Origin of the sequence: Proteus terrae, from assembly GCF_003144325.1 — a bacterium.
Taxonomy (GTDB): Bacteria; Pseudomonadota; Gammaproteobacteria; order Enterobacterales; family Enterobacteriaceae; genus Proteus; species Proteus terrae.
The window spans coordinates 57672-173014 of record NZ_PENS01000011.1 but is presented as its reverse complement, the minus strand read 5'-3'; the positions used below and the strand labels follow the sequence as shown (position 1 = coordinate 173014).

Below are 115343 nucleotides of genomic sequence, written 5' to 3'. Positions count from 1 at the left end.
GTACATAAAGGTAAATTCTACGCATTACCACAATCACCGCAGCTTTTTAAACAGCTACTGATGATGTCTGGCTTTGATCGTTATTATCAAATCGTAAAATGTTTCCGTGATGAAGACTTACGTGCTGATCGTCAGCCTGAATTTACACAAATCGATGTTGAAACCTCTTTCATGAGTGCGGACCAAGTGCGCGAAGTGATGGAGCGCATGATCCATGCATTATGGTTAGATATTCTGAATGTCGATTTAGGTGCGTTCCCAGTAATGACTTTTGCTGAAGCAATGCGTCGTTATGGTTCAGACAAACCAGATTTACGTAACCCAATGGAACTTAAAGACATCGCTGATTTAGTCAAAGATGTTGAGTTCAGTGTATTTGCACAAGCGGCAAATGATGAAAGATGCCGTGTTATCGCATTGCGTGTACCGGGTGGCGCATCATTAACCCGTAAAAATATCGACGAATATACACAGTTTGTTGGTATTTACGGTGCTAAAGGCCTTGCGTGGATGAAAGTCAACGAAAGCGCGAAAGGCATTGAAGGTGTACAAAGTCCAATCGCTAAATTCCTGACTAACGATGTTGTTAACTCAATTTTAGAAACAACAGGGGCAACAGACGGCGATTTAATTTTCTTTGGTGCAGGTCGTAAAGGCACAATGAGTGATGCGATGGGCGCTCTGCGTCTGAAAGTGGGTCGTGATCTTGAGTTGACCGATTTAAATGCATGGAAACCATTGTGGGTTATCGACTTCCCAATGTTTGAAGAAGATGAAGAAACAGGTAGCTTAAGTGCGATGCACCATCCATTTACTTCTCCAAAAGACTTATCACCAGCTGAATTGACTGCTCACCCAGTAGGTGCTGTGGCAAATGCTTATGATATGGTTATTAATGGTTATGAAGTGGGTGGCGGTTCAGTGCGTATTCACCGTAATGAAATGCAACAAGCAGTATTTAGCATTTTAGGTATTGCACCGAATGAACAACAAGAGAAATTTGGTTTCTTATTAGATGCGCTTAAATTTGGTACTCCACCACATGCAGGTTTAGCATTTGGTTTAGACCGCTTAGTGATGTTGTTAACGGGTACTGATAACATTCGTGATGTTATTGCTTTCCCTAAAACAACTGCCGCTGCGTGTTTAATGACTAATGCACCAAGCTTTGCTAATGAAGACTCTTTAAAAGAGTTAGCAATTGCAGTAACTCAAAAAGAAGTTAGCGAAGATAAAGAGTAAATGATGAAATATAAGCGCCCGATATCCGTTTTAGTTGTTATTTATGCAAAAGAGACCAAACGGGTGCTTATGCTGAAGCGTCGAGATGATCCTGATTTCTGGCAATCTGTGACCGGCAGTTTAGAAGCGGAAGAAACGCCTTTTCAAACGGCATTGCGCGAAGTGCAAGAAGAAGTTGGAATTGATATCATAAAAGAAAATCTTGAGCTGGTGGATTGCCATCGCTCAATTCTTTTTGAGATTTTTGCACATTTTCGGCATCGTTATGCACCAGATGTTACACATTGTCAGGAACATTGGTTTACATTAGCACTACCCGCAGAGCGAGATATTGTGCTAACTGAGCATTCGCAATACCAATGGCTAGACGCATCACTGGCGGCAAAACTAACAAAATCCGCCAGTAATCAGCAAGCAATTGAAGAATTTGTTATTTAATGATTAGACCACGTTTGGAGATATTTCATGGCAGGTCATAGTAAATGGGCCAATACAAAACACCGTAAAGCAGCACAAGATGCGAAACGCGGTAAAATTTTCACTAAAATCATCCGCGAATTAGTTACAGCAGCACGTTTAGGTGGTGGTGATCCTGCAACTAACCCGCGTTTACGTGCGGCAGTTGATAAAGCATTATCGAACAACATGACTCGTGATACCTTAAACCGTGCAATTGCACGTGGTGTGGGTAATGATGAGAACGATAATATGGAAACCATCATTTATGAAGGCTATGGCCCAGCAGGTACTGCTGTGATGGTTGAATGCTTAAGTGATAATCGTAACCGTACTGTTTCCGATGTTCGCCATGCATTTACCAAAACAGGTGGTAACTTAGGAACAGATGGTTCTGTATCTTATCTATTTACCAAAAAAGGTGTTATTTCATACGCACCGGGTGTTGATGAAGATGCTGTTATGGAAGCTGCGTTAGAAGCCGGTGCTGACGACGTTGAAACTTTTGATGATGGCGCTATTGATGTTTACACTACACCAGAATCTTTTGGTGAAGTAAAAGATGCGATGGATGCAGCAGGTTTTGTTGCTGAATCAGCAGAAGTTTCAATGATCCCATCGACTAAAGCAGAATTAGATATTGAAACTGCACCAAAATTAATGCGTCTTATCGATATGCTAGAAGACAGTGATGATGTGCAAGAAGTGTATCACAACGGTGATATCTCAGATGAAGTTGCAAAACAACTGGAAGATATCCTGTAATCGTTCTAGCGATTATCGAAAATAACGGTGTTTAACGCTGTTATTAAAAGTGCGAAGAGAAGAGCAGAGCAGATTTTTTGCTCTTTTCTCTCGCCATCGACCATATCGGCAACAGGAATTGATATGGCTATCATTCTCGGTATAGACCCCGGCTCGCGTGTTACAGGCTACGGCGTAATTCGACAGCAAGGGCGACAACTTATCTATTTGGGAAGCGGTTGTATTCGCACACAAGTTCCCGACCTTCCTAATCGACTTAAACGTATTTATGCAGGTGTTAGCGAAATTATTACTCAGTTTTCGCCAGATGTGTTTGCGGTTGAGCAAGTGTTTATGGCTAAAAATGCTGACTCTGCTCTCAAACTTGGGCAAGCGCGCGGTGTAGCAATACTTGCGGCAGTTAATAATGACCTACCTGTTTTTGAATATGCTGCTCGCCAAGTCAAGCAAACTGTTGTGGGTACAGGGGCTGCTGAAAAAAGCCAAGTGCAACATATGGTGCGTTCAATATTAAAATTATCCGCCGCACCACAATCGGATGCTGCTGATGCATTAGCCATTGCGATAACACATTGTCACTTTAACCAAAATTTATTACGTGTAGGTGATCCGCGTCTGGTTTTAACGCGAGGTCGGTTAAGATAAGTTGTTATCTTGGCAAATGTCTTTGGTTTTTCACAAGCTGGATATACGTCCAGCTTTTTTTATGTTATAAACTTGACGTAATTATTTTTGCGGAGGCGTTAGGGTGATAGGTCGTATCAGAGGAATTATTCTTGAAAAACAGCCACCAGTGGTGCTGATCGAGGCAGGTAATGGTGTAGGTTATGAAATCAATATGCCAATGACCTGTTTTTATGAATTGCCTGATATTGGTCAAGAAGCCATTATCTACACGCAATTTATTGTACGTGAAGATGCACAATTACTTTATGGTTTTAACCAAAAACAAGAGCGTGCACTCTTTCGTGAATTAATTAAAGTAAATGGAGTGGGGCCTAAACTCGCTTTAGCCATTCTATCTGGTATGTCTGCTCGCCAATTTGTGACTGCTATCGAAAATGAATCTATCACTTCATTAGTGAAATTACCGGGCGTAGGTAAGAAAACCGCTGAGCGTTTAGTGGTTGAAATGAAAGATCGCTTTAAAGGTCTTAATGGTGATTTATTCGAAAATAGTGATATCGAGCTACCAGAAAGCACTTCACCTAAAGCGCCAAAAGCAGCTGATATTGAAGCTGAAGCCTCTGCTGCATTAATCGCATTAGGCTATAAACCACAAGAAGCTGCAAAAATGATCAGTAAAGTGGCAAAACTGGGTACAGATAGCGAAACGCTTATTAAAGAAGCGTTGCGTGCGGCTATTTAGGAGTAACACATTGTGATTGAAGCAGATCGCCTGATTTCAGCAGAAATTCAACAACCTGAAGAAGAAATTATTGATAGGGCTATTCGCCCTAAATCTCTTGCCGAATATGTTGGGCAACCGCAAGTTCGAGAACAAATGGAGATTTTTATTCAGGCGGCTAAATTGCGTCATGATGCACTCGATCATTTGCTTATTTTTGGACCTCCCGGATTAGGTAAAACCACATTAGCAAATATTATTGCTAATGAAATGGGCGTTAATCTACGCACGACATCAGGCCCAGTACTTGAAAAAGCGGGTGATTTAGCGGCTATGCTAACTAACCTTGAACCTCATGACGTGCTGTTTATTGATGAAATCCATCGTCTTTCACCTGTTGTTGAAGAGATCCTTTACCCTGCAATGGAAGATTATCAACTCGATATCATGATTGGTGAAGGACCGGCTGCTCGTTCAATTAAAATTGATTTACCTCCATTTACCTTAGTGGGGGCAACTACCAGAGCGGGCTCTTTAACGTCTCCATTGCGTGACCGTTTTGGTATTGTTCAACGTCTTGAGTTTTATAATGTTGACGATCTTCAGCATATTGTCTCTCGTAGTGCCAGTTTTATGGGATTAGAAATGACAGACGAAGGTGCTCGTCAAATTGCTATGCGTTCACGAGGCACCCCTCGTATTACTAATCGATTATTGCGCCGTGTGAGAGACTTTGCTCAAGTAAAGGGCAATGGTGCCATTGATGAAGAGATTGCTTCTAAAGCGCTTGATATGTTGAATGTGGATGCGGCAGGTTTTGACTATTTAGATCGTAAGCTCCTTTTTGCCATCATCGATAAATTTATGGGTGGCCCAGTAGGATTAGATAACCTTGCGGCAGCTATTGGTGAAGAACGAGAAACTATAGAAGACGTATTAGAACCTTATTTAATTCAACAAGGTTTTATTCAACGCACACCAAGAGGTCGAGTTGCGACTAATCACGCCTATCGTCATTTTAATCGTATTGTAGAAGAGCCTTAATATTTATATCAGTATGAGGCTGAAGGTGATTTAAATGATAGAACTGACTCGAGGTAATCTTTTACATGCAAACACCGAGGCGATTGTAAATGCCGTTAATTGTGTTGGTGTAATGGGGCGTGGTATCGCCTTACAGTTTAAAAAAGCATGGCCTGATAATTTTAAAGCTTATGCTTTAGCGTGCAAAAATAAAGAACTGACACCTGGTGTGATGTTTATTTATGAGATACAAAAAACGACTTATCCTCGTTTTATTGTCAATTTCCCAACAAAACGACACTGGCGAAATGCAAGTTGTATTGAAGATATTGAAGCTGGATTAATTGCACTGGTTGATGAAATTAAACAGCGCAATATTAAATCTATTGCCATCCCACCTTTAGGGGCGGGTTTAGGTGGCCTAGAATGGTCTGTGGTGTATGAAAAAATTAAAAGCGCAATGGAACCTTTAGCGGATGTTCATGTGCTAATTTATGCTCCCATAGACGAAACTGAATTAAGCAAAAAGTAGAAAAATTAATTTTCAGATATTCACTTATAAAAGATAAAAACAAACCCCAAGAACATCGCGTTGTTGGGGTTTTGTTTATCTAATGTGTGGGAAATAATTACTGTTTAGTGGGTGCAAATAAACTCAAGATAAATAGGCAACTTGCGGCTAAAACAACAGAAGGGCCAGCAGGGGTGTCATAGAAAGCAGAGAATGTTAAACCGCCCGTAATTGCCAACATACCAACAGCGATCGCAATCAGAGCCATTTGTTCTGGAGAACGAGCAAAACGACGTGCTGTTGCCGCAGGAATGATCAGTAAAGAGGTAATGATCAGCGCACCTACAAATTTCATGGCTAAACCAATAGTTAACGCGGTGATCATCATTAGTTTTAAACGTTCTCGCTGAATATTCACACCATCAACAAATGCCATATCTTGATTGATAGTCATGGAGAGCAGTGGGCGCCATGAGCGAATAATGACAAATAAAACAATTACAACACCAATAAAAATACTGATAACGTCTTGATAGTTTACTGACAGCAAATCACCAAACAGATAAGCCATTAAATCAACACGCACATTCGACATTAAACTGACGACCACTAGCCCTAAAGAAAGTGCACTGTGCGCCATGATCCCTAAAAGCGTATCGACAGAGAGTTGAGGTTTTAATTCTAACCAAACCAATAGAATAGCGAGAAGAAGGGTGACTGCAATAACAGCGTAAAAAGGCTCGATATTAAACAGCAAACCAAATGCAACACCAAGTAGTGAAGCGTGCGCTAAGGTATCACCAAAATAAGACATACGACGCCAAACGACAAAAGAACCCAAAGGGCCTGCCGCCATTGCTAAGAGCATACCGGCAATCCAACCCGGTAACAGCAACTCAATCATGACGACACTCCTTACTATGCTGGTGATGATGACGATAAATACCAAGTTGCTCAGCACCACGACTTCCAAACATGGCAATAAATTCAGGATGAGAAGAAACAACGTCAGGTGTGCCTGAACAGCAAATATGACCATTTAAACAGAGGACTTCATCTGTTTTTGCCATCACAAGATGAAGATCATGAGAAACCATTAAGATGGCGCAACCTAATTCGTGACGAAGCTGATTAATCAAATCATAAAGTGCTAATTGACCATTAACATCAACACCTTGAGTGGGTTCGTCTAAAACTAAAAGTTGGGGTTGATTAAGCAATGCTCTTGCTAACAAGACACGTTGAGACTCACCACCAGAAAGTTTCTGCATAGGCTGATCGATTAATTTCGCCGCATTAACTCGTTCTAAAGCTGGGAGAATATCTTTATCATGAACACCTGGTTTTAGTGTCATAAACCGTTTAACGGTGAGTGGCATTGTAGGATCGAGATAAAGTTTTTGTGGCACATAGCCCACTCGTAGCGCATTTTGACGCTCAACTTTTCCTGAGGTTGGATTTAATAAACCAAGAACTAAACGGATAACCGTAGATTTACCCGCACCATTAGGGCCAAGTAAAGTAAGAATACGGCCTGCTTTTAGATCAAAAGAGATATCTTTTAAAATTTCTCTTTCACCAAAAGAAACACAAACCGATTTTAAACAAATCAAGTCAGACATAAAATTAGCACTTGCAGAATCATTGAAACGTTATAATATAACATTTCCAATGATGATTCACGAGAATTCTTCCTATGTTACATAAAAACAACAAATTTGCGCACCGTTTTTTATTGAAATCATTTTTAGCGACAGCGATGATAAGTTCATTCAGTGCTTCAGTGAAGGCTGATGTCGTCGTTTCTATTAGGCCATTAGGATTTATTGCTGCTGCCATCGCTGATGGAGTAACACCAACGGACGTTTTATTACCAGATGGGGCATCTCCACACGATTATGCATTAAAACCCTCTGATTTGAAAAAAATCACCTCCGCAGACCTGATGGTATGGGTAGGGCCTGATATGGAAGTGTTTTTAGATAAGCCATTAAACAGACTTACTGACAATCATAAGTTGGCTTTAGCGGAAACTGACGAAATAAAGTCACTTTTATTGAAAGATGATGATGACAATGTGCATAAACATGAGGAAAATCACGAACATCATTCTCACGGTGATTATAATATGCACATCTGGTTATCACCAGAGATTGCGTTGTCGTCTGCAAAACAGATCCACGAAAGGTTAATTGCACTGTATCCAGATAAAAAAGAACTTCTGGACGTAAACCTAGGTAAATTCAGCGAACAACTCAAGCAAACTGATAAGAATCTTGTTAATATTCTGTCGCCTGTGAAAAATAAGGGTTATTTTGTCTTTCATGATGCTTATGGCTACTTCGAAAAACATTATAATTTAAAGCCGTTAGGTCATTTTACGATCAACCCTGAAATACAGCCGGGTGCGCAGAAATTACATCAAATACGAACACAGTTGGTTGAGCAAAAAGCAACTTGCATTTTTGCTGAGCCACAATTTAGGCCGACAGTAATAGAAACAGTGGCGAAAGGCACTGGGGTTAAAATGGGTGTATTAGACCCCCTAGGAAGTGGGATTGCTCTGACTCAAGAGAGCTATATAAAATTCCTTACCCAACTAGCTAACCAATATGCGAGCTGCCTGAATGAAACACAATAAGGAATTAAGAACGTGCAGCAGAAGAAATCCATTGCACAGGTATATTTAAGTTTACCACTCCCACATAAGATCATGCTCGGTTCGTTAACTGCAGCAACACTGGCCGTCGCAATTTGGCGGCCAGTGGTTCTTCAAAATGAGCAAACCCGAGAAGTTCCTGTCAGTATCCAAATGCCACTTGCCAATCAAGGTGAAAATACGGATGACATTATCACTGATAGTAGTGATCAACTTACCGATGAAGGCTTAGTTGGTGCGGAAGATGGTACAGATACAAGTACTGCAGTTGCACAAGTCCCTCATACTTATATTGTCTCTAGTGGTGATTCATTAAGTTCAATATTGACTCAGTTTGGTATTGATTCTGCTGATATCGCAACTATCTCTAATCAAAATAAAGACCTTAGAAATCTTAAAATTGGGCAATCTATTAGTTGGGAGCTTGATGATAATGGGTTGCTAAAAGAGTTAAGTTGGGGTGTTTCTCGCCGTGAAACTCGTATTTATACCCGTACAGAAACGGGCTTTAAAGAGACTAAAGAGTTTCAAAAAGGTGAGTGGAAAAACAGTGTCACCACTGGTGTTATTCGTGGAAGTTTCTCTGTTAGTGCAACGAATGCAGGTTTAACTAATTCAGAAGCACGTGCAGTGACTAAAGCATTGCAATGGCAAGTAGACTTTAAAAAACTACAAAGTGGCGATCAATTTGCAGCACTCTTCTCTCGAGAAGTGCTTGATGGTCGTACAGAACAAAGTGAACTTATTGGTGTACGTTTACGCAGCGCTGGTAAAGACTACTACGCTTTCCTTGCTGAAGATGGTCGTTTTTATGATAGCCAAGCTGGTGGATTAGAACGTGGATTTATGCGATTCCCAACAGTGAAACAGTTTAGAGTTTCCTCCCAATTTAACCCTCGTCGTATTAATCCTGTTACAGGTCGTTTAGCTGCTCATAAAGGTGTCGACTTTGCTATGCCAGTAGGTACACCGGTATTAGCAACAGGGGATGGCGAAGTTATTGTGGCTAAATACAGCGGTGCCGCAGGTAACTTTATTGCTATTCGCCATGGTAGCCAATACACAACACGTTATATGCACTTACGCCAGTTACTTGTAAAACCTGGGCAACGTGTTAAGCGTGGAGATAGAATTGCGTTGTCAGGCAATACAGGACGTTCTACGGGGCCTCATTTGCACTATGAGTTGTGGATAAACCAACAAGCAGTTAATCCACTAACAGCCACATTACCTCGTGCTGATGGTTTAACAGGCAAAGATAAACAAGAATATCTTGCTAAAGTAAAAGAGATTAAGCCGCAATTAGTGCTAGCTGATTGACAATAAATATGATTTTAAAGACATAAAAGCGGATGGTTGATATCATCCGCTTTTGTTTTAATGTTTTTTACGCCTCTTTGGGGTATCAGTTCAGAGAGTTATCTGATGAATAAAGAAAAAGATACAGATAGCAAAGCGGGTTATGTACCTACTTTTCACCGTGCATATTTGCATCCTCGTCATTGGGGAACATGGTTAGGTGCAGGTGTATTAAGTGCATTAGCTTATATGCCAGTAAAATGGCGTGATCCATTTCTTGCTTCTATTGGTCGCTTTGTTGGACGTAAAGCGAAAAGCGCAAGACGTCGTGCAGATATCAACTTGAGATACTGTTTTCCAACATGGAATAAAACACAACGTGAAACAGTTCTTGATAATATGTTTGAAACTGCGCCTCAATCCTTTGTGATGTTAGCAGAGCTTTGTTTAAGAGGCCCTGAGCGTATATTAAAGCGCACATCTTGGCAGGGACTAGAAATTATTGAGCGTTTTAAAGAGCAAGGTCGTAATGTCATTTTTATGGTGCCTCATGGATGGGCGGTTGATATTCCTGCAATGCTGTTAGCATCAACAGGTCAGAAAATGGCTGCGATGTTCCATCATCAAAAAGATCCCGTTGCTGATTATTTATGGAATAAAGCACGTCATCATTTTGATGGTCGATTACATTCACGCGAAGCAGGTATTAAGCCTTTTATTTCTTCTGTGCGACAAGGTTACTGGGGCTATTATCTGCCAGATCAAGATCATGGTGCAGAGCATAGTCAATTTGTGGATTTTTTCGGTACTTATAAAGCGACATTACCCGCGATTGGACGGTTAATGAAAGTATGCCGAGCGGCTATTGTGCCGTTGTTCCCAGTGTATTGTCATAAAACACATCAGCTTAGTATTATTGTTCGTGAACCAATGGATGATATTGAAGATAAAGATGATGCGTACATTGCGCGTAGAATGAATGAAGAGTTAGAAGCACTAGTGACACCAACACCAGAGCAATATACGTGGATCTTAAAATTATTGAAGACACGTAAAGAGGGCGAAATAGAGCCTTACGCTCGTGAGAATATTTTGGATTAGTCCTTGCACGAAAAAGAAGTAAATTAAAAATAAAACGGGCACTTAATAAAGTGCCCGTTTTGTTATTAAGGTTTAGGATTCTGTATTATTCAACCGTCAGAATACGGCATGTATTGGTGCTACCCACAGTGCCCATTTGGTCACCTTGAGTGACTAACACTAAATCACCAGAAACCAAGAAACCTTTATCACGTAAACGACCAATAGCCTCATTAGCAGCTGCAATACCATCAGTGTGAGTACTGCAATAAACAGGCGTTACGCCACGATAAAGTGCGGTTTGATTCAATGTTTTCTCATGACGAGACATTGAGAAAATCGGTAAACCTGTACTGATACGAGACATCATGCGTGCAGTACGACCGGATTCAGTCATCGCAATAATCGCATTAACGCCTTTCATGTGGTTAGCTGCATACATTGTAGACATCGCAATAGCTTCTTCCACTGTATCAAAAACCATATCTAAACGGTGCTTAGAAACATTGGCGGCTGGCATTTTTTCGGCACCTAAGCAGACCTGCGCCATTGAAGCGACCGTTTCTGCTGGATATTGTCCTGCTGCGGTTTCTGCTGAAAGCATAACAGCATCAGTGCCATCTAATACGGCGTTAGCAACGTCCATTACTTCAGCACGAGTTGGCATTGGATTTGTTATCATTGACTCCATCATTTGAGTAGCAGTGATAACGACACGATTAAGCTGACGAGCACGACGAATTAATTTTTTCTGTACACCCACCAACTCAGGATCACCAATTTCAACACCTAAATCGCCACGAGCAACCATCACCACATCAGAAGCAAGAATAATTTCATCAATGATTTCATCATTAGCAACTGCTTCAGCACGTTCTACTTTAGAAACGATTTGGCATTCACAGCCTGCATCACGGGCTAAACGGCGAGCAAGGTTAAGATCTTCACCTGTTCTTGGGAATGAAACGGCAAGGTAATCAACACCGATTTTTGCCGCAGTGATAATATCTTGCTTATCTTTTTCTGTTAATGCATCAGCAGAGAGGCCTCCACCAAGCTTATTAATGCCTTTATTGTTAGATAAAGGACCACCAACCGTCACTTCAGTAAAGACTTTTAAACCCTCAACTTTGAGGACTTTTAACTGAACTCGACCATCATCAAGAAGTAAAATATCGCCTGGAACCACGTCGGCAGGTAAGCCTTTATAATCGATACCTACTTGATTTTGGTTGCCTTCGCCTTTTTCAAGCGCTGCATCAAGTAAGAATTTATCACCGACATTCAGGAAAACTTTTCCGTCTTTAAAGGTAGATACACGGATTTTAGGGCCTTGTAAATCCCCGAGAATAGCAACATGGCGACCTAATCTTGCGGCAATTTCACGCGTACGATTAGCGCGAGCAAGATGATCTTCCGCAGAACCATGAGAGAAATTTAATCGAACAACATTTGCGCCAGCAATAATAATTTTTTCTAAGTTATTATCACGATCTGTTGCTGGGCCTAAGGTGGTAACAATTTTTGTTCTTCTGAGCCGTCTGGACATGTATTACTCCGTTGACCTTGAACGAAAGGTGTTGGCAATTGGATAAAACAGAAATCAGACTGTGTTTTATCCAATATGTTAATTGAAACGCTTCAAGCTAATTGCAACATACACTACAGTTTTCATAATTTGCAGAGTTAGCTCGCAGATATGCTACCATTTTTCAAAAACTTATCTAGTCAGGGGCACAATCGTAAGTGTGACAATACTAACAGAATAATTAAAAACGGTTACTTATCAAACCGTGAATCACGTAAAGCTTCTTTGACGCGCTTCAAGTTATCTCTGAATTTTGGTCCTCGACGTAAAATAAATCCTGTTGTAAGAACATCAATAATAGTGAGTTGTGCAAGGCGGGAGATCATCGGCATGTAGATATCAGTATCTTCAGGCACATCAAGCAAGATGGGAAGGGTAGCTTCAGAGGCTAAAAGAGAATTCGGAGTTGTAATGGCAATAACGGCTGCATCGTTTTCGCGTGCGATCTTAGCAATTTCAACTAAATTTTTAGTACGCCCTGTATGAGAAATAATAACAACTACATCGCCATCACTACTATTTATACAACTCATACGTTGCATAACAACATCATCAAAATAAGTGACAGGAATATTAAAACGAGAAAATTTATTCATGGCATCGTGAGCAACAGCGGCTGATGCACCTAAACCAAAAAAAGAGATTTTTTTAGCTTGTGTCAAAATATCAACTGCACGATTGATAGCAGCGATATCAATATTATTTTTAACGTTTTCTAGTCCTGCCATTGCGGACTCAAAAATTTTATTGGTATAAGAAGAGACAGTATCGGAATCATCAATATTACGATTTACATAAGGCGTGCCGTTGGCAATGCTTTGTGCTAATTGTAATTTGAAATCAGGAAATCCTTTTGTTGCCATACGTCGGCAAAATCGATTAACAGTGGGTTCACTGACATCAGCCGTTTTAGCCATTAAGGCAATACTTGAATGGATAACTGTTTGTGGCGCAGTTAAAACAGCCTCTGCGACTTTTTTTTCTGATTTACTCAAGATGTCCAGATTAGACTGAACCCTTTCCAATATATTCATTAAATATACAGATCCTTGGCTTTGCCAATTTCAATAAAAGGAGAAATCTATAACGGTTTTATGAAAATATACTACGCAAAGAACAAGGCTTGCAGTGTAAACCATCGGTAAACAGGGCTTTTTTCGTTAAAGTATGACGTGTGTCTAACTTTCAAAGCTGAAAACAAGAAACAAAACTGTAGTAAAGTTACAAGAAAGGATAAAACACTAGGCATAAAATGAAGCATTATAATATGTGTGGTAAGTTAGAGACTAAAATGTGCAAGTGTATTTACTGAATACATCCAAAAGAGTACATTAATACAAAATTCTGTAACAAAATTACAAAATCTCATCATGAGGAGACGTTCTATGGCAGCGATATCGACTGCTCAGGCCTGTGATCTGGTTATCTTCGGTACGAAAGGGGATCTAGCACGCCGTAAGCTCATTCCATCATTATATCAATTGGAAAAAGCAGGATATATTCACCCTGACTCTCGCATTATTGGTGTCGGTCGTGCTGATTGGGATGTTGAGGCATATAAAAATGTCGCTCATGAAGCGTTAAAAACCTTTTTAAAAGAAGAAATTAATCCTGAAATTTGGCAACGCTTAAGTGATCGCTTAGATTTTTGTAATCTTGATGTTAATGAAACCGACCATTTCATTGAGTTATCAAAGCATCTAAAACAAGATAAATTACCGGCTATTTATTACTTTGCTATGCCTCCAAGCACCTTTAGTGCAATGTGTCAGGGATTAGGGCATGCAAAATTAAATAAAGAGCCTAATCGTGTCGTAATGGAAAAACCATTAGGGACAGATTTAGCGTCTTCAGTTTCTATTAACGATAGTGTGGCGAAATACTTTAAAGAGACACAAATTTATCGTATTGACCACTATTTAGGTAAAGAAACCGTTTTAAACCTATTAGCACTGCGCTTCGCAAACTCATTATTTGTCAACAACTGGGACAATAAAACGATTGATCATGTCCAAATTACGGTTGCAGAAGAAGTGGGTATTGAAGGGCGTTGGGGATACTTTGATCAAGCTGGTCAAATGCGTGATATGGTGCAAAACCATCTATTACAAATTCTGACTATGATAGCGATGTCACCCCCCGCTGATTTAACGGCTGACAGTATTCGCCAAGAAAAAGTGAAAGTCTTACGTTCATTACGCCGTATTGATAACACCAATATTCGCGAAAAAACGGTTCGTGGACAATATACTGGTGGTTTTGTACAAGGCAAAAAAGTACCTGGTTATCTTGATGAAGAAGGTGCGAATAAAACCAGTAATACAGAAACATTTGTGGCAATCCGCGCTGATATTGACAACTGGCGTTGGGCAGGTGTTCCGTTCTATCTAAGAACAGGTAAACGCCTACCAAGTAAATGTTCAGAAGTTGTAGTTTATTTTAAAAAGCCTGCGCTGAATATCTTCAGTGAGACTTATCAAGAGTTACCACAAAATAAGCTGACTATTCGTCTACAGCCAGATGAAGGTATCGATATTGAAGTGCTAAATAAAGCGCCGGGACTCGATCATAAACACCGTTTACAAACAACCAAGCTGGACTTGAGTTTCTCTGAAACATTCAATCAAACGCATTTAGCGGATGCTTACGAGCGTTTATTATTAGAAGCCATGCGCGGTATCCAAGCGTTATTCGTGCGTCGTGACGAAGTGGAAGAAGCATGGAAATGGGTTGATTCAATTATCAATGCATGGGAATGCGATAATGAGCTACCTAAACCATATCAAGCAGGCACTTGGGGACCAGTGGCATCTGTTGCAATGATCACGCGTGATGGTCGTTCTTGGAATGAAATTGAATAATTGATTTTAATTATCCATTCTAAAGAAAAAATACCCAGCAATGCTGGGTGTTTTTTTATCAACTAAATACCTTTAAGCATAATTACAACAATTTAGATGAATAAAACTACTGAAGGATAGTAAAACCACTGATTAACTATGCAATCTGATTTTGGTTAGAAACTAAAACTTAAATGAAACCAATCAATTAAAAAAAATATTTTGCTGAAAGGCATTGCTTTAAATAATTCGGCATGATAGAAATATCATGTAACATTTAACCATCTTATATGAGGGTTCGGAGTATATCGTGCGGATGGTCTGTGCGATGAAAGAATAAATAATCATGACTAGCGCCAAAAGCGTCAAAGTTAAACGTTCTACTTATAAGTTATTCCTTTCTGCTATTTTATCCAGCGAACACTACTGGTGTGGCGCATTATAGAAACCTCTCATCTTAATTCCTGAGTTATCAGGAAACGACGTTGCCTTAACGTTCGGCTACTATTGTCGCCAGAAAGACTATCTACATATTCTCTATCTTCTGCGCAAGAAACGTTTTGGCGTATTTCTAATGTGTATGAGAGATGAAAAAATGATTTATTGGATATTTTTAGCATTAGCTATTGTTTGTGAAGTTATCGGTACTTTATCTATGAAGTACGCCAGTGTCAGCGGTGGTTACACCGGTATGATTGTGATGTGGTTAATGATTGCCACTTCCTATATCTTTTTAGCCATAGCCGTTAAGAAAGTGGCATTAGGTGTAGCATATGCACTGTGGGAAGGTATTGGAATTGTCATTATTACGACATTCAGCGTTCTATGGTTTGGGGAATCACTATCACCATTAAAGTTAGGTGGTCTAGCAATGTTAATTGCAGGGATCACGCTTATCAAATCAGGTACTAAAAAATCGGCTGTTGCTAAGAAAACAACAGAATCGGTAAAAAGTATTGCCGGTAAAGCTAAGCATGTTGCCAGTGCTGTAAAAGGAGCGAATAAGCCAATTCCTGCCAATATTAAGGAGGCTTAATTATGTTAGCTCAATTTGAATGGTGGCACGGTGCATTTTTAATACTTGCTGTAGTGCTCGAGATCGTCGCGAATATATTCTTAAAAATGTCGAACGGCTTTAGTCGAATGGGATTAGGGATATTATCACTGTTTTGTGTGTTAGGTGCTTTTAGTGCACTGGCAATGGCTGTTAAAGGGATAGAACTTTCGGTAGCTTATGCACTTTGGGGAGCATTCGGAATTATTGCAACTATCGCTGCCGGTTGGATTTTATTTAATCAAAGACTCAATTATAAAGGATGGGGTGGAATTATATTATTACTGGTTGGTATGGTAATGATTAAATTTGCTTAAATCTCAGTAAGTTAATAAGTACCATTTTGGTAAAAATAGAAATTTAATAATCACAGCAAGAATAAATTATATTAAAAAAGCTGAATTCATCTGAACTCAGCTTTTTTGTATCTACTGTTTAATCTCTTTAGAGCGATATAAATTAAATTTAATTTTTGCTTCATTGTCCTAAAAGTTATTTTATATACAAACCGATTACGATATAAAACATAATGACAATAAATTTAAATAGTAGAAAAAGGTATCTAAAATTGCAGACTGATAGTCTGTTGACATTTCAAAGGTTATAAGTTGAGATCAAAACAGCAGTAAAATTAAAATATTCTTTATATCTTTAATAATAGTGAATGTGCAGAGTTTTTATGGAAAAACACTATTGTTATTATTTTCTTATTGATGTTATTTTTTACTGATAACATGGAAAAAATAGGAATAAAGATGAAACGGATATTAGTTGCAGGTGCAACAGGTTATTTAGGGCGATTTCTTGTACAAGCATTAAAAACACAAGGCTATTGGGTGCGTGTTTTAGTCAGAAGTCGCTCGCAAGCAACACTGTTTACTGATGTTGATGATATTTTTATTGGTCAAATAACAAAGCCTGAGCAATTAACAAATAGTACAAAAGATATTGATTGTGTTATTTCCACAGTAGGGATCACTCGACAAAAAGAGGGGTTAACCTATATGGATGTTGATTATCAAGCTAATCTAAATTTGTTAAATGAATCAACAAAATCATCAGTTAAACAGTTTATTTATATTTCGGCGATTGATGGCGATAAATATCGTCAGTTAAAGATCTTTGAAGCTAAAGAACGGTTTGTTGATAAGTTAAAACAATCTAAATTGCCTTATTGTATTATTCGACCTAATGGCTATTTCAGTGATATGGGGGATTTTTTGCAAATGGCTTCTACAGGAAAAATCTATTTATTTGGTTCTGGAGAACAGCAAATAAATCCTATTTCTGGAAAAGATCTAGCCGAATTTGTGATTAAAATGATAGGGCATGATACGAAAGAAATTTCTGTGGGTGGACCTGATATTTTGTCATTAAATCAAATTGCTGAACTTGCAAGTATGGCATTAAATAAAAAAATAAAAATCATCCACTTACCTGATGCATTAAGAAAAATGACTATTTTTATATTACGTCATTTTACTTCTCAAAAATTTTATGGGCCTTTTGAGTTTTTCTTAACATTTATGGGTAAGAGTCATATTGGTGAAGTATATGGTAATGAGCATTTGTCAGAATACTATCTTGATTTAGCCAATAAAGTTAATTTAAAAAATAAGCACCTTTAAAGGTGCTCATTAAATATTTTTACATTGCCGCAATAATCTTAATTTCAACTTTATATTCAGGGTGCATTAATTGTGCTTGCACAGTACAACGCACAGGTGCGCTACCTTTGGCAACCCATGCATCCCACGCTTTATTCATACCTTCAAAATCGGCTTTATCAGCTAAAAAGATTGTCGCATCAAGAATTTTAGTTTTATCAGAACCTACACGTTGTAACAAAACGTCAATTGCCGCTAATGTGTCTGCTGTTTGTTCAATAATATCGCCTGATAAGTTTTCTGGTACGGCAGTGTAATAAATGGTGTCGTTATGAATAACGGCTTCAGACCAGCGATCTTCAGGGTCGATACGTTTAATTGTCATTATGAGTTCTCCTTTGTATTAACGGCATAGGTGGTACTTTTGGTTATCCACTGGCATAATTTACGTCTTATTTTATAAAAAGAGTATGCCTGTGTCAGACGATTTTGCAGAAAACGGGATTTTAACCCGAACTATTCCAGGATTTCATCCCCGTGAAGCTCAACGACAAATGGCGAAATCAATAACGGAAACTATTGATAAGCAAGGTGTACTTATTGCTGAAGCGGGTACAGGTACTGGAAAAACGTATGCCTATCTTGTACCTGCATTGCGTTCGGGTAAAAAAACTATTATCTCAACAGGCTCTAAAGCCTTGCAAGATCAATTATATAGTCGAGATTTACCTACGATCATTGAAGCGATTAATTATGATGGTAATACGGCGTTATTAAAAGGGCGCTCTAACTATCTCTGTTTAGAACGACTTGATCAGCAAATGCTCAGTGGTGGTGATCTGGAAGCTGAAGTTTTGTCTGACGTCATGTATGTGCGCCAATGGTCAACACAAACAGAAGATGGTGACGTTAGCCGTTGTCATAGTGTTGCTGAAGATAGTCGAGTTTGGCCTTTAGTCACCAGCACTAACGATAACTGCTTGGGGAGTGATTGCCCTCGTTATAAAGAGTGCTATGTTTTAAGCGCACGTAAAAAAGCAATGGATGCGGATGTCGTGGTGGTTAATCACCATTTATTTATGGCGGATACTGTCGTTAAAGATACCGGTTTTGGTGAGCTAATTCCGGAAGCTGAAATTATGATCTTTGATGAAGCTCATCAAATTCCAGATATTGCTAGCCATTATTTTGGCCAACAACTTACCAGTAGACAGTTGTTTGATCTCGCCAGAGATATGACCGTTGCTTATCGCACAGAAGTGAGAGACCAAGTTCAGTTACAAAAAAGTGCTGATAGATTAACGCAAATGGTGATGGATTTTCGCCTAGCGTTAGGGGAGACAGGTTATCGAGGAAACTTACGTGAGCTATTGCAAGGTGGTGAAACAAAACGTTTTCTAACGTTACTGGATGATGCCTTAGAACTGAGTTATGACGTAATGAAACTCTCGTTAGGGCGAAGCCAATTACTTGATAGTGCTTTTGAACGTGCCACAGTTTACCGCAATCGCTTAAAACGCCTGATTGATACCACAATTCCGGGTTATAGTTATTGGTTTGAAAGTTATGGTCGCCATTTCTTATTAGCTATCACACCACTATCTGTTGCGGATAAATTTCGCGAATTAATCAAATCGCATAAAAGCAGTTGGATATTTACCTCAGCAACACTTTCTGTAAATGAGCAGATGTCTTATTACACAGATAGATTGGGCTTAGAAAATGCGACAACCCTGATCCTAAACAGCCCATTTGATTATCAACATCAAACATTACTCTGTGTGCCACGTTATCTGCCACCATTAAATCAGCCTTATACGGCGAAACGTTTAGCCACTATGCTAACGCCAGTTATTTTAAAAAACCAAGGTCGCTGTTTTTTCCTCTGTACCTCACATGCAATGATGCGTGGACTTGCTGAAGAGTTTAAAGCCAATTTGCCATTACCTGTATTGATGCAAGGTGAAATGAGTAAGACGCAATTACTGCAAAAATTTATTTCATCAGGAAATGCGCTTTTAGTTGCGACCCAAAGTTTTTGGGAAGGTGTTGACGTGCGTGGCGATACGTTGTCTTGCGTGATTATTGACAAATTACCATTTACAGCACCTGATGATCCTTTATTAAGAGCACGCATTGAAGATTGTGAATTGCGAGGCGGAGATGCTTTTAGAGACGTCCAAATTCCTGATGCTGTTATTAGTTTAAAACAAGGTGTCGGGCGATTAATTCGTGATGTACACGATTATGGTGCAATTATAGTTTGTGATGATAGGTTAGTTTCTCGTGCTTATGGTGAAGTTTTTTTAAGTAGTTTGCCTCCATCACCTCGCACGCGTTCACTCGAAAAAACAATGAAATTTTTGAGCCAACGCGCACAGCAGAATGAAATACAAGAAATATCGGATTCATAATAGCGATTGCACAGAATGTGTGTTTATTCTGTTGAACACTATTATGATATTATTCTTCCTCTTTTAATTATCGAATTTGCCGGAGTTATGGCGTGTCACTGCGAATTTTAGCAATTGATACTGCAACAGAATCTTGTTCAGTTGCAGTTTGGAATGAAGGCGTTGTTGCTTCACGTTTTGAAATCTCACCTCGTGAACATACACAAAAGATTTTGCCTATGGTGAAAAGCGCCTTAGAAGAAGCAAACATCACATTGCAATCATTAGATGCACTTGCTTTTGGACGAGGACCCGGAAGTTTTACAGGTGTTCGTATTGGTGTAGGTGTTGCGCAAGGTATCGCGCTAGGTGCAGGGTTACCAATGGTTGGTATTTCATCACTTGCCACAATGGCTGAAGGTGTCTTTAGAACAACGGGCATCAAACAAGTTCTTGTGGCAATAGATGCGCGTATGGGTGAAATTTATTGCGCTCAATATCAGCGTAATGATGCAGGTATTTGGATAGGCGAAGACACTGAAGCTGTGATGAAACCTGAGCAATTTATTGAAGCATTACAATTAACAACAGGAACATGGGCGATGGCAGGTACAGGATGGCAAGCTTATCCTGATTTAAAAGAGGCACTGCCTTTTACTGTCGTTGAAACTGAGATTACGCTTCCTGCTGCACAAGATATGTTACCTCTCGCTGTAACCGCTTGGCATGAAGGTAAAGCAACGAAAGTTGAAGACGCCGAGCCAGTTTATTTACGTAATGAAGTGACATGGAAAAAACTGCCTGGCCGTGAATAGATTTAGAAGTATCTATTAGATGCGGAAGAGTGAAGCTATAATATTATTATAGAGTAACGTTAATATTGACTTGCAATGAGGTGGTTTATGAACAGACAATTAAACTACCGTTTGGTAAGCAAAGCGCTATTTTTATCTGGTGCTTTGTTTCTAGCGGGATGCGTCTCTATACCTGAATCAATAAAAGGTACATCAGCAACGCCAGTGACTAATTTAAATGGTGTTTTTGTTGCGCCTGAACTTTATATTGGTCAAGAAGGGCGTTTTGGTGGACGTGTGATTGATGTTAAAAATCTTCAATCATCAACGCAGCTAGAAATTGCCGTTATGCCTCTTTCTCAATACGATGCTGCGCCCGAATTACATCAACCTTCTGTTGGGCGTCTCTATGCTAATGTTATGCATTTCTTAGATCCCTCTGATTATAAAAATCAATACGTAACCGTTGTTGGTACTATCAAAGGTGTTGAAACTGGCAAAGTTGGTGAGGCTAGTTATCCATTTTTACGTATTGATGTGACAGGTATGAAACGCTGGACACTGACACAGCAAGTCATTATGCCCGCACCAGTTATGACATGGGGATATTATGGCGATGGCCCATATTGGGGTTATCACCATGGATATGGCGGTTATGGTGGATATCCATATGGAACTGGTCAGGTTGTGCCCGTTTTAGAATAAAAAGTGGGTATTAGATCGCATGACGATATAATATTTCACCTCCATTTGTGTGAAACGGTGTATAATCGATATCTATAATATATTAGGTAACTATCTAATAGAGTTATTAAAGTTGAATAAAAAATAAAAGAGAGGGCGGTTTTGACCGCCTTCTTTTTTGTTAATCTAAAAATAAAATATTTAGTGACACACTTCGCATCTTCACAACAGAAAATTGTTTGTGCTGGTAGGATGAGTTAATACTTTGTTAAAAATGAAACATAATATTAACCCAAGAAGTGCGATTAATCAGGAGTACTACTTTGGAAAAAGTCTGGCTTAAACGTTATCCGGCAGATGTTCCGGCTGAAATTGACCCGGACCGTTTCGCATCCCTTGCTGAGATGCTTGAAAACGCTGTCGCAAATTACGCAGATCAACCCGCCTTTATCAATATGGGCGAGGTCATGACTTATCGCAAACTTGAAGAGCGTAGCCGTGCTTTTGCAGCATACCTGCAAAATGGCTTAGGATTGAAAAAAGGTGATCGTGTCGCCTTAATGATGCCTAATTTACTGCAATATCCTATCGCGCTTTTCGGTATTCTTCGTGCAGGCATGGTTGTCGTAAACGTAAACCCACTTTACACACCAAGAGAACTTGAACATCAATTAAATGACAGTGGTGCAAGTGCCATTGTAATAGTCTCTAACTTTGCGCATACGCTCGAAAAAATTGTGTTTAATACCAGCATTAAGCACGTTATTTTAACCCGAATGGGCGATCAATTATCTCGTCCTAAAGCAACACTCGTTGATTTTGTTGTTAAATATATCAAACGATTAGTGCCTAAATATAACTTGCCTGATGCCATTTCATTTCGTAGAGCAATGCATTTTGGCTATCGTATGCAATATATTAAACCTGAAATTACAGGTGAAGATTTAGCCTTCTTGCAATATACAGGAGGCACAACGGGAATTGCTAAAGGTGCAATGTTAACGCATCGCAATATGTTAGCGAACCTTGAGCAAGCGAAAGCAGCTTATGTACCAGCGCTAAACGTTGGTAAAGAGCTGGTGGTCACTGCATTACCGCTGTATCACGTTTTTGCTTTAACCGTTAATTGTCTACTCTTTATTGAAATTGGTGGTAAAAACTTACTTATCACTAACCCTCGTGATGTGAAAGGTACAATTAAAGAACTAGGACGTTACCCTGTCACGGCAATCACTGGCGTAAATACTTTATTTAATGCTTGGTTGCAAAATCCAGAATTTCGTCAACTCGATTTCTCCAAATTGAATCTCTCCGTTGGCGGCGGTATGCCTGTTCAAAGTAGTGTTGCTAAAGAGTGGGAAGAGTTAACAGGTAAGCATTTATTAGAAGGTTATGGCTTGACGGAATGTTCTCCTTTAGTCACCGGTAACCCTTATAATCTGAAAAAATACAGTGGCAGTATTGGATTACCTGTACCTTCAACGGATGTGAAGTTTATGGATGATGAAGGTAACGAAGTTGACCGCACTGTAGGCGGTGAAATGTGGGTTCGTGGCCCTCAGGTAATGAAAGGTTATTGGAATCGTCCTGATGCAACTGATGAAGTCCTACATGATGGCTGGGTTGCAACAGGTGATATTGCCACAATGGATGACGAAGGCTTTATTCGTATCATTGACCGCAAAAAAGATATGATCTTAGTTTCGGGTTTTAATGTATACCCTAATGAAGTCGAAGAAGTCGTTACGGCACATCCTAAGGTTTTGGAGTCGGCTGCAATTGGTGTACCAAGCAAAAACTCAGGTGAAACAGTTAAAGTTTTCGTTGTGAAAAAAGATCCATCATTAACGGAAGATGAGATAAAAACGCACTGTCGTCGTTACCTAACAGGTTATAAAGTCCCTAAAATTATTGAGTTTCGTGATGAATTACCAAAATCAAATGTTGGTAAAATTTTACGCAGAGAGTTAAGAAATGAAGAAAAAGAGTTGAAAACCTCAACTGAATCTTGATACAACACTCAATAACCTTTTTCAATTTCGCCGGTTTATACCGGCGTTTTTGTGATTACATAAAAAAGTCATTAGACATAAAAACAAGAGAAACCTGTTTTGAATTATCAATTGATTACGACAGACACTGCACTAGATTCCGCCTGTAAAGCTGCTTCAGAGGCTTCAAAAATTGCTTTAGATACAGAGTTTGTCCGCATACGTACCTATTATCCTCATCTTGGTTTGATCCAGATGTATGACGGTAAACAGATCTCTCTTATTGATCCGTTAGCAATTAAGGATTGGGCTCCTTTCGTTGAGCTATTAACTAACCCGAGCATCATGAAGTTTCTCCATGCTGGAAGTGAAGATCTCGAAGTTTTTTCTCACCAGTTTGGTTGTGTTCCAACACCGATGATTGACACTCAAGTGGTGGCTGCATTTTTAGGGCATCCTATCTCTTGTGGTTTTGCGACATTAGTTGAGAAATATGAAAATATTGCACTAGATAAAAGTGAATCCCGAACAGACTGGTTAGCGCGCCCTTTAACTGAAAAACAGTGCCAATATGCCAGTGGTGATGTTTTCTATTTGCTACCTTTAGCTGAAAAATTAATTGAAGAAGCTGAAGAAGCAGGCTATATGGATGCGATCGCAGATGAATGTAAAATGATTGCAGAACGTCGACAAGAAACGGTTGTACCAGAGCTCGTCTATCGTGATATTAGCAATGCATGGCAATTAAAAGACCAACAATTAGCATGCTTACAAATGCTTGCTCAGTGGCGCTTAAATCAAGCCAAAGCTCGAGATATGGCATTAAACTTCGTTGTAAGAGAAGAACATCTATGGTCTGTTGCTCGTTACCTTCCATCCTCATTAGCAGAACTCGATGCATTATCGCTTTCAGGCCAAGAAATTCGTTGTCATGGTCGTCGTTTATTAGATTTTGTTGCTAAAGCTAAAGAAATTAAAGATGAAGATTGCCCAGAGCCTATTGGTAATTTAATTGAACAACCAAACTACAAAAAAGCATTTAAAGCGATTAAAGCGGTTATTCAAGAAATTAGTGAAGATAAACGCTACAACCCTGAACTGTTAGCTTCAAGAAGACAGATTAATCAGTTATTAAGTATTCATTGGAAAATAAAAGAAGGGCAACCTGAATTAACTTCACGTTGGCGTAAAGCATTATTAGAAGAAAAAGTGACAGAAATTCTGGCGCAATATCCATAGTCTTGCTGATTGTTTATTTTCTAATATTTAATCTCCTTAAAATAAAAAGGAATTGTTAGTTCCATAAATAAACAAAACAAAGAATAACAATAGGAGTCTCTTTTGAGGCTCTTATTTTTTGCACACAAAAACACCTAAAGAAGGTGAAGGTAGAAATAGACTAAATAGATTATTGGTAAATGTAAGTATTATGACAAAATAATCGCTCTCCTGTGACTTATCACCAATGATTAAAATAGCAACAAGATATAGCGCTATTTGCGCATTCAGGTGTTTTCAATATGTATATAATTAAACACAGAGCCAATCAAATTGATTATAGTTTATGGCTGGCTCTGTGAATAATGACTTAGATAAAGCGTAAAATATGATTTACTTTGTAGGCTCTTCACTCTCAGGTAAAGTCACATTTAGCTCTAATACAGAGATATCATCGCCTTTTTGTTCAAATTGAACAGAAAGCATCTCTGGATCAATCTGTACATATTTACAGATGACACCTAATAAATCTCTTTTCATATCAGGTAAATAAGCTGGCTCGCTATCACCACGGCGACGTTCTGCCACGATAATTTGTAGACGCTCCTTGGCAATATTAGCTGTCGACTTTTTACGCGACAGGAAAAAATCTAGTAAAGCCATCTTTTACCCCCCAAAAAGGCGTTTCAGAAAGCCTTTTTTCTCTTCTTCAATAAAACGGAATGGATGTTCTTCACCTAACAAACGATTTACTGTATCTGAATAGGCTTTACCTGCATCAGATTCGCCATCTAAAATAACAGGTTCACCTTGGTTAGATGAACGTAAAACAGATTGATCTTCTGGAATAACACCCAATAGTGGAATGCATAGAATTTCAAGGACATCTTCCATACTTAACATATCACCACGGCTAACGCGGCCAGGATTATAACGAGTTAATAGAAGATGTTCTTTAATTGGATCTTGACCACGCTCAGCGCGGCGTGATTTAGAAGCAAGAATTCCTAAAATACGGTCGGAGTCACGTACTGATGATACTTCAGGGTTTGTTGTAATAATGGCTTCATCTGCAAAATAAAGGGCCATTAATGCGCCACTTTCAATACCCGCAGGAGAGTCACAAATAATAAAATCAAAACCCATCTCATCGAGTTCATCTAATACTTGTTCTACACCATCACGGGTGAGAGCGTCTTTATCTCTTGTTTGTGAAGCAGGGAGAATAAACAGATTTTCTGTACGCTTATCTTTAATCAATGCTTGATTTAAAGATGCATCGCCCTGAATAACATTAACAAAATCATAAACAACTCTACGTTCACAACCCATGATAAGGTCTAAATTACGTAACCCAATATCAAAGTCGATAACAACCGTCTTATGACCTTTTTGAGCGAGGCCGGTAGAAATGGCCGCGCTGGAAGTTGTTTTACCAACCCCACCTTTACCTGACGTAACAACAATAATGCGTGCCATGGAGTGATTCCTTGTCGATGCTCTAAATTAAGTTCTCGATTGTTAATTCATTCTCTTGCAGGCTAAGTTGTACTGATTTACCAACAAAGTCTGTAGGAATTTGGTCGCTTAGCCAATATTGACCAGCAATAGAAACAAGCTCAGCAGACAGATGTGTACAAAAAATATGGCTCTCTTTATCACCCGATGCGCCAGCAAGTACACGTCCACGCAATACACCGTAGATATGAACATTACCATCAGCAATTAATTCAGCGCCTGCACTCACATTACTAATAACAACTAAATCGCTATTTTGAGCATAAATGCGCTGACCTGAACGAACAGGAGTATGGATGATTTTTGTTTTTTGACGAACAGCTGTCGGTGCTTCATTCGTTTTATCGTTATTTGCCTGAGTGCTCGGCTTAACTATTTTACCTTCATTTAAGATAGGTAACTGTGCGGCAATTATCGCTTCTTTCTGTTGAGCGTCTGAACTACCACTAATTCCCACGACTCGTAAGCCAGCATCTTCTACAATTCGCCTCAGTTTTTTAAAATCAATATTTTCATCTGCTAAAGCAGAGACATTGATAACCACAGGTGCATTTTTCAGAAATTGAGGCGCTTGTGCAATTTTTTCTGAAATTGCCTGACGAATAACTTTCGGTGTTCCATCGTTTAAATGGAGTACTGAAAGGGTAAAATTACTGCCTTTTAACTCAATGGGCGTGTTTGACATCTATCTGACTCAGTAAATTTTTTATAATCTGGCACAAAAAACCAGAGACGATATTACGAAAGTATATAAGCATGTTATATTTACTAAAATATTCAGGCAAGTCGCTTATTTTAATAATTAGAGTTTAATGAAAATGATTTGTGCAATTTACCGTAGTACCAAACGTGATCAAACTTATTTATACATCGAAAAAAAGGGTGATTTCTCTCGAATTCCGGACGAATTATTGCAAAGTTTTGGCGAACCACAGTTTTCAATGTTGCTTAATCTCGCGGATAGACAGCGTTTAGCGCATGCTGACATTGAAAAAGTCAAAAAAGCATTAGTTGAGCAGGGTTTTTATTTACAAGTTCCGCCACCTGTCGAAAGTATGTTAAATGCTTATTTAGATGAATTAAAAAAATCAGAAAAAACTGAATAAATCATCGAGATAAAAGGAGCATAAATGTTCAAATATTCATTCATCGCTGTGATTGTTTCCGGTTTAATGTTATCGGCGTGTACTAATAGCCAACAAAAATTGGCTGAAAGACAAATTACTGCACCAGAGGCAAAGGCAGTTGAAACACAAAAAACGCCTCGATGGAAACAAGTGGATGTTGCATCGTTAGAACAAGCATTTCCTAAAGAGACTCGTATTTCTGCACAATTTCCTGCTTATGTTGAAGCTCTGAAATTGAAAGCTGCTCAGTTGGGATATAAACAAGAAACAATAGATTTTGCTTTTTCAGAAGCGCATTTTATTGAACGAGTGATTAAATCAGACCGTAATCAGCCGGAAAAGAAAATCACACTCGATGTTTATTTACCACGCATTGTCACTAACGGCCGTTTAAACCAAGGGGCTAAGCTCTATCAAGAGAATCAAGATACTCTAGAACAAATCAGCAAGAGATATGGTGTGCCTGCAAACTATATTGTTGCGCTATGGGGACTTGAGAGTGGCTTTGGTAAAGTGCAGGGCAAAGAAGATGTTGTTTCTGCACTTGCAACACTCGCATTTGAAGGTCGTCGAGAAGAACTCTTTACACGCCAACTAATGGCAGCATTGGAGATTATTGAGGAAGGGTATATTCCTCAAGGACAACGTCTCAAAGGCTCTTGGGCAGGAGCTATGGGACAAACTCAGTTTATGCCATCTTCTTTCCTAACTTATGCCGCAGATGGCAATGGTGACGGAAAAATTGATATTTGGAATACCCAAGAAGACGCATTTGCTTCGGCAGCTAACTATTTAGCGACGGAAGGTTGGAAAAGTGGACTTCCTTGGGGAGAACAGGTTACTTTAGCGGTAGATTTTAACCAACAGCTTGAAGGTATTAAGACCGAACAGAAAAAAACGGTCGCTCAATGGAAAGCATTGGGTGTTCAATTGCCTGCAAATAGTCAATTGAACGATGCTATGTCAACATGGTTAATTATTCCTGATGATGATTTGCACAGAAGCTATTTAGTGACACAGAACTTCCGTACGATTATGCATTGGAACAGCTCTTACTTTTTTGCTCTCAGCATCGTTACTATGGCTGATGGCGTTGCTAATAAAATAAATTCACTACCTAACGCGAGTTAATCGCGTTTTTTACAGTGAAATAAAACACAGCAATCTACCTAAAAGGAACACATTATGTATCAACATCGTGATTGGGAAGGTGCATTACTTGATTTTCCTGTCAATAAAGTGATTTGCGTTGGTAGTAACTATGCAAATCACATTAAAGAGATGGGATCCGTTCGCTCAGAAGAGCCTGTGATTTTTATCAAACCAGAAACAGCTATGTGTGATATTCGCCAACCTATTGCTATCCCAAAAGATATGGGTGCGGTTCACCACGAAATTGAATTAGCAGTACTGATTGGTCAGCCACTTAAACAAGCTAATGAAGATAGAGTTGATCGCGCAATTGCGGGTTTCGGTATTGGCCTTGATCTCACATTACGTGACTTACAAGGCAAATTGAAAAAAGCAGGGCAACCATGGGAAAAAAGTAAAGCGTTCGATGGCTCTGCACCATTATCTGGATTTATCCCTGTCAATTCATTTGGCGACCCACAAAACGCAAATTTAATGTTACGTGTTAATGACGAGATTCGTCAGCAGGGTAACAGTCGTGATATGCTAACCCCTGTTTTACCCCTTATCAGCTATATGTCTCGCTTTTTTACCCTACGTCCTGGTGATGTGATTTTAACGGGAACTCCGGAAGGTGTTGGCCCTCTAGAATCAGGCGATATGTTGGTATTAAGTGTTAATGAACATCAGCTGACAACGCGGGTTATTTAATTTGTATTAGATGAGCAATAAGGTAATAACGTAGAGATGACACAGGCTTTTTGGCAGACTAAAACATTAGATGAAATGAGTGATGATGAGTGGGAATCGCTCTGTGACGGGTGTGGGCAATGTTGTTTACACAAGTTAATGGATGATGATACTGACGAGATATATTTTACCAATGTCGCTTGTAATCAGCTAAATATTAAAACCTGCCAATGCAGTAATTACGAAGATCGTTTCCGTTATGAGCCAGATTGTATCAAGCTTACACGGTATAATTTACCGACATTTGAGTGGTTACCAATGACATGTGCGTATCGTCTGTTAGCAGAAGGCAAAACGTTACAAAGTTGGCATCCACTTATTGCAGGTAATAAAGCAAAAATGCACCAAGGTAATATTTCTGTAAGATATATTGCGGTGCCAGAAGCTGAAGTTGAAGATTGGGAAGATCATATTCTTAATCGTCCGAAAGGGCGTGGTTAATTTCTTATTTTCATTAAAAAGCTCCTTTATAGGAGCTTTTTATTAAGGAATGTAAGTAATGACAATAGATATTGCTGGGCTAATTGCCCAATTAGGGAAGAAGTATCAAGATGTTTACGATCAAAATTTAATTCCTTATAAGTCCAAACCTAAAAATGGCAGTTTGGCGATGAAAAAAGAATCTCTTCACTTATATTTTGAGCCCTATGGTGTCGGTTTAAGTGAAATCACGCTGACGCTATTTGATGAAAAAACAAAGCAATTTCATTTCCCCCATGCACTTCCTTTCGGGTTACAGCCATTAATGACACAAGAGTGGTTACATGCTCATTATGGAAAACCAATCCGCTTTGCTAAAAAGAAAATTGTGATGTCACTTCATTTAGGTGAAGCTGAAGTCTTTGAGTTACCCAATAATAATCAGGTTATTTTTATCGCCAGATACCCCTACATTGGTGAGAATGTGGTGATCTCGCTTACTTTCGAATTACGCGAAAGTTTAGAAAAACGGTGGGATGTTAACTACATAGCTTGATATTGCGTTAGTAACAAAAAACTCCCCTTTTAAGGTTAATAAGAGAATAAATCATTCACAAAATAATCTTTTTAAGAAAAACTATTGACTAAATGGGAAATGTAGTTCACTATTATTCTCATGGTGGGAAATTTGAATTTCACCAACCAGATGAATAAATGCCTCGCTTATGCGGGGCTTTTTGCATTCTAGGGTTGTGAAAATATCTGCCATATTTCGTAGCAAAATTCTGAGTCATATTCAGTGATTGAAACGTACATCATTATTAAAATGATGCGTTTTTCTTCGCCGTTTATTACCTGAATTTACTGAAAGAGAAGATTGGATTTTCTCTTATTTAAACATCAAGACTCGCTGCGGCGAGTTTTTTTGTTTCTTTATTTTATAAAAAGGAATTTTATATGAAACGTATTACTCCAATTGTTTTATCACTGCTTATGGTTTCAACCAGCTATGCTAATTCAGAAATGATGGTTGTGCCTGAACTTGAAACTCAATCATCTGTTGTTGCTCGTGATACTTCAATGCGTGCAATGAACGATGAAAATTGTGGTATTGGTTGTCCATTAGGAGGCAGTGAAACCACTATTCAACGCGATGTTTACACATTAAATAATAATAGTGAGAGCAAGTTTGCAGACTGGGTTGCTTATTTAGTGACTAAAGACAGCATTGGTAGTGGTAAAGCACGTAACTGGAAAAAAGATCCGGCTTTAGGTAATGATGAAACCTTATCGCCAGCGGATTACAAAAACGCTAATGCCACATTAAAAGTTGACCGTGGTCATCAAGCTCCTCTAGCTTCATTGGCTGCGTTACCAGGCTGGAATGCGCTTAACTATCTTTCTAATATTACACCGCAAAAAGCAGACTTAAACCAAGGTGCTTGGGTACGACTAGAAGATCAAGAGCGTAATTTGGCAAAAGAAGGTCACAAAGTCTTTACTGTTACAGGGCCTATCTACGAAAGAGATATGGGTAAGTTGCCAAGTACAGATAAAGATCACACAATTCCAAGTGCTTATTTTAAAGTGGTTTTTCTAAATGATTCACCAGAAAACTCCTCTTATGCGGCATTTATTATGGATCAACAAACACCGAAAAAAGCAAATTTCTGTGAATTCCAAGTAACGGCAGCAGAAGTGGAAGCTCGTACCGGTTTAACACTTTGGAGTCAGTTACCAGAAAGTGCTCAAGGTGTGAAATCTCAAGCAGGTGAGTTAGTCAAAAAAATGGGATGTACGGTATTAAAATAAGCTTTTAAACCGACTTCTCAGTAAGTAATAAAAAAGGTCACTTAATAAAGTGACCTTTTGTAATATTACTAAATAGCTATATTTAGCGGTTTTCAAAATTAATAAGCTGGTGGCGCTGATTAAAAAACTTCGTGTAGGTTAAATAGCAAGCAATAATAGTTGAAATACTGGCTGTTGCCATCAACATAAAAGTCACCATAATTTGATATTTAACAGCTTGTAATGGATCAACACCGGCAAATATAAGCCCTGACATCATACCCGGCAAACTCACAATACCGACAGTCTTTGCGGCATCAATAGTTGGTATTAATGAAGATTTAATGCTATCTCGAATAATACTCATTGAGGCTAATTTAGGTGTTGCACCAAGGCTTAACATCTCTTGCAATTGTTGCTGCTGATTTTGAAAACGTTGACCTAAATTATTATAACAAAGTCCCGTTGCTATCATTGCATTACCCGCAATCATCCCCGTAATAGGAATGATTTGAATGGGTGTAAAAGCAATGGAACTGGTGAGCAATAAAATAGTTAAAGTTAATAATGCCCCAGTTGTAATAGCAGTAAAAGAGATCAGAAAGATATCTTTGACGTATTTGCTCCGCTTTTTGGCGTTATGGGCTGCGTTATAGCAGATAAATAACACCATTAAGAAAGTAAGAATAAAATGGTCAACATGGAAAATATAGGTCAAGACATAGCCAACAATTAACAGTTGAACAATGGCTCTTGCTGTACTCCAAATGATATCTTTTTCTAAAGCTAGCTTTTCTTTGCGACTAATAAAAATAGCCACGAGAACTAATAAAAGCGAGAAAATCAGAGATTCATTGCTTATCGTATGTTCGTTCATAATATTATGTTCGCTCATAACAAAAGGGTGACTGATAAAGAAATAAAAAATCAGGCATCATTGTGAGAAGGTAATAAGATCACATCATCAGCATGTTTTATTTCATTTTGATCGTGAGTGACCCATAATACGGCGAGATTTTGATCTTTAACGTAGTGGTGAATAACATCATTCACTTTTGTTTTATTATCTTCATCTAATGCACTTGTTATCTCATCAAGTAATAAGATTTTTGGCATAAATTGCAGATTTCTTATCAGTGAAATACGTTGTTTTTCTCCTCCCGAAAGTTCATTAATTCCTTTTTTCATAATGGATGCAGGTAAACAAAAATAATCCAAATCATGCGCAAGTTTCTTATCATCCACCGAAAGTTTTCGTAAGAAATAAGGAAATTTAAGGTTATCGTAAACAGTCTCACCAAATAACATCGGTGTTTGAGTACAATAAGAAACCTGTTGGCGATATTCTTCGGGTGAAAACGTTAAATAGTCTTTATCTTCAAAGAAAAGTGAACCACTGGTAGGTGATAGTAGAGAAGCGACAATCTTGAGTAAGGTACTTTTACCACAACCTGAAGGGCCTGTGATAAGTTTAAATTCAGAAGGTTGAAGTTCAAAATTGATGTTATCAAGGATAGTTTTGTTATCGACCCGATAACCTATTTTATCAAGACGTAAAAGTGCAGTCGTGCTTTCCATTCTTATCCCAAACTTAAAAGAGAGAATAATTACCATTATATAGAATTAACGATATAAAGATCCTGCTTTAAATCAGTTAGTAAGCAATTTTGTTACTATTTAAGTATAGGATAATAAGAATGTTAGCCAATAAAAAAGATAAATTTATTTTTCTCGATTGCCTAAAAAAATACCAAATTGAATTTTGTTAAGAATAAAATAAAGAGCAGGCAGATAGTCGCGATAACAAAGCGTAATGTAGCAAGTAATAAACCATCAATTTCAGGTGAGATAACTCGCCTCGCAATAAAAGTCCCACCCCAAACGATAGAGACTAAGGCTAGTAATAAATAAGCCGTTAAATCACTCTTTGGATTGTTTTTCATATTGAGAGTACCAATGCTTTATATCATTGATTATTTCACTCGTTAAACGCTCGCCTTGTTCATTATAAAACCCATGATCTAACTTATCGTATTTAATAAACTTCACATTAGGTTGGTTGATATCTTGGCTTAATTGGTTAAATGCATCGACATTTACATTCGAGTCATTAAGTGTCTGAATAATTAAGATAGGAGTATGTTGATTACTTTTAATAACATTAAGTAAATCAATAGCAAAATATTGTTGCCACCATGATTTACTATGTTCACTGACAAATTGCTCATCATCTATTTGATTATTTTTTATTGCATCAGCAAATTGCTGAAAGCCATTTAGCGCATCTTTAATGTGTTCTTTAGGTGTGGTAAGACGGATATTATAAAGAACATCATCAAGAAAAAAACGCCCCCCACCATTTAGCGCAATAGCCGCTTTTATATCATTGCGTTTAGCTACCACTAAATGCACCATCGTGGCACCTTCACTTCCACCAATTAAAATAATATTCGGATACTGTGACGATAATTTATCTAACACTGCTTCATAATCTTCAGTTCGCTGTTTAGGATTATCATGAAGCTTATAGCTTTTAGGGCAATCAACACGTTCACCATCATATTGAAAATAAGGTAATTGAGCGGTAATACCGTATTTTTCTACCATTAAAACATCACTATTGGGTAACCACTGACCGAAGATTTCTTGAGTAAATGTATTATTTTTAATGCTGTTACAGTCAGAGCCTTGCATTAACACCAATAGAGTTTGATTTTTTTCAGCTCGTTTATCCAAGTAATAGCTAATTTCACTGCCATCTTTACGTGAGAGTGAATGTGTCGATATTTCTGCATAACTAGCAAACGAAGGAAGCAAAAAAGTAGAGAGTAAAAATAGAAGTGAAGTGCGCATGATCGCCTGTTTGTTTTTGTAGGGGTGCAATAAAAAATTTTATTTTAATAATAAGTAAACAGCTAATTTAGTGAATTATTGTATAGAAACAAGTGATGTAAAATTTATCGCACAGATAGTCTCTATAAAATTAATCCACTCTTAATATAATAGCCTGAAAATTCAGGCTATCTGGAGATCTTTAATGAATAGGAACGAAATAATCAATCTCTAAGGTTTTTGGCAATTCCATTAAATCAACATCAGTTTCTATACTGACATATCTTTCAATATCAGCACCTAAACGACGACATAAACCTAATGCGGGAAGGGTATAAAAATAAATTTTCATCGCAAACTGTTTATATTCTTCTAGAGTTCCCTTAAATTGGAATCTGACATAACGTCCTGCCTCAATCACTCTTTTTCTAAAACCACTGGTTTTTGTAAAATGATCTAAGCTATTTAACCCAATTTCATAATCAATCTGGATTTTATTTTTACGCAATGTGTTCGGTTGGTATGAGATAAGCACAGTACTTTCTGTAAAGTTTTTATCCGTATACAGTAAAAAATCATTCCAAAATTGGTGACGAATATCTTCGTGTAATTTACCTATATCTTCGATAGAGCAAAAATACTGATATTGCATCCCATAAACATAACTTTCAGGTAAATCCATAATTTTAGGAATAGGCAAATCAACAACATCAAAATTGATTGGTGGCTGAAAGTTATCACCACAAAGATTATCTAGTTTACGATATTCTGTGGGTGTTACACCAAAGGTCGCTTTAAAACGACGCGTAAATGATTGCTGGGAATCGAACTGATAACGTAATGCTACAGTCAGAATAGGCAATTTAGTTAATCGTAATTCGGTTGCCGCTTTTGTTAAACGTCTTCCTCGAATATACGAAGCAAGTGTTAATCCTGTTGCTTGTTTAAACACGCGTTGTAAATGCCATTTGGTATAACCAGAACGGATCGCAACATCATCAAGTAGCAACGGTTTTTCCAGATTCACCTCAATCCAGAGAAGGAGTTCTTTGATAATTTCTATATTAAAAGTGGATAAGGTATTTGAGGGGATAAGCCCATTGTACTGAGATGACATGATAATTTCCTGAAAATATTTTGTTCAGTTTACACGAAACTGATACCCATATATTATTACATACTTATGGTATGTTTTAAGGGTTTTATCATGAAAATAAAATCACGGCAACAAGAGAATTCAGAGCAAACGCGCACTGCATTACGTGAAGCTGCACAAGAATTATTTATAAATCAGAACTATTGTGATGTTTCCGTTGATGAAATATCACGTCACGCAAGAGTAACGAAAGGGGCCTTTTATCACCACTTTAGTAATAAGAAAGCACTATTAAAAGAGTGCTACCTTTTTCAGGTTGATAAGGTCGTCGAAAAACTGGTTCAGATTCCTACCTATGATGATAAGTGGCAAGAGTTAGAGGTTATTTTTAACTTCTGTGTTGATCATATTTATCAATATAAAGATAAGCTGATTCCCTTACAAGAAATAATTTCCGTTCTAGGTTGGAAAGAATGGGATGAAATTGATTCACAAATTCTTATTCCTCGAATTAAAAAATGTGTAGATACCCTCTATAACAAACAAGAAATTTGTACCTATTCTCCTGATATTGTCGTAAATTTAATTTATGGATTTGTCACGCATATCGCGATTAATTTAAAGAATGAAGCTACATTACCTGAAAATGCCTGTAAGGAGTTTAAAACGATATTTTCTGATTTTTTAATGGGCATAAAACAATCTTCAATAAATGCAAAAAATCATAAATAGCACAAAAATAGTGATAGGTTGATGTACATTGGATCAAAATACACAAAACAAAGGTTCAGAACATTATGACAATAGAAGTGCCTAAGAGCCATTTCACCGCAACGGGCATTGTATTCAATGAGCAAGGCAAATTCCTTCTCCATTTGCATTCTAAAATAGGCTGTTGGTTACCACCAGGTGGTCATATAGAAGAAAATGAAGAGCCACAAGATGCAGTATTAAGAGAAATAGAAGAAGAAACAGGCTTACTGTGTGAGTGTCTTTGTTATCAACCTGAATTTAGTCTTAACCTAAATAACAATGATGTTATTGAACTTGTAAAACCCCTCGCCATTTTAAAAGAACCCATCCACGATAAAAAACAAGGATTTCATTATCACATCGATATGATTTACCTTTGTAAACCGTTAAAAAATAGCCAATTAACAAATAAATCTTTTCAATGGCTTTCTTTGGATGAAGTTAAAAAATTAGAAACCCCATTAAATGTGATAAGACTTATTGAACTAACTGAAAAACTATTAATAAAAAAAATTATTTAAATTTCTAAATAAAACTAAATTACTCATAATAAATAAACAATAAAAGCAGTTTTTAGAAACTGCTTTATTTTTATTGGAAACAAATTATTTTTAAAACTCACTATAAACTAACTTTGAAGTTAAATAAATTAATGTTAATAGGTGAATATACCTATTAAATATTAATGTAAAAATACACGAATAAAATTTCAAAAACTAAAAAATAATTAATAAATTATCTTTTTCTGAGTAAAATTATCGTCATCGCAGGATATTGTATAGTTAATTTTTATCTAGGTGGATAAAACAATCGTTTATTTCATAAATGAAAAATGATTTCCACTGGACTCTAAAGTTTTTCCTCATTATTACCGACATTATAAACAAAGGCAGATCCTACGTGCCTTTATATTCTAATGAATAAATTTTAGCCTTATTTTATTTACACCAGGGAATATGCTCTTTGTCAGAGAAAGAGTGCATTCTGATATCTTACAAATGTACAGATAAAAAATTCTGTATATTTTGATGGAATATGACCATGTTTAAAAATATCAGTATAGAAAAGACCGTTAAGGTCATGCTGGCCATTTTATTTGCGTTGATAATGAGCATTATTTATTTTAGTTATGATGCTTCCACTCGATCTTATAATAATTTCGTTTCATCAAATAACCTAAGCCAGCAAATGTTACTTATGGGCAAAGCGCGATATCAAATGGCCGTGATCAGGGCAAATATTAATGGGTTAGATGGACAATTACGGGTTAATGAAAAACCTTCAGCAAAATATTTTCATCAAACCACAGAATATATTGAAATAACGCGTGAAGAGATCCACCGTTGGGCGGATGCTGAAAAGCTGACAATAGAAGGGCGTGAGTTGGCCGATGAAATGACAAAGCGTTTTGATGAATTGCTTGATATTTTCACTGGTGCACTAGAGAGATTGCGTAGAGGTGAGCTAACAACACACTCTGCCAGTGTTAAAATGGATGAGCTCAATGATATCACGATGCAATATTACGCCGTGGCTAATGGTATCGAAAATAGCTATATCGATATTGCAAAAACATCTCAAGAACGTTTAATGCTGGTATCAATCACGACAGGCGTTATTGTTATTCTCTTATTTTTCATTATATTACGTTGGTTTTCCCATACCTTTATTGGCAATATTAAAATATTAATCAATATTTTTAGTAAGATGAGCCAAGGCGATTTAAGTATGCGTGTAGATAATCACGGTACTAATGAGTTTGGTCAGTTATTCAATGAAATGAATAAAATGAAAAACTCATTAAGCCATATGATCTCTTCCGTGAAAAATGCCGTTAATACTATCAGTGTTAGTGCAAGCGAAATCGCGACAGGAAATACAGATTTATCATCTCGAACTGAAGAGCAGGCTAGCGCATTACAAGAAACTGTTGCCAGTATGGAGCAAATTAAAACAACAGTTGAGAAAAATGCGGATAACTCGCGTGAAGCAAGCAAATTAGCACTAACAGCAACGGCATCTGCTCAAAATGGCGAAAATGTGATGGATAGCGTGGTAGAAACCATGTCTTCAATCTCTGAAAGTGCGAAGAAAATTGCAGACATCAATGACATTATTAATAGCATTGCCAATCAAACAAATATTTTGTCATTGAATGCGGCAGTTGAAGCGGCAAGAGCAGGTGAGCAAGGTAGAGGATTTACCGTTGTGGCATCTGAAGTGCGTAGTTTAGCGAGTCGTAGTGCGGAAGCTGCGAAAGAGATTAATGACTTGATCACACATTCTGTTAATAAAGTGCATGTTGGCTCTCAGCAAGTTGCTCAAGCTGGACGCTCAATGTCAGAGATCGTCACGACGATAAACCAGGTGAATGACTTTATGCAACAGATTGCCCTTGCTTCAAATGAACAAAGTATGGGGATTAATCAAATCGCATTAGCTGTTAGTGAAATGGATACTGTTACTCAGCAAAATGCGGCATTGGTTGAAGAGTCAGCTGCTATCACAGCGAATATGGATGATGAAGCTCATCAATTAGCTAAATTAGTTTCACAATTCAAAGTAGACGAAGAGAAAGAAACACTTTCACGCTTTGAATCAACGCAATCAGCAGAAGCTATCGATACTCAACAAAAATAAGTGGCGTATCGCTAATCAATAAAATAAGCCCCCTTTGCTAATTTATGGCTAAGAGGGCTTTTTGTTACATATCTTCTTAATGCTTAAAATTAAGCTTTGATCTGATTAACGCATTCATTACCTGAAGCAACGTCTTTAATATTGTGCAGTGTTGTTTCGCTAATACTAATTAATGCTTCTTCCGTTAAGAAAGCTTGGTGTCCTGTAAATAACACATTATGACAAGAAGAAAGACGACGGAAAATATCATCTTGAATAACATCATTTGATTTATCTTCAAAGAAAAGGTCACGCTCATTCTCATAAACGTCCATTCCCAAAGCACCAATCTTACCTTGTTTTAATGCATTAATAGCAGCAGCAGAATCCACTAAAGCACCACGACTGGTGTTAATAATCATCACGCCATCTTTCATTTGTGAAAAAGCGGTTTCATTTAATAGATGATGATTATCTGCGGTTAATGGGCAATGTAACGAAATAACATTAGAATTTGCATAGAGTGTTGCTAGATCGACATATTCGGCACCTAAATCAAGTACTGCTTGATTTGGATAAGGATCATAAGCAAGTAATTTCATGCCAAAGCCTTTTAATATGCGCAATGTTGCTAATCCTATTTTACCTGTACCAATAATACCAGCAGTACGATTATGCATATTAAAACCAGTTAGGCCTTCTAATGAGAAGTTTGCATCACGAGTACGTTGATAAGCTCTGTGTATACGACGATTAAGTGATAGCATCATACCAACAGCATGTTCTGCAATAGCCTCTGGTGAATAAGCCGGCACACGAACAACTGTTATTCCTAATTCAGCTGCAGCTTCTAAATCGACGTTATTGAATCCTGCGCAGCGTAATGCGAGGATGCGTATATTAAGGCTAGCAAGCTCTTGTAAAACCGCTCGATTTGCATCGTCATTGACGAAAATGCAAACAGCATTAGCACCAACGGCATTTTTTGCGGTTTGTTCTGTCAAATTAAAATCGAAATATTCAATATCATAATGGTATCCATTATGTTGATTGACCCATTCCATGTGCTTACGATCATAATGTTTAGTACTATAGGAAACGATTTTCATCCAGTCTTCTCTACTCTCGATTAAATTTTTATTCAGAGGCTGGAAAAACAAGAATTATCCAGCCCCAATATGAAAGAAATTAATATTATCATTATAAACAATTTAGCGAGGTAAGTGGATGATTCAGGTTTGTTTAAAAGGAATATGATGTGTTGTTAAGAAAAACAATCAAATGGACAGGGACGATACTACTAGGCACAGGTCTAATTGGCACTGCTTTATGGGCATCTATTCCTCGTTGGTTGCCCGTGGTTGCTCACTATTACTTGCCTGAAGGTGTAACACTTTCTTTATCACAGCCCAAGTTACAGCGCATAGGCGTTTCAATTGAAAATATCGCATTAAAGGCAGAAAGTTGTACTTTAGCTAGTCTTGATAACTTTGTTTTTACTTATCAAAAAGAGCAAATTGACAAACTTCAATTTAATAGCCAGCAACTCGTCATTGATGAACAATGTTTTTCAATGATGCCAGCAAGTAAACAAGAAGAAACGGCCACTGTTCCACTTGATATAAATTCTCTATTAACTTCAATACCTTATTTATCCGTCAATATCGATAATGTACTCTTAAAAGAAAATGCTCGTTATCAAGGAGCATTACAACTAAAAACACAAAATAATGGGCGACTAATTACTTACCAAGGAGAAAATGCTCAACTTGGTATTTCTATTAGAGATAACCAGTGGCTTGATATTAAACAGCTTAAAGTGAATTTACCTGATGATAATAATATCGAATTGGCAGCCGAAATAGCGCTTCCTCTAGATATCGCGTCATTACCTGAAAAAGGTACCATCGATGCAACGTTATTAACTTCTCACTATGAACATCCGTTAGTTTTTGTTCTTGAATGGGTTGGACAATCTGGCACTATTTCAATTGCTGAACAAGGTGGAGGCCATGCACTGGCTTTATTACCTTGGACAGTCACTCCTGAAAATATCGTTATTAAGCAAGGTCGTTGGGAATGGTTTGGATTAGACCAACCTTTACGAGGTGGTGTAAATATTAATATCGCACAATGGCAAAAAGGATTAACGGATTTAAGATTAACTGCACGATTAAACGTGATGACGGAAGGTAAAGCAGGGAAAGGAAATTTGGTGATATCGATCCCCGAAACGACAGTAAATTGGATAGATGCACAAATCCCTATTCAAATCACCGGTGTTGTTAATAAAGAATTAATGCAAGCCAGCGCGCAATTACCTGTTAAAGTCACTGGCATGTTGACAGATCCTACTATTGAATTTCAACCCGGATCTTTGTTTCGTTTTAAAGGGCCAGTTACTGAAACACTGACTGTAACAGATGCTCGTTTACCTTTAGCTGGAACCACCTTTTCATCAAAAGGCTTTAATGGACGTTTAAATGCGATAGTCGTCGCCCAAGACAGTATTTGGGGAGATTACCGCATTCATTTTCAAGGTAAAGCAATTGATTTCTTACCTGATAATGGAACTTGGCAATGGCGTTATTGGGGAGATGGAAATTTACTACCGTTAAAAGCGCATTGGGATATTGCAGGAACAGGTTATTGGGCTGATAAATTAGTGAGTTTTGAGAAACTCAATACAGGTTTTGATGTTTTAAAATATCAACATACTACAATGACTGCGCCACGATTATCTTTATTAAGCCCATTTCGTTGGTTCAGAGATGATAAAAAGCCAACATTTAATGGAAAGCTAAAATTAACGAGTCAACGTATTGATTTCCCTGCTGGTGGTTTTTTAGATAAGGCGGATTTTATTGCTACGGTCAGTGGTGAATCACCTTTTAATTTTAATGTAAAAGGTGAGTTAAACGCTAAACCTAATATAGGACCAATTGCAATTAATACACGTTGGGATGGTGCTAGACTAAGAGGGCAAATGCGTTGGCCTTCACAACCAATTAATGTTTTTCAATCACTAATACCTGCAGATTTAGGCATTACCCTTGATAAAGGTGAATTGTATACACAAGCTGATTTTTCTATTGCACCAGAACAAGGATTAGTTGCTGGTGGGCATCTTGTTGTTAGACAGGGCGGAATGTGGCTTAAAGATGGTGTCTTAGAAGGTTTAGATTTTATCTTACCTTGGCGTTTAAATAGGGATGAATGGCAATTAGGGGTTAAACAACCCGTTCAGTTACGAATAAAACGAGTTAATAACCTTTTTGAAATGACCGATATTACGGCAGATCTCCAAGGCTTTTATCCAGCAACTGAAAGTAAACCACTAATCTTATCTAACGTTAATGTCGCAATGCTGGATGGAACAATATCTTTAGCAGAATTAACGATACCACAACATGATGCTGCGATTATTTCTATTGATAATATTCAATTAAGTCATCTGTTTACTCTATTAAAAGTGACTCAGTTTGCAGCGTCAGGTAAAGTGAGTGGTGAGTTTCCATTCTTTATTAATAATAATCAATGGATTATTAAAAATGGTTGGCTGGCTAATTCATCTTATCTAACGTTAAGACTTGATAAAGATTTCGTTGATTCAATTGATGATAACAATATGTCAGCCGGTGTTGCTATGGCATGGTTGCGTTATCTAGAGATCAGTCGTTCTTGGACGCGTGTTAATTTAAGCAATTTGGGTGAGTTAGTGCTAGAGGCTGAAATTCAGGGAACGAATCCTTTAGAGGATAAACGCCGTCAGGTTAATCTAAATTATCGACATGAAGAAAATGTCTTCCAATTATGGCGAAGTTTACGATTTGGTTCACAATTGGAAGAGTGGTTAGAAAAAAGCTTATCAGATTTAGGGAGTGAGTCAGAGTGAAACCATTATTCTTTAAAAAACTATTTTTATTAACGGCCATGGTAATGGGAATATCAATGTTAACAGGATGTATTCGATTAGAAGTCGCGACACCTGATAAACCTATAAATATTAATATGAACGTAAAAATTGAACATGAGATTAATGTAAAAATAGACAGACAAGTTGAAGATCTCTTAAAAAATAACAGCGCCATTTTTTAAAGGGTAAATGATGAATTATAAAAAATATCTCTTAAGTTTTGGGCTAATAATAGCTTTAACTGGTACAAATGCTATCGCATTAACACTTGATGAAGCGAGATCACAAGGGTTAGTAGGGGAAACCTTCAGCGGTTATATTGAACTTGTACAAACAAATAACAAACAAGCGCAACAACTTGTTGATGAAATCAATCAAGCTAGAAAAGCAAAATATGTTGAAGTTGCTAAAACTAACCAAGTAACACCAGAATCAGTGGCTCGACTTGCAGGTGAAAAATTAGTCGCAAGAGCTAATGAAGGTGAGTATGTTAAAGGTATTAATGGTAAATGGGTAAAAAAATAGTAACTCTTTAAATAAGCATTTAATTCCATTAAAAGCACGATCTATTATAAATAGCTATCGTGCTTTTCCATAATTGAAATCACTAACTATCGTCAAATGTAACAACATCATCATTTATTTTTATAGTAAACTGAATATCGGATTGTATATAACCGGGTTTTGGAGGTGTATCATCTTTTTTTACATAATTAGCAAAAAAATAAAACTCAACTTTTCCATCAATGAGATCCTCAACAAATTCATTTTCTTTATTAAGATCTAATGGTCTTTGTTCTTCATTGTATAATAATTGAAATGCAATATTAGCACTTGCACTATCATCAGTGAACTGATTTTTTAAATAACCGGTATTACTATCAATGCTTGAATTTTCAATTTTTAAACGAACTTCGCCATGGCTTTTCGAACAGTCATTTATAGTAATAATAATGATGTGGCTATCAGTATCGGCTAATGTCCCCACTTCATGTGATGAAAAATCATTTTCATTAATAGAAATCTTATCGCTAATGTTTTCATAGATATAATCAATATCACAACTTAAAGGAATTTTATGATCACCACGTCTAGGTTCTGATGATAGTGAAAAAGAGATAAATAGTAACGTAATTATTAAATAGATGGTTTTTTTCATATTTTTCTTAATAGAGATAACTTAGTTTAAATACAATTGATTTCTTTTTTTATTAGTGTGGTGTTCTTTTCATTATTATCAATTTCATAAATAAATTGACACTGTTTATCTTCTCCCCATTTTACTTTTACTAATCCATTCTCTGTAATACCAGAAAGAAAAATAATATTATTTTCTGATACTAACCCATGAGAAATAATATTACCGTTTTTATCGAATGTGGTGACTGTCGATGCAAAGGGAAGTGGGGTTGTTGATTTAAAAATAACACGATAACCAATTTTTATTGGGAAAGTTATTTTAGATACTGCGCCTAATGTGGGAATAATATTTTTGCTATAAATTTCGGTTTCTGCTTGTTGCGGTAATGTCGTTGCATTTAATTTAATATTATTTATTCGATAAGGTGTTATGTTATTTAAAATTAGATTTCCAAAAATATCTGATTTTGTTTTTGTTGAAAATGATGTTTTAATTCCAGATATTCCTTGAGTATTAATCAGTGCAAATGTTCTACCTAAACGAGGAGTGAGAGTAATACCATTAGAATGAAGAACAATTCCTCCATTAATAGAAACATTGTAATTATAACTATCTTCCATTTTGTTCATATTAAATGTGTAAGATTGATAGTTGTTTTGATAACGGGCATTGGTAGAAAAACGGTTGGACTTTCTCTTCTCATTATAAGTATGTTGATAATTTACTGAATATCCTAAATTATAGTTAAGCAGAGCACCTCCAATGTTGGTCGTGTTGATATAATGTTTTTTCTTATTTTGATAATTTGTTTGATTATTAAACCAATTATAGTGATCACTATTATTACCTAATGGTATATGGAGATTGAGTGAGAAGGAATGATCAAAAATAGATTTGTCTTTTTTAAATTCATATTTAAGATTATAGTTTATTTTATTTATTGAGGATGAAAAAGAAGTACCTAATTCAAAGTTTTTAGATATATTTTCATATGTTTTTTCGTGATACCGACAAGAAAGATAACCTAAGTCATTAATATTTTGTGATACAGAAACCGAATAATTTCTTTTAATACTATCTTTTTTTTGAAAATTATCTAAATAATGATAAAAAGATATTCCAGAAGTAAAGTAGGTTTGTGTTTTTGACATGCTTTTTTGATAACGAAATTGATATTTTAATTTATCTCTACTATTTTCATAACTTAAATCTGTTGCTAAACCACCCAATATACCTAAATCAAGAGATAGTCCAGATAGATAATTCATATGGGTATCTCGTTTTTTTATTGCGCTATATGAGGTGATCCTTTGACTAAGACCATATGAAAATTCACTTAAAAGGAAAATAGAATGTTCTTTATGGCTATTCTTAGCTAATGTACCGGAAATAAAATTATATTGATAACTACCTTTATTTAGTTGATTAGGTAATGATGTGAAATAATGTGTTGATATTTTTATTCTTCCATCTGCTTCTTTAACTTCTAGACTGAGTTTTTCACTCCCTAAAACAGGTAATGAATTTATAATAAAAGGACCAGGGGGAACAGTGCTTTCATAAATAACTTTGTCACCTTGTTTAATCATTACTTGAGCTTCTGTATCAGCAATTCCTTCAATAATAGGTTTGTTAGCATAAAGAGTATTACTTGAAATTAAATTATTGGATATTAATTGAAAGCCAATTATTTTATCTGTTGGTAATATTCGTGTTGTGGGTGAAAACTTACCTCCATAAAAAAGAGCAGAAAAAGAATTAATTTGGCGATAGGTATATATTGATGAAAGCTTCGATTGGTAACGGTTTTTATTCCAATAAAAGTTGTTCTGACTGCGTATGCGCCAAGCACCAAAATTAAGGCCTGTTTGTAAATTGAGTTTTTGTTCTAGTGCTTTTTTTTGATGATGTCTAATTGAATAGGAGTATTGGCTAAATAGTGCAGTGATCCCATTATCCCAATCTTTTTTATCGGTAATATAATTATCTTTTTTTATTAATGCTTTTTGTGGAATAATTAAATTTAATTTTTGATTTGAAAAAGAGTATTTAAAATCAATTGAATGGTCACTTAAAGGAATTATATCTTGATATTCTTTTTTTATTGAATAAAAATCGATATCAATACCAAGAGAAATTAAATCACTAACAGAGATACAAGGGGTTAACTTGTTGTCTATACTTTTAAAGTAAAGAAGTTTTGCTATTTTTTTTCTATTATTGATATAAATTATAGAATGATAAAAACCTTCAGTTTTTTTATTTTCAAGTAATTGTTTAATCGTTTCTTTATCAATATTAGAAAATGCATGAGCATAAATAGAGAGTGAGCTATCTTGAGCTATAGTATTTTTGTTATAAATGGAAATTAAAATAAAAAATACTGCTTTTGTTTTCATATGATTAATAATCATTAATAACTTCCTTGTCTACTGCCTCTATTTCAAGACCATATTGATTAAATATTTTCCATTTTACGACCCCGTTTCTTAAAATTTCTTTTTTTGTATTATATTTCTTAAAAGGAGGGATTGTTTTACTTTCATTAATTGTTAAAACATCATCACAAGAAATTGAAGATAGAGTAATAAAATAAGGTGTAGGATTATTTATAATAAATTCATTATTTTTATTTTTTAAAAACTCAATTTTTTTATAAGCATATTTAGCATCTTTTTCTATTGATAAAGGTCTATATATTAAGTTATATACAGAATTTAAAGAGACATGTAACATGTTTTTATTGTTGTCGGAATTTGATAGGATCGGTATTCTTTTAATGTTTATTCTATATAATGTCTCTCTGTTTTCTTCTTTTATTTTATCGGTTTTAAGTATTTTTAAAGAAAAGGTTTCATCTTTTTCCATCTTAATAAGAGGAGGGGTTATCATAAAAGGAATTTCATTATTATTTTCTTTATCATAATGTGTAATCCAACTTTGTATAAAATAATCACTATTTGTTTTGTTATTTATTTCAATTGTTTCTTGATTGATACTTTCAATAAAAATAAATTTATCTTTATTTATTTCTATTGATGATTGACTATATGTGGGAAATATGAAAAATAATACGAAAAATTTAAATTTTTTAAACATATTCTTTTGCTAGTTAAAGTAGAAAGTATAAATATTAAAACAAAGCTGGTATTCCAGCTTTGTTGATTTATAGAGTTTTAATCCATAGCAATATCACTATATATAACATCAAAAGTTAAAGAGGATGATACCGCACCTGGTGTCGCATCTATGCCATTAGGTTTCATATAGTTAACGTCAAATAAAAATTGTGCGCTGTTATTTCCTTTATCCACATTAACTTGAAATTCATCAGGTTTTTCATTATCTAAATTAATGATGTTTTTATCAGTATCAAAAATAGCAACCTCAACATTGCTACCATTATCAGCTAAATTTTTCAAACGCATATTAGTTTGTTTTTCTATTTTTAATTGTAATCTATTAATGTTGTCTTTACAGTTAGTAAATTGAATCGAAAGGGGCTGAAATGCAGTGTTGGCGATATCATCATTACCAAAGTTATTCTCTTGAACCGGTAGTAATTCAACGGGTTTTATTGCCTCTAGTTGACATTTTGGACTCGGTGTAACAGAACCATTAATTGTAATTGTTCCTACATTTTTTTCTGTATATTCAGCAGCATTTGATTGAATTGATAAAAGAGTCGTAGATAGAATAAATAATGAGAGTATATTTTTTTTCATCGTAAGTTCCATTTATTGAATTAAGAGAATTATTTAATTACTTCTATATTACTTAAGGCGATTAAATTTTATTAATTTGGTTTTTACAAATCAAATTGGTTTTTTATATGAGCATTCATTTGTAGTATGAATAAAAGAATAAACAATAAAATATGGCTATTAAAATAATCTGTATTTTATTATTACTTTGAAAGTTTGATTAAATTTGGTTTTTCTTGCTATTAAGGTTTTTAAATTATAAATTAGAAATGATTTTTTTATAAAAGAAAAATTAGCATATCTTTGTGTTTGGTGAAGTGTAAAATTTAGATATAAAAAAAGCACCTGAAGTAGGTGCTTTAAGAAAAATATAAATTATTATTTTGCTGTAATGCTTCTTGAGTTAACAACAGCATCAATTTCTTTTTGTGCTTGTAGGTGAGATTGCTGTGCGTATTCTTCACCATATGCGGTACCTTCAGCCATAATAAACTGTACGTCATTGATACCGATAAAAGCTAAAAATTGTTTTAGGAATGGAACAATAAGATCAGAAGGTTGATCTTTATGAACACCACCACGACTGGTTAATACAATCGCTTGTTTATTTTCAAGCAAGCCAACAGAACCCGCTTCAGTATATTTAAACGTTTCACCGGCGCGAGCAATAAAATCAATATAATGTTTTAATTGAGCCGAAATTGAAAAGTTATACATTGGTGCAGTAATCACTATCATATCGTGGGCTTTTAATTCACTAATTAACTCATCTGATAATGCTCTAGCTGCTTTTTGTTCATCCGATAGCATCGCAGTTTCTTTGCCAAAAGCAAATAGCGTTGCTTGGTCTAAAGTAGGCACTGGATTTTTAGCGAGGTCACGTACTGTAATTAAGTCATCTTTATGATTACTTTGCCAATTTTCAATTAAGTAATCGGTCATTTTATTACTGTGCGAATAGCTATCTAAAATACTGGATTTCAGTACAAGGATCTTTTTCATTATTTTCTCGTGGTCTATAAAATGTTCTATTTATTTAAATTTGTTACTTGGTAGTAGTTTACCCGATCTTTAAAATATCACATCACAATCCTTTGAATATGCTATTCAAAATTATTGATTATATAAAATTATATACTAAGAAATTTAATCAAGCCTTTATGTGCCAATAGCCGGATGTGATATCATAAGGGCATTAGTTTTGATTAGAATAACCTCAAAAAGGATAATAAAAGGTGACATTATCATCTGCCACACTCTATCAAGAAATAGAGCAATTATCGTTGCGGGAGCAGCAACGATTAAGAAAACGTCTACGTGGCGTCGCTAAAATTAATAATGAAGAGTCTAAACAAGCGGTATTAAGTGCAATTAAAGACGATATTACAACAGCACAACAGATGATAATTCGCCGCCGTGCCAATTGTCCTGAAATTACTTACCCAGAAAACCTTCCTGTTAGCCAAAAGAAAGATGCCATTTATAATGCAATAAGAGATAACCAAGTCGTTATTATTGCAGGGGAAACTGGCTCAGGTAAAACAACACAGATCCCTAAAATTTGTCTTGAATTAGGACGAGGGATCAAAGGTTTCATTGGTCATACACAGCCTCGCCGTTTAGCTGCACGGTCAGTAGCTGAACGTATCGCTCATGAGTTAAAAAGTACATTAGGAGAATCTGTAGGTTATAAGGTTCGCTTTAGTGACCATGTTGGCGATAATACTCTCGTCAAGTTAATGACAGATGGTATTTTATTGGCAGAATTACAGCAAGATAAGCTGTTACTTCAATATGACACTATCATTATTGATGAAGCCCATGAACGCAGTTTAAATATCGATTTTATTCTTGGTTATTTAAAACAGCTATTACCTAAACGCCCTGATTTAAAAGTTATTATTACTTCTGCAACCATCGATCCTGAACGTTTTTCTAAACATTTTAATCAAGCACCTATTATTGAGGTGTCAGGTCGAACTTATCCTGTTGAAGTTAGATATCGTCCTATTGGTGGTGACGAACTTGATAGTGATAAGGATATGACCGATGGTATTGTTGATGCTATTGATGAATTAAGCAGAGAAAGTGCGGGTGATATTCTTATTTTTATGAGTGGTGAGCGCGAAATTCGCGACACTGCTGATGCGTTGAATAAATTACAACTTCGCCATACGGAAGTATTACCTTTATTTGCCCGTTTATCTAACAGTGAACAGAATCGAATATTTCATCCTCATAACGGTAGACGTATTATTTTAGCGACTAACGTCGCCGAAACGTCATTAACTGTACCTGGTATTAAGTACGTTATTGATACCGGCTTTGCGCGTGTTAGCCGTTATAGTTATCGTACTAAAGTACAACGGCTTCCAATTGAGCCTATTTCTCAAGCTTCGGCAAATCAAAGAAAAGGGCGTTGTGGTCGTGTTTCTGACGGTATTTGTATTCGTCTTTATTCAGAAGATGATTTTATTTCTCGCTCTGAGTTTACTGATCCTGAAATATTAAGAACTAATCTTGCATCTGTTATTTTACAAATGACGTCGATAGGGTTAGGTGATATTAGTGCTTTCCCATTTGTGCAGCCACCAGATAAACGCAATATTCAAGATGGTGTTCGTTTATTAGAGGAACTAGGCGCGTTACAAAACGAAACTGACCACAATGGTGCTTATCGTTTAACTCCAATGGGGAAACAACTTGCACAACTTCCTATCGATCCTCGTTTAGCGAGAATGGTACTTGAAGCGCGTAAATATGGCGCAGTGAAAGAGTTGATGATCATTACATCCGCACTTTCGATTCAAGATCCGCGCGAAAGACCAATGGATAAACAGCAAGCCTCTGATGAAAAGCATCGACGCTTCCAAGATAAAGACTCTGACTTCTTATCTTTTTTAAATATGTGGGATTATTTAAAAACTCAGCAAAAAGAGTTGAGCCAATCTCAATTTAGAAAATTGTGTCGCCAAGAATTCTTAAACTTTATGCGAGTAAGGGAATGGCAAGATGTTTATACACAGTTGCGACAAGTTGTTAAAGAGTTAGGGTTCCCTGTTAATAGTGAGCCTGCTGATTTTAGAAGTGTTCACGTTGCGTTGTTAAGTGGCTTGTTGTCACATATTGGGCAAAAAGATGCAGATAAACAAGAATTCACTGGCGCAAGAAATGCCCGTTTTTCTATTTATCCGGGGTCAGGTTTATTTAAAAAACCACCAAAATGGACAATGGTGGCAGAGCTAGTCGAGACATCTCGTCTATGGGGAAGAATTGCAGCACGCGTTGAACCTGAATGGATAGAACCTATCGCTGAACATTTGGTGAAACATCAATATAGCGAACCTCATTGGTCAAAAGCGCAAGGCGCTGTAATGGCTAATGAAAAAGTCACCCTGTATGGTTTACCAATTGTAGCTTCTCGACCTATTAATTACAGTCAAATTGATCCACTTTTATGTCGTGAGCTTTTTATTCGCCACGCGTTAGTGGAGGGAGATTGGCAAACTCGCCATGTATTTTTCCGTGACAATTTAAAATTACGCACAGAAGTTGAAGAGTTAGAGCATAAATCTCGTCGTCGAGACATTCTTGTTGATGATGAAACAATGTTTACGTTCTACGATCAACGAATACCTCAGGATGTCGTTTCGTCTCGTCATTTTGATAAATGGTGGAAAGAGGCACAAAAGGCATCACCTGATCTGCTTAACTTTGAAAAAAGTATGCTTATCAAAGATGATGCTAAACGTGTTAGTGCGCTAGATTATCCAAATTATTGGCACCAAGATAATTTAAAATTACGCTTAACCTATCAATTTGAACCGGGTACTGCGGCTGATGGTGTCACTGTTCATATTCCATTACCTATTTTGAATCAGGTAAAAGACGAAGGTTTTGACTGGCAAATTCCAGGTATTCGCCATGAATTGATTGTGGCTTTAATTAAGTCACTACCAAAACCTATCCGTCGTAATTTTGTACCAGCGCCTAATTATGCTTCTGCATTTTTAGAGCGTGTACCTCAAGTTGAAGGTGATTTACTCGATAGGCTTGAAAAAGAGTTGCGCCGTATGACAGGAGTGACTGTCGATAGAGAAAGCTGGCAGCTTGACCAAGTCGCTGATCACTTAAAAATGACATTCCGTGTTGTTGGCGAAAAAAATAAAACGCTGGCAGAAAGTAAAGATCTCAATAAATTAAAAGAGAACTTAAAGGAAAAAGTGCAAGAAACATTATCAGCAGTCGCCGATGATGGTATTGAACAACAAGATTTACATATTTGGAGTTTTGGTGATTTGCCTCAGCGTTATGAGCAAAAACGGGGTGGCTATTCAGTGAAAGCTTATCCTGCACTCGTGGATGAAAAAAACAGTGTGGGTATTAAGCTTTTTGAAACAGAATCTGAACAGCAAGCTTCAATGTGGGAAGGGGTAAGACGATTATTATTATTAAATATTCCGTCACCTATTAAATATCTGCATGAAAAATTACCTAATAAAGCAAAACTTGGTCTTTACTTTAACCCTTATGGCAAAGTGTTGGAGCTGATTGATGATTGTATTGCTTGTGGTGTTGATAAACTGATGTCGTCTTATGGTGGTTTAATTTGGCAAGAAGATGAATATCAAAAACTGCAAGAATATGTCAGAGGTGAACTAAACGATGCTGTGGTTGAAATAGCAAAACAAGTTGAAGCGATTTTAACTCAAGTATTTGCTATTAATAAGCGTTTAAAAGGGCGGGTGGATATTAGCGTTGCTTTTGCATTATCTGATATTAAAGCTCAACTTGGTCAGTTAGTTTTTCCTGGTTTTGTTACCTCTCATGGATGGAAACGCCTTGCGGATATTCCTCGTTATTTGAGTGCAATTGAAAAACGAATGGAAAAACTAGCTATTGATCCTAATCGCGATCGGGCGCAAATGAGTCGAGTTGAAAATGTTATTCAGCAGTGGCAACAGTGGTTAGGCAAACTAACCGAGAAACAAAAGCAACAAGAAGAAGTGCAAAATATTCGTTGGATGATAGAAGAGCTAAGAGTAAGCCTATTTGCTCAACAGATAGGGACTCCATATCCAATATCAGATAAACGTATATTGCAGGCGATAGAACAAATCAGTTTCAATTAATCAAACTATCATATATTTAGACCCACGGGAATTTATGCTTCTCGTGGGTTTTTTATTACCTTACTAATTAATAGTTATCTATATATTAGTTACAACATACTATATAGTTCTTGATTTATACACACCTAACCATCCGTGTAAAAAATAACAGCTTAGCAAGGGAGGTTTTTGACTTAAGGGGAATTTTTTTGAAGAGAAGAGAGGCCGAGAGGTACTGTTTTTCAGTACCCCTCAGATTATCTTTAGTAAATAGTTAAGTAACCCAATGCTGGAATAGCGCCAAATAAGACAAGAGCTAACAGAATTTTCTCACTTAAAAGCAGCGGTTTTTTATCTTTATATTGTTTGCGTGTATATAAAAACATCAGAATACCTGGTGCATACAGAACAACAGAGAGTAATAAATTAATAACACCTGATGCATAAAGTAACCATAAACCATATAAACTTGCCGGTATGGCAATTAACAATAAAGCACGACTACTGCGAGCAATTGCTACTTTAAATAAAAATGCACCTACGAGGAAGTAAGGAACCAGGATCATCTCTGATGCAATAGTCAGTAATGTGTTGTAGTTACTTCCTGTCAGCCAAATTAAAACTAAAGAGAATTGAACGGCACAATTGGTAAACCATAACGAAGCTGAAGGAGCATCATTTTTATTCTGTTTCCCTAATTGTTTCGGGAAAGAGTGATGTAGTGCTGCAATATACGGTACTTCCGCGGCCATAATTGTCCAGCTTAAATAAGCACCACATACAGAAAGAATAAGGCCTGCTGCAATAATTATCTCGCCCATGTTACCAATAAGTTGAACAAGTAGTGGTGCCATTGATGGGTTTTTCATCACCGCCAATTCTGCTTGGGTAACTAAACCTTGTGATAACAAAGTTACAAGAATATAGATAATCAATGCGATGACAACGGCAAGTACTGTTGCTAAACCAACATCACGACGGTTTTTAGCTCTTGCGGAAACAACAACTGCGCCTTCAATACCAATAAATACCCACAGCGTGATCAGCATGGTATTTTTGACTTGATCCCAAACTGGGACACCTAGATTTACACCTTTAAAATCAAGGGTAAATATATCCATATTGAAAGCTAATAGGGCGACAATAACAAATAATCCTAAAGGAAGTAGCTTTGCCATTGTTGCCATTAAATTAATACTGGCTGCAGTTTGAACACCCCGTAGAACAAGAAAATGAACAACCCAAAGTAAGATTGACTCACCAATTAATGCTTGCCATGTATTTCCATCACCAAAAATGACGTTCTCTTGTGTGTCTGTAAAAAAACTAAAGGCAGCAAAGACAATAACAAGATAAGAAACGTTAGCAACGACAGCACAAACCCAATAACCCCATGCTGAACAAAAACCAATGAACTCACCAAATCCTTCTTTTGCATAGGTAAAAATACCACCATCAAGATCAGGCCGAAGGCGAGAGAGGAGTAATAAAGATGTAGCAAGAAAGAGGATACCAATGCCTGTTATCACCCAGCCAATAATCAATGCGGCAGGGCTGGCAACTTCGGCCATATTTTGAGGCAAACTGAATACACCTGCACCAACCATTGAGCTTAATACTAATGCGGTGAGTGATATTAAGCCAAGTTTCTTATTCAAGGATAATTACCTACATGATTAAAATTGTAAATAAATAGCGTATTTTCTTGTTTTTTGGTCAGTAAATAGAATAAATATGAATCTATCAAATTTAAATAAAGATAAAAACACTAAAAAACAGCGAGATTTTACGGAGAGTTGACTTGGTTGTCTATGCATTAAATCATAAAAATTATTCACTTTTACAAAAATAATGTCTGATTGATTAAATTTTGCATAAAAAAAACCTTGCATCTGCAAGGTTTTTATCAATAGGAAATTTTTTTATTACTTGAATAGGTCTGCTGTAATAGTGACTGTACCGCCATCACTTTGCCACTCATTGGTAATATGGTAATACTTAGCGCCTTTTGCTGCTGCACGCTTAGCAACCTGATACGAGATTTCTGGTGAGTTTACAAAGTATCCACTAAAAGTAATGGTATCAAAAGGATCCATTAATGCAGCAGCTGCTTTGTTAACTTCTTGAATTTCAGTGCCATCTGGTAAAGTTACAGTGTAACGACCACTTGCACCAGAACTTTGCGTTTCAGCAAAGGTACCTACGCTTCTATCAAAATCAGTGTTTGATGCAAGACCTGGTTTCTCAACTTTATTGGCAGCGGCTCCGCCTTCTGCAATAAGTGCGCGACCGGCATCAGAATCATAAGGAACAACCGCTTCTGGTGCTTGAATAGCGCGTTTAGGTGCATCTTTTTTGTAGATATAAGCTGTAACTTCTTGGTTACCACCATCATTTATCGATACATTACGTACAATAAAGAATGATGCTGCACCTTTTTTGGCTGCTGCTTTTGCAATTGCGTCGTTAATATCAGGGGTTGTAGGGAAATAACCGCGGATAGAAACTGTATCAAATGGTTGTAGCAGAATTGCTTCAGGTTTTGGTAGCTCTTTCACGCCATGAAAAACGCGATAGCTTTCTTGCTCTGCTTTTGGTGCATCTTTATGGTATAGGTCCGCAGTAACACTCATGTTGCCGCTATCACTAATATCATCTAGGCCTTGAATATAGAAACTATCAGCACCGACTTTATCCGCACGACGAGATACCGCATCAGCGGCTTCATAAATAGCGTTAAAACGACCGATAACTGTAATTCTTTCAAATGGTTTTAGTTCTGCAGCTTGTTCGGGTGTTAATTCCTGAGCAGCCTGCGCAACAGTGATATTAGTTAAAGACAACATCGCTGCTGCGATGACTGAGGTTTTCAGCTTCATACAAAATCCTTCCGCCTTGCGCAATTAATATTGGTCATGTGCTGAACGTCGTGGTTTATCACATAGGGATTAATTATTACATGTAATAATAGCATTTGTCGCATTATTTTATTTAGCGAATTACCACAGAGTCAAATGACCAGTATATGTTACCAGATATTTACCTGAATATAGTGAATAATTCATAAATATGCCTTTTCGACTAAAATGATCCAATTAAGTTCAATTTTAGCTTTACACAGATATAGATTATTGGTTTTATTTTCAGTAGGTTATTAGAGCTCCGATTAATGACATGCATATTATTATTTTTAACATTTTTTTTGCATGAATGTGAAGTTAACGGAGAAATTTTAACAGATCTCTATGGATAAGAAGGGAAAATTATGCGAATTGGTATACCCAAAGAGCGACTTTCTAATGAAACAAGGGTTGCAGCTACACCAGCTACAGTGACTCAACTCATAAAATTAGGATTTACAGTCGCAGTTGAAAATGGTGCAGGTATTGCCTCAAGCTTCGAAGATAAAGCTTATCAGGAAGCCGGTGCCGAGATCCTCGCTCTTCAAAATGTTTGGGAATCAGACATTATTTTGAAGGTAAATGCACCGCTGGATAATGAAATAGCGTTGCTACAAGATGGTGCAACACTGGTGAGTTTTATTTGGCCTGCTCAAAATGCGACATTGCTTGAAAAGTTAGCTGAAAAGAATATTAACGTTATGGCAATGGATAGTGTACCACGTATTTCTCGTGCACAATCTCTTGATGCGTTGAGTTCAATGGCAAACATTGCAGGTTATCGCGCCGTTGTAGAAGCAGCCCATGAATTCGGAAGATTCTTTACTGGGCAAATTACTGCGGCAGGTAAAGTACCACCAGCTAAAGTGATGGTTATTGGCGCAGGTGTTGCGGGCCTTGCTGCAATTGGTGCGGCAGGAAGCCTCGGTGCAATTGTTCGTGCATTTGATACTCGTCCTGAAGTGAAAGAACAAGTTCAAAGCATGGGGGCTGAGTTCCTTGAGCTTGATTTTAAAGAAGAAGCAGGCAGTGGTGATGGCTACGCTAAGGTAATGTCAAAAGCATTTATTGATGCTGAAATGGCATTATTTGCAGAACAGGCAAAAGATGTTGATATCATCATTACAACGGCATTAATTCCAGGAAAACCCGCTCCTCGTTTAATTACGAAAGAGATGGTCGATTCGATGAAGCCGGGAAGCGTTGTAGTTGATCTTGCAGCTCAAAATGGAGGTAACTGCGAATATACCGTGCCTAATGAAGTCTTTACGACAGAACATGGCGTAAAAATCATTGGTTACACTGATTTAGCCGCTCGTTTACCTGCACAGTCATCTCAGCTTTATGGCACTAACTTAGTTAATCTACTGAAATTATTGTGTAAAGAAAAAGACGGTAACATCAATATCGATTTTGATGATGTTGTTATTCGTGGCGTGACCGTTATTCGTGCTGGTGAAGTAACATGGCCTGCGCCACAAATTCAAGTTTCAGCACAACCTAAAGCAGCTCCTGCTGCAAAGCCACAAGAAAAACCCGTTGCTAAACCAGTTTCACCTTGGAAAAAATACAGTTTATTAGCGATAGTTTTCTTATTGTTTGCATGGCTTGCAAATGTTGCACCGAAAGAGTTTTTATCTCACTTTACGGTATTCGCACTTTCTTGTGTTGTAGGTTATTACGTTGTTTGGAATGTAAGTCATTCATTGCATACACCATTAATGTCAGTTACAAACGCAATTTCAGGCATTATCGTCGTCGGTGCTTTACTCCAAATTGGTAGTGGTGGCTGGGTTAGCCTATTTTCGTTTATCGCAATATTGATTGCGAGTATTAATATTTTTGGTGGGTTTACTGTTACTCAACGTATGTTGAAAATGTTCCGTAAAGGATAAGGGAGACAATTATGTCCAGCGGAGTTGTTACAGCGGCATATATTGTCGCCGCAATATTATTTATTTTCAGCCTTGCCGGCTTATCAAAGCATGAAACCTCTAAACAAGGTAACTACTTTGGTATTGCTGGGATGGCAATTGCTCTGTTCGCAACCATTTTCGGGCCTTATGCTGGTAATGTGGGTTGGATCATTATTGCAATGGTAATCGGTGCTGTTATTGGTATTCGTTTAGCTAAAAAAGTCGAAATGACTCAGATGCCAGAATTGGTCGCAATTTTGCACAGTTTTGTAGGTTTAGCGGCGGTTTTAGTCGGTTTTAACAGTTATCTTGACCACAATACAGCAATGGACCCTGTAATGGTGAATATTCACCTAACAGAAGTCTTTTTAGGGATCTTCATTGGTGCCGTTACATTTACGGGTTCAATTGTTGCTTATGGTAAATTAAGTGGAAAAATGTCATCTAAACCGATGATGTTACCTAATCGCCATAAATTAAATCTTGCAGCTTTAGTTGTTTCTTTCTTATTGATGGTTTGGTTTGTTAAAACTGACAGTGTCGGTTTACAAGTTTTCTTAATCATCGTAATGACTGTGATTGCCTTAGCGTTTGGTTGGCATTTAGTTGCATCAATTGGTGGCGCGGATATGCCAGTTGTTGTTTCAATGCTGAACTCTTACTCTGGATGGGCAGCTGCTGCTGCGGGCTTTATGTTAAGTAATGACCTGTTGATTGTAACAGGTGCATTAGTGGGTTCTTCAGGTGCAATCCTTTCTTATATTATGTGTAAGGCGATGAATCGCTCTTTTATTAGCGTAATAGCTGGCGGATTTGGTACTGATGGCTCAGCTTCAACAGAAGAAGGTGAAATGGGTGAGTACCGCGAAACAACGGCTGAAGAAGTAGCTGATATGCTGAAAAACTCCACATCAGTTATTATCACTCCAGGTTACGGGTTGGCGGTTGCTCAAGCACAATATCCTGTACATGATATTACTGAAAAATTACGCCAACGTGGTGTGAAAGTGCGTTTTGGTATTCACCCAGTAGCAGGGCGTTTACCGGGCCATATGAATGTGTTGTTAGCAGAAGCCAAAGTACCTTATGACGTTGTATTAGAAATGGATGAGATTAATGATGATTTCTCTGACACTGATACGGTTTTAGTAATTGGTGCTAACGATACAGTAAACCCAGCAGCACAAGATGATCCAAACAGCCCAATTGCAGGTATGCCAGTATTAGAGGTGTGGAAAGCGCAGAATGTTATTGTGTTTAAACGCTCAATGAATACAGGTTATGCCGGGGTTCAAAATCCGCTGTTTTTTAAAGAGAATACACAAATGTTGTTTGGTGATGCTAAAGCCAGTGTGGATGCAATTTTAAAAGCGCTGTAATAGATACAAATAGTGAATAGTAAAAAGCCAGTCAAAAATCGACTGGCTTTTTTAATGGATACTTTAACAATTAATCGTGATCGCTATCAACAGTAATAGGGCAAGTAAAACCATCCGGTTTTATTGCTAACAAATCACACTTAATATGATCAATAAGTTGTTCTGCTGTATTTCCTAAGAATGCAGCAGATAGGCCTGTTCTTCCTAATATACCTAAAACAACAATCCCAGCATTTAACTCTTCACAAACTTGAGGGATCACTTGTTCTGGCAATCCTTCTTTAACATGTGTTTTCTCTTCTGGGATACTGAATTTCTGGCGCAGCTCTTTCATCGCAATAAGATGCTGACCACGTAATGCATTGTTATAAAGATTTGGATCAAAATCAGGTAACTCAATCGCAATATTGATAGGTGCAACAGGGTAGGCGCTAAGTAAATGGACATCAGGATCTTTTTGTATGCGATGAGATAAATCGGTTGTTAGCTCAATCAGTTTTAGATTAAGCGCGTCATGATAAGATTCTTCATTTGATAAATTCGCGGCGACAACGATGGTACCGTATTCAGGCCATTCTTTATCTTTGACCATCCAAACAGGGCAAGGGCATTTTCTCAGCAATTGCCAATCAAGCGGGGTAAAAATAAGCGAACCTAATTTATCATGTTGGTGAGCCATTTTAATCAGTAAGTCATGTTGATGTGCAACGACTTCTTCAATAATTGCTTCATAAGGGCGATTATGCCAAATGACTTTGATATCAATCTCTATACCGGCTTCAAGGTAATAGCGTGCTTGTTGTTTTATCCAAGCCGCCTTTTGGCTGATAACACCTTTGCGCATTGCATTGCGTTCATCGGGAGATAAAAGGGTTGTCATGTCATAAGAGAGATCATAAACAGGTAGAAAAGCTTTTATCCGCCCACCATTACGCTGAACGATATAGACAGCACGACGAAGTGCTGGTTGGTCATCTTGGTTAGGATCAATGACAACGAGAAGGTTTTGATATTTTTCCATTGTAATATCCTCTTTAGGGCTGGATTTATCCATCTACAATTTAAAGATAACCCAAGAAGATAAAATGCAATAGCATAAAATAGAAAACGGGGCACAAATTTGCGTGCCCCGTTATAAAATTAGTATGTGAAATGTAACAGATTAAACTTCAACTGATGAAGGAAGCTTGCCTGCAAGTTCACTTAACAGTGTACTATCTTCGATAGTAATGTATTTGCCTTTAACGCTTAACATGCCACTTTTCTGGAAGCGACCAAGTAAGCGGCTAATCGTTTCAACGGTTAAACCCAAGTAATTACCGATATCACCACGAGTCATGGTTAAACGGAATTCACGAGGAGAAAAACCACGCTGTGCGAAACGGCGAGAGAGGTTATAAATAAAAGCAGCCAGACGCTCTTCTGCATTCTTTTTCGAAAGCAGTAAGATCATTTCTTGGTCACCTTTGATTTCACCACTCATTAGGCGCATCATTTGTTGACGTAAGTTAGGCATTTTGCCTGACAGGTCATCCAAAGTTTCGAATGGAATTTCACAAACCATAGACGTTTCTAAAGCTTGTGCGAAACTTGGGTGTTCAGTATTAATAATGGCGTCAAAGCCAACCAAATCACCAGCAAGATGAAATCCTGTTATTTGTTCGTCGCCTTCTTCCGTAATGGTATAACTTTTAATTGTACCGGAACGTATGGCATAAAGTGATTTCAGCTCATCACCTGCTTTAAACAAGGTTTGACCTTTTTGGATGGGCTTTTTACGCTCGATAATATTATCGAGTTGATCAAGCTCATGCTCGTTTAAAGTAAACGGGATGCAGAGCTGGCTAATACTGCAATCCTGACAATGGATTGCACAACCGCCAGATTGGATTCGGCGAACGACGCGTTTTTCTGGGATCATAAGCTTGCTCATTACAAATAAAAATATTGATATGCGTCAATTTTAACACATATTGCAGTAATTAGTAAGGGGAATAACGATACGTGTAGAAATAATTCTGAATGTAACAAAACATGTATCTTGATAAAAACAATGTTTTGCTTAAAGGTCTATTTAGAACAATTTGCGCTAACCCTATACTCAATTGGTATATTATTCGATTTTCTAACGAAGTCATAGTGCTATTACTAAATTATCCTTGTCAAAAGCCAAAAATGAAGAGGCGCTTCAATATTTTCTATCTTTATATTGACATTTTATTTACGGCTTTACCTTAAATTCGTGTTTTTTTTGCATAACTCTTTATTTTTATAACAAAAAATTAGGTAAAGTTAACTAGATGTATTTTTGATACAACTTAATGCTACCTTGAATTAGCTTTTCCTTATAAAAAGTGGAGGATCTGCAAAGAAGTGCGAAATATTGAAACATTCTATTACCTCTTTAGTGGTATTGATGTGCATCAATGAGGGTTTACCACTATATCCTATCATTTTTACTGATGAGAGTTGTTATGTGAGAATGATAATCTAATGAAAAAAATAGAAAAAAGTGAGAAAAACAAAGGGATGATGTCACTAAGTCGTCGCCACTTTGTTCAAACGAGTGCTGCATTAGTTACGGTGCCATTTTTCGCACGAAATGCACAAGCTAATGTAGATGAAAGTTTGTCTATTGCAAAAATGGACGGAAACCCAGCTACCGTTGTAGCAACATGTAGTACTTTTGACTGTGGTGGTAAGTGCGATATTCGCGCCCATATAAAAGAAGGGATTGTCACTCGGATAACAACAAGACCTGATAATGAACTCGATGAATCAATGCCTATTATGAGAGCGTGCGTGCGCGGCAGAGGTTATCGTAAATTTTCTTATCATGCAGACAGACTAAAATACCCAATGAAACGCGTGGGTAAACGTGGTGAAGGTAAATTTGAACGCATTTCATGGGATGAAGCCACAACACTTATTGCAGAAAATATTACACGTTTAACCGAAAAATATGGTGCAGCAAGCCGTTTCTTAACCGTCAATACCGCTGTAACAGGAGGGATCTTCTCTGGCGATACCATGATGAAGAAACTCTTCAATTTAACAGGTGGATACTTACCTTATTATCACTCTGTTAGTTTAGGGAATACGGTCAAAGTGACCCCTTATACTTACGGTATATCTAAAACAGGCAGTTCACTCGATACACTTGAAGATACGCCACTAGTGATTTTATGGGGTCATAACCCTAATGAAACCATTTTTGGTCATACAAACCATTATTTTCAAAAAATGAAAAATAAGGGGACCAAGTTTATTGTGGTCGATCCTCGTTATTCAGATACGGCTCAATCTCTTGCTGACCAATGGATACCTCTTTTACCAACAACAGATAATGCTTTAATGGATGCAATGATGTATGTCATTGTTACCGAAAACCTTCATGACAAGCCTTTTATTGATAAATATGTTGTTGGTTTTGATGAAGAACATATGCCAGAAGGTGTTCCTGCTAATGAGTCCTTAGTGGCTTATTTAACGGGGCAAAAAGATGGAATAGAAAAAACGCCTGAATGGGCAGAGAAAATCACGCGAGTACCCGCAAATACCATTCGTCAACTGGCACGCGAATACGCCATGACAAAACCAGCAGCCCTAATTCAAGGCTGGGGCCCTCAACGCCATATTTGTGGTGAGCGTAGTGCTCGTGGTTCAACATTACTCGCTGCAATTACTGGGAATGTGGGTAAAAAAGGGGCATGGGCGGCAGGTTACGGCGGTATTGGTAATCGTCAATCTATGCGTGGGCCGAATGTTGGGAAGAACCCAATTAAAGCGCAAATTTCCATCATGAATTGGATGCAAGCGGTTGATGATGCAAGCCAAGTACGTGTTGAAGATGGTCTTTTAGGTGTTGATAAACTCGATACCAATATCAAAATGATATTTTCTTTAGCAGGTAACTATTTAGTTAACCAAAACCCAGATGTAAATGCGGCAGCTAAATTATTAGCTGATGATTCAAAAGTTGAATTTATTGTTGCTAGTGACTTATATCTCTCTCCATCTGCAAAATATGCCGATCTAGTTTTACCTGAAACCAGTTTTCTAGAACGTTGGAACATTGGTAATACTTGGGGAACGGGTAACTATTTTCTTCTATCTGAAAAAGTGGTTGAGCCGGCTTTTGAACGTCGTTCTGATTATGAGTGGATAACAGACGTTGCAGAAAAAATGGGAGTAAAAGAAGCGTTTACTGAAGGTCGAAGTGAAAAAGAGTGGATAGCACATCTTGTTGATACTAATAAAGAGCGTTTCAAAGATAGACCTGACTTCCCTAATTTTGAAGAACTAGTAAAAACACGCCGTTATCTTTTCAAAGATGAACCTTTTGTTGCCTTTGAAGAAAATATTAATGACTTTGCAAATAATCCATTCCCAACGCCATCAGGAAAAATTGAAATTTTTTCTAAGCGTCTTTATGACATGAATAATCCGGATATTCCGGCTTTATCTCATTATGTACCTGCTATTGAAGGCCCTGAAGATAAGTTAACAGCAAAATATCCATTGCAAATGCTAACTTGGAAAGGGAAAAATCGTGCAAATTCAATACAATATGTAAATCCTTGGTTACAAGAAGCACAACGCCAAGAAGCATGGATAAATCCAATTGATGCTGAAAATAGAGGTATCAAAAATGGCGATATGGTGCGCATCTATAACGATAGAGGAATAACTCAAATCCCAGCATTGGTTACACAACGCATTATTCCTGGTGTAGTGGGATTGCAAGCCGGTGCATGGTGGACACCTGATGAAAATGGTGTTGATCATGGTGGATGTCCTAATGTTTTAACATCAACACGAATGACACCATTAGCCCATGGTAACTCGCATTTAACCGTTTTAGTTGAGGTAGCCAAAGCATGAGTGACTTTAAAGAATATGCATCGGTGAGTGATGAACAGCTCGGTTTCTTTATTGATTCCTCTCGTTGCTCTGGTTGCAAAGCTTGCCAAGTGGCATGCAAAGACAAAAATAACTTGGAAGTAGGACGCCGTTTTCGCCGTATTTATGAAGTAAAAGGTGGTGGTTTTGCACCAACAGGACAAGGCGGTCTGGTTAATAATGTTTTTGCTTATACATTAACCATATCTTGTAACCACTGTGATTCACCTGTCTGTGTGAAAAACTGCCCAACTACCGCAATGCATAAGCGTGAAGGTGATGGCATTGTTCGTGTGGATACCTCTAAATGTGTCGGTTGTGGATATTGTGCTTGGTCATGTCCTTACGGTGCACCACAAATGAATGAAGAAACCGGGCAAATGTCAAAATGCGATTTTTGTATCGATTTGTTAGCCGAAGGCAAAAATCCAATTTGTGTTGATACCTGTCCGTTAAATGCAATTAAGTTTGGCAAAATTAAAGATCTAAGAGCGAAGTATGGGCATTTAAACCAAGTTCAAGGATTACCCGATTTTACGATGACCAATCCGAATTTAGTTATCAAACCTCATACCGGAGCGACGAAAAAGGGAGGAGTTAAAGCATGAGTGAATGGCCATTAGTTACCTTTACTTTGTTCGTCCAAAGTTCTGTGGGTGTGACAATTTTTACCGCACTTTATTTTTGCTGGCTAGAAAAAGAAATTGGTAATCAAAGAGCAACTGTTGCTATGCGTCCTGTATTATTAACAGCCGCTATTTTAGGTTGCTTAGGATTATTAGCTTCAACTTTACACATGGGATATCCATGGAATGCTTTTCATGCATTACGCCATATATCTTCATCATGGCTAAGTCGTGAAATCATATTTGCTGCAGTTTATCTTGGTGCATTATGCCTTTATACCTTAATTATTTTGATAAAAGGGCATATGAATAGAACCATACTGGCAATTATTGGTTTACTTGGCATTATCGATATATTCTGTATGGCATCATTGTATTACAACACCTCAATGCTGACATGGATGCACGCAAATACCTATTTTATGTTTATAGGGGCATTATTTGCAGCGGGTGCGGTTATTGCACTATCAATAACAGCGTTTCGTGTTAAAGCATTTGTGAATGGTGAATTAGCAAAAAAGGTTGTAATAAGTGCATTAGTCGTTGTTTTCCTTGCGGTAACAATACGTATGGCTGTACAGCCGTTCTATTTGGAATGGATGTCAGCAGTCATTTCAACAAATGATGCAATAACGTTCCCTCATACGCCTATCATTGCGTATAATGAAACATTCGGATTAAGAATATTTGCATGGCTTATGTCAGTTTTTGGTATTTTAATGATGGGATACAGCGTATGGAAATATCGCAATGCTGTATTTACTTCAGGATTGCGCATGGTTTTAGCGAGTAGCGCAATAATACTGATTGCAGAAATTCTTAATCGTTTTGCATTCTTTATTGTTAAGTAGTGGAGTAGTGATGTATGAGGCGTTTTATTAAGGTGGATCTTCCTCCTGAACCAATTATTAATGATAAATGTGTTAGAAAACGCCTCAAACAAAGCCTATGTGATAGTTGCTCCAAAGTTTGCCCTGTGGGCGCTATCACTTTTGCTCACTTAGATGTAAGAATAGACAATGAACTCTGTTTTCAATGTGGTAATTGCCTATTTACTTGTCCCGTTGATGCGATAGAAAATATCGCACCTCATGAAAGAACACATCAAGATAATTACCTTGTTGTTAATCATGATGAACCGTTAGCAAGTACAGAAGAATTGTTAGTGTGGCATCGCCAATATCAAATTAGAGGGATGAAGATAGCACAGCCTTTAGTGGATAAATGGCTTCCTGTTTTAGCAAACTTAAATCTTCAATTAAAAACGTTACAAGAGCCTATTTGGCAATTGGTTATCACAGAACCTACTGATATTGATAGTGGGCGTCGCTTTATGCTTTTTCGTCAAAAACTGGATGAGAAGCCACTCAATAAAAATCAAGTAAGAACAGGATTAAATGCAAGAAAACAACTTTATCCTGAAGACAGTTGGTTTCAAATTCAGCTAGATAAAGACAGTTGTATTCTTTGTTCTGCCTGTGCCAAAGTGTGTGATGAAGGAGCTATTGAACTTGAAAATAATATATTTACACTTGATGAAAAGCGCTGTACAGGTTGCATGAGTTGTGAAGTAGTTTGTTTTCCTAAATCTATTCATGTTAATGAACAAGTTGCTAAAAATAACGAACCCACACACTATCATTATTATAATGCTCACTGTGAAAAATGCCGTTTAGCTTTTTTATCATGGACGCCAGAAGCAAAATTGTGCCCGATTTGCATACAACATCAGAAGCAAGGTTGGTTATAATCTCTCTCAAATACACTTAAGTTATTTATTGCTTCATAAGCCAATACCCTGATTAAAATCAGAAATAGGGTGTTGATTTTTCTTATTTATCATTAAATTCCGAGTGTGGCTAAATAAAATGGGAGCATATGATGAAAACAACTGTTTTACCTGCAAATATGTTAGAAATTGCCATCACAGAGCCAGGTGATATAGATAAATTACAACCTCAATTATCACCGATACCTCCACTTCCCCCACATTATCTTTTGATCAAAGTTGGCGCTTCTGGTGTTAATCGCCCTGATATTTTTCAACGTCAAGGTAGTTATCCGCCACCAGCTGATGCTTCACCTATTCCTGGTCTTGAAGTTGCTGGAGAAGTTATCGCATTAGGTGAAAACTGCACTAAATGGCAACTGGGAGATAGAGTTTGTGCTTTAGTTGCTGGTGGTGGTTATGCTCAATATTGTATTGCGCATGAAGACATCGCACTACCGTCAATGAATTTAACGGATATTGAAGCAGCCGCATTGCCCGAGAATTTTTTTACTGTCTGGGCTAATTTATTCCAGTTAGGAAAACTAACACAAGGTGAATCTGTTCTTATTCATGGCGGAACCTCGGGAATTGGTTCAACAGCCATAATGCTGGCTCATACAATAGGTGCGACAGTTTATACAACGGTTGGCTCTGAAGAAAAAGCGGCCGTAGCTCGTGATCTTGGCGCTGATTATATCATTAACTACAAACAAGTTGATTTTGCTAAAGAAATTCCTATTTTAACTGAAGGGAAAGGCATTGATGTCATCCTTGATATTATTGGTGGGGATTACGTAGAAAAGAATTATCAAGTTGCCGGCAAATTTGGGCGAGTTATACAAGTGGGCATGATGAAAGGAATGCCTAAAAATTTAAATATGATGCCAATGATGATTAAGCGTTTAATTCACACTGGTTCAACGATGCGATCCCGTTCAATAGAAGAAAAGGCACAAATAGCGCAAGAACTAAAACAACAAGTGTGGCCACTTATTGCTGAAGGGAAAATTAAGCCCATCATTAATGCTACTTTCCCATTAAAAGAAGTGGGAAAAGCACATCAACTAATGGAGTCTGGTGATTTAATTGGTAAAGTGATGCTTGAAATTTTACCTTATAACAAAAAAGAGTAAAAATAAGAGCAATTAAAACTTATTTGATATAAGAGTAAGAAATTATTTCCTTTCCTAAAAAGCGAATATTCCGAAAAACACATGTTCAATATTTCATGTGTTTTTTTATATATTGAAGAAAAAATGAATTACATTTAAATAAATAAACTCCTATTTTAGATAAGTAATTTGACATCTATTCTTTATAATAGATATTAAGCGATAGAATTATTCATTGATTCTAATTAGGGTAGGTTTAAGTATTGACCTTAGCAAAAATAATATCATATTTACAGAAATATAACTTAAATCAAAATTGATAATAAGTTAAAGAAACTAACAAATAAAGCTAAATCATTTATCCTCAAAGTGTCAGTTACTTAAATTAAATTGGGAAAATATTAACTAATATCAATAAAATAAAGAGGATTCTTACTCATCATGTAGTATATCATTTGAATAAAGGTTAATTATTAACGATCAGTAAACATAATTCTCATTAAAACAGATAATAAAAATTTATATATAGGTGCGATGATGGCAAATTACAAACAAACCTGTCTGAGTGCTACAGAGCGTGTATACCATACCCGAACCGTTGATACCCTTACATGTTATCATCGAGAGATGGCAAAAATATTAATGAATAGTGAGTATTCTTTTCCTAAAGAAAATAAAGTGAAAAGAAATAATAGCGAGAGTTTAGACGCTAAAATAAAAAGTAATACTATTGAAAAAAAAGCAGTAGATAATGCTTATGAATGTATTTTAGAGACTTTAAAACAGCAAAATAGTTATAGTCAATCTGATATTGAACCTTATTTTTCCCATCATCAGTCACAAGTGATGCAATTGGCGAAATTCGGCTACCTTTCTGCATTAGTTTATAATTCAGATAATGTTTTTAATAACTATTCACCCTTATTAAAAGAACAAGAAAAGAAAATTACAGATGATCTCTGTAGGTTGATTGGTTTTTCATCCGAAGATGCATTTGGTCATATCACAACAAGCCATACTCTTGCTTGCTATGAAATATTATGGGCGCTCAGAAATTTAAAAACATTACCTATGGCAGTTGCTCGCCACCCAAAATCACGAGATTTGGTTGCAGATAAAAAAGCATTTGAGTTATTCAATATGCCTGTCACAGATATTTTAGCAATAAGCGAACAACTCAATGATCGTGGGATTTTTGATGATGTTAGTCATTTAACATGCCGAGGAACGGGCATGACAAAAACAATGCATTTAGGAAAACTACTTGTTCCTGTATCTCGGTTTGAATTTTGGAAAAAAGCAATGGATATCCTAGGGTTAGGGTATGACAACCTTATTGCATTGCCTATTGATGAAACATTTAAAACTGATATTGAAAAAACACGCAGTATTGTTTTTCGTCTGATTGAACAAGGTGAGCCCATTCTTGGCGTTATAGGAATATTGGGTGCACCGTCTTATGGTTGTGTTGATAAGTTAAAGCCACTTTTTGAACTAAGAAAAGAGTGCGAAGAAAAATACAACAATTCATTTTATATCCATATTGATGCGTCTCAATTTGGCTATATGAAAAGCTTATTTCTTGATGATAACTACGATCTTATCCCTTATCAGATTCTGTGTAAGAAATTAAAAAAAGAAGCACCATTACTTGAGTTGACACCCGAAATATATGAAAGTATCGCACAACTTTCTCTCGCTGATTCAGTCTCTTTTGAACCGTTTCAAGCTGGGTTTTCACCATATCCTACGGGTGTTGTATGTATTAAAGATGCGCGTATTAGTCGTTTTTTAACAAATCCTCCTAGATTATGCCCAGAGCAAGCGGATGATGTTCCTAAAATTGATGGTATTCAATCCGCACCAGCAGTAGCGTCGATGTGGAGTGTGCATCAACTCTATCCTTTTACTTCATCTGGATATGGAAAATATGCACAAATTCAATGGGAAACGCGCGTCAAACTTGAGCAGTTTTTTAATCAAGCAACGGCTTTCGAAAAAGAAGGTGAGCACTATTATATTCGTGTTTTATCTGCATCTGATTTTAATAAATTAAATTTTGCGATTGTAAGAAAAGGAAATAAGGATTTAGAAACGCAAAATGACCTTAATAAAACAATCTATGAAAACTTGGTTATAAAAAGTCATCATAAACAAGATTTAAGTTTGTTAACGCTTTGTGCTCGCAATAGTGATAATGCACCAGCACAGTTTTGTTCTGAGTGCAATTTTGATAACAATGAGTGGGAAACTATCAAACACTTAAATTTGTTACAGTTGACTATAAAAAGTACTGAAACCTGTGATGAACAACAAATTGAGGCTGGATATCAATATATTAAGAAAGTGGTTTTATCAGCATTAGATAATAAGTAGCGATATCTCGTTTTTGTTATATTTCCTACAATTAAAATAAATTTTGTTAAAAAGCGAAGTAGTGAGGTTATTACTCATTATCTTCGCTTTTTTTAAATAGCGATAAGTGACAGTGTCACTTATTTTGTTCTAAGGATGGTTAATTGTTTCGTATGAATTTTAAGCTAACAATATCTGTTTTTATTCTTCTCTATTAATTACCTTCTTTTATTTTCACTGATAGCACATAAAAGCAAGCTAGAGAATGAGAATCATTCATAATTGAGTCAGTGATTTTAAAGTTTAATCATAAATAAATCATATTGTTAGTGAAAGAATCGATTTAGATATGTATTTAGATATATCTAAAACTTGATCATTTAGATATATCGGATTATATTACATTACATAAATTCGATATATCTAAAACAATGAGGGAATATTTATGATGATTCGAGCATTAAACTCACTTTATCAACAGCGTGCTGAAAATGGCGAACGTGGTGGTCATGGACATGGCCACGGAAAAGGGCGTTGTGGTGGTAAAGGTAAACATAGCCAACACCAAGAACATCATGGTGAACATTGTTGTCATGGCGAACATGGCCATGGGCACGAAGAACGTGGTGAATGCTGCCATGGAGAACACGGTCATGAACATGAAGGTCGTGGAGAATGTCGTCATGGCGAACATGGTCATGGACACGAAGGACGTGGTGAATGCTGCCATGGAGAACATGGTCCTGAAGGGCGCGGTAAACAACGTGGTCGTGGATGTGGTAGCAGAGGAAAAGGTCAAGGTCGCCAATTAAAACGTATGTTTGATCACGGTGATTTACGAGTTCTGTTACTTAGCATGATCTCGAAAAAACCAAGTCATGGTTATGAAATTATTAAAGAAATAGATGAGGCTTCTTCAGGATTATATGTACCTAGCCCAGGCGTTATTTATCCAACGCTAACACTACTTGAAGAGCAAGATCTATTACTTGCTACGATTGCTGAAAAAGGCCGTAAAAACTACAGCATTACACCTGAGGGTGCTGCATTTTTAGCAGAACATCAGGAAATAGATACCAATATTCAAAGAAAACTGGCTTACGCAAGAGATTTATCTCAAAACACAGGTGGTGTTTCTGAGGAAATTGAATCTGCTGTTGGTAAATTAAAAGCAGTTTTACGCCATAAATTAGTGTTAAAAGAGCTCTCTGTGGAAAGAGCAGGACGTATTGCTTCTATTCTTAATGAAGCAGTTGAGAAAATTGAAGCTATTAATGAGGCATTGATCTCAGAGGAAAGGGAAGATGAATAAAACAGATACTCAGCTACAAAATTCAAGAAGAAATAATAAAATAGACAAAGATGATTTGGAGAATAATCCAGCAGTAAAAGAACAAATTTGCCCTAAAATGCCAGTTTCTTACTTTCGTAGAGCGTTACGTAAACCTGGCAGAATATGATAATGATGGACGGAGGTTATAATGATATGACCTCTGTCAGTTCTTCTCCTTTCTCATTTTATTTATTCTCCTTCCACCGTATTAGCTTACCCTTATAGCAAGGTGTCTAAATGATAGAAGCTAATAACACCGTTATAAAATTATTCTCTTCAGATCTTAACTCTCTTTTGCTTAGTTTAAACCTTACTTAATAAATCACTTTATTTCCTTTCTATATTCCCATTTTTGATGGTCATTTGTGTCTTTTTTCTTAGGTTATTGTACCAATATCAAAAAAATCACAAATGATTGTGGAAATGTTCCATGTTAACGATTATTTTATTTAGGCTAGTGAACCCATTAAAAAATTTGAAAACTTAAACCAGAGATATGCTGAAATAACAATAAATTAAATACCAAATCAAAATAATAAATGTTTGTAAGTACTTAAACGAGAATAAGTACCTCAGTTCAAACATAGCCTTACTTATGATACTGAAAGTTAATCAGTAAAAATAATGGCAAGGTAATGAAGATATGGGTTTATTTATTGTTAAGAATAGAAATAACGATGCGAATAACCGATTGATATTTATATAATATTATCGAATAAAAATAACAATACGCTCATTAGATAGAACAATCAATTAACCAAATCGATTGTTCTGTATTTGCCGTACCTGTTGAACCAACATTTGCTAATTTAGGAATATTCAAATGAAAGTAAAAGCATTATCTGTTGTGATAAGTTTAATACTCGCTACGCCATTTTGCTCAAACGCACAAACTGACATAAGTGCAATAGAAGCAAGGTTAAATAGCCTTGAACAACGTGCAGCCGCCGCGGAGGCTAGAGCCACCGCAGCAGAACAAAAAGCGGCTCGCCTTGAGCAATTAATTAATTCCAACAGCTTATCTCAAGAAAAGAAAGCAATGAATCATGTTACAACCGCCAACATGGAGCAACGCATTGCTATATTAGAAATGCAATCTGATGAGGCACAAGCAAAAGTAAACATTGCACAAACTCAACTTAATGAAATCCAACAAAAACAATCCTCTCAGTTTGCTAGTACGAAAAATAAAGAAGGTACAGGTTTTTTCTCTACCAATACAAATTGGGGTGATCTCAAATTGTACGGTGACGTGGAATATAATATCGATGCTGCTAGTAAGAAAGGGCAACTAACATCGATGAGAATGATGCCTGGTAATCAAAAAAATTTTGATGATAATGAAAAATGGTCACTTAACGGGCGTATTTTAATTGGTGTGGATGGTGAACGAGAATTAAAAAACGGTAATTATGCTGGTTTTCGTGCTCAGCCAATGGCTGACATGACGGGTAAAATGAATCTAGATGATGCTGTTTTCTACTTTGGTCAACGTGATAAATGGCAATATAAAATAGGTCGTTATGAAGCTTACGACATGTTCCCACTAAATCAAGATACATTTGTTGAGTATTCAGGTAATACAGCAAATGATTTATATGGTGACGGTTTTGGCTATATCTATATGATGAAAGAAGGGCGAGGTCGTAGTAGTGATGGTGGTAGCATGATGGTTAATACACGCTATAACGACTGGTATTTTGAGCTAAATGCTTTAGTTGAAGATGGAACTTCTGTTTTCAAAGATGGTGAGTATCACGGGCGTAAACTTGATAATCGTAAAAATGTTATTTATATGCGACCTGTTGTTGCATGGCAAAAAGATAACTTAACAATTGCAGGTGCTATAGACGCAAACGTAATAAGTAAAGCCTATGGCTATGATGATGAAAATGGAAAATTTCAAGATCAATCGCGACGTACAGGTTATGGCTTAACTGTAAAATGGGACACTTTAGCTGATGATCCTATTAACGGTATTGTTGCAAATTTAAGTGCTGCTTATCTTGATGCTAAAGGTGAAAATGATTTTTCTATTGGTAGTAATGTCTTATGGCACAAATTTCAACTTGGTTATATTTATGCTCATAATGATATCAAAGCTTACTATCAAAAAAGCGAAAATAGCAGTGGTCAAAATGATACCTATTTAACGCTCAATCCTGGCAAGTACAATATCAACACTGTATTTACTTCTTATGAATTACCAAATATTTTAGATATGGATAATTTTAAAACCTATTTAGGTGCTTATTATTCGCGTATAGATGGTAAAGGCGATATTAATGTACATAGTAGTGATAAAGATCGTTACGGTGCCCGTATCCGCTTTAAATATCTATTTTAACCTTGCCTTTATACTCAAAGTTAGCGATTAGCTTCATATATAAAGACTTCAAAACATTAGTTGGAGTCTTTTTTCTTATATAATGTATATAGTCATTAAATCTATTAACTAGATTTATTTTTTGAACTTACCACTCTTTACTTTCTGAACCTTGATTATTTCTAGTTGTGAGACCTCTCGAATTTTTGAATTTTTCTTAATTAGGTAACTGATTTTACGGGTACTTTTGTTTTATTTCCTGCCATAATCGATTTAACGTTTACAGACGCTTAAACAGCGTATTAAGTACGAATGATATTTATCAGGAAATAATTCAATGTCTTTCTATATACAAAGCAGCAATTCAAATAACGATAAAACCTATAAGAAAAGTAGAACAAAAATACCATTAATAGGCTTAGCCTTAATTCCTTCATTTGTATTTGCTAATGACCTTTCTCAATTGCCACAAAAAGAACGCGTAGCTTACTTTACTCAGGCTCAGCAAGCAGGGATAACAGGTGTTGCAATTAAAACCAAGCCTGTCCTAGCAAGACCAGCCAAAGAAGGTGAGATTATCACCACAATAATTAAAGGAGAAGGGGTTGAAACCGTTTCAGAACCAGCAAAAGTAGGTGATTGGGTAGTACAAAACATTTGCCCAGAAACAGGTAATGAGGAGATCTTAGTAAGAAAAACAAAATTTGCTCAGCGTTACAATCCCACAGAGAAAAGTGAAATTAATCAAGCATCTTATCCTAATGGTTATCAGCCTTTTCCCCCCAAAGGCATTGAGATGAATTACTTTATCGTTCCTGACTCTGCACCTCCATTTGCAATGAAGGCACCTTGGGGAGAATTACAACGTTTTCAATCGGGTGATGCTGTTGTGCAATCCACAACAGATAGCCAAGATGTTTATCGTATTCAAAAAGCAGCATTTGAATGTACTTATACTATTCTTAAACCTGCTAAATTAGCGAAATAATATTTAATTTACCTATGATGATGGATATTAATTTTATAATTCATTAGGTTATGATTTTTCTGTTACTGAGGATAAAGATATTAAACAAAGAATAGGCTAATAGAAAGTAGGCATAATTTACTTGTTGTACATTTGCTTTAATAGCTACATTTCGTTAACCTACCTCTATCAATTTCTTCAACTCATTAGGTAAAACCTATTGAACTGATAGCAGGAATGTATTAGCTATTCTCAAGTGGAATAGGTACATTAGACCCATACCAAACAGGAGGAAATACAATGTCTTTAATTAATACCCCAATCAAACCATTCAAAAACATGGCATTTAAAGACGGTCAATTCGTAGAAGTGACTGAAAAGGACGTCGAAGGCAAATGGAGCGTTTTCTTCTTTTACCCTGCAGACTTCACTTTCGTGTGCCCAACTGAATTAGGTGACTTAGCTGATCATTATGCTGAGTTCCAAAAAATGGGCGTAGAAATTTACTCAGTTTCTACTGACACACATTTTACCCATAAAGCATGGCACAGCAGCTCAGAAACTATCGGTAAAATCAAATATGGCATGATTGGCGACCCAACTGGCGCATTAACTCGTAACTTCGAAAATATGCGTGAGAATGAAGGCCTTGCTGACCGTGGTACTTTTGTTGTTGACCCACAAGGTATCATCCAAGCAATTGAAATCACAGCTGAAGGTATTGGCCGTGATGCATCAGACCTGCTGCGTAAAGTTAAAGCTGCTCAGTATGTAGCTAGCCACCCAGGTGAAGTTTGCCCAGCAAAATGGAAAGAAGGTGATGCAACCTTAGCTCCATCACTGGATTTAGTTGGCAAAATCTAAATAAGAATTAAGCCACTAAAAAGTTATTTATCGGGTGTTTCGGCACCCGATTTTATTGAGGGTGCAAAAATGTTAGATAATAATTTAAAAGCTCAATTGAAAGCTTATTTAGAACGATTAACCCAGCCAGTTGAGTTAGTAGCAACATTAGACGACAGTAAACATTCTGCTGATATCCAAGCGTTACTAAAAGAAATCGAACCATTATCCGATAAAGTCACTTATCGTGAAGATAATAACGCTAATGTACGTAAACCATCTTTTCTTATTACCAACCCAGGGAAAGAAACCGGGGTTCGCTTTGCGGGCTCGCCATTAGGTCATGAATTTACTTCATTGGTTTTAGCATTATTGCAAACCGGTGGTCACCCATCAAAAGAAGCACAAGAATTACTTGAACAAATTCGTCAGTTAGACGGTGAGTTTCATTTCGAAACCTATTATTCGCTCTCTTGTCATAACTGCCCTGATGTTGTTCAGGCATTAAACTTAATGGCGATTTTAAATCCGAAGATCACACATACTGCGATTGACGGAGGCATGTTCCAAAATGAAATTCAGGAACGTAATATCATGGGCGTTCCTGCTGTATTCTTAAATGGTAACGAATTTGGTCAAGGTCGCATGACCTTAGCTGAAATTGTTAATAAAGTAGACAGCAATGCAGAAAAACGTACTGCGGAATTATTAAATCAAAAAGATGCATTTGATGTATTGATTGTGGGTAGTGGCCCTGCTGGTGCATCAGCTGCTGTTTATTCTGCTCGTAAAGGTTTAAATACAGGTCTTATTGGTGAACGTTTTGGTGGCCAAGTTCTTGATACTGTTGATATTGAAAACTATATCTCAGTACCGAAAACCGAAGGTGCAAAACTTGCTGGTGCATTAAAAGCTCATGTTGATGATTATCAAGTGGATGTAATTGATAGCCAAACTGTTAGTCGTTTAATTCCGGGTGCATCAGAAGGGGAATTACACCAAATTGAAACTGCGTCAGGTGCAATTTTAAAAACCCGTAGCTTAATTATTGCAACTGGTGCTCGCTGGAGAAATATGAATGTTCCCGGTGAAAATGAATATCGCACTCGTGGTGTAACTTATTGCCCACACTGTGACGGCCCACTGTTTAAAGGCAAAAGAGTTGCTGTTATTGGTGGTGGTAACTCAGGTGTTGAAGCTGCAATTGACTTAGCTGGCTTAGTTGAACACGTAACAGTATTAGAATTTGCTCCAGAAATGAGAGCAGATGCTGTATTACAGAAAAAATTACGTAGCTTAGGCAATGTAGAAGTTATCTTAAATGCGCAAACCACAGAAGTGTATGGTGATGGCACTAAGTTAACAGGTCTAAAATATAAAGATCGTACTAATGATTCTATGCACGATATTGCATTAGCAGGTATTTTCGTTCAAATCGGTTTATTACCTAATACACAGTGGTTAGAAGGTACTGTTGAGCGTAATAAGATGGGCGAAATTGTTGTTGATGCCCGAGGCGAAACTAATATCAAAGGTGTATTTGCTGCCGGTGACTGTACAACAGTTCCTTATAAGCAAATCATTATCGCCGCCGGTGAAGGTGCTAAAGCCTCATTAAGCGCATTTGATTACTTGATTCGCACAACTGCAAAATAAGTAAATCAAAGATAATCAATAAGTTATAGAGAAAGGCATCTTTTTTAAGATGCTTTTTTTGTACATAAGTTATTAGCTAATTAGATACTGATACAACTAAAGAAAGTAATATTCGATTCACCAATGAAAAAATTAAATGGATCAATAAACAAGTTAGATAATTATTGGTTTTCAAGTGAGTTTCTCTAATAATAACCCGCTCTTTTATTTAATTGATAAAAGAGCGGTGTTTTTTATTTAAAAATCAATATTGTTAGCCCGAAAAACCATCACATAACTCTTGAAGTTTATTGATCATTCTAGCCATATGAAAACCATCACATGTAGCATGATGCACTTGAATAGATATCGGTAATAGAAATTTACCATTTTGTTGAGTATATTTTCCCATAGTAAAAATAGGGGGAAAATAATCTTTGACATTAGCTATATTTAAATTAAATCCGTCAAAACTTACCCATGGGATCATCGAAATGCAGAAATGATTTTCTGGTAAATTACCTTTAGCGGATAGACTTAGATTATCTTTATATTTTTGATAATCTTGATTATATCCTTCTAGAAAAGAACGCCAATCCTCAACGTATTCGCTCCATAACTCTGAAAAAGTCTCAGTCTCTGGATGAAAAATTGTGTATGCGGGATTGATATAATCCCAAATAACTAATTCATCATCTTTGATTGTCATTCTAGACTCAGAGTAGTTATTAACTGTTTTCGCAATTAAATAGATCATTGCAGGGTAAAGCTTAAGATTATTTTTAGCTAATACTGTCTTCAAGACAGTAATATCTATTTTAGTTGTTAAGCTAAAACCACACTGTAGGTTATGTCGATAATGTAAGAAATGTTCTTTTCTATTCCATTGTTCTAATTTGATTTTTTCATAATTCATTTTTAAAGCCCTTCTTGTTAAGTAATAAGGTTGTTTTTAACGAAGAAGGGCAAAACGGGTTGTTTGAATAGGTAGCATAGTAGCTCTTTATATATTTAATATTTTAGTTAGATAAAAAAAAGCAAAATAATAAGAGGCGATTGTTAAACTAAATATCAAAATTTGAAGGTATTTTTGTGCTGTTATCAGATTATCACATCATTATTTTGGAGATAAATATTAAGTGTATTATGATAAAAAAGATAGAGATATACTTTAAAAATGAAGGGATTTATTATGCAAGCTAAACTTGCTTATCAATGGAAACAACAAAGGCGTGGAAGACTCTCTTTTTTAGGTCTAGAAATTGCTTGGACAATGTTCTTTTCTATTGCAGAGAACTTAGCAGATCGATGGTTTATATCACTTTATCCCGAAAAGGTAGAGTTGGTTACTGAATATTATTTTTACTATCAATTCTCTTTTACATCATATGGCCTAATAGAATTAGTATTTTTAATAACACAAGTCTACATATTTACGCTCATATTATCTCAACGAGTAAGAGATATAGGCATAGGTTATCCTGTTGTTATTTCAATTATTTTAACGGTTACTCCTATCTTATTAACACCATATTTATTCTTTAATGCACCATCTATGTTAACGATATTATATGCCATTTTATTAATAACTGGGTTGGTCGCTTTACTTGCACCATCTGCTTATAAAGTTGATATTAACAAGGTTTCAAAAGAGAGAGATAACAACAGTAAAATGGATAGTTAAAAAGTCAGTAAAATAAAAAAAGAAAAGCATCGTTTAGATGCTTTTCCTGATCTAGCGGTGATGATTTTCAAATTATTAGGACAAAATCTCAATTATGCCTTTTTGTCCATCAACTTTCACTTTTTGCCCATTTTTTAAAATATTTAAGATATTGCGAACCCCCATTACTGCAGGTAATCCCAATTCTCTAGCAGTAACCGCACCATGAGATAATGGCCCACCGCTTTCTGTAATAATGCCAGATGCGCGATAAAAGAGAGCAGTCCATGCAGGATTAGTTGTTCTTGCAACTAAAATGGCATTCTGTGGAAATTCGGCAAAATTCTCTGGGCCATAAACAAGATAAACTTCGCCTTCGATAATACCTGCACTACCAGCTAAGCCTTTTAATTGATGCTTATTTGTATTTAGTTCATTACAACTATCTTCACCATAGATCCATTGTGGAGTGACTGATTTTGCTTTTAGATATCCTGCTTTGTTTTGGTAGATATGATGACGTAACTGATTCCACTCAGTAGGATTATCTGCAAGAATTGCATCAGCTAAAGGTTGTTCATTAGCAAAATAAATATCCATTGGGCAATCTAAAACACTACGGATAACTAATCGCTCTCCTAACGCTTTTAATCCGCGACGCATAGGTAAGGCTAATCGAGTTGTTTGATAATGCTCTAAGTCATCAAGTGCAGTATAGACGCGAGCTAATCGAATAATCTCTTGTAAGAAAAAGCGCAACTCTTCAGGCGCATCAGAGATAATTGAAAATTCAGTTTCTGACTGTAGGATTTTTTTGCCTAACGGATCATCTGTTTGTTTATCATCTGTTAAATCTGCCATTGCTTTAATTTGAGTTAATACAATATGTGGGGCATCTAACCAAGTAGGATGATATGCATCAAAATCTAATTCTCTATGACCATGATTAGCTAAGAATAAGGTAAATTGCTGGTAAAAATGAGGATCACATACCTCAATTTCTTGCATAATACTTTCAGGAACAATGGATGTTATAAGTTTGAGAAGTTGAGGGTGCTGTCGAACATAACGAGAAAGAGCCCAGAGTTCTGCATTCACTTGTCCAGTTTTAGTTTCAGACATAGCAATTAAATTATCGAATGCTGTATGTGCATATTTTTCTTCTTTAAAGAAGAGTTTTAGCAATGCCATCAATGCAGAATAGAGTGAGCGCTGAGTCAAGGATATGGCAATGTTAGGTAAAAAGTAATCAGCACCTAATTTATTAATTCTTTGCACATAATCCCATAGTTGAAGCAAACTTTTATCCTGCAATGGTTCATTCATCAATGCGCCAATAGAGATTAAATATTTATCTAAATCACGCATCCAAGTGATAGGTAATTCCTGTACCCAACTGAATTTTTGTGCAATTTCAGGCAAAGATTTTAACAGGGTAGGCAAATCATTCATCATCGATGTAGGGAGACGATTATTATACAAGGAAACCGCATTTTGGTTGCCGTAAATATAATAATCTTGCATTCCGAACCATTTACCATTAAATGAAGGAAGTCCCATAAGATTAAGGCTAAAGTTTAATGATGAATGAAAACCTGCTTCACACATATCCCATGTTAATGGCGTGATAGGATTAGGAAATCTTTCTGCTGATTCTTCTCTTGTCCAAATGGGGGCAATTTGTGTCACATTACGTGATTGCAAAAGCCATAATTTTCCATCATGAAATGCCCATTCTATATCTTGTGGGAAATCAAAATATTTTTCTGCTGAGATAGCAAGTTCCGCCACTTGTCTACACTGGTCTGCTGTCAGCGAGGATATGGATTGTTGAGCAGATTTAAGTGGTAAGATTTGAGTACCATTATCAACCATAACAATGGCATTTATTTTTTGAGCAATCGTTTTTTGTTTTAATGTGAAACTCTCTCTATCAATAAGAAATTCATCAACAGGATCTTCACCAGCAACAACAGTTTCACCTAATCCAAATGCAGCATTAATTAATACAGTAGAAAGAGAGCCTTGAACTGGATCAACAGAAAAAGCCACACCCGCAGCTTCATTTTCTTGGACGTTAATCATTCTTTGTAGCACAACTGCCATTGATGCTTGAGTATGGGGTAAATTTAAATGTTGGCGATAGAGCATAACGTGCGTGTGCCATAAAGATGCATAACATTGGCGAATTGCGTCCAGTAAATTAGGCAAAGTTTTAACACCTAATACCGTATCGTGTTGCCCTGCAAAGGCGGCTCCAGGCATATCTTCCAATGTTCCGGAAGATCTTACGGCTAAAGCGGTATTATTTAATTGGAGTTCTTTTAATCTTGAACTTAAAGAATGAATTAAGCTCTCTGGCATGGATGCTTGTAAAATTAAATGGCGAATATTTTTACTAACGACTTCAATTTCTTGCTTTTTTTCTGATAATAAGCGATTAATTTCAGGTAGTAAGGGTGTAATAAATAACTGGTAAGCTTGACAAGATAGGATTAAACCATCAGGAACAGGCAGTGATTGAATTGTTTTTGCTAAACTCGCGCCTTTACCTCCACTAATAGATACTTCAGAAGCAATAGGTTCGTTAATTTTATAAATGAGTTCCATATTCGACCTTATTATTTTTACAAGTGATGTAAAGCACCAATGATGCAAGCAAAGCACCGACAATAACATCAATGCCGTAGTGATAATGTAAATAGACAGTTGCTAAAATAAGCCCTATTAAGATAGGAGATAAGCAATACGCTGTTTTTCGATAACCTGAAAAATAGAAAAAGCCAACAATATAAAGAGTGATCCCTGTATGCAATGAAGGAAAGACATCCATTCCTGTAATTCCTTTATCAACAAGATCAGTCAGAAATAATGTCATAGCACCAGAGTAAACTGGATAGTTAAAATCAGAAGGAAAAGCAGAGTAAGGGCCGGCTGCGGGGATAGAGAAGTAACCAATAAAGCCGAAAAAATACATTAGCATTAAGCCGAAAAAATAGTTTTTAGCCAGTATATTATTTCGGCTAAAAAAGAAGAAAAGGGCACTGCCAATAATCAAGAAGTAGAAACTAAAATAGCAAAAAGAAAGAAATTCACTTAGCCAACCTGACTGTAAAGAAATTGTCCATTCTGGCAAGCTTTTTCCACCCCATAGGATTTTATCTAATTTATATAAAATATCATCAAAATTCCATTGATATAAACCATAGCGAATCGATTTAAACAGAGGAAAAATAGTCCAACAAGTAATCAGTTGTAATAAACCAAACCAATAGAATCTAGAATAAGAGGTTGCATGTTGTGTTTTGTATCCAACAAAAACGAGTGTTACCCATAAAAAAGAGCCTAAAAATATGGGATACAACATTTCTGTCGCATTCGTTAACCAACTTCCGTAAGTTCCTAATGCCCAAATAATAAACAGTTGTAGAGAAAATAAATGGTTAAAAAGCACTCTGGTTTTCATGGTTAACATATTTGAGCGCCTTTCTTCCTTATTAAGATAAAACCGAATAGTGCACTAGCTAAACTTATACCAATAAATATAGGGAAAAAGAATAGGAGCATGATTAAGATGGGGATCCAAATTGCAGCCGCTATTGCGCCTCCTAATATTTTGAAAAAGCTAATGGTATTACGGGCATCAGCAAAATGAGACGCAATAAATGACGATAATAATATTGGAAATAAAATATACATGAATAAAAATGAAATATAACGCAAAAGTAATATAGGAAATTGAGAATTTCTTTCTATATTTTGATTGTCATTATTTGATTCATCTAGGTTGTTTTGATAGGCAATAAAGGATTCAGCATAAGAATGACCGTCCTTATTTTTATTAAACGCATAGGCTGATGCTTTCTCAAAAATATCAATGTTTGGACAATTAACGGAAATTTTATTTAATGCTGTAGAAACTTCAGTATGAATATTTTGTTCCCATTCTCTGGTTGACAAATTATCTTTTTGTGAATTTATAAAAATATTTTCGCCAATATAAACTTCAACTTTTGAACTGAATTTATCAGGGGCTATATAAAACAAGCCCATAGGGATAATATCAAAAACTACTCCCTCACTGATTAGTGTTCTAATAATTCTTGCTGCCCCTCGTTGATAAGGTAATGGCTGGAAACCCCACTCACTACTGCCCTCAGGGAATAAGAGTAAGTTGCCACCTGCTTTTATATGCGCAATTGCAGCATCTGAAGGACTTGAAAATGTATTTGCATTTACACCTAAACGTTGTCTATCCTTTTTTCTAACTACAGGAATACCTGTAAAAAAAGTTCTCATTAAACGACTATTTAATAATTGAATTGATGCTAAAGCTTGAGCTTGAGGAAATGCCTTTAATGCAATGTAGCCATCAAAAGCACTGTTCCGATGACTACATAGAATTAACTTTGGATGTGTATTTTCAGTTTGATATCCATTATGGTGAATAAGTGAAATTTTGGAAAAGTAGATTTCTCTAATTGCACCTGAGATGCATTGATAATAAAAAGGAAGTGGAGAACCAGCAACAAAAAAGGAGGTTTTTTTTATTGGTGAAGGTAATATTGAATTGGGCATAAGATTTCCTTACATTATTCCTTCTGCAAAAACATATCACGCTCTTAAAAAAGTAACACTAAAAAATTAAAATTTAAAATGTATTGTTAGAATAAATTATTTTACTAATTTGAGGCTCTTAATTCTAATGAATAAGATGGAAATGAGTATGATTCAACTTAGACTCGCTGAACCACAGGAAGCAAGAAGGCTGTGGTATTTACGAAATCAAGCATTGCGATTTGGTTGTGAGAATGTTTATCCATCAGAGATTTTAGCCGCTTGGACTCCTGATGAGATGCCTGAAGGATATCGGCAGGCTATTATTGATAATCCATTTTATGTGATTGATTATCAAGAATACAATATTCCTGTTTCTTCGGGTTTCTTAGATGTTAAAACTGGTTTTGCTGAAGCTATTTTTACATTCCCTGAATACATGGGAAAAGGATTTGCAGGATTAATTTTAAAGCAACTGAAGCATGAGGCAATTAAAAGAGGGCAATCTAAATTATTTTTAGATGCAACACCTAATGCAGTATTATTTTATTTAAAACAGGGTTTTAAAGCATTAGAAGAGCGTGATTATTATTCTGATTTAGCGAAAGCAAGTTTACATTGTTACCGCATGTACATTGATTTAGATTAGTCGCTTGTATTTCGACGATCTTAAAAGGATATTTTTTATAATGGACTAATAATAAAAAAGCTATTCTTAAAATGCGGTATAAATTTATTTTTATCATTTTTTGAATTAGCTTTTATATTAATAAGATAAAATAGCAATCCTCATGATGTTGCGATATTGTGAAGTATCACAGTATCTTTGGGATAAATATTATGCAAAATGTGTTATTAACGTTATGGCCGTTATTTGCGTTAATTGCGCTAGGTGCAATTTTAAGAAGAAATAAAACGTTTGAACCTGCATTTTGGGTTGGAGCTGAAAAACTTAACTATTTTTTACTTTTTCCTGCCTTATTGATTAATAGCTTGGCAAATGCTCCTTTATCTGATCCGCAATTACCTCACCTTGCTGGTGCTATTTTTTCTGTCGTTTTAATTGTCACTATATTGTGCATTATCTTGAAAAAAATAACAGGGTGGTCTGCTGGTCGCTTCGGTGCGATTGTTCAAGGCAATATTCGGTTTAACACTTATCTAGGCTTAGCTATTGTTGCTGATTTATTTGGAGTTGAAGGTTTGGGAATCGCGGCTTTGATTCTAGCAACACTAGTTCCCCTATCAAATGTGACCTCGGTACTTTGTTTAACAGCAGGGCAAAATGTGACTTCGCGTCAGCTGATATTGCCTATCATAAAAAACCCTTTAATTATCTCTTGTGTTATTGGCATCATAATAAATTTGTTAGGGGTTGGGCTTCCTTTTGGTAGTGATCAATTTCTGAAATTGTTAGCAGCAACGAGTTTACCTTTAGGCCTTATTTGCATTGGTGCGGCATTGCATCTATCAACACTAAAAGCAGAAAGCAAAATGATTGGTATTAACACAGTTACTCGTTTGCTTATAGTACCGGTAATCGCGTATAGCATTGCTTGTTTTTTAGGCTTATCTTCATTAGTTATGACGCTTTTTGTTGTTTTCTTTTCTATTCCAACAGCGCCCTCTTCTTATATTTTAACCCGGCAGTTAGGGGGGGATTCTGAGTTAATGGCAGGGATCATTACATCTCAGACGATATTTGCAGTGCTGACATTGCCTATTATTTTAAGTTTTTTAGCAATATAGAAAGGTTTCATTATTAAAAATAACTAGATTGTTTTTTTATATCATAAAATCTTTATCCTGATATTTTTATTTTATAATATTAGGAGAATATTATGATAATGAAAATTGCTGATTATTCAATAAGTTCTGTGAATGCAAAACAAATAAAAAATACACCCAATCCACTAGATGCAAGAACTATATGGGAAAAAATAAAAAATTGGTTTGGTTTTGGACAAGAAAGTACGGTTATCCCATTAATTAAAAATACTTTTTTTAGTAATGGTATATATAATTTAGGTAACCTGCTTGGGTTCTGTAAATTAGAACACCTTACTATTGGTGATGAATATAAAAAAAATTTTTTGATTGAAATAAACGGTGATGAAATAACTTATTCTATTAAATTGGATGAAAATCCTTACGGTGAAAGAATAAGCTTCTCATATAATATAAATGATATTGACCAGGATTTGAAATCAATAACAGATATAATAATAGCATTAAAAGAAAATAATTTTGATGAGTTTATATTTGATGCTATAGCAATCTGGGTTGAAAAAAATAAGAATAACATTAATAAAAGCGATGATATTAAAAAAGAAGTTATTATTGATTTAATAAACAATAGAATTAAGGTTGTAAATGAAAATAAATTTGATAGAGATTTCATATTAGCAAATAGATTATATAAAAAAGCTAATTTTGATTGTAAGAAATTCCCTGGTGAATTTAAGGTACTAATTGAAGATGAAAGGAAAAAAGCAAATAAAGAAGGTAAAAGATTATTAGATAAAATCGAGGCTGAACTACTTACTGATTTATCAAGGATGTCATTGAAAATTAATGGTGTTTCTATTGCTGGCCTAAGAGATAAACCAGAAGGATTAGCCGAGGATTTATTCAAAGAATTAGAGTTTGAAAAATTAAAAAATGAATTTACAGATTTGGATGAAAATGATAAGGAACTAATTTATTCCTTATTATATCAAAAAGGACTTCTTGAATTTAAATCATTTTTGATGAAACAAGATACACTTGCGGGATTAATTAATGTTCCTTATTCAGCAGAAACGGCAATAGATATTATAAAAGATAATAGTAAAAATACAATAAAAATTAAAATAGAAAATAAAAAATCATTAAAAGATAAAAGTACTAATAATAAAGAAAATATAGTGAATTTAATGGAATCAGAGTTACCTTATGTTAATGAGCAACACTGTAATTTAGTCAACCTCGTTAGTAAAGAACTTATAGGAAAGCCTTTTTCATTAGAGAAATATATGAATATTAAGGGTATTGTTAACTCTAATATTTCAGAGTTATTATTAGTCGGAAGGGGTATTACGTTAGAAGATAAAACTAAATTAATTTTTGAGTATGATATTAAAAATAAAACACTTGTTCTTGATAACGAAAGTGAATATGAATACGCAATCTTGAAATATTGACTATTGGGCTAAACAGAGCTTCTTGCTATTATGGTTATAAATTAATAATAAGTAAGAGGCTCTTTTTATGTCGCAACCTCATCACCTTGAAATCCAAGCAGTTATTACCAAACTAAAAGAACAATATCAAAATGCTGTTGATGCATTACGTAATGCAATTGTTGATTACGCACAAGATGGAAAATTACCCGATGTAAAACAAAGAGCTGAAGGATTATTTGCTTATCCTCAATTAACGGTATATTGGTCTGGTGAAACAAAAACAGAAGATAAAACGAGAGCTTATGGGCGTTTATCTCGCTCAGGAACTTATTCTACCACTATTACTAATCCCGCTTTATTTGAAAATTATTTATCAGAACAATTGCAACTTATTGCTGATGCCTACTATACAACTTTTGAAGTCAGCGCCTCAAAACAAGAAATCCCTTATCCTTTTGTCATTGATGGAACAGGCATTGGCTTTGATAGAAAAATGAGTGCTTCTTTAGCTAAATATTTCCCGACAACTGACTTATCTAAAATTGGTGACGAAATTACTGATGGATTAATTTTTGATAGGGATGTTTTACCACTTTCTCATTTTGATGCTTTACGTACAGATTTTTCATTGGCTCGTTTAAAACATTACACAGGTACATTACCTGAAGATGTTCAACCTTATATTTTATTCACTAACTATAACCGCTATGTTGATGAATTTGTTCGTTGGGCTTGTGAACAAGTCGCAGACAAAAATAGTCCATATTGCGCGCTTTCTTGTGCTGGCTTTCAGCAAATTACGGCTGAAACTGTTGATCCTGAAAAGTTAATATCCGATTTAACTTGGAAAAAATATCAAATGCCAGCCTACCATTTAATTGCAAAAGAAGGTCCAGGAATAACATTAGTTAATATTGGTGTAGGGCCTTCAAATGCAAAAACAATTTGCGATCATTTAGCTGTTTTACGCCCTCATGTTTGGTTAATGATTGGCCATTGTGGTGGTTTACGTGAAAGCCAACAACTTGGCGATTATGTATTAGCGCATGCATATTTACGTGATGATCATATTTTAGATGACGTATTACCACCTGATATTCCAATTCCTAATATTGCTGAAGTGCAGCGCGCGCTTTACGATGCAACAAAAATAATTAGTGGAAAACCGGGGCATGAAATAAAACAAAGATTAAGAACAGGAACTGTTGTAACAACAGACGATCGTAACTGGGAATTACGTTTTTCTGTCTCAGCTAGACGATTTAACTTAAGTCGCGCCGTTGCTGTTGATATGGAAAGTGCAACAATCGCAGCACAAGGTTATCGTTTTAGAGTTCCTTACGGCACATTATTGTGTGTATCTGATAAACCTTTACATGGTGAAATTAAATTACCCGGTCAGGCTAATCATTTTTATGAAGGTGCAGTATCAGAGCATTTACAAATTGGTATTGAATCTATTGAATTGCTTAAACAAGAGGAGAGTAGCTTACATTCTCGTAAATTGAGAACTTTTAATGAACCGCCTTTCAGATAAATTTTAAGTAACAATAAATCCCAAATTATAATTAATTCAATGATTTGGGATTATTATTAAATTTTATCAAAAGTAAATTATTTAAAAAAACTTAAAAACGTAAATGTCTAGCTGCTTTTCTTAGTCGATCATCGCCACGCCTATCGTAACGTTGAGTCGTCATAATACTGGCATGTCCCATGGCATCTTTTACAGTGACAATATCTTCACCATTATCAAGCATTGCAGAAGCAAATGTTCTTCGTAGATCATGAGGAGCAAATTTATCAATACCACTTTCTTGTTGTCGAGTTTCTAAAATATAGTAAATAGCTTGATCGGTGATCCGCTCATCGGTGACATCATCAAATCGGCGAATACGAGTGAAAAGAGGACCATCTTGTGTGCCTCTTATTTCATCAATCCATAGTTGAACGCGATCCCAAGTATCATCGGGCATATAAGATATACGTTCTTTATTACCTTTACCTCTAACAAGAAAAGCTTGATCTCGAAATTGAATGTGCTCGTAATTGATAGCCACTATTTCTGAACGACGTAATCCACAGCCTAATAACACACTTAATATTGCAGCATCTCTTAAACCTTTCGATGAATTGTCTTTTTCACAACTTCTGAATAAAGCACGAATTTCACTACTAGTGAGTGCTCGGCCTTTAGGTAATCGACTTCCTCTTACCGATTTAACTTGGCGGATATGCTGATAACTTTCAGTATCCATTTGTTTCATTGCCCAAGCTTCTAAAGCAACACCTTTTAACGCAGCAAGATAAGTATTGATAGTGGCAGGGGCCTTATTGGCATCAGATAACATATCAATAATAGCTTGAATATGATGACGACGAAGTGCTCCCCATTGGCAATTTTTAAGAGAAGAAAAACCGATCATCTTAGCAACAATAGTTAAAAACGATCCCATTGTTTGACGACTACGTTTTGAACCCAAACTCATTAAATATGCCATTGCAGGATTAGTATGAGCAGGCGAGGTGAATGTTGTATTAAGATCCAATAATGCTTGTTTTTCAGACAAAACTAGCGATGTTTCAGGTGTTAACTCCTGATCGTCGTGGTGAAATTCCACTATGATTTCCTTATTAAATCAACATAACCATGATGAATATTCTAACAGATCCAAAAAAGAAAAAAGCTACTTTTTCAAAGGATCATTTTAATAAGTAGAAACGATCTTGTTTGTTTTGTCATCGATTTGATTGCTTGATGAGCACCTTTGGGGTAAATAACGATCAAGTTAAGTTAAGGAAAAAATAGTGATAAATAACGTTAAGAAAAAAAGTAAGGAATAATAGGAGGAAAAGGGAGATTAGGCCATTTTAGCACCCAAAATTTTCACTTTTTATCGACTTGAAAATAATGAAGATAGCAGTAAAAATCGGGTGCTAAATAATCAATAGCTATTTAAATCACTCTTTATAAATTGCGACAACAGGTTTTCCGTCATTACCAATTGTGCCACGATACATACCTTCAGAATTAAAACTCATTGTGTAGTTACCTGTTTTATCTAATACGATAACACCACCACTACCATTAATGGCTTTAACTTCATCAAGTGCATTTTGAGCGGCTTCTTCTAAAGGTAAATTTTTATAATTAACTTGGGCTGCAATATTGAAGGCAGTTAATGTTCTGATAAACATTTCACCAGATCCTGTTGCGGATACAGCAACGGTTTCATTATCAGCATAGTTACCCGCTCCAATAATTGGGGAATCACCAACTCTACCATAACGCTTGTTTGTCATTCCTCCCGTAGAAGTTCCCGCTGCTAAATTACCATGTTGGTCAAGAGCGACTGCACCTACGGTGCCATATTTATAATCGTACATCATAGGATCAGCAAAAAGGGCGGCTGTTTTACCATCATGGTCTAAAACAACTTGTTCTTTTTCTATCGCTTTTTGAAGTTGTTGCCAACGATGTTCAGTTCTAAAATAGGAAGGATCAACAATAGTAAGTCCTTGTTCTTTAGCAAAAAGATCGGCACCATTTGATACCATCATAACGTGTGGGCTTTTTTCCATCACCGCAATGGCTGCGTTAATTGGATTTTTAACCGTAGTTACACCAGCAACAGCACCAGCTTTACGGGTTTTACCATCCATAATAGAAGCGTCAAGTTCATTACGACCATCATGGGTAAAAACGGCACCTTTTCCTGCATTAAATAATGGTGAATCTTCCATAACATTAATGGATTTTTGAACGGCTTCTATGCTAGTGCCTCCACTATTTAAAACAGCATATCCTGCATTTAATGCTTCGGTTAGTTTCTCTTTGTACTCTTTTTCTTGCTCTGGCGTGATAGTGTCTTTAGTGATTGTTCCTGCACCACCATGAATAACAAGGCGAATTGGTGTGTCGGTATTTGCAAAAACAGAGGTAGCAAATAGAGTGCAAAGTGTCATTGTGGCGAGTTTATACTTAATATTATTCATATAACCCTTCTTGTTTTTAATTAAAATTGATTTGATATCATCATATGGATTTTACGATCTTGATCTTAAATTCTAATTAATTGCATCAACGTACTTTGATAACTAACGGCAATAATCACTATATAAAAAGTTTAAGACATAAGTGGTCTGAACACTCAATTTTCTTTTTAATTTGTCGATCTTCATCATGTAATAGTTTTCTTTTATTTTTTAATTGGAAAAATCAACACGTTATATTTTTTAGTTTTTTTTTCTTAAAGAAGGGAATAAATATAAATCGTAGCTAATAATATTTTTTAAAAACAAAAATAATAATGCTATTTTTACTTTTTATTTTTATTTTATATGATGAGATTTAAAATATAAAATTTATTAAATTATATGATAAATACATTTTTTGATAATTTTAAATTAGAGAAGAATTCAATTTAAAATTGAATTCTTATGAAAAAATTAAGTAATGTTTTAATATTAACGAGCAGTTGATAACTATTTGTTATTATTTCATTTGTATTTGAATGTAACGAAAATGGATTTTTTATATACAATTTGTGTGTTTCCTTGAATAATCAAAAATAGATGGTGGATTATGTGATAAAAGTACTACATTAATTTGAGTTAAAGCTCTATTATAATGACATAACATTTATAATTCATAAGGTTAGGGTTTGAAATTTTATTTTTTTATAGTGAGTGAGTTAGCTTTATCAACACAAATGAACTATTTTTAAATAGATATAAAATAAAAAAACTAATACGTCTCATTGTTTAACTATTTTCTTACATACAGCGGATAAACATATTTTTGGTATTCTTTTATGGCTAAAGGAAGGTTAAATAATTTATATGAAAAATCAAAAAAAGAGTCGTTTTTTTGTTTATAGCATCATTCTCGTCGCAGTTGTTGCTGCGGGAGTTTTTTGGTGGAAATCTCAAGCGCCAACACTTCCTTCAGGATTTGCTCAAAGTAATGGGAGAATAGAAGCAACAGAAATTGATATTTCAACGAAAAGTCCGGGAAGAATAGACTCTATTTTAGTTCAAGAAGGTGATTTTGTTAAAGCGGGTGAAGTGTTAGCAAACATGGATACTCGAACACTTAAAGAACAACTTCATGAAGTTCAAGCTCAATTAAACCAAGCAAAAAGTAGCGTGGTCACTGCGCAATCTGCATTATCACAACGTAAAAGTGAACAACTTGCAGCCCAAGCAGTTGTTCGTCAACGTATTGCTGAGCTTGATGCCGCACAAAAAAGACTTAACCGTTCTCGTGCATTAGTAAAAACGAATGCCATTTCTATTCAACAATTAGATGATGATATTGCAAGAACAGAAGGTGCAAGAGCAGCGGTTGAAGCTGCTAAAGCTCAAGAAACGGCGACTATTGCCGCAATAGAATCGGCTAAAGCGGGGATCATTCAAGCCAATACAAAAGTGGATGCAGCAACAGCAACCGAAAGACGTATTCTGGCGGAATTGGATGACAGTATTTTAAAAGCACCGCGTAACGGTCGTGTTCAGTATCGCGTCGCAGAGCCTGGTGAAGTTTTAGGTGCTGGCGGTCGTGTATTAAATATGGTTGATCTAAGTGATGTGTATATGACTTTCTTTTTACCAACAGAAGCCGCGGGTAAAGCTGCATTAGGAAGTGAAGTTCACATTATTTTAGATGCCGCACCTCATATCGTTATTCCTGCTAAAACAACCTATGTTGCCAGTGTCGCTCAATTTACACCCAAAACTGTTGAAACTGATAATGAACGATTGAAACTCATGTTCCGTGTAAGAGCTCGTATTGCTCCTGAATTACTTGAAAAACACCTTGAATATGTCAAAACTGGTTTACCGGGTCGTGCTTATATTCGCTTAGATAACAACCAATCTTGGCCAACTGATTTAGAGGTGAAATTACCACAATGAGTCAAACAATGAGAACGCAAAGTCATTCTCATATCATTGAATTGACTCATGTATCCCAACATTATGGCGATACCAAAGCGCTTGATGATGTGACATTGACTATTCCTGCGGGAAAAATGGTCGGATTAATTGGTCCTGATGGCGTAGGAAAATCGAGTTTGATCTCTCTTATTTCTGGTGCGAGAGAGATTCAAACAGGGCAAGTAATTGTTTTAAAAGGAGATATGAGTGATATTGAACATCGAAGAGCCGTTTGCCCTCGCATTGCTTATATGCCTCAAGGGTTAGGTAAAAACCTTTATCATACACTTTCTGTTTTTGAAAACGTTGATTTCTTTGGTCGTTTATTTGGGCAATCAAAACAAGAACGGGCAGAACGCATAAATGACTTACTTGAAAGTACCGGTTTAGCGCCATTTAGAGATAGACCTGCGGGTAAACTTTCTGGGGGAATGAAACAGAAACTAGGTTTATGTTGTGCGCTTATTCATGATCCAGAATTGCTGATCCTTGATGAACCCACTACAGGGGTTGACCCATTATCACGGGCACAATTTTGGGAATTAATTAATCGTATACGTAAGCGTCAAAAAAATATGAGCGTATTAGTTGCGACCGCTTATATGGAAGAAGCTGAACGTTTTGATTGGCTGGTTGCTATGGATGCAGGAAAAATATTAGCAACAGGTCACGCGGATGAATTAAAAGCCAAAACTCATACTAATGAACTAGAAGCTGCTTTTATCGAATTATTACCAGAAGAGAAAAAGAAAGATCACCAAAAAGTTATTATCCCGCCAAGAGATAAAAGTGACGATGATACTATCGCCATTGAAGCACAAGATTTAACCATGCGTTTTGGTCAGTTTGTTGCCGTAGACCATGTTAGCTTTCGTATTCCTAAAGGAGAAATTTTTGGTTTCTTAGGATCGAATGGTTGTGGTAAATCAACTACCATGAAAATGCTAACTGGTTTACTAGAAGCCAGTGAAGGGCGAGCCTGGTTATTTGGTCAAGAAGTTGACCCTAAAGATATTGAGACTCGCCGTCGTGTTGGTTATATGTCACAAGCATTTTCACTTTATAGTGAATTGACTGTACGACAAAATCTTGAGTTACACGCCAAGCTTTTTCATATTCCAGAAGAGGAAATTCCTCAGCGTGTTAAGGACATGAGTGAGCGTTTTAATTTAACTGACGTAGAAGAAATAATGCCCGATGGTTTGCCATTAGGTATTCGTCAACGCTTGTCGCTTGCTGTCGCTGTTATCCATAAACCTGAAATGTTGATCCTTGACGAACCCACTTCAGGAGTTGACCCCATTGCGCGAGATATGTTCTGGAACTTGATGGTTGATCTATCTAGACGTGACGGTGTCACGATTTTTATCTCAACTCACTTTATGAATGAAGCAGCGCGTTGTGACCGAATGTCCTTGATGCATGCTGGTAAAGTATTAGTGACAGATACACCTGCAAATTTAGTTAAAAATAGCCAATTTGATACACTTGAAGAAGTCTTTATTGATTATCTTAAAAAAGCATCAGGTGAACAAGAAACACCTGAACTTGATGAAAAAAGCTTGCAACTTCCTGCATCTAGTAATGAAAGTGCAGAAAAAGCATTAAAGCAACGATTTAGCTTACGACGCTTATTTAGCTACAGTATTCGTGAGGGTATGGAGTTACGCCGAGATCCTGTGCGTCTTACCTTAGCGCTATTAGGTACGGTGATCCTGATGTTTATTATGGGTTATGGTATTAGCTTGGACGTTGAAAACTTACGTTTTGGTATCATGGATAGAGATAAGACAGGGCTAAGTCAGGCATATAGCCAAAACCTTTCAGGCTCTCGTTATTTTATTGAAAAAGCACCAATCACAGATTATGACCAACTAGAAAAGCGACTACGTAGTGGTGATATTACAGTTGCGATTGAAATTCCACCCAATTTTGCACGAGATGTTGCTAAAGGTCATACGGTAAAAATAGGTGTTTGGATTGATGGTGCAATGCCTAATCGGGCTGAAACTGTTCGTGGTTATATTCAGGCAATGCATTCAACATGGATGCTCGATATGGCTATGCGTCAACCCACGAATGTGGTTGATAAGTTGGCACCTATTAATATAGAAACTCGCTATCGCTATAACCCTGATGTAAAAAGTTTACCCGCAATTGTACCCGCAGTTATTCCTCTTTTATTAATGATGATCCCTGCAATGTTAAGTGCGTTGAGCGTCGTTCGTGAAAAAGAGCTTGGTTCTATTATTAATCTTTATGTTACCCCCATTACCAAAGCAGAGTTTTTATTAGGTAAACAATTTCCTTATATCTTATTGGGCATGTTTAACTTTTTTATGCTCTGTGCGCTTTCGGTCTTTGTATTTGGGGTGAATTTTAAAGGGAGTATGTTAACGCTTTCTTTAGGGGCATTACTCTATATCACTATTGCTACAGGAATGGGATTACTTATTTCTTGTTTTATGAAAAGTCAGATTGCTGCCATTTTTGGTACTTCAATTATTACCTTAATTCCAGCAACGCAATTTTCAGGAATGATTGATCCTGTTTCGTCACTGGAAGGTATCGGTAAATGGATAGGGCATATTTATCCTACATCTCACTTTTTAACTATCTCTAGAGGGACATTCTCTAAAGGATTAAACCTTTTTGATTTACCTTGGTCTTTTATTCCTTTGCTTATCACTATCCCAATTGTTATTGGGTTGAGTGTCTTTTTCTTGAAAAAGCAGGAGGCTTAAATGTGGCGCACAATCCAAAATGTGTTTAATTTAGGCGTAAAAGAGCTACGCAGTCTCTCTCGTGATAAAGCGATGCTGGCATTAATTGTATTTGCTTTTACGGTATCAATTTATTCATCAGCAACTGTTACACCTGGCTCATTACATCACGCGCCAATAGCTGTTGCTGATCAGGATAAATCACAGCTATCTGCACGTATTGTAAATAGTTTTTATATGCCTTATTTCTTGCCTCCAGCCGATATTACTCCTGAGCAAATTGATGGTTTGTTAGATAGAGGGGCTTATACCTTTGCACTCGATATTCCGCCTAATTTTCAGCGCGATCTTTTAGCCGGTCGTAAACCTGAAATACAAGTTAATATCGATGCAACCAGAATGAGCCAAGCTTTCCTAGGTAATAGCTATATTCAAAACATTGTAATGGGTGAAGCAAAAACTTTTTTAGCGAAAAATAGGACTAACGATCCACTACCTGTTGATTTGGAAGTTAGAATGAGTTTTAACCCAAACCTAACACAATCTTGGTTTGGCTCTGTTATGGCAATTATCAATAATATCACTATGTTATCGATAGTATTAACAGGGGCTGCATTAATAAGAGAGCGAGAGCACGGCACCATTGAACACTTATTGGTTATGCCTGTAACTCCTTTTGAAATTATGCTTTCTAAGATATGGTCAATGGGATTGGTTGTATTATTGGCATCAGCTATGTCTCTGGTATTAGTCGTGAAATCTCTACTTCATGTTCCTATTGAAGGCTCTGTTTTACTGTTTATGTGTGGTGTTGCTTTAAGCTTATTTGCGACAACCTCGATAGGTATTTTTTTAGGAACAATGGCACGCTCAATGCCCCAATTTGGTTTATTGATGATTATGGTATTATTGCCATTAAATATGTTATCAGGAGGGATGACATCACGAGAAAGTATGCCTCAGTTTGTACAGGATGTAATGCAAACAATGCCAACCACACACTTTGTTAGCTTAGCGCAAGCTATTTTATATCGTGGTGCTGACTTCTCTATTGTGTGGCCACAATTCATTATCTTAATTGTTATTGGTTCGGTGTTTTTCTCATTAGCATTATTACGTTTTAGAAAAACCATTTCGGCGATGGCCTAATAAATTTAAATATTAATCGATAAATTAACCTATTTTCTTCTATTATTAAATATAGAAGGGAATAGGTTTTTTATTAATTTAATTATCTAATGTTGGTGTTTTTACTTAACGAAGAGATTTCATAAATAATATTTACTAAGGTAAATAATACATTAAAGATAAGATGTTAAGTAAAATCCAGTAATAAACAACCTTATCCATCATTAGAGTAATGAGATTAATATATTTTTATTGATTATCTTAAATATATTTTAAATAAGGCTAATTTTATGAAAATAATGAAGATATTAAAAACAGTAATAGGAGAAAGGAAATTTAATAAAGAAGAACAAATTGGCATAGATATAATGGATATTAAACCAATTAGAGATAAATTATATTTACCTTACTCCATAAATGCCTGGTATACCACAACACTTAATGAACCAATAACGTTTATTCAACTTCCTACTGCTATATCTGGCTCTCAGATTTTACTTCATATGACGCAAGGTTCAGGCGCAAATCAAGTCGTTTTTATTGATGAAGTATTATGGCCTTTAGGTCGTAAGCCTCTCTTATCTTGGAATAAAAATGCTATTGATATGATTCAATTTATAGCCCTTAACGGGACGTGGTTAGGGCGATTTATTGGTGGAGGTATGCATGTATCAGAATGACAATTTAATGTCTGTCTATAATTTGTTATTTGGGCACCAACGTTTTCTTGATAATAATACCGGTTTAACAATAGATAGAAGTAAACAGCACTTTGTTTTTAATCCTGATGGTGTTTTATCAAATAATAGGCATACAATCGGATATACACGCTTAGAGTCACAACCTAATGGAGATGCAACAACTGAAGGTCAATCTTTACAAATATTAGGTTATCTCTATGTATATAAAGCAACAAAAGATAAGTATTGGCTAGATAAGGCAATCTGGTGTTTTGATGCCTATATTAAATATTTCTATCAAGGCCAAGAAATACCCGACCCTCCCCATGATAGATGGTTAAGTCAATGGATTATTAATGGTAAAGAGCCTACTTTATCTAATTGGCCAATTAACTTTGATGAACCCACTAATTCAGGATTTATTGATACTGAAATTATGTTTGTTGATGGAACATGTCAAATACCACACGGAGCGCCTTATTGGGGGGAATATCTTGATATCGTGACACAAGCTTATCGTGGCGTATTATCTTATCCTAATATAAATGCCCGAGTTGTTGAACTGAATAATGATGGAAGTATTAATTGGAGCCAAAAGGGTGAGTCTGTTGAATTAGCATGGTTGATTGATTTATATGGACGAAAAATTGATAACCAAGGTCATATTTTAGAAGAAAGAGCAATTGAACCTAAAGGCTATGTAAAAATGGCATCGCCAATTAATGGATTATGGAAATTGTGTCATGCCAATATTCAGCCTGTTGAACAAGGCGGCTTTCTGATAACACGAAATATGGCATGGCATAATCGACCACTCAATATTCCTATTATCGATAAGCGAAATTATGGTAATGCTGCTGATGCTGAAGAATGGTTTTTAGAGGCAAGTTATACATTATGGAAAATAACGAACGAACGCCGTTATTGGTTAGCTTGGCGAAACAGTGCATTAATGTGTATGCGATATGCGAATATTGATTCTAACGATAAGTTTTTCAGGCAATCGACCACTGAGTTAAGTCCATTTACTGATGGGATTTCCTACGAGTATCACTACCCCAAGAGCCGTCATATCTCTCTTGATAGAAATAAACAAGGTTTTATTCGAATAGAGACAGATGGAAATGCAGTAGTGACTTTAGAACAACAAAGTATTTCAAAGAAAATTGATCAGAACTCTAAAATAACTATTAATGTAGGGGGAGTCGATAAAAATAAAGTACCATTAAAAGTCAGAATTAATATGGATACTACTTCACAAAGAAATAGTGATGTTGTGAAAAATTGGTTTTTACACCTTCCTCATACCTCTATTAATAATGACGTTATAAAGTATGAATTTAATGTAAGTTCATTTGTTCAAAAAAATAATGATATTGAATATCTTACAGTTAATGATGTGGGATATATTAAACTCGACGAAGATATCGAAACTTCATTTGAGTTCAAAGATAATATTATTGATGGTCGTTCAGCCACTGTACAACATGTGCGGCTCAAAGAGAACAGTAAAATAATGGTGGGTTTTTGGTTAACAACTGAAGGAAAGGCGATACCAACATCATTTACGTATAAATTGGATAGAGATAAATGGAAAATCATTATTTACGATGCTTATCTCTGGCGTTGGTATTGGATATTACCTATGACGAAAGATCAGTGGTCTACTATTCAATTAACGCCTGAAACACTTATATTAATGGATTATCAGCCTTATTATTCAGGCAATGAAATTAAACCTACACATCCGAATTTACAAGCAGTCTCTAGTGTCACTCTTGCTATTTATGAACTTGAAGAAGGCGATAGTTCAGAAATCACTTGGTATTGCTTTAACGATATACCAACTCATTTTAATGATCTTGATGGTTGGACACATAAGTTTTCAATCACTCTATCCGGTAATGATAGTTTTGAAGGGCTGATTGGTGATTGTGACATTAGCTATAATGACCTCAATAAGCTCGCATATACACCTGGCGTTATTCCTTTCTCCAATAATTCTACAAAAGATTCATCTCAATTCGATTCGTGGCGTGGATTACCTTATCCCGGTTATCAACATCCATTTATTTATATTTATGAAGAAAATGCGCAGATACATTTAGAAAATATGTGTCAGTTTCTGTTTGATGCTCAGAAAGCTTATGAAGATAAATTTAAGATAAAAGGACCCGTCGCGATGGCATATGTGTGGAACCGATGGGATAACATTGAGTATGGTGAGGCAGATACCTTTACTTTTAATCATTGGGGTAGTGATGCATGGGCTGGCTATCAACCTCGTGCATTCGCTTCTGCTGCCAGAGCGTGGTATGAATTAGTTTTATGTCAGAAAAGCATTCCTGAAAACCTTATTCAATTTACAAATAATTGGGTTGATTATCTTATTCATTTCTTCGAAAAAGTCGGTGGATTTCCTTGTGAATTTCCTGCTGACTCGCCACCGCCAGAAAATCGAAATTTTGTCGGTCATATGACAGGATTATGGCTATGTGGTCTCTGTTTTGCTTCTTTGTCTGGATGCAAAAATAACAAGCTAGATTGGATCATTGAAAAGTCTGTTACTGAACTTATTGAACACTATCACGTGGTGTCTCCGACAAGCCCAATGAATGGCAGTTGGTCCCCAGCAGTCAGAAAAGGAAGTGATAATGGGATGTTTTATGGTTTCTGGTCAGGTGAGATCTTACGGGGATTAGGTATGTATATATTGTATAAACAAGAAAGCTGATTAATAAATTAACCTTGCTTATTTTCCTATTACCCTCAGTTACGGCATGAATCGATAACCGATCCCCGTTTCTGTAATTAAATGCACAGGACATGCGGGATCGGTTTCTAGTTTTTGGCGTAAATGACCCATATAAATGCGCAAATAGTGGCTATGTTCAACGAAATTAGGCCCCCAAACATGTTGCATTAAATGCCGTTGAGTAAGCACTTTTCCGCTGTTATTAACCAATTCACTTAGTAAACGAAATTCAGTCGGCGTTAAATGTACAGGTTCATTTTGACGAGTAACAATACGATTAACCCAATCAATCGTAATATCGCCAAAGGTAAATTGTGTGTTTTCATTTTCTTGTTTAACAAAACGGCGTAGTGACGCTCTAACTCTAGCTAATAACTCACTAATACCAAAAGGTTTAGTTAGATAGTCGTCCGCTCCTGCATCAAGCGCTTTTACTTTGTCTTGTTCCGAATCTCGAGCTGAAAGTACGATAACGGGTGTACTACTCCATTGACGAAAATCTTGAATAAAGCAGAGACCATCTTTATCCGGTAAGCCAAGATCAAGAATAACTAAATCAGGCTTTCTTGATGCCGCTTCAATTAATCCTCGTTGGCATTCACTGGCTTCATAAACACGAAATCCTTCGTTCTCTAAAGCAAGCCGAACAAAGCGTAAGATCTCTTTTTCATCTTCAATAATTAAAATGTTATATGGAGTCACTGTTTTATTTCAATCTCATCAATATCAGGGAGTAATTTTAAAGGTAAAACAAAGTGGAAACTTGCTCCACCTTTTTTATGGTTTTCAGAAAAATTATTGTTTTCAGCCCAAATTTCACCCTCATGTAAGCGAATAATCGCGCTACATATCGCTAAACCTAAGCCAACACCAGGAATTGCGGATTCTTTTACTGCGCGTGAAAATTTATTAAAAATAAGTTGTAGTTGGTCAGTCGGAATGCCATTGCCTTCATCCCACACCTCAACATGAATTTTAGAGGCTTCAATATAGGCTCTTACTCCGAGCTTTGTGTTTGGAGTCGTATATTTTACTGCATTTTCAAGTAAGTTCGTGATAACCCGTTCAATTAAATTACCATCACAATAAAGCAGTAAATCAGCCGGAATATCAATTTGTAATGGATGTTTATCAAGTAAATAAGAGAGTGACCGAATGGCACTGCCTGTAATTTCTTGCAGTGAATTCCATTGTAAATTCACTTCAATACCACCAGATTGAATGCGTGCCATATCAAGTAGATTATTGACTAAACGCGAGGTTGTGAGGATCTGCTGTCGAATTTGGTTAACTTGTTCTGTATGGGATGAACCTTCAGCACTTAAATCGAGAAGCAAAATTTCTGATTGCCCAAACAGCACAGTAAGCGGTGTTTTTAAATCATGAGAAAGCGCCGCTAATAATGCATTTCTTAATTGCTCCCGTTCAATGTTAATTCGAGATTGTTCTGCAATTTCAGCTTGTTGTAATCGTTCGAGTGCATTAGCAATCAAACCATTAAACGTTTGCAATAGCTGCTGTTGTTCTGGAATAAGCAATTGGCGAAGATTATTAGGTTCAATAGCTAAAATAGCTAAAACTTGTTGAGATGCGGTAATCGGATGTAATTGGTAAGGCACACTTGGTAACGTATCTGTACCAGCACCTGCAATTTGGTCTTTATCACAACACCAGCGCGCAATGCCATTATCAATAGGTAAATGCCCCATACCTTTGGCATGAAAAGGCATTAATTCACCTTGTTTGTTGGGGAGTAATAAGCAAACTTTTGCATCAAACGCACTCGATAAAAAATGGTAACTGGTACGAACAACATCTTGTAATGTTACCGCGCGTCCCAGCTCTCTTGTCATTTCAAATAAGTGGCGAGTGCGTTGCTCTCTATAACGAGCAACGCGTGTTTGATAACGCATACCCGCAGTTAAATTACCGACTACCAATCCTACAATAAGCATGACTGTAAAAGTGATCAAATACTGCATATCGAGTACAGCAAGTGAAAAATGAGGCTGTACAAAGAACAAATCAAAACTAATGACATTGATTAATGCTGCAAAAATAGAAGGGCGACGACCAAAAAAGAGAGCAATTAATACTACGCCCAATAAATAGAGTGTCACTAAATTGGCTTTATCAAGCGCTAATAGAAATGTGCGAGAGAACAAGGTGATCGCTAAACATATTCCTATCGCTGTAAGATAGCCTTTTATCTCTTGTCGCCATTTTTCATTTTGTAGTGGTGCTGTTTTGGTTTTATAACGGAGCTCCTCGTCATTAAGAGCAACGCTGATAACATGAAGATCGGGTGCATAGCGTGCTAGTTTTTCTGCAAACCGCATCCGTATCCAACGTTTTAACCATTGCCATTTTTGATAAGCACGCTGACCAATAATCACTTTCCCAAGATTATGTTCTCTGGCGTAACGGATCACTGCTTTTTCAGCTTGGTTATCAGAAAGGATCGCGGTTCTTGCACCTAGATGTTGTGCCAGTTTTAAAGAGTGCAAAATTGCCCGGCGTTTATGCTCACCAATTTGATGAAGTTTAGGGGTTTCAACATAAATAGCATGCCATTGGCAACCAAAAGCGGCAGCATAACGAGCTGCCGTACGAACTAATTTGTCGTTACCACCATGAGCACCGAGACACACCATTAGACTATCTGTGGTGTGCCAAACAGGTGATGCTCCTTGGCTATCTCGAAATTCTTTAACTTGTGTATCAACTCTATCTGCCATACGACGTAAAGCTAATTCTCGTAGTGCGATTAAATTACCTTTACGAAAAAAGTGTTCGATGGCTCGTTCTGCTTGTCCGGCTAGATATACCTTGCCTTCATGCAAACGTTGTTGTAAATCATCAGGCGGTAAATCCACCATAACCACTTCATCAGCACTATCAAAAATATAGTCAGGGATCGTCTCTTGAACACGAATTCCTGTAATGCTTCCCACAATATCGTTAAGGCTTTCAATGTGTTGTACGTTTATTGTGGCAAGTACATCAATACCGGCATCCAATAGTTCTTCCACATCTTGCCAACGTTTAGGATGTCGGCATTTGTGTGGATTACTAAATGCCAGTTCATCCATTAATATCACGGCAGGATGTCTGGCTAATGCGGCATCTAAATCAAATGCTACAAGCTTTCTTCCATGATGATGAATACGCAGTGGTGGTAATAAAGGCAACCCATGAAGTAGCGCAGCCGTTTCTTGTCGTTGGTGCGTTTCAACAACACCAGCAAGCACATCAATACCTTGCTGGTGGAGGCGTTGAGCCTCTTGTAACATGGCATAAGTTTTCCCTACGCCAGCACAAGCGCCAAAAAATATTTTTAGGCGTCCACGAGTTGTTGTTCGCGTTGAAGCGAGTAAATCATCGGGTGAGGGTCGTTGCCACTGCTTTTCGAGTTCCATTTTATTGAGTACTCACTTTCTGCTGTTTTTCTGCACTTAATTTATCTAGTGCCTGATTTAGCATAAACACATTCACAACAGGTTCACCCATAAACGACAATAATGGTGATGTTGTATTGTTTTTTATTAATTGCTCAATTTCATTTTTAGTGAGTTGGCGAGAATATGCAATATTTTCAATTTGATAATAAGTTGCTTGTAGTGAAATATGAGGATCAAGCCCACTTCCTGATGCTGTGACTAAATCAACAGGAACAACATGTTGATTATCCGTTGTTTTTTTCCATGTTTGGATACGTTTAGTTATTTCATTAAGAAGTAATGGATTTGATGTTGCCAGCTGGCTAGCACCTGATGCCATGCTGTTATAGGGCATTTCTGACGTCATTGATGGACGACTTTTAAAATAATCATCCCGCGTAAATTGTTGCCCAATCAATTCAGAGCCAATAAGTTTATTATCTTTATACACGAGAGAGCCGTTTGCTTGCCACGGAAAAATAAGGTTGGCTAATCCTGTAACAAGTAAAGGATAGGCAAGCCCAGTTATTAGTGTGAGTAATAATAACATCACTAAAGATGAACGAAATAGATGCATATAAAACTCCTTAAAACCCAATAAACGCTAAGATCATATCGATGATTTTAATGCCAATAAAAGGGACTAATAACCCGCTGATCCCGTATAAAGAGAGGTTACGGCGCAATAATGAGTGCGCAGAAACAGGGCGATAGTGAACACCTTTAAGGGCTAGAGGGATCAAAAAGACTATAATTAAGGCATTGAAAATAACGGCAGATAACATTGCAGATGCGGGTGAATGTAAGTTCATGACATTAAGCATATTGAGTTGTGGGTAAGTGACTGCAAAAGCCGCAGGAATAATGGCAAAGTATTTTGCGATATCGTTGGAAATACTAAATGTAGTTAAAGCGCCTCGTGTCATTAGCATTTGTTTACCAATATGCACCACTTCGATTAATTTTGTTGGATTAGAATCTAAATCAACCATATTTCCCGCTTCTTTGGCAGCTTGAGTACCTGAATTCATCGCAACAGCGACATCAGCTTGTGCCAATGCAGGAGCATCATTAGTACCATCGCCGGTCATTGCGACTAATCGACCTTCAGATTGATATTGACGAATTAATGCCAATTTTGCCTCAGGTGTTGCTTCAGCCAGAAAATCATCAACACCCGATTCTGCTGCGATAGCCGCTGCCGTAAGATGATTATCGCCAGTGATCATGACCGTTTTTATACCCATTTGGCGAAGTTGAGCAAAACGCTCTTTAATTCCGCCTTTCACAATATCTTTAAGCTCAACAACACCTAAGATTTTCTGATTTTCGACCACCACCAGCGGTGTTCCCCCCGTTCTTGCCACTTGTTCGACTATTGTGGTGACTTCATCAGGAAAATGACCGTGACTGACTTCAATATGGCGACGAATAGCATCAACAGAACCCTTGCGGATCAAGCGTTCACCTAAATTAACGCCACTCATTCTTGTCATTGCAGAGAAGGGAATAAAAGAAGCCCCAATTGACGCTAAATCGCGTTCGCGCAAATTGAAACGTTGTTTAGCGAGGATCACAATGCTTCTGCCTTCAGGCGTTTCATCTGCAAGCGAACTTAGTTGTGCTGCATCCGCAAGCTGTTTTTCACTAATACCTGAAAGAGGAATAAAACGAGATGCTTGGCGATTACCCAGTGTAATAGTGCCCGTTTTATCAAGAAGCAAGACATCAACATCACCTGCGGCTTCCACAGCGCGCCCACTGGTTGCAATTACATTGGCATCAAGCATTCGGCTCATACCCGCCACACCAATCGATGAAAGCAATCCACCGATCGTAGTAGGGATCAAACATACTAACAACGCAATCAAGGTTACTACTGAAATAACAGCGCCATGACCTTGAAATTCGACAGCAAAAACACTAAACGGATAAAGGGTAATGCAAGCCAATAAGAAAATCAGTGTCAGAGCGGTTAATAGGATAGTTAAAGCCACTTCATTTGGCGTTTTTCTACGTTTAGCGCCTTCCACCATTCCAATCATGCGATCGAGAAATGAATTGCCAGCTTCAGCAGTGCAACGAATAATCAGCCAATCTGACAATACTCGAGTTCCTCCTGTTACAGAAGAAAAGTCACCGCCTGACTCACGGATCACCGGCGCTGATTCCCCTGTAATCGCACTTTCATCAACAGAAGCACCACCTTCAATCACTTCACCATCACAAGGAATAACTTCACCGGCATTGACTAAAACGATATCACCTTTATGCAGTGAGAAAGAGTCTACGGTTTCTTTCGAGGAATTAATATCTGCGTGATGTAAACGTACTGCTTTGGATTGTTGTTTGGCTCCACGTAAGCTCGCTGCTTGTGCTTTACTTCGACTTTCTGCTAATGACTCAGCAAAATTGGCAAATAGCAATGTCACCCATAACCAAATCATTACTTGTGAAGTAAAGTGATTATCATTAGGGAGATAACCTAACAGCGAAGCAATCCAAATTCCGCTAGTTAAAAGCGCACCAACATAAACAATAAACATAACGGGGTTACGCCATTGTGCTTGAGGTGTGCATTTTTTTATTGCATCAAAGAAAGCCGACATCACGGTTTTTCTGTCAAAAAGTTGCGTTGTTTTCATGATACGTTTCCTTATTTAGCCCAAAACAGTTGTAAATGTTCTGCTATAGGGCCAAGTGCTAATGCCGGAACAAAAGTCAGAGCGCCGATCATTAATACAGTGAGGATCAATAACAAAATAAATAGCGGTGAAGTGGTAGAGAGAGTTGCCAGGCTTTCTGGCTGACGTTTTTTCACGGCTAAACTACCTGCAATAGCTAAAACCGGTAACATGACACCGAAACGGCCAATCAACATGGCAAGCCCTAATAATAGATTGTAAAAAGGTGAGCTGGCGTTAAGTCCAGCAAAGGCACTGCCATTATTATTAGCAGCAGAAGTAAAGGCATATAACACTTCACTAAAACCATGAGGACCTGGATTTAAAATGGCTTCGCGACCAATATCAGTAAATAAGGCGAGGGTTGTGCCTAATAAAACCACGGCTGGAGAGATTAAAATAGCAACCGCTACCCATTTCATTTCAGCAACACCAATCTTTTTACCAAGGTATTCAGGTGCTCGCCCAACCATTAATCCAGCGATAAATACGGCTAATAATACATAGAGGATCATGCCGTAAAATCCTGATCCCACACCGCCAAAGACCACTTCTCCGGTTTGCATTAACCACATTGGCACCATGCCACCTAAAGCCGTTAATGAATCATGCATGGCATTGACTGCACCACAAGATGCCGCTGTTGTGACAGCAACAAAAATCGCGCTACCAATTATGCCAAAGCGTGTTTCTTTGCCTTCCATATTTAGTGAGCTATCTGTACCAGCAAAGATAAGCTCTGGATTTCCTTGCCATTCAGCCCAAGTGATCACAGCAACGGCAACAATGAAAATTAGCGTCATAGCCCAAAGTAAGGTATAGCCTTGGCGTTGCATCCCACTTAAACGACCAAAGGCAAAACATAAGGCAGTAGGAATAAGAAATATGGCAAGGATCTGCAAGAAGTTGCTGAATGACGTTGGGTTTTCGTAAGGATGTGCAGAGTTTGCTGCAAAATATCCACCACCATTTGTACCCAAGAGTTTAATTGCTTCTTGAGATGCAACAGGCCCCATTGGTAACCATTGTTGGTGTCCATCAAGACCTTGACTTAATACCGCAGGATGAAAGTTTTGTATAACGCCTTGGCTGACAAATAACAGCGACCAAATAATGGCTAAAGGCAATAAAACATATAACGTAATACGCCCAATATCGATCCAAGCATTCCCTAATGAGGTACAAGAAGATTGAGTTAATGCTCTAATTAAAACGAAGGCAACAGCAATACCTGTTGTTGCAGATAAAAAATTTTGTACGGCAAGCCCCGTCATTTGACTTAAATAACTGACAGCCGTTTCACCGCTGTAAGCTTGCCAATTCGTATTTGTGATAAAGCTAATTGTGGTATTTAACGCTAAATCCCAACTCATATTAGGGGCAAATTGAGGATTTAAAGGTAAATAGCCTTGGTTAAGCAATATGACAAATAATAGAATTGCGCCCATTAAATTAAAAATAAGTAGAGCGAGCATATAGTGATACCAGCTCATCGGCTGGATTGTTTTTCCTGCGGGTTTAAAACCACAACAACGCCAAACAATATGTTCGATTTGAGTAACCCAATGAGGTAAGTCACCTTCAATAAGGCGAGCTAAATAATGTCCAAGTATTTTCCCCATTACAAATAATGTGATAAGAAAAACAGCAAGATATATCCACATCGTTGTTGCCATTTTTAAAATGCCTCTGCGTTAAATAATACATAGATAAGATAAGCAGTGAGCAAAGCAACTAATGCCACAGCACCGAATATCAGCATCAGAACAATCCTTTTACTATTTAGATTTAGTGAGCGTACTTAATGGGCTGTAAAGATGTTGATAAAAAAGGAATGGGCGGTGTAAAAAAAGTATAAAAATGGCTGATAGGTGATTCATTGACTCCTTGATTGGTTGAAATAATGTCATGCCTTTGTTAGATCTAAGTTAGGTTTAAATTAAGTGAATAGAAATTAGCACTCTCTAGGGGATATTGAATGAATACTCTCTATCTAAAGACCAAATGGTTTTTATACTTCTTAAGCTTATTAATCATTTCATCTATCTGCATGGTTAAAGCGATGGCAAATTCTGATAAGGCATACCTAGTTACACTGGCACAAGAGGGAAATTTATCTGAATTAAAACGTCAGATAGAACAAGGTGCAAATATTGAACAACGTGATCTAAAGTTACGCACACCGCTAATGGCGGCTACACATGCCAACCAAATTGAGGTTGCAAAATATCTGATTGAGCATGGTGCAGATGTTAATGCCCGTGATGCTATTCATGATTCACCGTATCTTTATGCGGGTGCAAGAGGTTTACAGGAGATCTTAGAATTAACGTTATCGCATGGCGCCTCGCTTAAAAGTGTTAATCGTTATGGTGGAACAGCATTAATTCCTGCATCAGAGCGAGGTCATGTAAAAACAGTAAAAACATTGATTGATGCTGGTGTAGATGTTGATCATATTAATCGTTTAGGTTGGACGGCTTTAATTGAAGCAATTATTTTAGGTGATGGTAGCCAAAAATATGAAGAGATTGTGACTTTACTTATTAAAGGTGGAGCTAATGTTAATCTTGCTGATGGTTCAGGCCATACACCTTTAACCTTGGCTAAAGATAAAGGTTACACAAATATTGTTAATATACTTGAACAAGCGGGGGCAAAATAATGTCAGATAACCAATTTATACAACAAGCCATATCGCTTGCAATGGATAATGTGAAAGTGGGGGGAAGGCCATTTGGCGCAGTTATTGTGAATAATGGTCAAGTGATTGCAAGTGCTGTTAATCAGATAATAACGACAAATGATCCCACTGCTCATGCTGAATTATTAGCATTACGGGAAGCCGGTAAAGTATTAGGGCGAACAAAACTAGATGATTGTATTGTTTATGCCAGTGGACAACCTTGTCCAATGTGTCTTGCCGCAATGCGTATGGCGGGGATCTCTAAAATTTTTTATGCTTATTCTAATGAGGATGCAGAGCCTTACGGACTATCGACAGCCCATATTGCTAAAGTATTAAGAAAGGAACCAGAGCAACAAGATGGCCTTCAATTTACACAGATAAAAACCGAAGATGAAACACAACCTAGGCTTTATCAGTTTTGGTCGAAACAATCATAAGAACGTTAACTTTTTATATATCAAAGCCCTAAAAGCGAGAATTTATTTCGCCTTTAGGGCTTCACATTTTTACTGTCTATTGTAAATCAACAAAATAACTGCTTTTCAGCAGGGGTGACATTTAACTGAGATTGCCAGTTTTTTAGTGTTAATGTTGCCAGCATGGCTAAACCTTCGTAATAAGGGAATGCGCCTTGCAAAGATAACTTTTCTAAATAACGATAAGCCCATGGCAGAAGGTGTTCAACTAATAGCTCATTTAATTTTTCAGGGCGAGTTTCTGCAATCCATGCCACCATCATCACCATTAAACCAAAGTGATCTTCTGGCTCATTTTGAGTTAATGCAATATCAATGCCGTTTTCTAGCATCCACTCGCGTAAATCTAATGTTGAGTTACCGAATAATACATTTTCATGATCAAGATAAACAGAGCCCCAAGGTGGCGCCGGTAGTGCGTAAGGGCCGACAAATAAACGTTGATATGCCTGTGCTAAAGTTTCTTCCGCTAATGTGGTTTGTGAAAGAAGGTTAGCAATGCGTTGCTTTTCTTCATCACTGCCATAAGGCCATTCTTCAACCCACTTTTGACTAGATAGCAGCTCGACAATGTCACTTTTCTCCGTAGGTGCGTAATAAAACGCGGCGCCTAAAATACGCGCAGTGAGAGAGATATCAGTAATAAGTTGTTGTTCCATAATATTTTTATAATCCGCTTAGATTTATTGTCTTTACTATATGCGATTTTCTATCTAAACATAATGACGAAGATTAAAAAAGAGTGATACCTCATTATAAAAGGAAAACCGCCATAACAGATAAAAAGTATGGCTTTTTAACTATTACAGCGGTTTAAAGGTAGCCGTTTTTAATTAGCCAACTATCGCCATACCGACAGTCATATGTAAACCATAGAACACACCGCGTCCTATAAACTCACCAGCAAACACTAAAATAAAGCCCAATGCTAACAATGCAACAGAAGGGTTATTTTTACGTAACAGTGGCGCAATCCAGCAACTTAAGCCTAAAACTAAAGCCACTAATTTAATACCCATTAAAGCACCATAGTTAGGGACTAAATCCACCGCTTTTTGCACAGAGGTTTGAATAGAGCCTAATTCAAAACCTTGTGATGTTGCCACAATGGCACTCACAACAATCGCGATAACACTTAATATTGGCAATGCACTGACACAATTGAGGTTAAAACCCGCAATACGCAGTAAAAGTGCCGCTAAAATAGGGCCACCGATAAAGGCGGTTAGCACAAAATTAAATGTCGTGTAGCTGTTATACCAAGTTGGAACGGTATCAATTTGGTATACACGAGAGATCGCCGTAATAAATAATGCGGCTAATACCATAACCAGCGCGACCCATAATTTACCTAATGCAGCTGGCATTTTATTAAGTACAGCCAGTAACCAGTAAATACCACCCAGTGCAAAGAAAATTGAACCGCTGGCAATTTCATTACTTAATGATGAGTGACCTAGACGAAGTAATGAGTTAAATGCACGTAGTGGAGTTCCCATGTGCATCATGGATAGTAAGAAACCAATTCCCATTAATGCCCAGAGTCCAAACATGCTGTAATGCACTTTTCGGTTCATTTCTGCGGAGAGCTTACCCGAAAGAATAGCGCATCCCATAATAATAAAAGCGCCAGCAACACTTTGACCGATAACGGTAAAAAACATTAGTGGCCATTCATGCAATCCCACCATCTTACACCTCCCCTGGGTTTGCCAGATGACCGGTGGTATCACCCACAGGACGGCTATTGGCATTTAATTTAAGGACAATATTTGGCTTGGTATATTTTGCTGAAGGAAGTGGGGCGATTTCAGCTAAATCACCATATTTAGCGCGTAACTCTTCAATCGGTGCCATATCTAATGCACGTAGTGGACAAGATTCGACACAAATCGGTTTTTTACCTTCGGCTACACGCTCATAGCAACCATCACATTTGGTCATATGACCTTTGACTTCATCAAATTGCGGTGCGCCATAAGGGCAAGCCATATGACAATAGCGACAACCGATACAAATATCTTCGTTAACGACAACAAAGCCGTCTTCACGTTTATGCATCGCACCACTTGGGCAAACTTTGGCACAAGCGGGATCGTCACAGTGGTTACACGAAATAGATAGGTAATAAGCAAAAACGTTCTGTGTATAAACGCCATCTTGCTCTGTCCAATCACCACCCGCATATTCATAGATACGGCGGAAATTGACTTCAGGGGATAAATTTTTAAAATCCTTGCACGCCAGTTCACAGGTTTTGCAGCCGGTGCAACGACTTGAATCAATGTAAAAACCATATTGCGTTGACATAACCAGACTCCTTACGCCTTGACGACTTCAACAAGATTACTGTGAGAAGGATTACCCTTAGCGAGAGGTGAAGGGCGTTGTGTCGTTAACACGTTAATGCTACCTGCGTGATCGATACGGTTGCTATCTGGGTTATACCAAGCGCCTTCACTTAAACCGACTACACCAGGTAAAATACGAGGTGTAACTTTTGCGTTGATCCTAACTTCACCACGATCGTTATAAATACGCACTAAATCACCGTGTTTGATACCGCGCTTAGACGCATCAACAGGGTTGATCCACATCTCTTGAGGGCAAGCAGCTTTTAAGACATCAACGTTGCCATAAGTTGAGTGAGTGCGTGATTTATAGTGGAATCCTGTCATTTGTAATGGATATTTTTCCATTGCCGGGTCGCCATAACTTTCAAAGCCAGCAGAATAGACAGGCAGTGGATCAATCACATCGTCAGACGCCAGCTCCCATGTCGCTTTAATGTTGGCAAGCTGAGAAGAATAAATCTCAATTTTGCCTGATGGTGTGGTTAATGGGTTATTTTCAGGATCCTCACGGAATTTACGATAAGCAACGTGATGGCCTTCAGGATCGCGTTTTTTGAAGATACCTTGAGCTCGGAATTCTTCAAAAGTCGGCAGTTCAGGTAAGTTTTGACGAGATTGCTCGTAAAGATGACGTAACCACTCTTCTTGAGTACGGTTTTCAGTGAATTTTTCACCCACTCCCATACGTTTTGCAATTTCGCTTGTCATTTCATAGATATTACGGCTTTCAAAACGAGGTTTGATTGCCTGATCAGCGAAAATAACATAAGCCATATTACCCGCTGAAGCATCCATACAGAAATCCATCTGTTCTGATGCAGTGCAGTCAGGCAGTAGAATATCGGCATATTTAGCAGATGCTGTCATATGGTTATCGATCACCACAATCATTTCGCATTTTTTATCGTCTTGCAAAATGTCATGAGTACGATTGATTTCAGAATGTTGGTTAACTAAGCAGTTACCCGCGTAGTTCCATACCATTTTGATAGGTACATCAAGCTTGTCTTTACCACGAACACCATCACGGGTTGCGGTCATTTCAGGGCCACGTAAAATGGCATCCGTCCACATAAACATGGAAATGCTGGTGGTGACTGGGTTAGTTAGCGTTGGCATACGAACAAAAGGAATACTGTAAGAGCCTTCACGAGCACCAGTATTACCGCCGTTAATTCCCACATTCCCCGTTAAAATAGAGAGCATCGCAATAGCGCGAGAAGCAAGCTCACCGTTAGAACGGCGTTGAGGCCCCCAGCCTTGTGTAATATAAGCTGGTTTTGCTGTTGCGATTTCACGCGCTAATTTAACAATACGTGAAGCAGGGATGCCAGTGATTTGTGCTGCCCATTCAGGGGTTTTTGGCTGACCATCTGCGCCATCACCTAAAATATAGGCTTTATAGTGACCATTTTTTGGCGCACCTTCTGGCATAGTGGTTTCATCATAACCAACACAGTATTTATCTAAGAAAGGCTTATCCACTAAGTCTTCTTTGATCATGACATAAGCTAATGCATTGACTAATGCCGCATCTGTTCCCGGACGAATAGGGATCCATTCATCTTCACGGCCTGCACCTGTATCGGTATAGCGTGGGTCGATGATAATCATTCGTGCATCAGATTTTTCACGTGCTTGCTCAACATAATAGGTAACACCGCCACCACTCATACGTGTTTCGCCTGGATTATTACCGAACATCACGACAAGTTTGGTGTTTTCAATATCTGAAGGGCTATTACCATCTGCCCAACCACCATAGGTATAGTTTAAGCCAGCCGCGATTTGCGCCGTACTATAGTCACCATAGTGATTAAGATAACCACCACAACAATTCATTAAACGTGCAATTAATGTTGCACCCGGTGGCCAAGACTTCGTCATAGTGCCACCTAAAGTACCAGTACCGTAGTTTAGATAAATAGATTCATTACCATAATCTTTGATTAAACGTTTCATGGTATCTGAAATAGTATCAAACGCTTCATCCCATGAAATACGTTCAAATTTACCTTCACCACGTTTACCTACACGTTTCATTGGATAACGTAAACGGTCTGGATTATAAACACGACGACGCATAGAACGACCACGTAAACAGGCACGAACTTGGTGTAATTCTTCGTAGACATCATTGCCTGTGTTATCAGTTTCGACGTACTTAATTTCACCATCAACCACATGCATACGTAATGGACAACGGCTACCGCAGTTTACAGTACAGGCGCTCCATACCACTTTTTCGCTGTTGGTTGTTGGTTTTGTTTCTGAGGCGACGGCTTGATTAAAGGGGAGAGATAATCCCCCAGCAGTTATTGCTAAACCACCCGCTGCACCTGTTTTTACAAAACGACGGCGAGATAAGGGAGTGGAAAGTAACGCCATCTCTTTGATGTTTTTCATACATTACTCACTTGATTATTTATATTTTTAAGAAAAAAGAAGCCCATAAGCTTATAGAGAAATAATTATTGTTATTGTTGTTAAAAAATAAGCATTTTAACGTAGGCAATAAAACCCAACTGTTAATGTGGATACTACGTATTTTCTAAAAGTTGTAGTTGCTTTACATCAAAGAAAAGTGATTTATTACAAGCGTTACCAGTTTTTGAGGTTAACTTAAGTTTTTGTATTAATTAAATTTAATCATTTGATTAAATGTATTGTATAATAAAATATATAACGATTTATGAGGTATTGTAATGTTACGGATATCAGAAAATAGCAGAGTAATAATGTGCTATCTATCAGATTTAAATAGATTATTTACCAATAAAACTAATGAATGGAATATATTTTTCTAAAATTAAATTATTTAACATTATATTAATTTATTTAGCTAAACAAAAAATAAATTGTTTAGCTTGTCGATTGTATTCATTTCTCTCTTACTATCTAAATAAGATTAATTATCTGTTTTTTTGTCGTTTAGATCACAAATAAAACGCTTTTATACGCATATTTATTGCCATTTAAGATAGGTTTTTATTTAATCAAGTCATTAGCTAAACCGTTTTAGTTTTTGTGGTTTCTATTAATAATCGTTTATAAATGAAGTAAGAGTTACTGAGGCTATGATGAATATTGAAAATATTGCTCGCCAACTAGTACCTTTATTGGGAGGTGCTGAAAACATTGCCAGTGCGGCGCATTGTGCTACTCGTTTAAGACTTGTATTAGTCGATGACACTAAAGCTGATAAAGAGGCAATCAATAAATTAGAGGGTGTGAAAGGGTGTTTTAGTAACGCAGGGCAAATTCAAGTGATTTTTGGTACTGGCTTAGTCAATAAAGTTCATGCTGCATTTATTGCGGCTGCCGGCATTGGTGAATCAAGCAAATCTGAAGCTGCCAATATTGCGGCTAAAAAACTCAATCCATTTCAACGTATTGCCAGACTGCTTTCTAATATCTTTGTTCCCATTATTCCCGCTATTGTGGCGTCAGGTTTATTAATGGGGTTACTGGGATTAATGAAAACTAACCAATGGGTAAGTCCTGATAATGCACTCTATATCATGCTTGATATGTGTAGCTCTGCGGCATTTATTATTTTACCTATTTTAATTGGCTTTACAGCCGCAAAGGAGTTTGGCGGAAATCCTTATCTTGGTGCAACACTCGGTGGAATTCTAACGCATCCCGCATTAACTAATGCATGGGGCGTTGCTGCGGGTTTTAACACCATGAATTTCTTTGGATTAGAAGTCGCCATGATTGGTTATCAAGGCACTGTTTTTCCAGTATTACTTGCCGTTTGGTTTATGAGTGTATTGGAAAAACAATTACGTAAAGTTGTTCCTAATGCCCTCGATTTAATTATCACGCCATTTTTAACCGTCATTATTTCAGGGTTTGTCGCGTTATTAGTCATAGGGCCTGTTGGTCGACTTTTAGGTGACGGTATTTCATTATTATTAAGCACCTTAATTACACAAGCGGGTTGGATTGCAGGGCTGATTTTTGGTGGACTCTATTCTGTGATTGTTATTACAGGTATTCATCATAGTTTTCATGCAGTTGAAGCTGGTTTATTAGGCAACCCAAATATTGGGGTTAATTTTTTATTGCCAATTTGGGCGATGGCAAATATTGCTCAAGGGGGAGCTTGTATTGCTGTTTGGTTTAAAACCAATGATGCAAAAATTAAAGCTATTACGATCCCCTCAGGCTTCTCCGCTATGTTAGGCATTACTGAAGCTGCCATTTTCGGGATCAATTTACGTTATGGAAAACCATTTATTGCGGCTTTAATTGGTGGTGCAGCTGGAGGCGCTTGGGTTGTAGGCTCGCATGTTTATATGACAGCCGTAGGGTTGACTGCCATTCCGGGTATTGCAATCGTGCAAGCAGGTTCAATTATGAACTATATTATTGGCCTTGTGATTGCCTTTGTGACTGCGTTTGTTATCTCTCTTTTGCTGAAATACAAAGTGGAGTCTGCATAAATGAACACAAACGAAGGGTTATCTGCGATTTTACAATCGGTCATGCGTAATAGCGCTAAAACCATAAAAGATAAATATTATCCGCATTGGCATTTAGCGCCAGTAACTGGGTTATT

100 protein-coding genes (2 of these 100 cut by a window edge) are annotated in these 115343 nt (G+C 36.8%); 60 read left to right on the top strand and 40 right to left on the bottom strand.

What is annotated here, in order from left to right:
* The 3 genes in view from aspS to DK857_RS12730 are tightly spaced (at most 27 nt apart) and all read left to right on the top strand, a layout consistent with a single transcriptional unit that may run on beyond the window.
* Positions 1–1242, top strand: partial view of an aspartate--tRNA ligase gene (aspS, locus tag DK857_RS12740; RefSeq protein ID WP_109393838.1) — the 3' portion only. The gene continues 543 nt to the left of window position 1, outside the view; 1242 of the gene's 1785 nt are visible here — the last part of the coding sequence; its start codon lies off the left edge, out of view; it ends in the stop codon at positions 1240–1242.
* 3 nt (positions 1243–1245) lie between these two features.
* Positions 1246–1680, top strand: a complete 435-nt coding sequence (gene nudB / locus DK857_RS12735) for a dihydroneopterin triphosphate diphosphatase (protein WP_161711281.1) — start codon at positions 1246–1248, stop codon at positions 1678–1680.
* A 27-nt stretch (positions 1681–1707) separates the two neighbouring features.
* On the top strand, positions 1708–2463 hold the full coding sequence (locus DK857_RS12730; RefSeq protein WP_023582074.1) for a YebC/PmpR family DNA-binding transcriptional regulator: 756 nt from the start codon (positions 1708–1710) through the stop codon (positions 2461–2463).
* Between the two features lie 5 nt (positions 2464–2468).
* On the opposite strand, the gene DK857_RS19495 is transcribed toward DK857_RS12730, so the two are convergent.
* The gene (locus DK857_RS19495) at positions 2469–2597 is read right to left on the bottom strand and encodes a hypothetical protein (protein WP_261245050.1); all 129 of its coding nucleotides are present in this window, start codon (positions 2595–2597) and stop codon (positions 2469–2471) included.
* On the opposite strand from DK857_RS19495, the gene ruvC reads away from it, so the two are divergent.
* The 4 genes from ruvC to DK857_RS12710 all read left to right on the top strand — a co-directional run bounded on the left by ruvC (position 2587) and on the right by DK857_RS12710 (position 5366).
* Complete coding sequence (ruvC, locus tag DK857_RS12725) at positions 2587–3108, top strand: crossover junction endodeoxyribonuclease RuvC (RefSeq protein ID WP_006536599.1); 522 nt, start codon at positions 2587–2589, stop codon at positions 3106–3108. The genes DK857_RS19495 and ruvC overlap by 11 nt on opposite strands.
* Positions 3109–3211: 103 nt before the next feature.
* The gene (ruvA, locus tag DK857_RS12720) at positions 3212–3832 is read left to right on the top strand and encodes a Holliday junction branch migration protein RuvA (protein ID WP_075671063.1); all 621 of its coding nucleotides are present in this window, start codon (positions 3212–3214) and stop codon (positions 3830–3832) included.
* A 12-nt stretch (positions 3833–3844) separates the two neighbouring features.
* Entirely contained in the window at positions 3845–4855 is a 1011-nt protein-coding gene (gene ruvB, locus DK857_RS12715; RefSeq protein ID WP_109393837.1) for a Holliday junction branch migration DNA helicase RuvB, read from the top strand.
* Positions 4856–4889: 34 nt separating this feature from the next.
* Positions 4890–5366, top strand: a complete 477-nt coding sequence (locus DK857_RS12710) for a macro domain-containing protein (RefSeq protein ID WP_109393836.1) — start codon at positions 4890–4892, stop codon at positions 5364–5366.
* A 97-nt stretch (positions 5367–5463) separates the two neighbouring features.
* On the opposite strand, the gene znuB is transcribed toward DK857_RS12710, so the two are convergent.
* Positions 5464–6249 (bottom strand): zinc ABC transporter permease subunit ZnuB, encoded by a 786-nt coding sequence (znuB, locus tag DK857_RS12705; RefSeq protein ID WP_075671069.1) that lies wholly within the window; start codon positions 6247–6249, stop codon positions 5464–5466.
* A complete protein-coding gene (znuC, locus tag DK857_RS12700; RefSeq protein WP_088495457.1) occupies positions 6242–6967 on the bottom strand; it encodes a zinc ABC transporter ATP-binding protein ZnuC in 726 nt (241 codons plus the stop codon). Before znuC ends, znuB begins: the two co-directional genes overlap by 8 nt.
* A 74-nt stretch (positions 6968–7041) precedes the next feature.
* Between znuC and znuA the strand changes: the two genes are divergently transcribed.
* The 3 genes from znuA (at position 7042) to lpxM (ending at position 10404) form a co-directional block, all read left to right on the top strand.
* Positions 7042–7986: a zinc ABC transporter substrate-binding protein ZnuA gene (gene znuA / locus DK857_RS12695; protein WP_109393835.1), complete on the top strand. Its 945-nt coding sequence runs from the start codon at positions 7042–7044 to the stop codon at positions 7984–7986.
* Positions 7987–7998: 12 nt separating this feature from the next.
* Entirely contained in the window at positions 7999–9324 is a 1326-nt protein-coding gene (gene mepM, locus DK857_RS12690; protein WP_099660353.1) for a murein DD-endopeptidase MepM, read from the top strand.
* Between the two features lie 105 nt (positions 9325–9429).
* A complete protein-coding gene (gene lpxM / locus DK857_RS12685) occupies positions 9430–10404 on the top strand; it encodes a lauroyl-Kdo(2)-lipid IV(A) myristoyltransferase (protein WP_109393834.1) in 975 nt (324 codons plus the stop codon).
* Positions 10405–10489: 85 nt separating this feature from the next.
* Here the strand turns inward: lpxM and pyk are convergent, their stop codons facing one another.
* Both pyk and DK857_RS12675 read right to left on the bottom strand, forming a co-directional pair.
* Positions 10490–11932, bottom strand: a complete 1443-nt coding sequence (pyk, locus tag DK857_RS12680; protein ID WP_100159358.1) for a pyruvate kinase — start codon at positions 11930–11932, stop codon at positions 10490–10492.
* A gap of 230 nt (positions 11933–12162) precedes the next feature.
* Positions 12163–13005, bottom strand: a complete 843-nt coding sequence (locus DK857_RS12675) for a MurR/RpiR family transcriptional regulator (protein WP_109393833.1) — start codon at positions 13003–13005, stop codon at positions 12163–12165.
* A gap of 351 nt (positions 13006–13356) precedes the next feature.
* Between DK857_RS12675 and zwf the strand changes: the two genes are divergently transcribed.
* From zwf to DK857_RS12655, 4 genes are all read left to right on the top strand, one after another.
* Complete coding sequence (gene zwf / locus DK857_RS12670; protein ID WP_088495462.1) at positions 13357–14832, top strand: glucose-6-phosphate dehydrogenase; 1476 nt, start codon at positions 13357–13359, stop codon at positions 14830–14832.
* 574 nt (positions 14833–15406) lie between these two features.
* Entirely contained in the window at positions 15407–15847 is a 441-nt protein-coding gene (gene mdtJ / locus DK857_RS12665) for a multidrug/spermidine efflux SMR transporter subunit MdtJ (RefSeq protein WP_075671146.1), read from the top strand.
* Positions 15848–15849: 2 nt separating this feature from the next.
* Positions 15850–16182 (top strand): multidrug/spermidine efflux SMR transporter subunit MdtI, encoded by a 333-nt coding sequence (gene mdtI / locus DK857_RS12660; protein WP_023582084.1) that lies wholly within the window; start codon positions 15850–15852, stop codon positions 16180–16182.
* A 438-nt stretch (positions 16183–16620) separates the two neighbouring features.
* The gene (locus DK857_RS12655; RefSeq protein WP_227003166.1) at positions 16621–17493 is read left to right on the top strand and encodes an SDR family oxidoreductase; all 873 of its coding nucleotides are present in this window, start codon (positions 16621–16623) and stop codon (positions 17491–17493) included.
* 19 nt (positions 17494–17512) lie between these two features.
* Here DK857_RS12655 and DK857_RS12650 read toward each other — a convergent pair whose 3' ends face one another.
* Positions 17513–17857, bottom strand: coding sequence for a RidA family protein (locus DK857_RS12650; protein ID WP_098942664.1), 345 nt, complete (start codon positions 17855–17857; stop codon positions 17513–17515).
* 85 nt (positions 17858–17942) lie between these two features.
* Here DK857_RS12650 and DK857_RS12645 point away from each other — a divergent pair, with 85 nt between their 5' ends.
* From DK857_RS12645 to rnd, 5 genes are all read left to right on the top strand, one after another.
* Entirely contained in the window at positions 17943–19886 is a 1944-nt protein-coding gene (locus DK857_RS12645) for an ATP-dependent DNA helicase (RefSeq protein WP_109402354.1), read from the top strand.
* A gap of 92 nt (positions 19887–19978) precedes the next feature.
* Positions 19979–20680: a tRNA (adenosine(37)-N6)-threonylcarbamoyltransferase complex dimerization subunit type 1 TsaB gene (gene tsaB / locus DK857_RS12640; RefSeq protein WP_109393831.1), complete on the top strand. Its 702-nt coding sequence runs from the start codon at positions 19979–19981 to the stop codon at positions 20678–20680.
* Between the two features lie 87 nt (positions 20681–20767).
* Entirely contained in the window at positions 20768–21364 is a 597-nt protein-coding gene (locus DK857_RS12635) for a Slp family lipoprotein (protein WP_109393830.1), read from the top strand.
* Positions 21365–21666: 302 nt separating this feature from the next.
* The gene (gene fadD, locus DK857_RS12630) at positions 21667–23355 is read left to right on the top strand and encodes a long-chain-fatty-acid--CoA ligase FadD (protein WP_109393829.1); all 1689 of its coding nucleotides are present in this window, start codon (positions 21667–21669) and stop codon (positions 23353–23355) included.
* Between the two features lie 99 nt (positions 23356–23454).
* Positions 23455–24573, top strand: coding sequence for a ribonuclease D (rnd, locus tag DK857_RS12625; RefSeq protein ID WP_109402353.1), 1119 nt, complete (start codon positions 23455–23457; stop codon positions 24571–24573).
* A 372-nt stretch (positions 24574–24945) separates the two neighbouring features.
* Here the strand turns inward: rnd and minE are convergent, their stop codons facing one another.
* Genes minE through minC form a run of 3 tightly spaced genes read right to left on the bottom strand, consistent with a single transcriptional unit; the run spans position 24946 to position 26755 of the window.
* Complete coding sequence (gene minE / locus DK857_RS12620) at positions 24946–25215, bottom strand: cell division topological specificity factor MinE (protein ID WP_023582089.1); 270 nt, start codon at positions 25213–25215, stop codon at positions 24946–24948.
* A 3-nt stretch (positions 25216–25218) separates the two neighbouring features.
* Complete coding sequence (minD, locus tag DK857_RS12615; protein ID WP_099660358.1) at positions 25219–26031, bottom strand: septum site-determining protein MinD; 813 nt, start codon at positions 26029–26031, stop codon at positions 25219–25221.
* A gap of 22 nt (positions 26032–26053) precedes the next feature.
* Positions 26054–26755, bottom strand: a complete 702-nt coding sequence (gene minC, locus DK857_RS12610; RefSeq protein WP_109393827.1) for a septum site-determining protein MinC — start codon at positions 26753–26755, stop codon at positions 26054–26056.
* 133 nt (positions 26756–26888) lie between these two features.
* On the opposite strand from minC, the gene DK857_RS12605 reads away from it, so the two are divergent.
* The 6 genes from DK857_RS12605 to DK857_RS12580 all read left to right on the top strand — a co-directional run bounded on the left by DK857_RS12605 (position 26889) and on the right by DK857_RS12580 (position 31310).
* Entirely contained in the window at positions 26889–27176 is a 288-nt protein-coding gene (locus tag DK857_RS12605; protein ID WP_109402368.1) for a YcgL domain-containing protein, read from the top strand.
* 24 nt (positions 27177–27200) lie between these two features.
* On the top strand, positions 27201–28328 hold the full coding sequence (locus tag DK857_RS12600) for a lytic murein transglycosylase (protein WP_109393826.1): 1128 nt from the start codon (positions 27201–27203) through the stop codon (positions 28326–28328).
* Between the two features lie 54 nt (positions 28329–28382).
* The gene (locus tag DK857_RS12595) at positions 28383–29039 is read left to right on the top strand and encodes a fumarylacetoacetate hydrolase family protein (protein WP_109402352.1); all 657 of its coding nucleotides are present in this window, start codon (positions 28383–28385) and stop codon (positions 29037–29039) included.
* Between the two features lie 36 nt (positions 29040–29075).
* Positions 29076–29519: a YcgN family cysteine cluster protein gene (locus DK857_RS12590; protein ID WP_109393824.1), complete on the top strand. Its 444-nt coding sequence runs from the start codon at positions 29076–29078 to the stop codon at positions 29517–29519.
* Between the two features lie 58 nt (positions 29520–29577).
* Complete coding sequence (locus DK857_RS12585; protein ID WP_109402351.1) at positions 29578–30054, top strand: DUF6392 family protein; 477 nt, start codon at positions 29578–29580, stop codon at positions 30052–30054.
* A gap of 524 nt (positions 30055–30578) precedes the next feature.
* On the top strand, positions 30579–31310 hold the full coding sequence (locus tag DK857_RS12580; protein ID WP_227003169.1) for a DNA/RNA non-specific endonuclease: 732 nt from the start codon (positions 30579–30581) through the stop codon (positions 31308–31310).
* 82 nt (positions 31311–31392) lie between these two features.
* Here DK857_RS12580 and fetB read toward each other — a convergent pair whose 3' ends face one another.
* From fetB to DK857_RS19530, 5 genes are all read right to left on the bottom strand, one after another.
* Positions 31393–32166 carry an iron efflux ABC transporter permease subunit FetB gene (fetB, locus tag DK857_RS12575; protein ID WP_109393821.1) on the bottom strand — a complete coding sequence of 258 codons (774 nt, stop codon included), beginning with the start codon at positions 32164–32166 and terminating at the stop codon, positions 31393–31395.
* 50 nt (positions 32167–32216) lie between these two features.
* A complete protein-coding gene (fetA, locus tag DK857_RS12570; protein ID WP_109402350.1) occupies positions 32217–32867 on the bottom strand; it encodes an iron efflux ABC transporter ATP-binding subunit FetA in 651 nt (216 codons plus the stop codon).
* 161 nt (positions 32868–33028) lie between these two features.
* Complete coding sequence (locus DK857_RS12565; RefSeq protein ID WP_109402349.1) at positions 33029–33232, bottom strand: EamA family transporter; 204 nt, start codon at positions 33230–33232, stop codon at positions 33029–33031.
* Positions 33210–34142, bottom strand: coding sequence for an acyl-CoA thioester hydrolase/BAAT C-terminal domain-containing protein (locus DK857_RS12560; RefSeq protein ID WP_109402348.1), 933 nt, complete (start codon positions 34140–34142; stop codon positions 33210–33212). Before DK857_RS12560 ends, DK857_RS12565 begins: the two co-directional genes overlap by 23 nt.
* A 181-nt stretch (positions 34143–34323) precedes the next feature.
* Positions 34324–35238 carry a helix-turn-helix domain-containing protein gene (locus DK857_RS19530; protein WP_109393817.1) on the bottom strand — a complete coding sequence of 305 codons (915 nt, stop codon included), beginning with the start codon at positions 35236–35238 and terminating at the stop codon, positions 34324–34326.
* A gap of 90 nt (positions 35239–35328) precedes the next feature.
* Here DK857_RS19530 and DK857_RS12550 point away from each other — a divergent pair, with 90 nt between their 5' ends.
* The 3 genes from DK857_RS12550 (at position 35329) to DK857_RS12540 (ending at position 38610) form a co-directional block, all read left to right on the top strand.
* Positions 35329–35949 (top strand): TetR family transcriptional regulator, encoded by a 621-nt coding sequence (locus tag DK857_RS12550; protein ID WP_109402347.1) that lies wholly within the window; start codon positions 35329–35331, stop codon positions 35947–35949.
* 65 nt (positions 35950–36014) lie between these two features.
* On the top strand, positions 36015–36491 hold the full coding sequence (locus DK857_RS12545; protein WP_098942684.1) for an NUDIX hydrolase: 477 nt from the start codon (positions 36015–36017) through the stop codon (positions 36489–36491).
* Positions 36492–37011: 520 nt separating this feature from the next.
* The gene (locus tag DK857_RS12540; protein ID WP_109393814.1) at positions 37012–38610 is read left to right on the top strand and encodes a methyl-accepting chemotaxis protein; all 1599 of its coding nucleotides are present in this window, start codon (positions 37012–37014) and stop codon (positions 38608–38610) included.
* Positions 38611–38699: 89 nt separating this feature from the next.
* Here the strand turns inward: DK857_RS12540 and DK857_RS12535 are convergent, their stop codons facing one another.
* Positions 38700–39698, bottom strand: coding sequence for a 2-hydroxyacid dehydrogenase (locus tag DK857_RS12535; protein ID WP_109393813.1), 999 nt, complete (start codon positions 39696–39698; stop codon positions 38700–38702).
* A gap of 149 nt (positions 39699–39847) precedes the next feature.
* Here DK857_RS12535 and DK857_RS12530 point away from each other — a divergent pair, with 149 nt between their 5' ends.
* The 3 genes from DK857_RS12530 to DK857_RS12520 are packed head-to-tail and all read left to right on the top strand — an operon-like array spanning position 39848 to position 43030.
* Positions 39848–42484, top strand: a complete 2637-nt coding sequence (locus DK857_RS12530) for a YdbH family protein (protein WP_109402346.1) — start codon at positions 39848–39850, stop codon at positions 42482–42484.
* The gene (locus tag DK857_RS12525; protein WP_375804060.1) at positions 42481–42687 is read left to right on the top strand and encodes a YnbE family lipoprotein; all 207 of its coding nucleotides are present in this window, start codon (positions 42481–42483) and stop codon (positions 42685–42687) included. Before DK857_RS12530 ends, DK857_RS12525 begins: the two co-directional genes overlap by 4 nt.
* A 10-nt stretch (positions 42688–42697) precedes the next feature.
* Positions 42698–43030: a YdbL family protein gene (locus DK857_RS12520; protein WP_109393811.1), complete on the top strand. Its 333-nt coding sequence runs from the start codon at positions 42698–42700 to the stop codon at positions 43028–43030.
* A gap of 82 nt (positions 43031–43112) precedes the next feature.
* On the opposite strand, the gene DK857_RS12515 is transcribed toward DK857_RS12520, so the two are convergent.
* From DK857_RS12515 to DK857_RS12495, 5 genes are all read right to left on the bottom strand, one after another.
* Positions 43113–43664 carry a fimbrial protein gene (locus DK857_RS12515; RefSeq protein WP_109402345.1) on the bottom strand — a complete coding sequence of 184 codons (552 nt, stop codon included), beginning with the start codon at positions 43662–43664 and terminating at the stop codon, positions 43113–43115.
* Between the two features lie 26 nt (positions 43665–43690).
* Positions 43691–46060 (bottom strand): fimbria/pilus outer membrane usher protein, encoded by a 2370-nt coding sequence (locus DK857_RS12510; protein WP_109402344.1) that lies wholly within the window; start codon positions 46058–46060, stop codon positions 43691–43693.
* Positions 46050–46745 carry a fimbrial biogenesis chaperone gene (locus tag DK857_RS12505; protein ID WP_109402343.1) on the bottom strand — a complete coding sequence of 232 codons (696 nt, stop codon included), beginning with the start codon at positions 46743–46745 and terminating at the stop codon, positions 46050–46052. The genes DK857_RS12510 and DK857_RS12505 overlap by 11 nt, the downstream gene beginning before the upstream one ends.
* A gap of 77 nt (positions 46746–46822) precedes the next feature.
* Positions 46823–47371 carry a fimbrial protein gene (locus tag DK857_RS12500; protein WP_157957608.1) on the bottom strand — a complete coding sequence of 183 codons (549 nt, stop codon included), beginning with the start codon at positions 47369–47371 and terminating at the stop codon, positions 46823–46825.
* Positions 47372–47728: 357 nt separating this feature from the next.
* Positions 47729–48352 (bottom strand): FMN-dependent NADH-azoreductase, encoded by a 624-nt coding sequence (locus DK857_RS12495; protein WP_109402341.1) that lies wholly within the window; start codon positions 48350–48352, stop codon positions 47729–47731.
* Positions 48353–48585: 233 nt separating this feature from the next.
* Here DK857_RS12495 and hrpA point away from each other — a divergent pair, with 233 nt between their 5' ends.
* Positions 48586–52482, top strand: a complete 3897-nt coding sequence (gene hrpA, locus DK857_RS12490; RefSeq protein ID WP_109402340.1) for an ATP-dependent RNA helicase HrpA — start codon at positions 48586–48588, stop codon at positions 52480–52482.
* A gap of 242 nt (positions 52483–52724) precedes the next feature.
* On the opposite strand, the gene DK857_RS12485 is transcribed toward hrpA, so the two are convergent.
* On the bottom strand, positions 52725–54119 hold the full coding sequence (locus DK857_RS12485) for a basic amino acid/polyamine antiporter (protein WP_109393804.1): 1395 nt from the start codon (positions 54117–54119) through the stop codon (positions 52725–52727).
* A gap of 267 nt (positions 54120–54386) precedes the next feature.
* The gene (gene ydgH / locus DK857_RS12480; protein ID WP_109402339.1) at positions 54387–55340 is read right to left on the bottom strand and encodes a DUF1471 family protein YdgH; all 954 of its coding nucleotides are present in this window, start codon (positions 55338–55340) and stop codon (positions 54387–54389) included.
* A gap of 386 nt (positions 55341–55726) precedes the next feature.
* Here ydgH and pntA point away from each other — a divergent pair, with 386 nt between their 5' ends.
* Together pntA and pntB are read left to right on the top strand one after the other, a co-directional pair.
* Complete coding sequence (gene pntA / locus DK857_RS12475; RefSeq protein ID WP_109402338.1) at positions 55727–57256, top strand: Re/Si-specific NAD(P)(+) transhydrogenase subunit alpha; 1530 nt, start codon at positions 55727–55729, stop codon at positions 57254–57256.
* Positions 57257–57267: 11 nt separating this feature from the next.
* Positions 57268–58656 carry a Re/Si-specific NAD(P)(+) transhydrogenase subunit beta gene (gene pntB, locus DK857_RS12470; protein WP_098942712.1) on the top strand — a complete coding sequence of 463 codons (1389 nt, stop codon included), beginning with the start codon at positions 57268–57270 and terminating at the stop codon, positions 58654–58656.
* Between the two features lie 70 nt (positions 58657–58726).
* Here the strand turns inward: pntB and uspE are convergent, their stop codons facing one another.
* On the bottom strand, positions 58727–59677 hold the full coding sequence (gene uspE, locus DK857_RS12465) for a universal stress protein UspE (protein ID WP_109372272.1): 951 nt from the start codon (positions 59675–59677) through the stop codon (positions 58727–58729).
* 141 nt (positions 59678–59818) lie between these two features.
* On the bottom strand, positions 59819–60577 hold the full coding sequence (locus tag DK857_RS12460) for an FNR family transcription factor (RefSeq protein ID WP_036912995.1): 759 nt from the start codon (positions 60575–60577) through the stop codon (positions 59819–59821).
* A gap of 572 nt (positions 60578–61149) precedes the next feature.
* On the opposite strand from DK857_RS12460, the gene DK857_RS12455 reads away from it, so the two are divergent.
* From DK857_RS12455 to ahpF, 12 genes are all read left to right on the top strand, one after another.
* Positions 61150–63540, top strand: coding sequence for a DMSO/selenate family reductase complex A subunit (locus DK857_RS12455; protein ID WP_109402337.1), 2391 nt, complete (start codon positions 61150–61152; stop codon positions 63538–63540).
* On the top strand, positions 63537–64166 hold the full coding sequence (locus DK857_RS12450; protein ID WP_075673640.1) for a DMSO/selenate family reductase complex B subunit: 630 nt from the start codon (positions 63537–63539) through the stop codon (positions 64164–64166). Before DK857_RS12455 ends, DK857_RS12450 begins: the two co-directional genes overlap by 4 nt.
* Positions 64163–65035, top strand: coding sequence for a dimethyl sulfoxide reductase anchor subunit family protein (locus tag DK857_RS12445; protein ID WP_109393800.1), 873 nt, complete (start codon positions 64163–64165; stop codon positions 65033–65035). Before DK857_RS12450 ends, DK857_RS12445 begins: the two co-directional genes overlap by 4 nt.
* Positions 65036–65049: 14 nt before the next feature.
* Complete coding sequence (locus tag DK857_RS12440) at positions 65050–65934, top strand: 4Fe-4S binding protein (RefSeq protein WP_109402336.1); 885 nt, start codon at positions 65050–65052, stop codon at positions 65932–65934.
* A gap of 128 nt (positions 65935–66062) precedes the next feature.
* A complete protein-coding gene (locus DK857_RS12435; RefSeq protein WP_109402335.1) occupies positions 66063–67088 on the top strand; it encodes an NAD(P)H-quinone oxidoreductase in 1026 nt (341 codons plus the stop codon).
* A 516-nt stretch (positions 67089–67604) separates the two neighbouring features.
* A complete protein-coding gene (locus tag DK857_RS12430; RefSeq protein ID WP_109402334.1) occupies positions 67605–69443 on the top strand; it encodes a tyrosine decarboxylase in 1839 nt (612 codons plus the stop codon).
* Positions 69444–69867: 424 nt separating this feature from the next.
* Positions 69868–70734, top strand: coding sequence for a PadR family transcriptional regulator (locus DK857_RS12425; protein WP_109402333.1), 867 nt, complete (start codon positions 69868–69870; stop codon positions 70732–70734).
* Entirely contained in the window at positions 70727–70882 is a 156-nt protein-coding gene (locus DK857_RS19260; protein WP_167392444.1) for a hypothetical protein, read from the top strand. Before DK857_RS12425 ends, DK857_RS19260 begins: the two co-directional genes overlap by 8 nt.
* Positions 70883–71578: 696 nt before the next feature.
* Entirely contained in the window at positions 71579–73102 is a 1524-nt protein-coding gene (locus tag DK857_RS12420; protein WP_109402332.1) for a carbohydrate porin, read from the top strand.
* A 316-nt stretch (positions 73103–73418) separates the two neighbouring features.
* The gene (locus DK857_RS12415; protein WP_227003165.1) at positions 73419–74069 is read left to right on the top strand and encodes a hypothetical protein; all 651 of its coding nucleotides are present in this window, start codon (positions 73419–73421) and stop codon (positions 74067–74069) included.
* Positions 74070–74348: 279 nt separating this feature from the next.
* Entirely contained in the window at positions 74349–74912 is a 564-nt protein-coding gene (gene ahpC, locus DK857_RS12410; RefSeq protein WP_006536680.1) for an alkyl hydroperoxide reductase subunit C, read from the top strand.
* A gap of 69 nt (positions 74913–74981) precedes the next feature.
* The gene (gene ahpF, locus DK857_RS12405) at positions 74982–76547 is read left to right on the top strand and encodes an alkyl hydroperoxide reductase subunit F (protein ID WP_109402331.1); all 1566 of its coding nucleotides are present in this window, start codon (positions 74982–74984) and stop codon (positions 76545–76547) included.
* A 253-nt stretch (positions 76548–76800) separates the two neighbouring features.
* Here ahpF and catA read toward each other — a convergent pair whose 3' ends face one another.
* The gene (gene catA / locus DK857_RS12400; RefSeq protein WP_109402330.1) at positions 76801–77442 is read right to left on the bottom strand and encodes a type A chloramphenicol O-acetyltransferase; all 642 of its coding nucleotides are present in this window, start codon (positions 77440–77442) and stop codon (positions 76801–76803) included.
* Between the two features lie 276 nt (positions 77443–77718).
* On the opposite strand from catA, the gene DK857_RS12395 reads away from it, so the two are divergent.
* The gene (locus DK857_RS12395; RefSeq protein ID WP_109393793.1) at positions 77719–78210 is read left to right on the top strand and encodes a hypothetical protein; all 492 of its coding nucleotides are present in this window, start codon (positions 77719–77721) and stop codon (positions 78208–78210) included.
* 75 nt (positions 78211–78285) lie between these two features.
* Here the strand turns inward: DK857_RS12395 and DK857_RS12390 are convergent, their stop codons facing one another.
* The 3 genes from DK857_RS12390 to DK857_RS12380 are packed head-to-tail and all read right to left on the bottom strand — an operon-like array spanning position 78286 to position 82767.
* Positions 78286–80799: a PEP/pyruvate-binding domain-containing protein gene (locus DK857_RS12390; protein WP_109393792.1), complete on the bottom strand. Its 2514-nt coding sequence runs from the start codon at positions 80797–80799 to the stop codon at positions 78286–78288.
* A complete protein-coding gene (locus DK857_RS12385; protein WP_109402329.1) occupies positions 80783–81664 on the bottom strand; it encodes a phosphatase PAP2 family protein in 882 nt (293 codons plus the stop codon). Before DK857_RS12385 ends, DK857_RS12390 begins: the two co-directional genes overlap by 17 nt.
* Positions 81658–82767 (bottom strand): lysophospholipid acyltransferase family protein, encoded by a 1110-nt coding sequence (locus DK857_RS12380; protein ID WP_109402328.1) that lies wholly within the window; start codon positions 82765–82767, stop codon positions 81658–81660. Before DK857_RS12380 ends, DK857_RS12385 begins: the two co-directional genes overlap by 7 nt.
* Positions 82768–82909: 142 nt before the next feature.
* On the opposite strand from DK857_RS12380, the gene DK857_RS12375 reads away from it, so the two are divergent.
* The 4 genes from DK857_RS12375 (at position 82910) to DK857_RS12360 (ending at position 87447) form a co-directional block, all read left to right on the top strand.
* Entirely contained in the window at positions 82910–83395 is a 486-nt protein-coding gene (locus DK857_RS12375; RefSeq protein WP_109402327.1) for a GNAT family N-acetyltransferase, read from the top strand.
* A 191-nt stretch (positions 83396–83586) separates the two neighbouring features.
* Entirely contained in the window at positions 83587–84495 is a 909-nt protein-coding gene (locus tag DK857_RS12370) for an AEC family transporter (RefSeq protein WP_109402326.1), read from the top strand.
* Positions 84496–84587: 92 nt separating this feature from the next.
* Positions 84588–85928, top strand: a complete 1341-nt coding sequence (locus DK857_RS12365) for a hypothetical protein (protein ID WP_109402325.1) — start codon at positions 84588–84590, stop codon at positions 85926–85928.
* A 67-nt stretch (positions 85929–85995) separates the two neighbouring features.
* The gene (locus tag DK857_RS12360) at positions 85996–87447 is read left to right on the top strand and encodes an AMP nucleosidase (RefSeq protein ID WP_109393787.1); all 1452 of its coding nucleotides are present in this window, start codon (positions 85996–85998) and stop codon (positions 87445–87447) included.
* A gap of 91 nt (positions 87448–87538) precedes the next feature.
* Here DK857_RS12360 and DK857_RS12355 read toward each other — a convergent pair whose 3' ends face one another.
* Both DK857_RS12355 and DK857_RS12350 read right to left on the bottom strand, forming a co-directional pair.
* On the bottom strand, positions 87539–88531 hold the full coding sequence (locus tag DK857_RS12355) for a tyrosine-type recombinase/integrase (protein ID WP_109393786.1): 993 nt from the start codon (positions 88529–88531) through the stop codon (positions 87539–87541).
* Between the two features lie 340 nt (positions 88532–88871).
* Positions 88872–89906 (bottom strand): isoaspartyl peptidase/L-asparaginase family protein, encoded by a 1035-nt coding sequence (locus DK857_RS12350; protein WP_109402324.1) that lies wholly within the window; start codon positions 89904–89906, stop codon positions 88872–88874.
* 846 nt (positions 89907–90752) lie between these two features.
* Here DK857_RS12350 and DK857_RS12345 point away from each other — a divergent pair.
* From DK857_RS12345 to DK857_RS12325, 5 genes are all read left to right on the top strand, one after another.
* Positions 90753–91826, top strand: a complete 1074-nt coding sequence (locus tag DK857_RS12345; RefSeq protein WP_088495524.1) for an HlyD family secretion protein — start codon at positions 90753–90755, stop codon at positions 91824–91826.
* An 8-nt stretch (positions 91827–91834) separates the two neighbouring features.
* Positions 91835–94591: a ribosome-associated ATPase/putative transporter RbbA gene (rbbA, locus tag DK857_RS12340; protein WP_193528601.1), complete on the top strand. Its 2757-nt coding sequence runs from the start codon at positions 91835–91837 to the stop codon at positions 94589–94591.
* Positions 94592–95719 (top strand): ABC transporter permease, encoded by a 1128-nt coding sequence (locus DK857_RS12335; protein WP_109402322.1) that lies wholly within the window; start codon positions 94592–94594, stop codon positions 95717–95719.
* A 269-nt stretch (positions 95720–95988) separates the two neighbouring features.
* On the top strand, positions 95989–96378 hold the full coding sequence (locus DK857_RS12330; RefSeq protein WP_109402321.1) for a hypothetical protein: 390 nt from the start codon (positions 95989–95991) through the stop codon (positions 96376–96378).
* Positions 96365–99112, top strand: a complete 2748-nt coding sequence (locus DK857_RS12325; protein ID WP_109402320.1) for a phage tail protein — start codon at positions 96365–96367, stop codon at positions 99110–99112. The genes DK857_RS12330 and DK857_RS12325 overlap by 14 nt, the downstream gene beginning before the upstream one ends.
* Before the next feature lie 39 nt (positions 99113–99151).
* Here the strand turns inward: DK857_RS12325 and kdpE are convergent, their stop codons facing one another.
* The 6 genes from kdpE to DK857_RS19595 are packed head-to-tail and all read right to left on the bottom strand — an operon-like array spanning position 99152 to position 107019.
* Positions 99152–99835: a two-component system response regulator KdpE gene (gene kdpE, locus DK857_RS12320; RefSeq protein ID WP_075673117.1), complete on the bottom strand. Its 684-nt coding sequence runs from the start codon at positions 99833–99835 to the stop codon at positions 99152–99154.
* Positions 99832–102552, bottom strand: a complete 2721-nt coding sequence (kdpD, locus tag DK857_RS12315) for a two-component system sensor histidine kinase KdpD (RefSeq protein ID WP_109402319.1) — start codon at positions 102550–102552, stop codon at positions 99832–99834. The genes kdpE and kdpD overlap by 4 nt, the downstream gene beginning before the upstream one ends.
* A 1-nt stretch (position 102553) precedes the next feature.
* Positions 102554–103150: a potassium-transporting ATPase subunit KdpC gene (gene kdpC, locus DK857_RS12310; protein ID WP_109402318.1), complete on the bottom strand. Its 597-nt coding sequence runs from the start codon at positions 103148–103150 to the stop codon at positions 102554–102556.
* 10 nt (positions 103151–103160) lie between these two features.
* Positions 103161–105218 (bottom strand): potassium-transporting ATPase subunit KdpB, encoded by a 2058-nt coding sequence (gene kdpB / locus DK857_RS12305; RefSeq protein ID WP_109402317.1) that lies wholly within the window; start codon positions 105216–105218, stop codon positions 103161–103163.
* An 11-nt stretch (positions 105219–105229) separates the two neighbouring features.
* Complete coding sequence (gene kdpA, locus DK857_RS12300) at positions 105230–106933, bottom strand: potassium-transporting ATPase subunit KdpA (protein ID WP_109402316.1); 1704 nt, start codon at positions 106931–106933, stop codon at positions 105230–105232.
* Positions 106934–106935: 2 nt separating this feature from the next.
* Positions 106936–107019 carry a potassium-transporting ATPase subunit F gene (locus tag DK857_RS19595; protein WP_392487059.1) on the bottom strand — a complete coding sequence of 28 codons (84 nt, stop codon included), beginning with the start codon at positions 107017–107019 and terminating at the stop codon, positions 106936–106938.
* Positions 107020–107235: 216 nt separating this feature from the next.
* Between DK857_RS19595 and DK857_RS12295 the strand changes: the two genes are divergently transcribed.
* Both DK857_RS12295 and DK857_RS12290 read left to right on the top strand, forming a co-directional pair.
* Positions 107236–107922, top strand: a complete 687-nt coding sequence (locus DK857_RS12295) for an ankyrin repeat domain-containing protein (RefSeq protein ID WP_109402315.1) — start codon at positions 107236–107238, stop codon at positions 107920–107922.
* Positions 107922–108383, top strand: coding sequence for a nucleoside deaminase (locus DK857_RS12290; RefSeq protein ID WP_109402314.1), 462 nt, complete (start codon positions 107922–107924; stop codon positions 108381–108383). Before DK857_RS12295 ends, DK857_RS12290 begins: the two co-directional genes overlap by 1 nt.
* Positions 108384–108469: 86 nt before the next feature.
* Here DK857_RS12290 and dmsD read toward each other — a convergent pair whose 3' ends face one another.
* The 4 genes from dmsD to dmsA form a co-directional block, all read right to left on the bottom strand.
* Entirely contained in the window at positions 108470–109081 is a 612-nt protein-coding gene (dmsD, locus tag DK857_RS12285; protein ID WP_109402313.1) for a Tat proofreading chaperone DmsD, read from the bottom strand.
* Between the two features lie 174 nt (positions 109082–109255).
* Entirely contained in the window at positions 109256–110113 is an 858-nt protein-coding gene (locus tag DK857_RS12280) for a DmsC/YnfH family molybdoenzyme membrane anchor subunit (RefSeq protein WP_109402312.1), read from the bottom strand.
* A 1-nt stretch (position 110114) separates the two neighbouring features.
* Entirely contained in the window at positions 110115–110732 is a 618-nt protein-coding gene (locus DK857_RS12275) for a DMSO/selenate family reductase complex B subunit (protein ID WP_109402311.1), read from the bottom strand.
* A gap of 11 nt (positions 110733–110743) precedes the next feature.
* Positions 110744–113182 carry a dimethylsulfoxide reductase subunit A gene (gene dmsA, locus DK857_RS12270; RefSeq protein WP_109402310.1) on the bottom strand — a complete coding sequence of 813 codons (2439 nt, stop codon included), beginning with the start codon at positions 113180–113182 and terminating at the stop codon, positions 110744–110746.
* A 674-nt stretch (positions 113183–113856) separates the two neighbouring features.
* On the opposite strand from dmsA, the gene DK857_RS12265 reads away from it, so the two are divergent.
* Both DK857_RS12265 and DK857_RS12260 read left to right on the top strand, forming a co-directional pair.
* The gene (locus DK857_RS12265) at positions 113857–115227 is read left to right on the top strand and encodes a sucrose-specific PTS transporter subunit IIBC (protein WP_109402365.1); all 1371 of its coding nucleotides are present in this window, start codon (positions 113857–113859) and stop codon (positions 115225–115227) included.
* Positions 115228–115343, top strand: the 5' end (the start) of a protein-coding gene (locus tag DK857_RS12260; RefSeq protein WP_109402309.1) for a sucrose-6-phosphate hydrolase. The gene runs 1291 nt beyond the window's last position; the window shows 116 of its 1407 coding nt (coding positions 1–116); it begins with the start codon at positions 115228–115230; the stop codon falls past the right edge of the window.

Excerpts from the sequence above, each read along its gene's own strand:
- nudB (WP_161711281.1), top strand. The coding sequence starts at position 1,246 with ATGAAATATAAGCGCCCGATATCCGTTTTAGTTGTTATTTATGCAAAA.
- DK857_RS12730 (WP_023582074.1), top strand. The coding sequence starts at position 1,708 with ATGGCAGGTCATAGTAAATGGGCCAATACAAAACACCGTAAAGCAGCA.
- ruvC (WP_006536599.1), top strand. The coding sequence starts at position 2,587 with ATGGCTATCATTCTCGGTATAGACCCCGGCTCGCGTGTTACAGGCTAC.
- DK857_RS19495 (WP_261245050.1), bottom strand. The coding sequence starts at position 2,597 with ATGATAGCCATATCAATTCCTGTTGCCGATATGGTCGATGGCGAGAGA.
- DK857_RS12710 (WP_109393836.1), top strand. The coding sequence starts at position 4,890 with ATGATAGAACTGACTCGAGGTAATCTTTTACATGCAAACACCGAGGCG.
- znuB (WP_075671069.1), bottom strand. The coding sequence starts at position 6,249 with ATGATTGAGTTGCTGTTACCGGGTTGGATTGCCGGTATGCTCTTAGCA.
- znuC (WP_088495457.1), bottom strand. The coding sequence starts at position 6,967 with ATGTCTGACTTGATTTGTTTAAAATCGGTTTGTGTTTCTTTTGGTGAA.
- znuA (WP_109393835.1), top strand. The coding sequence starts at position 7,042 with ATGTTACATAAAAACAACAAATTTGCGCACCGTTTTTTATTGAAATCA.
- lpxM (WP_109393834.1), top strand. The coding sequence starts at position 9,430 with ATGAATAAAGAAAAAGATACAGATAGCAAAGCGGGTTATGTACCTACT.
- pyk (WP_100159358.1), bottom strand. The coding sequence starts at position 11,932 with ATGTCCAGACGGCTCAGAAGAACAAAAATTGTTACCACCTTAGGCCCA.
- DK857_RS12675 (WP_109393833.1), bottom strand. The coding sequence starts at position 13,005 with ATGAATATATTGGAAAGGGTTCAGTCTAATCTGGACATCTTGAGTAAA.
- zwf (WP_088495462.1), top strand. The coding sequence starts at position 13,357 with ATGGCAGCGATATCGACTGCTCAGGCCTGTGATCTGGTTATCTTCGGT.
- mdtJ (WP_075671146.1), top strand. The coding sequence starts at position 15,407 with ATGATTTATTGGATATTTTTAGCATTAGCTATTGTTTGTGAAGTTATC.
- mdtI (WP_023582084.1), top strand. The coding sequence starts at position 15,850 with ATGTTAGCTCAATTTGAATGGTGGCACGGTGCATTTTTAATACTTGCT.
- DK857_RS12655 (WP_227003166.1), top strand. The coding sequence starts at position 16,621 with ATGAAACGGATATTAGTTGCAGGTGCAACAGGTTATTTAGGGCGATTT.
- DK857_RS12650 (WP_098942664.1), bottom strand. The coding sequence starts at position 17,857 with ATGACAATTAAACGTATCGACCCTGAAGATCGCTGGTCTGAAGCCGTT.
- DK857_RS12645 (WP_109402354.1), top strand. The coding sequence starts at position 17,943 with ATGCCTGTGTCAGACGATTTTGCAGAAAACGGGATTTTAACCCGAACT.
- DK857_RS12635 (WP_109393830.1), top strand. The coding sequence starts at position 20,768 with ATGAACAGACAATTAAACTACCGTTTGGTAAGCAAAGCGCTATTTTTA.
- minE (WP_023582089.1), bottom strand. The coding sequence starts at position 25,215 with ATGGCTTTACTAGATTTTTTCCTGTCGCGTAAAAAGTCGACAGCTAAT.
- minD (WP_099660358.1), bottom strand. The coding sequence starts at position 26,031 with ATGGCACGCATTATTGTTGTTACGTCAGGTAAAGGTGGGGTTGGTAAA.
- minC (WP_109393827.1), bottom strand. The coding sequence starts at position 26,755 with ATGTCAAACACGCCCATTGAGTTAAAAGGCAGTAATTTTACCCTTTCA.
- DK857_RS12605 (WP_109402368.1), top strand. The coding sequence starts at position 26,889 with ATGATTTGTGCAATTTACCGTAGTACCAAACGTGATCAAACTTATTTA.
- DK857_RS12600 (WP_109393826.1), top strand. The coding sequence starts at position 27,201 with ATGTTCAAATATTCATTCATCGCTGTGATTGTTTCCGGTTTAATGTTA.
- DK857_RS12595 (WP_109402352.1), top strand. The coding sequence starts at position 28,383 with ATGTATCAACATCGTGATTGGGAAGGTGCATTACTTGATTTTCCTGTC.
- DK857_RS12590 (WP_109393824.1), top strand. The coding sequence starts at position 29,076 with ATGACACAGGCTTTTTGGCAGACTAAAACATTAGATGAAATGAGTGAT.
- DK857_RS12585 (WP_109402351.1), top strand. The coding sequence starts at position 29,578 with ATGACAATAGATATTGCTGGGCTAATTGCCCAATTAGGGAAGAAGTAT.
- DK857_RS12580 (WP_227003169.1), top strand. The coding sequence starts at position 30,579 with ATGCGTGCAATGAACGATGAAAATTGTGGTATTGGTTGTCCATTAGGA.
- fetB (WP_109393821.1), bottom strand. The coding sequence starts at position 32,166 with ATGAACGAACATACGATAAGCAATGAATCTCTGATTTTCTCGCTTTTA.
- fetA (WP_109402350.1), bottom strand. The coding sequence starts at position 32,867 with ATGGAAAGCACGACTGCACTTTTACGTCTTGATAAAATAGGTTATCGG.
- DK857_RS12565 (WP_109402349.1), bottom strand. The coding sequence starts at position 33,232 with ATGAAAAACAATCCAAAGAGTGATTTAACGGCTTATTTATTACTAGCC.
- DK857_RS12560 (WP_109402348.1), bottom strand. The coding sequence starts at position 34,142 with ATGCGCACTTCACTTCTATTTTTACTCTCTACTTTTTTGCTTCCTTCG.
- DK857_RS19530 (WP_109393817.1), bottom strand. The coding sequence starts at position 35,238 with ATGTCATCTCAGTACAATGGGCTTATCCCCTCAAATACCTTATCCACT.
- DK857_RS12550 (WP_109402347.1), top strand. The coding sequence starts at position 35,329 with ATGAAAATAAAATCACGGCAACAAGAGAATTCAGAGCAAACGCGCACT.
- DK857_RS12545 (WP_098942684.1), top strand. The coding sequence starts at position 36,015 with ATGACAATAGAAGTGCCTAAGAGCCATTTCACCGCAACGGGCATTGTA.
- DK857_RS12540 (WP_109393814.1), top strand. The coding sequence starts at position 37,012 with ATGTTTAAAAATATCAGTATAGAAAAGACCGTTAAGGTCATGCTGGCC.
- DK857_RS12535 (WP_109393813.1), bottom strand. The coding sequence starts at position 39,698 with ATGAAAATCGTTTCCTATAGTACTAAACATTATGATCGTAAGCACATG.
- DK857_RS12520 (WP_109393811.1), top strand. The coding sequence starts at position 42,698 with ATGAATTATAAAAAATATCTCTTAAGTTTTGGGCTAATAATAGCTTTA.
- DK857_RS12515 (WP_109402345.1), bottom strand. The coding sequence starts at position 43,664 with ATGAAAAAAACCATCTATTTAATAATTACGTTACTATTTATCTCTTTT.
- DK857_RS12510 (WP_109402344.1), bottom strand. The coding sequence starts at position 46,060 with ATGATTATTAATCATATGAAAACAAAAGCAGTATTTTTTATTTTAATT.
- DK857_RS12505 (WP_109402343.1), bottom strand. The coding sequence starts at position 46,745 with ATGTTTAAAAAATTTAAATTTTTCGTATTATTTTTCATATTTCCCACA.
- DK857_RS12500 (WP_157957608.1), bottom strand. The coding sequence starts at position 47,371 with ATGAAAAAAAATATACTCTCATTATTTATTCTATCTACGACTCTTTTA.
- DK857_RS12495 (WP_109402341.1), bottom strand. The coding sequence starts at position 48,352 with ATGAAAAAGATCCTTGTACTGAAATCCAGTATTTTAGATAGCTATTCG.
- ydgH (WP_109402339.1), bottom strand. The coding sequence starts at position 55,340 with ATGAAGCTGAAAACCTCAGTCATCGCAGCAGCGATGTTGTCTTTAACT.
- pntA (WP_109402338.1), top strand. The coding sequence starts at position 55,727 with ATGCGAATTGGTATACCCAAAGAGCGACTTTCTAATGAAACAAGGGTT.
- pntB (WP_098942712.1), top strand. The coding sequence starts at position 57,268 with ATGTCCAGCGGAGTTGTTACAGCGGCATATATTGTCGCCGCAATATTA.
- uspE (WP_109372272.1), bottom strand. The coding sequence starts at position 59,677 with ATGGAAAAATATCAAAACCTTCTCGTTGTCATTGATCCTAACCAAGAT.
- DK857_RS12460 (WP_036912995.1), bottom strand. The coding sequence starts at position 60,577 with ATGATCCCAGAAAAACGCGTCGTTCGCCGAATCCAATCTGGCGGTTGT.
- DK857_RS12455 (WP_109402337.1), top strand. The coding sequence starts at position 61,150 with ATGAAAAAAATAGAAAAAAGTGAGAAAAACAAAGGGATGATGTCACTA.
- DK857_RS12450 (WP_075673640.1), top strand. The coding sequence starts at position 63,537 with ATGAGTGACTTTAAAGAATATGCATCGGTGAGTGATGAACAGCTCGGT.
- DK857_RS12445 (WP_109393800.1), top strand. The coding sequence starts at position 64,163 with ATGAGTGAATGGCCATTAGTTACCTTTACTTTGTTCGTCCAAAGTTCT.
- DK857_RS12440 (WP_109402336.1), top strand. The coding sequence starts at position 65,050 with ATGAGGCGTTTTATTAAGGTGGATCTTCCTCCTGAACCAATTATTAAT.
- DK857_RS12435 (WP_109402335.1), top strand. The coding sequence starts at position 66,063 with ATGATGAAAACAACTGTTTTACCTGCAAATATGTTAGAAATTGCCATC.
- DK857_RS12430 (WP_109402334.1), top strand. The coding sequence starts at position 67,605 with ATGGCAAATTACAAACAAACCTGTCTGAGTGCTACAGAGCGTGTATAC.
- DK857_RS12425 (WP_109402333.1), top strand. The coding sequence starts at position 69,868 with ATGATGATTCGAGCATTAAACTCACTTTATCAACAGCGTGCTGAAAAT.
- DK857_RS19260 (WP_167392444.1), top strand. The coding sequence starts at position 70,727 with ATGAATAAAACAGATACTCAGCTACAAAATTCAAGAAGAAATAATAAA.
- DK857_RS12420 (WP_109402332.1), top strand. The coding sequence starts at position 71,579 with ATGAAAGTAAAAGCATTATCTGTTGTGATAAGTTTAATACTCGCTACG.
- DK857_RS12415 (WP_227003165.1), top strand. The coding sequence starts at position 73,419 with ATGTCTTTCTATATACAAAGCAGCAATTCAAATAACGATAAAACCTAT.
- ahpC (WP_006536680.1), top strand. The coding sequence starts at position 74,349 with ATGTCTTTAATTAATACCCCAATCAAACCATTCAAAAACATGGCATTT.
- ahpF (WP_109402331.1), top strand. The coding sequence starts at position 74,982 with ATGTTAGATAATAATTTAAAAGCTCAATTGAAAGCTTATTTAGAACGA.
- catA (WP_109402330.1), bottom strand. The coding sequence starts at position 77,442 with ATGAATTATGAAAAAATCAAATTAGAACAATGGAATAGAAAAGAACAT.
- DK857_RS12395 (WP_109393793.1), top strand. The coding sequence starts at position 77,719 with ATGCAAGCTAAACTTGCTTATCAATGGAAACAACAAAGGCGTGGAAGA.
- DK857_RS12390 (WP_109393792.1), bottom strand. The coding sequence starts at position 80,799 with ATGGAACTCATTTATAAAATTAACGAACCTATTGCTTCTGAAGTATCT.
- DK857_RS12385 (WP_109402329.1), bottom strand. The coding sequence starts at position 81,664 with ATGTTAACCATGAAAACCAGAGTGCTTTTTAACCATTTATTTTCTCTA.
- DK857_RS12380 (WP_109402328.1), bottom strand. The coding sequence starts at position 82,767 with ATGCCCAATTCAATATTACCTTCACCAATAAAAAAAACCTCCTTTTTT.
- DK857_RS12375 (WP_109402327.1), top strand. The coding sequence starts at position 82,910 with ATGAGTATGATTCAACTTAGACTCGCTGAACCACAGGAAGCAAGAAGG.
- DK857_RS12370 (WP_109402326.1), top strand. The coding sequence starts at position 83,587 with ATGCAAAATGTGTTATTAACGTTATGGCCGTTATTTGCGTTAATTGCG.
- DK857_RS12365 (WP_109402325.1), top strand. The coding sequence starts at position 84,588 with ATGATAATGAAAATTGCTGATTATTCAATAAGTTCTGTGAATGCAAAA.
- DK857_RS12360 (WP_109393787.1), top strand. The coding sequence starts at position 85,996 with ATGTCGCAACCTCATCACCTTGAAATCCAAGCAGTTATTACCAAACTA.
- DK857_RS12350 (WP_109402324.1), bottom strand. The coding sequence starts at position 89,906 with ATGAATAATATTAAGTATAAACTCGCCACAATGACACTTTGCACTCTA.
- DK857_RS12345 (WP_088495524.1), top strand. The coding sequence starts at position 90,753 with ATGAAAAATCAAAAAAAGAGTCGTTTTTTTGTTTATAGCATCATTCTC.
- rbbA (WP_193528601.1), top strand. The coding sequence starts at position 91,835 with ATGAGAACGCAAAGTCATTCTCATATCATTGAATTGACTCATGTATCC.
- DK857_RS12335 (WP_109402322.1), top strand. The coding sequence starts at position 94,592 with ATGTGGCGCACAATCCAAAATGTGTTTAATTTAGGCGTAAAAGAGCTA.
- DK857_RS12330 (WP_109402321.1), top strand. The coding sequence starts at position 95,989 with ATGAAAATAATGAAGATATTAAAAACAGTAATAGGAGAAAGGAAATTT.
- DK857_RS12325 (WP_109402320.1), top strand. The coding sequence starts at position 96,365 with ATGTATCAGAATGACAATTTAATGTCTGTCTATAATTTGTTATTTGGG.
- kdpD (WP_109402319.1), bottom strand. The coding sequence starts at position 102,552 with ATGGAACTCGAAAAGCAGTGGCAACGACCCTCACCCGATGATTTACTC.
- kdpC (WP_109402318.1), bottom strand. The coding sequence starts at position 103,150 with ATGCATCTATTTCGTTCATCTTTAGTGATGTTATTATTACTCACACTA.
- kdpB (WP_109402317.1), bottom strand. The coding sequence starts at position 105,218 with ATGAAAACAACGCAACTTTTTGACAGAAAAACCGTGATGTCGGCTTTC.
- kdpA (WP_109402316.1), bottom strand. The coding sequence starts at position 106,933 with ATGGCAACAACGATGTGGATATATCTTGCTGTTTTTCTTATCACATTA.
- DK857_RS19595 (WP_392487059.1), bottom strand. The coding sequence starts at position 107,019 with ATGCTGATATTCGGTGCTGTGGCATTAGTTGCTTTGCTCACTGCTTAT.
- DK857_RS12295 (WP_109402315.1), top strand. The coding sequence starts at position 107,236 with ATGAATACTCTCTATCTAAAGACCAAATGGTTTTTATACTTCTTAAGC.
- DK857_RS12290 (WP_109402314.1), top strand. The coding sequence starts at position 107,922 with ATGTCAGATAACCAATTTATACAACAAGCCATATCGCTTGCAATGGAT.
- dmsD (WP_109402313.1), bottom strand. The coding sequence starts at position 109,081 with ATGGAACAACAACTTATTACTGATATCTCTCTCACTGCGCGTATTTTA.
- DK857_RS12280 (WP_109402312.1), bottom strand. The coding sequence starts at position 110,113 with ATGGTGGGATTGCATGAATGGCCACTAATGTTTTTTACCGTTATCGGT.
- DK857_RS12275 (WP_109402311.1), bottom strand. The coding sequence starts at position 110,732 with ATGTCAACGCAATATGGTTTTTACATTGATTCAAGTCGTTGCACCGGC.
- dmsA (WP_109402310.1), bottom strand. The coding sequence starts at position 113,182 with ATGAAAAACATCAAAGAGATGGCGTTACTTTCCACTCCCTTATCTCGC.
- DK857_RS12265 (WP_109402365.1), top strand. The coding sequence starts at position 113,857 with ATGAATATTGAAAATATTGCTCGCCAACTAGTACCTTTATTGGGAGGT.